Consider the following 112,668-nt stretch of genomic DNA (forward strand, 5'->3'; position numbering starts at 1 on the left):
GTTGAGGAGAACGCCGAGAAGCTGGTTAACCTCATAACCTCAAGGCTCAGAGGTAGCCGAGCCTCCTGAGCCTGTCCTTCACGGCCTCCTCGTCCTCCTTGCTCATGACGCTGGTCTCCTGCTCCTCCAGCAGCTGCCTGAGGAGGAACTCAACGAGCTCGTCAACGGACTTGAAGGTCCCCTGGGCCTCCACGTAGTTCTTGGCCTTCTCGTAGAGGTCCCTGGGTATGGACACCTGGGCCCTCTCCTCGGTCAACGCCATCCCCGGCCTGCGCCTGGCTGTGAAGCTAATAAGGCTAGTAGCAGGGGCTCCCCATGGCCCTGAGCCTCTTCCTCCTCCTGGCCCTAAGCAGCGCCCTGAGAAGCTCCAGCAGGGGGAGCCAGAAGGAGAGCACGGCCATGCTGGGCTCGTCAAGGGCCACGTGCCTTATCACGCTGTCGTTCAGGTTGGCCCTGTCCCTGTGCACCACGTAGAAGTGCTTGAACTCGAGCACGTGGAGGCAGCTGCCGTCGCTCAGTGTGGCCCTCCAGTTTCTCAGCTGCCCCCTGGGCTTCCCGAAGGAGGGCTCGAGGCACTGCTCCTCAGGCCTGGGCACGGAGTCCTTGGGCACAACGTAGTCAACGTGGTAAGGCGCCTTGACCATTGCCCTCTCTATGGCCAGCCAGTCCATTGGACCGCCACGAAGGCGTAATTTGCCGTAAAATAAAACAGTTAGCATGTGCTGCAAAATGAGCGAGGAGTGCAGGGGCACCCTGAGGGCCGTGGCAGGGCTCATAGCGCTGGGGATGACTAAGGAGATGATAAGGGCCGCCCTACACTACGACTTTAAGCTTGACATGAACGACGAGCAGTTCGAGTCCCTTTACTTCAGGGCCGCCAAGTGCGTCGAGGAAGGCCTAGTAAAGGTCAGGAGCTGGTCCACCCCGTTCAGGCCAGGGGACTGCAACAACGAGGTCGTGAGGGAGGTGGCCGCCATGATAATGAGGGGCAAGGACCTGGACTCCATAGTGCCTGCAGTGCTCAGGAGACACTACATGCTGAGGAGCGGCACCGCCTACAGGGTGCTGACCCAGAGGGACGTGGAGTATGCCTACGACGTCGCGCTCCTCTGCATTAAGGACAAGGTGGAGAGGGCCAAGAGGTGGTCAGCACCTTGAGGAGGAGTATATGTCGAGGACGGCCCTGAGGTCCCTGAGCTCAAGCTCGGTGGGCATAGGGTTGTCCTTCCTCCTGCCGTCAACGTAGTCGGCGAACGCCCTTACCTCCTCACCTATCATGTCCTTCTTCGCCACCTCAACCCTTGAGCCGTTGACCACCAGGTCCCCGTGCCTGGCGAAGTACCTGAAGCCCCTGGACTCCAGGAAGAGCCTCGAGGAGGGGTCCTCGTATATGGACCCCTTGTCGCCGTAAACCTCTATTATGGGCGCCGGGGCGGCGCTCCTGAAGGCCCAGCCGTACATGTAGACACCCCTGGCGCCCGACCTGAAGTTAAACATCGCGACCCCCACGTCCTCCCCCTCCATGTCGACGCTGCCCGTGCGGTAGACCATGGAGCACACGGACGAGTAGTCGCCCGCCACGTTAAGCATGACGTGTATCATGTGTATGCCGCCGTCTATGACTGCCCCGCCGCCCATGAGCTCCTTGACCTTCCTCCAGGTCCTCGGCTGGTTGTAGTGTATGTCCCTCACTATCACCGTGTGAACCCTGCCCACGCTGGGCAGCTGCCTGTAGAGCTCGTTGAAAGTCTCGTCAAAGTGGTAGTTCTCGGCGACCATGAACTTGAGGCCGGAGGACTCAGCGGCCCTGACTATGGCCTCTGCCTCCTCCATGTTCCTGGCTATGGGCTTCTCAAGCATGACGTGCTTGCCCGCCCTGAGGGCCCTCGTCGCCATGGGCATGTGGGCGTCGTGGCTTATGACCAGGTCAACCGCGTCAACCTTTGACGAGAGGACGTCATCATAGTTTGTGAAGTAGCCCGCGGCCCCGAACCTCTCGGCTATGGCCTTGGCCTCCTGCTCGGAGGAGCTGTAGGTGTAGTACTCTATGTCGAAGCCCTCGTCCTTAAGCCTCGACATGGCGGCCAGGTGGACGGAGCCGAAGCCCCTGCTGCCGACGACCGCTATCCTCAACGCGGGTCCCAGGAGAAAGAAGGGGCCTGGCAAAAAGGCTTATGCACTTACCTTCCGCCGAACGAGGCCCTCTCTATCGCGAAGCCCACCACTACGAAGGGCAGGCTGACGAAGACTATCATGAGGCCTGGGAACAGTATCCACCACCACCACCCGTTGAGCGCGGCGTTGGCGTCGTATGCGGCGTCAAGTATGCCTCCCCACGTCACTATGTTGGGCGGAGCTATGCCTATGAAGGCGAGCGTCTCAACAAGCAGTATCGCCCCGGGTATCCCGAGCACGGTGTAGGCCACTATGAACGGCACCAGCCTGGGCAGGAAGTGCGTCAGGAACGTCCTGTAGGATGGTATGCCCATCAGCTTGTCAGCCTCGACGAACGAGTTTGTCTTTATGCTCTGGGCCGCGCTCCTGGCTATTATTGCGTAAAACGGCCAGCTCAGGAAGGTTATCAGGAGGGCCTCCTCCATTATTGAGAGGCCCGACTTCAGCAGCAGCCCAAGGGCCACCAGGAACGGCAGGGCTGGCAGGGCCAGTATGACCGTGCTGAACCAGTTGAGCGCGGCGTCCGTCTTGCCGCCCAGGAAGCCCGCGTATCCACCTATGAAGGCGCCTATGAGCACCCCCAGCAGCGAGGTGACCACCCCTATCTCAAGCGCGTTGGGGAGCCCAAGCAGTATGCCAAGGAATATCGGCCTGCCGTAGATGTCTGTGCCCAGCGCCCCGTAGGCGTTCCCCATGACCCTCACCTGGGCGGCCTTGAACTTGGCGGGCCCGGCGGTCGCGATGAAGACATTCACCCTGTAGGTGCCCAGCTCCGTTGGGCCCACGGTCCTCCTGGATAGGTTGCTGAACAGGGCCGTTGCGAGGGCCTGCGTGGTCAGCACCGTGGGCACGGTGCCCGTCTTCTGGAGCAGGTAGGCCGAGAGAGGCTTGGCCAGGGCGCTGAGGTCAAAGGAGTACGTCGTTCCCGTCACGGTCACTGTGGCGTTGACAGTTGACCCTGAGGGCTTAACCCACTCCACCAGCATGTACTGCATCGTTGCGTTGGAGGCGAAGTTGAATACCACGTCCGTTGGGACCTTTGAGTAGCGCCACTCAAAGATGTACGTGAGCTCATACACGTAGACGGTGCCGACGTGCTCATACACCTTCACGGAGTGGGGGTTCACGTACAGGGAGGGGGCGTAGCTGGAGGGGCTCAGCGCCGCCATCCAGGAAGGCGCCGCGACCGTTGGGTATGCGCTCTCCCAGTACTGGAGGTTGTTTATGTAGTTGAAAGCCACGCTCTTGGGCCACGTGCTCACGTAGGCGGCGAGCCCAACAAACACAAATATTATCACGAGCGCTGCCAGGGCGCTCTTGCTCTTCAGCACGTACTTCAGGTAGAACGTAAAGCTGGATCCTGCCTCCTCTGACATTCAGCTTCACCCTTGGCTTGCCCTTATCCTCGGGTCCAGTATCCCCTTTATTATCTCGTTAAGGAACAGCGCTATTACAAGCACAAGGGTCAGCACGTAAGTTATCGCCATAACGGTCGCCTCGTCCGACTCAAGCACGGCATAATACGTAAGCAGCCCTATGCCTGGCCACACGAACACTATCTCGGTGGTCAGGCCTCCGGCGAAGGAGCTCGCCAGCCACAGCATGGCCTGAGTCGCTATTGAGGGCGATGCCGTCTTAAGTATGTGGCCGAAGACTATCCTCCTCTCCGGCAGCCCCCTGGCCTTGGCCGTGAGCACGAAGTCCTCCTTGGTTGTTGCCAGGGTCAGGCTCCTGACCACGTAGGCGAAGCCCCCCACGTTAACTATGAAGAACGCCAGGAGCGGCAAGGTCATGTGGTCCAGGAGGCTCGCCACGTACTGAAGGGGCTCCCTGGAGAAGTTGAGCCCGGCGCTCACTATGCCTCCGGGCGGGAACCAGCGAAGGCCGTAGGCCAGGCCCGCTATGAGCAGGAAGCCTATCCACCACGTGGGCAGGCTCTGGTGCACGACGGCTATCACGGGTATGGCCTTATCGTAGGCTGAGCCCTGGTACCTGGCCGCCAGCACTCCAAGGAGCGTTCCCACCGCAATTATTATTATTGTCCCAGTCGTGAACAGTATTATAGTCCTTGGCAGGGCTACGGCAATTATCTGGGCTATGTTATTAGATGACGTGTAGCCCGGGTAGCTTACGCCCGGAGGAGTGACGCCAAAGTGGAAGGTTATCAGGGCCTTCATCTGCAGGGCAAACCTGACTATGAGGGGCTGGTTAAGCCCGTAGGCGGCCTCCAGGGACTTCTCGTAACTCTCGACTTCAAGGTTTACCTGGGTCAGGTTGAGGCTTCCCCTGGCGTGCCTTATGAGCTCCGTCTTCAGCTGGCTGGCCGAGTACTTCACGTAGTCGGCGTAAAGCTTCTGTATCACGGGGTAGGTGAAGACGTAGAGTATAATCATGGCGGCAAAAAGTACAGTAATGTATATAATCGCAGTCTTAGCTAAAAAAGTCTTATAACCCATTAGTGGCTGTCACCCCTGGCCATTCACTTTCTCCTGGCCAGGAGTGCCACGGCGGCTATTATAACTATTACAACGACGACTATTCCCACTATCAGTGTAGTCGAGATGGTCACAGGCTTAGGTGTCGTGGTAGTTACCGGCGTGGTTGAAGTTGTTGTGGTAGTCGTTGTTGTGGTCGTGCTTGTGGTGGTCACAGGCGTTGTTGTGGTAGTCGTTGTTGTGGTCGTGCTTGTGGTGGTTGTAGTGGTGGTCGTGGTGGTCACCATCGGGGTCACAGTTATGGGCACCTTCGCCGGGTCAAGCAGCATGTTCGCAGGCGTGTAGGCCCACAGCACCAGGTAGTAGCTTCCAGGCGACAGGCTCGCGGGCACAGGTATGCTCACCGAGCCGTCAGCGCCGCTGGTCAGGTTCTCCTGCGCTACTACGGCGCCCTCAGGAGTCACGAACTGTGCTATCACGAACACGCCGCTCTGCGGTGTCGTGACGTTCGTCCCGTCAGGCGTGCCGTAGACTGTGGCATTTATGCTGCCTCCGGCCGGCACCATGCCCAGCGGCGGCAGGGTCACGTGAACGGAGTACAGCACCGGGGTGCTGGTTAGTATGCTGGGCACTGGAACGTTGAAGTAGGGGTTCCTCACGAGCTTGGCGTACTGGCCGGGCTGGTAGGCCACCAGCATGTAGGGCCCTTCACCTATGACGGCGTTGCCGTAGGTGTTGATGTAGTTTATGGCGTCAGTGTAGGCCTCATGGGCGAACGTCTCGTTAACGAGCTGGACGCCGCTCAGGCTCTGGACCTCGAGCAGGCCCTCTGGTATGTAGCCCGTGCTGTTGTAGAGCTGCATGGCCTTGAGCACGTTGCCCACGTCAGTTGGGTTCACCAGGCTGAGCCAGTCGACGTGCTCGCTGGTGGCAGCGCCCGTGCTCCACGCCGCCTCGCCGTGGGCCACCACGTATGCCATGGCTGCGTAGAGCGGCCAGGGCATCATTCCGCCTCCGGGCTCTGCGTAGCCGAGTATTATGAAGTCGCCCACGGTGCTCAGGGCGGCATACTCAGGGTTGAACCACCACGCGGTGCTCCAGATCTCCAGCGAGGTGCTGTTCAGTATCTCAAATCCGACTATCTGCTGCAGCGACGGGCTGTAAACCGCGGCCGCCGTCGAGTCGTATATTGGGCTGTTGCTTGACAGGCTCGCGTTGGCCGCTATCAGGTACTGCTCTATGAGGTCAGCAAGCGTTATCGGCTGGCCGTCAACGAACCTGTCGTTCTGCAGGAGCGGGGCGAAGTTAACTATTACAGCCACCTTGGCAGTTGTGTTCGGGGGCACGTGCTGCACCTTCATGCTGGTGGCGTTGTACATGAGGGCCGACGTGGGCACGGTTATGTTGGCCACCGGGGACAGGGCCACGAGCTTGTAGGTGAAGCCAGCGGGCACAGGGAAGCCGTTGCCAGGTATGTAGTATATTATCGGCAGGAAGACGCTCGAGGCTGTGGCGACGCTGTAGGAGTCGGTGAAGCCGGCCACCGGGTTCATGCTTCCCATGGCCAGGTGCCTCACACCTATGGTGAGGGTTCCTGTTGGGGTCCTGGCGTTCAGGAAGCTGAACGGGGTCACCAGGCCCTCTATGTAGTTGGGCACCAGCCCAGTCACCATGTTGCTGTTGACGAATATCGGTATCAGGCTCATGCCCAGGCCGATCCTTATGGCTGAGACTATGCCATAGTAGTTTATCGTGTTAAGCAACTCGTAGTACTGCTGCTCGCTTGTGAACTCGCTGGAGGCGATCCTGAGGCTCAGGTTGTCTATGATGTTGAGCTCCTGGGTCAGCTCGGGCTCCTGTATGTTGGTCGTGTTGACTCCTAGGCCCCACGCAGTGCCGTAGGCGTCGCTTGCGGGCAGGTCACTAAACGCAGCACCGTAGAGCGAGGCCGGCAGGCTCCAGTCGTAGAAGCCGTAGGTGCCGCCCCAGGCCTCTATGAGCACGTTCCAGGTGGTCTCGTTAGGCACCATGCTGTATATGTCTGTTATCTCCTTCTGCAGGTCGCCGTATACTGGCTGCACCTCGAAGCCCAGGTTCTTGAGCTGGTCTATCAGGAATGAGGCGTAGATGTTCCTCACGGTGGTGTCAGTCCTGTCGAAGACGTATATCACCACGGGCTGGCCGTTGGGGTAGTACCACTGGCCGTTTATGTACTTGTAGCCGTGGGCCGTGAGGGTCTTGTATATGGTCTCGTTCGCGTAGGACGGGTTGTAGGTTATGTTGGAGAACTTCGCGGTCACGTTTGAGGTGGTCAGCATCTCATACTCCCCGCCGTACAGGGTCAGGGACGGTATTCCATAGCCGTAGAGGACGTCGTTGACGAAGTAGCTCCTGTCAACTATGTAGTTAATTGCGAACCTGACGCTCTGGTAGTAGAACGGGTTGAGGACCTCCTGCCCGCTGGGGTTCTGTATGTACTCAACCGGGTTCAGGAGCACGTCGTAGTAGGTTGAGGGCATCTCGTAGGCCACGGCCCCTGAGGGCAGTGTGCCCATCTTGTATGGAGGTATTGCGTAGTCGTAGAACGCTATGTAGCCGTGATCGAAGTCGCCGATGCCTTTACCGTCTGAGCCGGAGTAGCTCTTCAGTATTATTGTGGAGGCGGGCTGCCCTGACGTCTGGGCCCTCGCAGTGAAGGCGAGCGGGTTGAGCAGCACCAGGCTGAACACTACGAACAGGGAGGCTACAAGGACTAGCTTCAACGCGTGCCGCATGCTACCACGCTGCCTTGTGGTATTACATTCAGAGAATTTATCTGTTGACTTTCGTAAGGCGATGCCGCTACCTTTCAATATATATTATGATTACTTTACCTAAACATGATAAGCCTCACCCGTAGTGGCTTCCTTTAACACTGGCTCCTAGGGACGGTTAGCGTTAAGAGCCCCTAGCCAGCTTAAAGCCGCGAAGGAGCTTGAGGGCGCTGATAATAGCGAGCGGCGGCGGCCACACCGGGCACGCCCTGGCCCTGGCGGAGAGGCTCGTGGACTCAGGGGCGATGGTTGACTTCGTTATACCGGAGGGCGACAGGTGGAGCGAGGAGCAGGTCTCCAGGCTGGGCAGGGTTGTCGCGAGGACGCCGAAGTTCCTTGACCCGGGCGAGGGGCTCGCAGAGGGGGTTCTGAGGCTCCCGGGGGCCCTGCTCAGGTCGCTTGCCAGGGTCCCCAGGGGCTACGACGTGGCCGTGGCTAGCGGGAGCAACCACAGCATAGCCTCTGGCATAGCGGCGTGGCTCAAGGGGGCGAGGCTGGTCACAATAGAGGCCACTGAGAGGTTCGTGGAGCCGAGCAGGGCCGTCAGGGCCCTGTCCCCCATATCTAAGCTGGTAGCCCTTCAGTGGGAGGAGCAGAGGAGGTTCGCGCCCAAGGGGGTTGTAGTGGGCCCCCTGCTCGGGAAGCTCCACTACAGGGTCAGGGACGAGGGCTATGTCCTTGTGACGGCCGGAAGCTACGGCTACAGGGCGCTCTTTGACGCTGCCGCCGCCTCAGGCATCAGGGACAGGCTGGTGCTGCAGACAGGCAGGGTGGACCCGGGGCCCTACGTCAGGGCGGGCCTCAGGGCCTTCAGCTTCAGCCCGGAGCTGGAGGACATGATAGCCGGGGCCAGCGTCGTTGTGACCCACTTCGGGAGGACCGCCGTGGAGGCCGCATGCAAGTACGGCAAGCCAACAGTCCTGGCCCCGAACACCGAGTGGGTGTGGATGAGGAACCCGGTGAGGATGGTCGAGGCCAGCATGATGGCCAAGAGGATAGGCGCCGTCCTGCTGCCGCCAGACCAGGTGACCCCCGAGGGGGTCGAGAGGGCCGTGGAGGAGGCCATGAAGGCTAAGCCGGCCGCCTGCGACGACGGCTCGGTCAAACTGGCTCAGATAATAACCTCCTGGCGCAGGTAGCCCGGGGGCGAGCTTGAAGTTCATAGTGACCGGGGGCGCCGGCTTCATAGGGAGCAACCTGTCCCGGCTCCTCCTCAGCGAGGGGCACGATGTAATAGTTGTTGACGACCTGTCCTCGGGCGCCAGGGAAAACGTGCCCGCCGGCGCAAGGCTCGTCATAGGTGACGTCTCCGACAGGAGGGCCCTTGAGGGCGTGGAAGCCATGGCCAGGGGCGACGAGGTCGCCATAGTCCACCTGGCCGCGGTCTCGGGCGTCGTGGAGGCCAGGGAAGACCCCTCGAGGGCCGTGAGGGCCAACGTGCTCGGCACCCAGGAGGTCCTCGACATGGCTAGGAGGCTCGACGCCTACGTAACTATCGCCAGCAGCGCCGCGGTCTACGGCGACGTCAGCGACGTCCCTGTTAAGGAGGACGCGCCGCTCAGGCCCACGAGCCTCTACGGCCTCACTAAGCTCTTTGACGAGCAGCTTGCTGAGCAGGCCTACAGGGACTACGGGCTGAGGTCCTCCTACCTGAGGCTGTTCAACGTCTACGGCCCAGGGATGAGGAGGGGGCCGTATGCGAGCGTGATCTACAACTTCATGGAGGCCGCCATAAGGGGGCTCAGGCCGGTGATATACGGCGACGGCCTCAACACGAGGGACTTCGTCTACGTTGACGACGTCGCCAGGGCCTTCGTCGAGGCGGTCAGGAGGAGGGCCACGGGGCCCTTTAACGTGGGCACGGGCAGGGAGGTGAGCGTCCTGGACCTCCTCAGGCTCATATCTAAGGTGGCGGGCGTTGAGCTGAGGCCCGAGTTCAGGGAGCCGAGGCCGGGGGACATAAGGAGGAGCTGCGCCGACATAAGCAGGGCCAGGGAGAGCCTTGGCTGGGAGCCCAGGGTGAGCCTCGAGGATGGCCTCAGGCTGACCTACAGCTACATGAGGGAGAGACTAAGACCTTGAGCCCCTCCACTCGTACCTCCTGAAGGCCATCTTTGGCAGGGCCACGAGGCCGGCGAGCAGGTAAAGGGCTATGGCCGCCGGCAGGGGCCTCACGGCCTTCCCAGCCTTGGCCACGGCGATTATGTAGTACGCCGCGCTCGGCACCAGCCACACGGCTGACCAGGCCAGGGTCCACGTCAGCAGCTCCGGGTGAAGCCTGGCGACGGCCAACATGCCCAGCCACGGAGTTATGAGGTAGCCCCAGGCCGGCATTATGAGGAACAGCAGCAGGGGCCACGTCCTCCTGACCCCCCTGAGGGCCGTGAAGGTGGCCAGCATCGACCCCCTGACCCACCTCTCCTTCTGCCTGATCACAGCCCTTATGGAGGTCAGGGGCTCCTCGACTACAGGGCTGCCGCTGAGGAACGCCACCTTCATGTCCCTGCTGAGCAGCTTAGCCGAGAGGTCCAGGTCCTCTGTGGGGGCCCAGGGAGTCCAGAGGCCCACCGCCTCCAGGTCCTCCCTCCTCACGAAGTAGCCGGAGCCCGTTATCCAGGCGGAGCCCGTGAAGCCCATCAGGGCCGGCGCCAGGAACTGGTTGTAGAGCCTCATCTCCGCCGCCTGGGCCCTCATGTGGGCCCCAGCGAAGGTCCTCCTGGCCTCAGGCGGCAGGGCCACCTCCCTGGGCAGCTGGGCCGCGGAGTAGCCTGACGCGAGTGCCGACACGGCCCTTGATATGGCGTCCGGGGGAGCGACGCCGTCGGCGTCAAGGACCCCTATTATGTCACCCGTGGCCATGGACTCAGCCCTGTTTAGGGCCGCCGGCTTGCCCCTGGTCCTCCCGTCACCCAGGGAAAGCCTGACCCTGACGCCATCCACTGTCGCCTCGGAGCCGTTGACCTTCCTGAGGCCGAGGGCCCTCAGCACGCCGTCAACTGTTGGGTCGTCGGCCTCGGCCGCTATTATTATCTCATAGAGGCCCCTGGGGTAGTCCTGGTTAAGGAGCGACCTGACCGCCCTGAGGGCCCTCTCGCCCTCCCTGTAGGTGGGCACTATCACTGAGACCCTTGGGGTTGCGGGCAGGGGCTGCCTGGCCCCCTGCGCCCTGCCCCTGGGGAGGCCGTGAAGTATTATCACCAGCTCCACCACGAGGGCCACGCCAACAGTTATGGCGCTCCCGGCGGCGTAGGCCATTAGGGCCCTCGAAGTCGATATGCTGAGGTGCAGGCTCTGCAGGTACTGGTGGAACGTTGTTATAATCTGCTGGCTGCTTATCATATTCACGTTAACACTCAATGGAGCCCCCTTTCACCTTTAGCTCAGGGGGCTAGAACTTAAAAAAGGTTAGGGACCTAAGCATTGGCCTGCTGGCCCTTCAGCTCGGCTATCCTCCTGTCAACCTCCTTCAGCTGCCCGTCGGCCCACGACCTGAGGTCCTCCAGGTAGAGCCTGTAGGCCTCAAGGGCCCTGAGCTCTGAGTCCTTATCATAGTAGCCGTAGTAGCCGTACCACGCCATGGCCCAGCCGGGCCTCTCCCACGGGGGCAGGTACGAGAAGGGCCCGTGGCCTGGCCAGGGCCCTCCGCCCCACCGCCCAAACCTCCACCAGCCCATATCGCTCACCCAACTCGAATATTCGATACAAGCCTTATAAGTCTTAATGCTGGCCCCAGCGGTCGCTGGGAAAAAATAAATAGATCCAATGCAAACTGTAAGCGTGAGCTGTATGCAACTTAAACCAAGGTGGTGCGCGTGCTCTCAAGGGTCAAGGTCTCCTTCGCGAGGGTCACTGCCGATGACAGGGAGGCAGTGCTGTCCATATTGAGGGGTGCGCCCGAGCTGAGCCACGTCGACATAAACGCCACCTTCGACAGGTGGCTCAGAGAAGGCTACTTCATAAAGGCTGTTGACTCCGACAACAGGATCGTCGGCGTCCTTCACGCCAGGCAGCTCGAGGACGCCGTGTGGATGGAGGGCATCGGGGTGAGCAGCGACATAAGGAGGAAGGGCGTCGGGAGGCAGCTCGCGGCGTACGTTATGGAGCTCACGGGAGGCAAGGTGTTCAGGGTCATGGCGAGCGAGAGGAACGTGCCGTCAAACGCCCTGGCCCTGTCGCTCGGGTTCAAGGAGGTGGACAGGGTGTACTTCAGCGAAGGCGCAAGGGTCACGGCCCCAGAGCTGGCCAGGAGGCTCGGCCTCGACGAGGCCAAGGACGTCAGCCTGGAGGGGCCCGGCTACGTGGACTCCTGGACCTGGAGGCCCATTGAGTACTACAGGGGCAGGGTCTTCTCAAACGGCCAGGTCAAGGTGCTTGACACGGACCCGCCGTTCTTCGTCGCCGGCGACGCCGACGGCTACATGAGGTTCTCAAGGCAGAGGGCCGCCTACTCCGAGGCCTTCATAGTCTACGAGCTCAGGAGAGCCTGAGGAATATCAGCAGGGCAGCGGCGCCGACTACGGCCTGCAGCGCCATGAGGCCAACCGTGACCCCCCTCTCAGTGGCCCTCCCCCTCAGCCTCCTCTGAAGCCTTATCATGAGGTGCGTCAGGCTGTAGGACCTGTCGTAGGGGGGCTCTAGGGAGCCGTCAGGGCGCACCCTGCCGAAGTTCTCCTTGTAGACGCCGTGCATCAGCCCCCTTATGAAGAGCAGGAGCTCCGCGTAGTAGAGCATGTACATGAAGAGGCCGAAGGCCGCTATGTCGCCCAGGACCACTATGCCCGCGTAGTAGGCGCCCACCGCGTAAGTCATCGTGTTGCCCGGGAACACCTTGGCAGGGTACCAGTTGTAGAACAGGAAGCCCAGGAGGGCCGCCATCATTATGAGCGAGAGGTACGCAGTGAGCCAGAGGCCCTTGACTATGGAGAAGGCCGCCGTGAAGGCAAGCATTACCACCCCCATGCCGGCCTCCAGGCCGTTGTAGCCGGCTATCATGTTGTAGGCGTTGGAGGCCCCCATGACGCCTATTGGAACCACGACGAGCGGGAACAGAAGCCCCAGGTAGAGCACGTGAAGTATCGGCACGTGAACTATGTAGGCGTTGTACTTGGCTATCATGAGCGGCAGGGCGGCGGGTATGGTTGACAGCACCCTCACCGCGGGGGGTATGCCCTTCTTCCAGCCAAGTATGTCGTCCAGGAGCCCTATGAGCCCCGTGAGCATGAGGAGGGAGAGCATGGAGAACAGCGGCACCGGGTTGTAGAGGGAGCCGTTGACGAAGGTGTTTATGGCCTCCATGACCAGGAGGCCGAGGGAGGCCCCCACTATGACCCAGAGCCCGCCCGCCTCGGCCACCTTCCTTCTGTCTGGCTTGTTCATGTCGGAGCCCACGAGCCCCCTTGAGCTGGCCACCGCTATCCACGATGGTTCTAAAGCCATCACTGAGCCCATGGCGACGAGCGACGATATTACTGCGACCACGGCCTCCTGCAGCAAGCCCCTCCCGAGGGCGTTGTCCTGGTCCTAGTTTTAAGCGTTGGAGCCGCAGGAGCCCAGGGGCACCCCTATCTCCCTGGCCCGCCTCAGCACCTTGCTAGGCAGGAGACCCACGTCGAAGCACGGCCTCCCCCTGGCGTCCTCCTCCATGATCCTGAGGCCCACCTCCCTGAGGTCGTCGGTGCCGTAGAGCCTCCTCGCCTCAGCCCTGACGGCCTCCATTGCCTTCCCAACCCCCTGGGTCGAGGCTATTGAGTAAAAGTCAGCTCTCGGCATGAGCCTCTTCACCGCCACCCTCTCGGGCCTCCTGACCCCCGTGAGGTGGAGCCCCATGGGGCTTGACGAGAGCCTCCTCCTGAAGTAGTAGGGCGGGGCGTAGAGGTACTCGAACCTCCCGTCCCACAGGTACCTGAGCCTCCTCGAGTAGGTGAAGGCCCAGTGCTCCTCGTGGAGCCTGTCAGCCCTGCACCTGTGGCTCAGGTCGCCGCAGAGCGTTATGAAGGGCCAGTAGAGAAGCACGTACCTGTCCCTCCCCTCGCCCTCCACGAAGTCCCTGAGGGCCCTGCCCAGGCCCTCGAAGGCTATGAAGTCTGAGTCCCAGACAAGTATGTACCTGTACCTGGACTCCCTGAGAGCCAGCTCCCTGGCCTCGGCGTAGCCCCTGGGAGGGTACTGCCTGACCACCCTCACGCCCAGCCTCGACCTGGCGTCCTCAAGCACCTGCTCCGTCTCGTCCCACGGGTCGGAGGAGTCCACCACGAGCACCTCGTCAGCCACGGAGGCCGCGTCCTCAAGGGCCAGGGGGAGCCAGTCCGGGTCGTTGTAAACTATCACGGTGGCGCTTATGCCAAGGGGCCTGCCCTCCCTCGACGGGTCAACGAGCCTGAGGCCCCTCGCAACGGTGGCCATCGCGTTATAGGCGGCCCACGTGAGCCTCCTTCCCATTATCCTCCTGGCGTACCTGAGCAGCGACGCCAAGGCCCCTCAGGGCCCTGCCGGGAGCACGGATTATTAACCGCAGCCGCGCCAGGCAGGGTGGGCCGAAGGGCTTGAACTGGGACGACGTAGTTAAGGTCGTGCTCTCCATGCCCCCTCACAGGGACCTGGCGCTCCTCAAGTCCCAGCTGCCGAGCCCCAGGCTCTCCGGCTTCAGGAGGAGGTGGCTCTCGGAGCCGAGGGGCCAGAGGGCCGACTGGGAGAAGGTAATGCCTGACGGGAGGTCGGTGCACGTGAGGGAGTACAGGGACCACTACCTGGTGCACTGGGACATAGCCTCGCCCTCGAGGAGCGCCCTGAGGCACCTGGTCTACGACGCCCCGCACTGGCTGATAGTCGCTGTGGCGGCCGCCGTCACGGCGATATCAGTGCTCCTGGGCCCCGGCGCTAAGGTCGGGGCCGCCGGCGGCCTCATGGCTACTGGCAACATGCTGCTCGGGTATAGGAGGTCGCTTATAGCCCCGGCCGAGCCCCTCAGGCTCCAGGGCCAGCTTGAGGGCGTGCTTACCACTTGACGAGAGCGGAAGGGTCGCGGTGTCCTCCAGGGCAAAGTACATGGCCTTAGGTGTCCTGGACGGCACCTCAGTTGCCGTAGAGAAGGTCGTGGAGAACCCGGCCTTAAAAGCCAGGGAGAGGAGGCCAACCTTCATAAGGGCCTGCAGGGAGGCCGGGGCCCAGGTGGTCATAGCGGCCCACGGCTCCTACTGCATACCCTCGGCCGTGGAGGCCAGGAGGGGGAGGCTGAGGCTGCTGGTCGGCGAGGGGAGGCCGGGGGACCTGAGGCTCAGGGAGGCCGGCGCCTGGGAGTTCATATACTCCAGCCTGTTAGCAACCTTCGAGAGGGCGAAGGGCCATTAGGCCGGGCGACGTGGCCTACACCTTCGAGGGCCCCCTGAGGGAGGCCAGGGTGAGGGGGAGGTCCAACAGGTTCCTCGTCATACTTGATGACGGCACTGAGTGCCACCTCCACGACCCAGGGAGGCTGAGGGAGCTCATATACTCCGGCAACAGGGTCCTCGTGAGGCCCACCAGGGGGCTGAGGACCTCCTGCTCAGTGACGGCAGCGTGGTCAAACGGCAGGTGGGTGGTGGTGGACAGCAGGATCCACAACAGGGTCGCCTCCCTCTTCCTGCCCCCTGATGCCACGCCGGAGGTCAGGGTCGGGGACAGCAGGCTGGACTTCAAGTACGACGACACCTACGTCGAGGTGAAGGGCTGCACCCTGGTAGTTGACGGGGTCGCGCTCTTCCCCGACGCGCCCACCGAGAGGGGCAGGAGGCACGCAGAGGAGCTGGCCAGGCTGAGGGAGGAGGGCCGCGGGGCCGTGATGATGTTCCTCATAATGAGGGACGACGCCCTCTGCGTGTCCCCCAACTGGTCAACGGACCCAGCGTTCTCCTCGCAGTTCGTCAAAATGGTTAAGGCGGGGGCCAGGGTGGAGGCCCACAAGTTCAGGCTTGAGGGGAACAGGCTGATATATGTCGGCGACGTGCCCCTCTGCGATGGTGCCCTCAGCGGGATGCCAAGAGCTCCTCCAGCAGCCCCCTGACCCTGGTTATGTCTATTACGCCCATGTCGCCCCTGCTGACCGTGCCCTCCGGGTCGTACACCGAGAGCACCCCGAGCCAGTCGTGCATGGAGTCGTCAGGCCCCTTGTCGTTCCTGTCCGTGTAGTTTGAGGGCCACCCGACGGTGCCTATGGGCCTCCAGTTGAGGTCGTCTAGGTAAACCGTGAGGTCCGGGGCGTCGCCCTTGGCAACAGGGTATATCTCCTGCGGCTCGTAGGCCTCGTTCCTCCAGGCCTCCCCGTTAGGCCCCCTTATCTTCATGACGGCCCCCTTCACCTCCCTGACCAGGTCCTCCAGCTCCTCCCTGCCAACTATGCCGTGGGGCTCCCTGCCCCTCACGTTGAAGAAGAAGCGGGAGTAGTAGCCTCCCCAGGCCCAGACCCTGGTGTGGTCCCAGTCTATAATGTCTGGAGTCAGGTCCGTGCCGGGGGACCTCGGCCTCTCCTTAAGCTTCAGGTAGCCCTCCTGCTCGAGCCACTGGTTTATGGCGAAGGCCCCGTGCATCGACTTTGTGCCGTGGTCGCTGGCTATCACTATTATCGAGTCCCTGAGGGGGCCCCGGGCCATCTCCTCAAGCCATGAGTCGACCCTGCTGTAGACCTCCGGTATCACCCTGCTGTAGACCTCGTGGTAGGTGTACCTTGGGTGCCTCTCGTCGAAGTACTTCCAGAAGGCGTGGTGGGCCCTGTCTATGCCTATCTCCACGTATATGAAGGCGTCCCATGCCTTGCCCTCGGCCAGGTACTTCACTATCCTGCCGTGGTTCTCAACCATCGCCAGCAGGTCCCTCCTGGCGGCGTCCCTGTCCTCGGTCCTGTAGACGATGTCGAACACCGGGTCGCCCACGCTGGACTGGAGCTCCTGCCTGAGCCAGGGCGGCCACGTGTAGGGCTTCTGCGGGCCCGGCGTGTTGAAGTCGGTCACCATGAAGCCGTTGAGCGGCCTGGGAGGGTACGTCGGGGGGACCCCGAAGAGCCCGAACCTGAGCCCCCTCCTGCCCAGGTCGTCCCATATGGCGGGCTCCCTCACGTCCTGCGACGTGACCACGTAGGAGTCAAAGGTCCCCGGCCTCCTGTGCCTGAAGCCGTAGATTCCCAGCTCGCCCGGGCTCCTCCCCGTGAACATGACCATCCAGGCGGGCACGGTTATGGGAGGGTGGCAGGTCCTCATGAGGTACCTGGCGGAGTCCTCGACGAGCCCCCTTATGAACTTGAAGCCCCCGCCGTCGTGGCCCTCGTAGAGGACATACGGCGGCAGCGAGTCAAGGCCCAGGACGAACAGCCTCCTGGCCAAAGCGCCTCACGGGTTGCCTTGATGCCTGGAGGGTTAAATAAGTGGAGCCCTGCCAGGCGACGGGAAGAAGAAAATTAAAATAAAAATATAAAAATAATAAAAAGAAAAATTTGGTTAAGTTAGGGCCCTCAGAACTTGGCGAAGGCCACGTATGCTATCAGGGCAAGGGCTATTATGGCGACTATCAGCGCGCCGAGGCTGTAGGTCGCGGCCGAGGCCGCCGTTGAGGCCGCGCTGTGGGCCTCGCTCTCAGCGGCCGAGGCCGTGCTGCTGAGAGAGCTGAGCGTTGAGCTCATGCTTGTGACAGTGCTGCTTATTGAGCTTACTGTGCTGCTCACGCTGTTAAGGGTTGAGCTCATGCTTGTCACGGTTGAGCTTATGGAGCTGACGGTGCTGCTCATTGAGCTTACTGTGCTGCTGAGCGAGCTGAGGCTCGAGGCCACGCCGCTTATGGTTGAGGCGGCGGAGCTCAGGGTGCTGTTGACGCTCTGCAGCGACGAGTATATGCCGCTGAGGTCGCTGGCCACGGTGTTAACGGTGCCCTTTATGGACTCCACGTTGCTTGCTATGGCGCCCAGCTGGCCTCCCAGGTTAGTTATGTCGGTCTCCAGCGTGTTGAGCGAGGCGTTCACCGCGCTGAAGTTGCCGGCTATGTAGCCGCTCAGCGTGGACTCGGCGGTGCCTATCTCTGACGAGAGCATGGAGGCCTCGGAGGCTATGGTTGAGTTGAGGCCTGAGACCTGGGTTGAGAGGCCGCTGAGCATCGAGGCCATGGAGGCGTAGTCCTTGGCTATCGTGGCGTTGAGGCCCGCCACCTGCGATGATATGCTGCTCAGCTGCGATGAGAGGCCCGCGTACTCGCTCCTGACCGTTGAGTTGAGTCCCTGCAGCAGCGAGCCTATCTGGCTCTCGAACTTGTTGAGGGCAGCCTGTATAGCGGTTGTGTTGACCTGCACTACGCCAGTCGCCGCGGCCGCCTCGCCCGTGAACTGCTTGCCAGTGAATATGTACGTGGCGGTCTGCGTCACGGTAACAGCCAGGGTCCCTCCGGTCACGTTGCTCGGCAGTACTATGAAGTACACGTAGTAGCCCGGTATCGTGGCCACGTACATTATGTCTGAGGGCGGCAGCTGCTCCACGCCGGTCGGCGTGCTTATGTAGGCGGCTATGACAGGCTTCGAGAGCACGAAGAAGTCGGAGGTGAAGGTCGCCGGCAGGCCCAGCACCGGCACCTCGGTGGGCACCAGCACCTCAACCGGGGAGCCGCTGGCCGAGGCGGGGGCCACAACCTGCACCTGCACTGGGTACGCCGGCAGGGTCTGCACTAAGTAGAGCGTCACCTCGCCCGGCGCTATGGTCCTGGTCGCGTTGACCGGCGGTTTAGCTGTCTGCGGCACGTATGGTCCAGTTATGTTCTCGCTTATCGTGTTGTAGCCTGGGCAGAGCTGCAGCGTCACGCCGGCCTGCAGAGTTGAGCCCACGCCGCTGAGCTGCGGGTTGAACAGGGTGCCGTTGATCACGTAGCCTATGAGCACCTGCTTGCTTACCAGGCCGCACTGCGTGGTGACCTGTATGTACACGGGCAGCGAGTACGGGTGCTTCAGCGTCCACGTGGTGTTGTAGCTTATCGGCGAGCCGAAGACGTACTCGGTGAACGGCGTGCCTACAAGGGTCAGCAGGTAGCCTGGGCTCGTGAGCAGAGGCGACAGCTTGACTATCACGCTTCCGTTGTAGTGCGTGAAGTTGGTCAGCAGGTAGCCTATCGAGTACTGCCCAACGAGTATGTCAGCGGCCCTCGCCACGAAGACGCCGGTGTAGCTCGGCGCTGAGCCGGCCTGCACCGAGGCGTTGTATATGCTTATGTTGTACGCGTAGTCGTAGGCGTTAGGTATGTACGCCGCGGTTCCCGGCAGGTTCGGCACTGGCACGTTGTAGAACACTCCGTAGCCTCCGGCGTACCAGGTGCCGCTGAACGCCTTGTCGCCGAACGGGGTCACCTGGGATATGTTCACTCCTGCGAAGTAGTAGTTCGAATACGATGACGAGGACATGTTGAACTGCAGGACCACGGTGCCGTACTTGCCTGTGCTCACGTTGGCAGTGAAGCCTGCGCCTGCGACCACTACTGTGCTTATCTCGCCCTCCGAGGCGGGTATGAGCGGCGCGGTCATGTTAGTTATGTACTGGGTTGCCTCGTACGGGTACTTCAGCAGGAAGCTCGGCAGCATCACCTGGCCGAGCAGCCCGGTGACTATGGGCGTTGGGCCGAAGACCTCAGGCGTCGGGTTGACGTATACTATGGCGTTGCCGGAGTACTCGCTTATGGGCACCTTGAAGCTGGTGGCGTTCGTGGTCAGGGACGTGTAGGTCGGGTTCGCCACGGTTACGGTGTAGGTGCCTGGGGCCTTTGAGAACACGTTGAGGTAGAGGCTGCCGCTCACAGGCACCTGGCTTATGTAGGCGAAGTCGCCGTACTTGTCAGCTGCAACCAGGGAGCTGCTGAGCGGCGCCAGCGTTGAGGAGTACGTTGAGCTCGTCATGACTGGGTACTCGGCCGGCGCCAGGGACGTGGTGAAGCCGAAGCCCCTCACGAGCAGGTAGTTGCCGAGCAGCAGGTAGTAGTTGCCGTTGGTAGTATTGAAGTAGAACATGCCGTTGCTGTTGCTGGTGAAGACCTGGTAGAACGGGTACACGATGACAGAGACAGAGGTGCTAGAGCCGCTCTTGTACCAGAGCGTGTCGTTGGCTACGAAGTTGTACGGGCTTATGGATCCTGACACCACTATCGGCGAGTACTGCAGCTCGTACTCGAGGCCCAGCTGGGCGGCCGGGTAGTAGGGCGCGTTAGGTATGAGGCCGTAGAATGACTCTTCGCCGCTTATCGTGGGCGGCACTATGTACGTGAACGAGTAGTTGGCGAAGGTTACGCCGCTGTTGAGTCCCGTAACGAAGTAGCCGCTTGATGTGTAGTAGCTCTCTGAGTTCTCCTCAGCCGGGTAGAGGTACGGGCTGGTCGGCAGGAGCGTGTCGTTGCCTATGGCCGCCACCGCAGCGAAGGTGGTGTCCTCAGGCACGTCGTAGATCGTGAACTCCAGCTCGTCGCCTGGGTTGAGCTGGTTAGTTGGGCCGGCAACGCCTGGGTTCTCTGAGGTTACCTCAAAGCTCGGGAATATGTTCAGGGTCCCGTAGGTCGTGTTTGGCGTGAAGAGGCCGTAGGGCCTGAAGGTCGACGGGTTCACGCCGTAGTTCGTGAGGCTGTAGTTCAGCGGGTAGAAGCTCACCTGGCCGGTGCCGTAGGTGTAGGTGCCGTTAGGCTCAAACCTCACGTATGCGGTGCTGCCCGTCCCGATGGTTATCTGTGTGCTGGTGGTGCTGGTGGTGCTGGTGGTTCTGGTGCCGTTGTAAAATACGTTGAGCTGGAAGGCGCTCATGTTGAAGTAGCTTGTCATAGCGCCCGACTTGAGGTGGACGGCGTTGGTGAGGGCCGGCAGCTTTGCATATTCCGTGAGGGTGCCTAATATGCCCAGCGAGGGCGGGCTCTTAGTGTAGTTTAGTGTGACTGGGCTGAAGACTTCTGATGGCGAGGAAGTAGTTGGATAGTTACCCGCTATCAGGAGAGACCCGGTCGTCACGCTGAAGTTCGAGAAGGAGCCATATAGGTCGTAGGCCATGCCTGTAGTACCGCCGTTCACTAAGTCGCTTATTATGCCTGTGGCGAGCTGGTTGACGCCAGTGACGTTGAGGAAGGCCTTGTCGGCCGTTGTCACCTGGGCTATTGGCACGTAGCTCAGGTTGTTCATCGGCTTAATTGTGACCTGTATCATTGGCTTTATGGTCAGGATGAATGGCCCAGCCGCTATCGCTGGCGCCGAGCCTCCATACTGTACGGGCGCGGCAGTCGAGTACTTGAGGTAGACGTATGCCCATCCCTGGGTGGTCAGGTTTATGAGCACATTCCTCTCCTCGGTCAGCCCTAGGGAGGCGGCGTCCTCTGAGGAGTAGTAAGTTTTCAGGGCAATGAGGAAGTTGTACACGTCGCCGGCTGATATGGTAATGTTGCCCATCACGGCCGTCACGTTGCTGGTCGAGAAGGCGGGAGTTATGGGGACATCGCCGTAGTAGACGTTTGGCAGGCCGTTGGCAGAGAGGTATATGTGGGCCGCAGCTCCCTCGTAAGCTGGAGACAGGTTGAAGGCGAACTCGACCATGCCGTTGACGCTGACCTCCTTGGTGAATACCTTGCCAGTTCCTGGCTGCAGCGAGTAGGCCTTGGCTGCCGCCGCCCCAAGCAGGGGGGCAAGCAGCACCAGGGCCAGGACTACCGCTGCTAGGGCCTTATACGATCTCAACATGGCTCACCTATGCTTGGCCAGGCTACTTGGTTCCCAAGGAGGTATTTAAGAAGTAACACCCGGGTATGCGGCACATAGAATCCCACCTGTGGGATAGGGGTTATGCGCCCGCCCTGGGGATGGCCTTCAGCTTTCAGGGGCCACCAGGTAGATAATACTGAGCCTCCCCTCGACCCTCACTTCAACGCTGCCCTCAAGGGGCCGCGGCGAGAGCCCCAGGTAGAGGCCTCCCCCGGCCCTGAAGGCGACCAGGTAGGCGGTGCCGTTGACCCCAGCGCATGAGATGACAGTAACGTTGAGCTGGGTCACGTTGACCTCAACGAAGGCCCCCTCCAGGGCCAGGGCAGCCCACGCTATAAGCTTGGCCGGGGCCTCAAAGGCAGTGACCTCGCCGCCGGCCTCGCTGGCCACCTCCATTGCCCTGAGCGAGTAGTTGTAGGCCCCTAAAGCGTAGGCTGACCCCTGGCCCCCCTCAAGGAGCTCCGCCTCGGCCCTTTCTAGCAGGCCCACCGCCTGGCCCAGGTAGGCGTAGGCCTGCAAGGAGGCCCCTCCGGCGGCCGCGTCCTCCTGGGCCTCGGAGTAGAGCTCCCCCATCCTCAGGGAGGCCATCATCAGGGAGCCGCTCAGGTTGCTTACGAGCGGGGCCAGCGACGAGACGAGCTCGACGGGCCCGCCGCCAGTTACCCCCTGGGCGAGGGCCTCGGCCCTTGAGGCGTAGGCTTCAGCCTCGCTGTAGTTCCCCTCGGCGGCGTAGCCCGCCGCCTCGGAGTCAAGGTAGAGGGTCTCGCTTAGGGCCCTCCAGTCAGCTGAAGCCTGGGAGGCCCACGAGCCCACCTGGCTCACCTGCTCAAGGGCCTCGGCCTGGAGCCCCTGCAGGGGCGCGCTGACGTTTACTATTGCCTCCACGTCCCTCGAGGCCGCCAGGAGCGTCACGTTGAGCCACGGCAGGTTGGGCGTCCCCCTCACGGCGGCTGAGTAGTTGCCTATCCCCGCCGCCTTGGCCGCGGAGGCGTTGGCCAGGATTAAGGCGCCGGTGTAGTTGCCCAGGTAGGCCTGCCCCAGGGCCTCCCCGAGCAGAAGGGATGACCATGCAGCGTAGCTCAGCTCGCCGAGGTCAGCGACGGCCTGGGAGAGCTGCTGGGCCAGGCTTGGGTCGTTTGAGTAGACAAGGTCCTTCAAGCCGACAGCGTAAGGGGCCGCCTCCCAGAGGTAGCCAGTAGCGTTGGCCAGGGCGCCGCCCGCCTGGGGGCCCGTGACGTTGAAGGCCTCGGCGTCCATGAGCAGCGACATGGAGAGCAGCATGGTGGCGTTAGCGGCCTCCTTAAGGTAGGGGACGTACTTCGACGGCGGGGTCGGGTACTGGTTCACGGCGTAGTTTATGTAGCCGTCAAGCGAGGCTATGGCAGCGCTGACGTTTCCCAGCAGCTCCCTCACGGGGGCGCTGACGTATATGTAGTAAGTCGTGGCGTCCTGGAGCGCCTCCTCCGCGAGCTGCTGGGAGGCCGAGGAGTACTCAATGGTCAGGCCGTCGTTGCCGCCTATGTAAGCGGTTATGGCCAGGGACGTGTTTCCAAGGGCCTCGTAGTCGAGCATGGCAAGCTCTGAGGCCTGGGCGCGGGAGGCCCTGGCTATGGAGGCCGAGAGGCTCAGGTTCGCCCCGCTCCCGTTAACCACGGCCACGAGCTCGCCCAGGGCGGAGGCCAGGGACTCAAGCGAGGCCGTCGCGCTCCTGACGTAGGGGCCCTGGGGGGAGGCGTTGACGTAGCTGATGAGCTTAAGGGCGCTGGAGAGCGACGCGTTGCTGAGCCTCGAAGGCGCCCCAGTTGACATCCTGCCCAGGGCCTGCTCTACGAGCAGGTCGGTCTGGTTCAGGTAGCCCATGGCCTGGCTCAGGTTCTCATAGGCGGCCTGGAGGCCTAGGCTCACGTTGACGCCCGGGAGCCGCTGGGCCACAGCAATGACGTCGGCCAGGGCCCGGCTTATGTTGCCCTCCAGCTGCCCAGGCCTGAGGCTCGGGGCGCTGCAGTTCCCGGGCTCCCTCAGCAGGTACTCCTCCTCGAGGGCCCCCTGAAGGCACGAGAGGGCCGAGGAGGCGTTTGAGAGCTCCTTCATTATGACCGCGTACGTGGAGTTCAGGGCGCTGGTCTCGTTGGCGGCCCTGGCCAGGAGCCCCTCAGCGAGGCTTAAGTTGGCTGAGACCTGGGCGGCCACCCGCTCCCTGAAGCTCATGTTGAGGAGCGGCTGCAGCTGCTGGGCGCTCCTGTTTATGAGGGCCAGCAGCGAGTAGAGCTCGACCAGCTGCCCCGGCGACGTGACGTTGGCGCCTGACACGAGCAGGTAGAGCTCCTCAACATCGCTGTACATGTTTGCCCTGGCCTCGCCGCTTGCCGTGGCGTTCAGCTCCAGCACGTCGCGCTGGGCCAGGGAGAGAAGCTGGGCCAGACCCTCCGACAGGCCAGACGATGACATGGCCGCCGAGTACCCGCTGACGAGCCCAAGGCCCCTGAGGCTCACGCCCAGGGAGCCGCTGTAGTTGCCCTGGGACAGCAGCGCGTAGGCCTTGGCAGCGTAGGACTCCAGCGTAGAAGAGTACGTGGAGTTGAAGCGGAGCGAGGAGGCAAGGTACTCCAGCACCGCCAGGTAGCCCGCGGCCTCCGCCCAGGGGGCGGGCCTCGGGGACTGGGCCCTGAGGTACAGGTATGAGGCCTCCATCACGCGCAGGCTCAGCTCCTCCGCGCCGGTGTAGTTGCCCTCGGCGTACAGCTGGAGGGCCCTGGAGAGCGTGGCGTTGAGGGAGCTCACGTTAGCCCCGTAGGCCCTCAGCACTGAGAGGTCGGTCGAGGCCGCGCTCAGCTGAGGGGGCGGCGAGGAGGCCGGGAGCGACAGGGGGACGGCTGCCAACAAGATGAGCAGGAGCAGTGAAGCCGCGAGCAGCTGCCTGGGCCTCAAGCGGTTCACCTCCTCGTCACGGCCACGGAGACGGCTATGGCCAAAGCCACCAGGACCACCACTATTGTGACGTACCTGAAGACGTCCGACGTGGGCTTCGGCGTCGTGGTTGTCGGAGTGGTAGTGGTTGTCGTGGGGCTGGTCGTCGTTGATGTAGTGGCTGTAGTAGTTGTAGACGTGGTTGTGGTTACGGGCTTAGTCGTGGTTGTCGTGGTGGTAGTGGTTGTTGTGGTCGTGGTAGTCGTGCTAGTCGTTGTCGTGGTAGTTGTAGTTGTTGTCGTTGTTGATGTGATCGTCACGGGCTGCGGGGTCACGTAGAGCGTGAGGTTGCCCGGCCCGGCCAGCAGGGTCGTCACGTTTACCAGGGTCGCGTTGGCGCCTGAGTAGTAGACCAGCACGCTGCCGTTGGCCACGCTCACGTAGGTCCTGTAGGGAAGGTACATCCAGTAGGCGGCCACAGCCCCCTGGACCGAGCAGGGGGGCAGGTAGACGCTCACGTTAACCGTGCCCGGGCTGAGCACCGAGACCTGCAGGGTGCCGTTCGAGTACTCAGCGTAGAGGCTCCCGACTCCCTGCTCATAGGCCGCATACGAGTAGGGCTCAGCGCACAGCGGCAGCTTAAGGAGCTGCGGAGCTGAGGTCACGTTGAAGCTCAACGCCTCTACCGCGCCGACGTAGCTCACCTCGACCTGAGCGTGGACTACGGGCAGGAGGACAGCCGCGATGACTATCAGCAGGACCGCCCACCTAATCATCGCTTAAGCCCGGGGGAGCTGGGCCGGGGCGACTATTATTTTTAAAGGTTACCCGGCGAAGGTTAACGGGTCTTGCCTGAGGAGCTCCCTGAGCACCACCGTGGCGTACATGCCCCTGCCCAGCGAGAACTCAAGCCACTCGCCCGAGAGGCCCAGCCCCCTGACCTCCATGAAGGAGTCCCTCACCATGTCCCTGGCCCTAACGCCGAGCTCGCTGGAGGCCAGCTCACTGACCCCCTCCTCATTCATAACATCCCTGCAGGCCCCCTCGGCCCTTGAGGCGCTGGAGGGCACCACTATCCTCCCCGGCACCTCGTTGGCCTCAAGGTACCTTGAGAGGCACAGGTTAAACAGGTAGGACTGGTATGCCTCAACGAAGAAGCTGGGGGGCATGGGGTACCTCCTCACCGCCCTGGCGGGGTCCCCGCTCCTGAGCAGCTCCCTGAGCACCCTGGCCTCGGGCCAGAGGCTGCGAGGGGCGGCCTCCAGGGCCTCCCTGTACATGCCCCTGTCGTAGAGCTCCCTGAACTCCCTCCAGGCCTCGGGCTCGCCGCTGAAGGGCCTCCCAAGGAGGAGGTCCAGGGCCTCCCTCAGGTTCCCCCTGACTATGGCCCTGCCCACCACGTGGCTGTTGGGCCTCACGAGGCCAAAACGCTGGTAGCCGAAGTAAGCTGGAAGCCTCTTAGCTGAGGCCAGGGCCGAGACCCTCCTGGCCAGCTCGTCGAGCCTCTGGGTGACCACCCTTATTGAGAACCTGTTGCCCGTGTGCTCAACCCTCCTGTTGTGGTCCCCCAGGTACCTGACCTCGACGCCGTCCCGCCTGGCCTCCCTGACCCTCGGACTGCCCCCAACCGTGTAGACCAGCTGGCACGTAACCGCGTTGGAGTCCTTGATGCCAATAACGTGGGGCCTGGAGCCCAGGAGCCTTGAGGCGAGCCTCATTGCTGTGGAATGGTCAACCCCAACCTTGGTCAGAAGGTAAACGTGCATGTTGCCCGAGCCGCTGGGCCTGAACTCCGTGCACGGCGCCCCGGCCACCTCCTCGACAACCCTGAAGCCGTCGGGCCTCGGCACCTGGGCCCCCAGCGGGCCCCAGTCGAAGTCAAGGTAGTAGTAAGGCATTCCCAGCATGACGTCAATGTAGTATGGGCTCCTCCTCATGCCTTATCAGGTGAGGCGTGGGGGCCAGGCCTTTAAGCTCGGAGCGTAGCAAGGCCTGGGAGAGCTATGTACGTCGCCGCCCTGCTGCTTGCAACGGGCGTTGCCCTGCTGCTCTGGCACGCGGCCTCGGCCCTGGCATACTATGCCTTAATGTTAAGGAGGTCGAGGGCCTACAGGCCGCCGAAAGGCGCCTTCAGCGGCACGGTCACGGTTGTCATACCGACCTACAACGAGTCCAAGATAATAAGGGGGAAGCTCGACAACGTGGCGTCGCAGTGGGACCCCTCGAGGCTTGAGATAATAGTCGTTGACTCCAGCACGGACGGCACCGCTGACGAGGTCGAGAGGTGGTCCAGGGGGAGGGGGCTCCCAGTCAAGGTGCTTAGGGAGGCCTCCAGGTCGGGCAAGCACGCCGCCGAGAACTGGGCCCTCAGGGAGGCCAGGGGCGACGTCGTCGTCTTTACCGACGCTGACTGTGAGTGGTCCCCCGGCTCGCTTCGCTCGGCCCTCTCATCGCTTGCCGCCCCAGGCGTCGGCCTCGTGACCTGCATAAAGGAGCCCCCGAGGGGGGTTGAGGGCACCTACAGGTCCCTCTACAACGTGCTCAGGCTTGGTGAGAGCCAGGTGCACAGCACCCCCATAGCCCACGGCGAGCTCCTCGCCGTGAGGAGGGACCTAGCAACTAAGCTTGGAGGCCTCAGGCCCGGCGCTGACGACAGCGACCTGGCGCACAGGGTCGCGATGGAGGGCCTCAGGTCAATAGCGCTGCCCGACGCCGTCTGCAGGGAGTACGTGCCAGGCAGAGGCTACTTCAGGTGGAAGCTCAGGAGGGCCCAGCACCTGGTCGAGCACATGGCCAGGGCCTCCAGGGACCTGCCGAGGGCCCCCAAGGGCTACAGGGCCGTCCTGGCGTGGGAGTCGTTCCTTCACCTAGTGAACCCCTGGCTGGCCCTGGCGTCGCTTGCGTCGCTGGCGGCTTCAGCCGCGCTGGGCTCGCTGCCGGCGGCCGTGGTCCTGGCGTTGATAGCCGCCTCCATGACTTTAGGCATGGCCAGGACCTGGGCCCTGGAGCAGCTGTTCCTGGTGACGGCCATGGTCAAGAACCTCAGGGGAAGGGAGTACGTCTGGGAGAAGGTGGAGAAGCCCCTCAGCCCCTGAGCCTCCTCACGACCAGGGCTATCGCCGCTGCCAGGTAGGCCGCCATGGCCGGCACGGCGTAGAGCACAGGAACGTTGAGGCCAACCAGGCTGAAGTATATTATCACCAGCGATATTGCTGTCCCTATAGCCGGCAGCAGGTGGTGGCTCAGGGCAGCTACGAGTCCCCTGAGCCTCTCCCTTACGGCCACCCTGGAGAGCGAGACGTTAACGGCCACGTGATAGGCAAGGTTGAGGACGCTCATCACGGTTATCCAGAAGAGGATTCCGTAGAGCAGCCCGCGGACCACGCCGTAGAGCTCGACCATGACAGCCTCCGTCAGGAGGGACATGACCACTGCCACCGCGAAGGTGGTTATGCACGCGCTCGAGGGGGAGCCGTACCTCTCGTGGACTCTGCAGAGGTACCTGGGCAGCAGGCCGTCCCTGGCCAGGGAGAACATGGTCCTCTCGGCGGAGCTGCCGAACACCAGGACTCCAGTGAAGTAGCCGGAAATTGCTATGGCGAGCACCAGGGCTGAGTACGCCCTCCCGGTGTACCTTGAGAACACGGCCACCGCCGGAAGGAAGAGCGACCTGAGGCCCTGAACCCCCGAGGGCGGCACCGAGACCACCAGGGAGTACTCGACGAACGTGTAGAAGGCCGCCATCATTATTATGGCCGCGACTATGGCCTTCCTTATGGTCTCCCTCGGCGCCCTGGCCTCCTCGCCGAAGTTAACTATCGTTGAGTACCCTATGTACGCCGTGTAGGGCCCCGTGAGCACTGCCAGGAAGAAGCCGGCCGGCCCGACGCTTGGCATCGTGAAGGGCTCGAGGCTCAGGTACCTGCTCCTCAGGACTATGACTACGCTTCCAGCGAGTATCGCCGCCATCTGGGCGGCCCCGCTTATCATTGCGACCCTGGCGGAGAGCCTCACGCCGAGGTAGCTCACGGCAAACATGAAGGCCTGCGCCAGGAGGCCCAGGGCCACGAGAAGCGGCAGGGGCACCGCTATGTTATAGAGGGCCCTGAGGGCCACGTCAAGGATCCAGGCGAGCGCTATGGGAGTTATTATAATTGGCGACAGCTGGGCCAGGAGCTGGGCCATCCCTATGACGCCCGCCGCCCTCCTGCCCCATGCGGCCTCGACGAACTTGTAGAAGCCGCCGGCGCTGGAGACCCTAGAGCTGAACTGGTATATGGAGTTCACGTTGGTGAAGACGAGCAGGGCCCCCAGCAGGAACGCCAAGGGCGCCGCCGCCCCAGCGTAGGCTATGGCGTTCCTGGAGACCACAAGGTATATGGAGCCTGGAAGTATGGCGCACACGCTCAGAAAGGCCAGCTGCAGGAACCCCACGGAGTTGCTTCTGAGGCTCATGGTTATCTCTTGCTAGAGAAAACCCTGGGGGTTTAAATGTGTAAGTTATAACGTCCGTCGCCGAAGGCGGGGGCCTCAACCCTTAAATAAGCCCTCCCACCATGGTTTCTGGGGCTCACCTTTGGGGTAAAAACATGAACTTAGACGACGTGACAGCCATAGTGCCCGCCCTTAACGAGTCTGAGGGAATAGGGCCCACGATACAGGAGCTCATAGACGTCGGCATAAGACCGTACAACATAGTTGTTGTCGACGGCGGCAGCGCCGATGGAACCCCTGAAATAGCGTCAAAGCTTGGGGTGAGGGTGGTCAGGCAGAGGGGCAGGGGCAAGGCAGACGCCATAAGGTGCGGCCTTAAGTACGCTAAGACCCCTCTCATACTTGTCATAGACGCTGACCACACGTATCCGGCTAAGTACGTGCCACTTATGGTAAATGCGCTCAAGGAGGGGGGCTACGACGAGGTTATAGGCGTGAGGCCCAGCAGCTCGCAGCCCCTCGTCTACAGGGTCGGCAACGCGCTGCTCACGTGGCTCTTCGACTCCATGTTTGGGGTCAGGCTCAGGGACGTGCTCAGCGGCCTCTACCTGGTGAGGAGGGAGGCCATAGCAGACGCCAACCTTGAGATGGGCGGCTTCAGCGTGGAGAGCGAGATAGCGGCCCACATAGTCTCAACCGGGGGCTCCGTGGGCGAGGTGGACATAGAGTACAGGAAGAGGCTGGGGAGGAAGAAGCTGAGGCCCTGGCACGGCCTCGGCATAGCCCTCGACATGGTCAGGCTCTCATGGAGGTACAACCCGACTAGCACGCTCTTCCTTGCAGGGGCGCTCCTCATGGTGCCCGGCCTGCTGGTGGGCGGCATGACGGCCTACCAGTTCTACTTCATGCACGTTGACCACTTTGTCAACGCAATAATGGCCCTTGTGGTCACGGCAACCGGCTTCAACAGCCTGCTCCTCGGCATACTGAGCATGTACCTGAAGAGGATGGAGTACAGGCTGTTGAAGCACATGAGGTCCATGAGGAGGGAGCAGGGCTCAGCTGAGGGCTAAGCCATGGCCTAGACAAATCCATGCCTACAAGGCCAGTTACCAATGGCAGGGATCCTGGCAGGGTCGGTGACCGCGTCCTCGAGGCCTTCGGCTTCACGACGAGGGGGCAATAGCTAGGCACATAGAGCTCCGCGTATTCCTCAGAGGGGCCGTACTACCTTGGTAAGCTCCCTGACGCTGAGGAGAACCTGGCACCCCGAGGCCCTCAGCAGAGAAACCTCGCGGTCGTGCCTCTCCTTCATGATGTAGGCCTCCTCCAGGGAGGGGGCCCTGAGCCAGGGCCTGGTGGGCTGCACAACGGTGCACCCCGGAGGCAGGAGCGAGGGCAGGGGGCTGAGGAGCTGGGTCACAGCTATTACCTTGCCCTCGGGGACTCCCTCGGAGAGCCTGAGCCTGCCGGGGTAATCATCTAGGACCCTGAAGGCCTCCGGGTAGTGCCTCCCCAGCCTTTCAAGCAGCGCCCTGGCCAGGCCATCAATGCCGTTAACTCTGGCCAGTCTCTCGCCGTCATATATGTAAGGTGTCACGCTGAGGCTCCCCGAGAGGCCAAGGGCTATGGAGAGCGAGGCAGCCGCCAGCTCGTCAGCCGACTCAGGGTCGGTCGCTGTCAGGTCAACCACGAGCGACACCTCCCTTGAGCCCTGGGGGTAGAACCTCTTTACCATGAGTTCTCCCCTCCTGGCCGTGGCCCTCCAGTCTATCACCTCGGCCGGCTCGCCGGGCTGCAGCCTCTCGGTCCACGCGTAGTCCTCGCCCCTAGGCAGCGTGTAGGGGGCCTCGAAAGCCGTAGTCCCCTGGCCTCCCATTGCCCCTGCCCCGGCCAGGGCCGCGACCGCCAGCGGCAGGAACCTGGGGCTCGCCGACGCCCTGACGGGCGGCCTCACGGGGTCCTCCCAGGAGGCCTCGAAGAGGCCAAGGGGGGACCTCAGCGTGAACCTGACAAAGGAGAGGAGATAGCTGCCAGCGTGGGGGCAGCTGAGCCTAAGCAGGGAGCCGCCCTCGCCCGCCTCAAGCCCGGCCACCAGCTGATCCTTGACTAGGTTGCCCCTGAGCCTTCCGTGCGACAAGGCTACTGTGGCCCCGGAGCCCGCGGAGCACGCCACCTCGCCCTGCGAGGGCCTGAGGGTCGTGGGCCTTGATAACACCACGAGGGCTGCCAGGTCCGCAAGGGACGCCAGGGCCAGGAGGACCCCCAAGGCAACGAGTAAGTAGGCCCCCACGGCAATGCCTATGGCCAACAGGGAGGCCGAGAGGGCCAGGACGCCGGCTCCCCTTGAGGTGGCCCCTATCAACTTCAGCCCCTCGGCACGGGCACCCTCTCAAGGACTGACCTTATGAGCGAGTCGGGGGAGAACCCCTCGCTGACAACCACCCTGTGCCTCAGCACCGGGAGGGCCACAGCCTTAACGTCGTCTGGGGTCACGAAGTCCCTGCCCTCCATGAGGGCCTTAGCCCTTGACATGCGGTAGAGCCAGAGGGACGCCCTGACGCTCAGGGGCTCCGCCAGGTTCGACCTCCTGAGCTCGTCTATGATGTTAACCATGTACTCGGCCACCGAGTCGTCAACCCTGATACGTTTGACCGCCTCCTGAGCCTCTACCATGTCCTTAAGGCTGGCCACGGCCTTTATCTGGGGCGACATAAGCTCGTCTGCCATCCTTATGATCTTCAGCTCCTCCTCCTTCCGCGGGACCCCCACCTCAACCTTGGCCGCAAACCTGTCCGCCTGAGTTGCCGTGAGCGGGAAGACGCCTCCCGTGTCCCTGGGGACCTGGGTGGCTATCACCAGGAAGGGCCTCGGGAGCTGGTACGTGTTGACGTCAACAGTCACCTGGCCCTCGGCCATGGCCTCGAGCAGGGCGCTCTGGGTCCTCGGGGTCGCCCTGTTGAGCTCGTCAACGAGGACCACGTTAGCGAATATGGGGCCCGGCCTGAACCTGAACTCCCCCTTGGCCTGGTCCCACACCATTGCCCCTATCACGTCGGAGGGCAGCAGGTCGGAGGTCATCTGGACCCTCTTGAACTGTCCCCCCATTGCCTGGGCCAGGAGCTTGGCCAGCGTCGTCTTGCCCACCCCTGGGGGGCCCTCAAGGAGTACGTGCCCCTCGGCCAGTATGGCTGCCAGGGCGGTGTCGAGGGCCTCGTCGTTGCCCGCGTAGTAGGTCCTCACGGCGGACCTTATGGCGCTTACCACGTCCCTTGCCCTGCCTAAGTCCAAGGCCTACCCCCCTCTTGGTCAGGGCCTTGAGTTAAAATTCTGAGCTGCCCTAACGCTTTAAATTTTCGGAGGACAAGGACCTCAGTGGCGGGCCCGTAGCTCAGCCAGGTTAGAGCGGCGGGCTCCAGACCCGTAGGTCGGGGGTTCGAGTCCCTCCGGGCCCACCACATGGGGCCTCGGGCCCCGGATCACTTTGACTTGTTCCTCTCCCTCACGCAGCGGCCCAGCCCCTTAGCTATCTGAAGGAGTATCCAGAGCGAGGTCCCAACGTCGGGGTCCCTGAGCCTGTAGCCCATGCCGAGGGCCCCATATCTGCGCTCCTCCGTTATGTCAACCCTTCCGAGGGCCGTCACGGCACAGGATGTGAGGTCCTGCACCGAGTTCTGGGCCAGGGCTATGTCATCAGGTGGGACCCTGGAGACGCCATAGCTAACAGAGGCCAGCAGAGCCATGAGCCTCATCAACGCCGGGTCGGTAGCGGCTGAGAGGAACGAGTCCTCTGCCTTGTCCGCAAGGTAGGAGATCATGCCCAGCAGGCCGCTCCTCTTCAGCTTTACTATGGCGTCGAGGAGCTCCACCACGGCAACGGTTCCGACGTCAACGGGTGGGGGAGGCGGAAGTATCACAGGCTGCGGCGCCTGGGGCTTGGCCGCCTGCTGGGCCGCTGGGGCGGGAGGCTTGGCTGCCCCTGGGGCTGGCTTGGCGGCCTGGGGCGCCGCAGCTGCCTGGGGCCTTGCCTGCGACTGCGCTGCAGGCTTCTGAGCCGCCTGAGGCGTGGCCTTGTCCTGTGGACCCTGCTGGGACAAGCGCACGTCACCTGGCCCCTCAGGTCATGTTTTAGAATTTATGCTTTCACAGACCGCTTAAATGGTGCGGCAATTATATAACTGCTAAGGCTAGCCCTTGACCCACCAGAAGTACGCGTAGTCGTCAATGCCTCCCCACATGGGGTTCTCCTGCCACGATATCATGCCCATGTAGCCGTGCATGTACGGCTTCGTAACCATCAGCGCGTTCTGGTATATCGTGTAGACGTACATGTAGAGGCTCACCGCCTCCTGCTCGGCCTGCCTGTAGAGCTCATACGCCCCCGTGTAGTTGCCAGCTATATCATAGTAGTTCGCAACACCTATGGTGTTGTTCATGTTAATGTACTCCACCGCCTCCTGCCAGAGCCACTTGCCTACCTCAGGCTCGACGCTCGGGCTCAGGCCTGGGTAGCTTACCCTTGACTGATTGAAGTACGCGCTGAGGTTCTCAAGGTAGGTCGCGTTCCAGCCGTCCGGCAGGGCGTAGTCCCCGGCCTCCAGGTACATACCGTTCATGAAGTCGTCAGCCATTGGGTAGTCGGCGCTCCAGTACCAGTAATATATAGGCAGGCCGTTCTGCCCTGGAACCTGGTATGCCTCGATCACCGCCTGGGGCAGGTACATTGGCACAGCGTTTATGTTCGGGTCTATGTTGTGTAGGGCCGCGGCCCACATCTGGGCGGCGGTGTAGTCGGTGGTGTCGCCGCTTGATATCACGATGGGGAAGTAGACGCTCACGTTGTAGAACCCGCTCTCCTCCAGCAGCTGCTTTGCGTACGTGAGGTTGAAGGTCGGGCAGCCCGTGAGCTCGGAGGGGGGTATGTAAATGTCAAGCCCTGGGACCAGGGCTCCGCAGTATGGGCTGCCGAAGTTGAAGTGATACTTCACGTTGCCAACTATGTCGTCTATGTACTCGGTGTAGTTGAAGGCGTAGGCGAAGGCCTCCCTGACGAGCGGGTTGGCGAAGTACCAGCTCGGTATGTGGTAGGCCGGGTTGAGCTGAGAGAGCAGGGACTCGTTGACCTGAAGGTTGAAGGCGAAGAACCACTCAAGCAGCGAGGGCGAGAAGGAGTAGATGACCGCCTTGCCCTGGGACTCAAGCTGAAGCAGCCTCGGTATGTAGCTTGTCGGCAGGTTCGTCACTATGTCAGCCTGGCCAGAGGCGAACAGCTCGTAAGCTGTGGTCGGGTCCTTGACCCACTCTATGATAACGGTGTCGTTCGGCCTCGGGAAGTAAGTTATGTTCGTGGGCCAGTATGGGTTTGGCTTCAGCACAACGCTCTGGCCCGGAGTGTAAACGGCTATGTAGTACGGCCCGGTGAAGCCGGCTGAGGTGCCCGAGGGCCACTGGACCGCCGTGTTGTAGCTCCCCTCGCTGCAGGTCTGCTCGTAGCTGTAGAAGGCCTCCGCCAGCTGGGTCATGTTGTGGTCGTAGAGCCCAGTGAGGTTTATGCCGTCCCCCACCTCCTCAAGCCACTTGGCGTCAAGGATCGAGCCGCCCTGCGGGTCTGCAAGCGCGTCAAAGAACGCCACGGGGCCCACGGGCCTCACTAGGTGGAACGTCACGGTGTCAGTGGCGTTGTCGTAGGTTATGGCGTTCACGATCTCCTCCGCGCCCTGGGTGTCGTTGGGCGACGTCACAACGAAGGTGAACGGCGTGTAGTTGGGTATGAGGTACTGCGTGAGTATCCAGCCTGGGGTTCCCGGAGTGCCGCCGGCGCAGAGCATGTCCCTTATGACGCTGTACCACACGTCATAAGCTGTTATGGGGTCGCCGTTGGCGGCCCTGAGGCCCGGCCTTATCTTGAAAACGTAAACAGTGTAGTTCGGCGATATGGCCCCGTAGAGGTGCCTGGCGGTGACGTTTGACCAGTTGCCCACAGTAGGTATGTACTCAGCAGCCATGGGTATGAACTTGGTAGTGTTAGCCCCAAAGTACTCTACGAGCGTTGAATAGACGTTAAGGAGCACCTCAAAGCCTATGTTGCCGTAGTCTATGTCTGGGTCGAAGCTGAAGGGACCTCCTGGCACGTTCTTAGCTACGACTATTGTTCCAGGGTTCGGAAGGTCGACGTCAAGCTTAAACATGGAGAACCTCAGGCCCCTGGACTCGACAGCCACGGTCTGCGTGTAGCTGTAGTTGAAGGTCTGGCCGCTTGACACGTTGAGCGTCTCTATGGTCAGCGTCAGCGGGTAGAGGCCGGGCTCGCTGAAGCTGACGTTCACCGGGTCCTCGGAGGGCCTCAGGTAAGTGTAGTTGCCGGTCTCCAGGTACGCCGTGTAGTTCCTTGGGCTCACCTCTATTGTCGTGCCGTTGCCGAGGCTGAGGAAGTATTTGTATATGGTCATGTTCTGCCCCGAGGGCGGCTGAAGGTAGCCTATGAAGACACTGACCCTCTGCCCAACATCAAAGACTGGGGTGCCGTTTAAGCCGCTCACCGCAATTACCGGCACGCTGACCTCCTGGGACAGCCGCCCGCTGACGTTGGGGGTCACCAGGACCTCTATGAGTTCCTGCGACGTGGAGGCCACGACCCTGCCCCCCTTCATGAGCGCGTAGTATATCAGGTACCTGCCGGGCCACCTGTAGCTTACGGTCAGGTAGTCGCCCCTGACCGTGACGCTGGAGCCGTTGCCCAGGAACACCTCAGCCGAGTAGCCCGCCGGCGACGGTATGTAGAGGCTGAGCTGCTGGCCCGCCACCGCTGAGTAGGTGCTGGGGGCCGGCGGGGAGAGCTGCAGGACCGTGCGACTTCCCTGGGACCTTGTATGTTGGACGTAGGAGGCCGCCAGGGCAGCTACAACCACTAGTATGACAACGATTGCAAGGACCTTAAGGCGCACGCCGCTCCTATATCCAGCTTCCACCTCGGGTCTCGGGGGGTTAATGGAGCCCCCCTATTTAAGCGTTACAATGAGAAGGCCAGGGCAACAGCTTATTAGTTCTGGAAAGTCACCGCCTCTGCTCTAAGTTATTGCCTGTGCTGGGGTCGTAAAGCGAGACCGCCTCGGCGGGCACGCTGAAGCTGACCCTGTCCCCCCTGTTAACCGTTGAGAGCGACGGGTAGACGACCCTCAGCAGCTGCCCATCGCCCATGTCAAGGTGTATTACTGTGTAGGCTCCAACCCTCTCCACCATGGATACGGTGCCTGAGAGCTCCCCCTCGCCGACCTTTACGTCCTCCGGCCTGAAGCCAAATATGACCTCCTGGCCCTCCTTGACGAGCTTCCTGTACTCCTCGGGCACGGGGACCCTGAGCTTGCCCTTCTTGGCAACTATGTAGTTGCCTGACACGACCCCGTCGAACAGGTTCATGGGCGGGTTGCCCACGAACGACGCCACCCAGGCGTTCCTTGGCCTCCTGTAGACCTCCATTGGGTCCCCGAAGTCCTGTATTACCCCGTCGTGGAGGACCGCCAGCTTGGTCGCCAGGGACAGGGCCTCCACCTGGTCGTGCGTCACGTAAACTATGGTTGTGCCGAGCTGCCTGTGGAGCTGCTTGAGCTCCTCCCTGGCGAATACCCTGACCTGGGCGTCGAGGTTCGCCATGGGCTCGTCCATGAGAAGTATGTCGGCCCCCTTGACCAGGGCCTTGGCTATGGCGACCCTCTGCTTCTGCCCCCCGCTGAGCTCCGAGGGCTTCTTCTGAAGTATGTCGCTTATCCTTAGCATCTCCGCGACCCTCCTGACCTCGCGGTCTATCTCGTCCTTGGGCCTGTGGGCCAGCCTCAGAGGGAAGGCTATGTTGTCGTACACGTTCATGAACGGGTAGATGGCGTAGCTCTGGAAGACCATGGCCACCCTCCTGTCCTTGGGCGGCATGTCGTCGACTAGCTCACCCCTCAAGTACACGTGCCCCTTGTCCTGCCTCAGGAGGCCGGCTATGATTCTCAGCAGCGTCGTCTTGCCCTCCCCTGAGGGGCCCAGCACCACGACCAGCTCGCCCTTGTCGACGTTCATGTTGAGGCCCCTGAGGGGGGTCGCGGTGACGTTCTTGGTCCTGTAGGTCTTCCACACGTCCTCAAGCCTTATGTACTCCATGTCAACCCCACCCGAGCTTAGCATGCCTGCATTTAAAATCACTTTATGCCGGCCAGGCTGCTGTAGGCCTTGGTCATCATCCTCTGCGACACCAGGAACAGGGCCATGAGCGGTATTCCCATCAGCACGGCCCCTGCCGCGAATATGTTATAGTTAGGCGCGGAGGCCGGGTTGTAGAGGCCGGCCAGGTAGTAGAGGCCCAACATGGCGGTCCACATCTTGGGGTTTATGCCTATGAAGGCGTAGGCCGTCGCGTAGTCCATGTAGGCCCCGAGGAAGCCAAGGAGCGCCGTTAGCGCCACCACGGGCATCGCCAGCCTGAACACTATCCTTATGAAGGCCCCGAACCTCGAGAGGCCGTCGACCATTGCAGACTCCTCGTAGTCGGGCGGTATCGAGTCTATGGCCAGCTTGGCCAGGAAGGCTGCGAAGACAGCCGTGCCCGGGGTGTAGGCCAGCACGAGGCCGACGTAGTTAAGCAGGTGAAGCCTGGCGAACAGGAGGAAGAGCGGCACGGTGGTCGCAGTCACCGGCAGGAAGGTTATTATGTAGGTGAACATGGCCAGCGTCTTCTTGGCGGGCATGTCAAGCCTGGAGAGCCCGTAGCCCGCCACCATGGCCAACACTATTGAGAGCAGGGAGGTGGCCGCCGCGAGCTCTATGCTGTGCATGACCCACAGCGGGAAGTTGGGGGCCCTTATGGTTGGCAGGAAGCGGCCAAGGAGCAGCTGCCTGTAGGCCGCGAGCGTCACATGGCTTGGTATGAGGTCCCTCAAGGAGAAGGCGAGGAGCTCAGTGACGTTGCTGAACGAGATAAGTATTATGTAGTAGATGGGCAGAATGGACCAGGCGGCCATCACTATCAGCACTAAGTACGACACTGTAAGCCTTAGCGCTTTCAGCGCCTTAGCGCGGCTCCTGGAGCTCAATCGCCTCACCCCCTCCTCACGTTATGCCCTCCAGGACCCCCGTGTACTTCATAACCACTATAGCCAGCACTACGGTTATCAGCGTTGATATTATTGAGAGGGCAGCAGCCATGGCGTAGTTGTTGTAGGCAAAGGCCTGCTGGTACGCGTAAACTATGTAGGTCTCAGTGGAAATTCCAGGCCCGCCGCCCGTCAGCACATATATTGGGTAGAAGTTGTTCCAGGTGAACACGAAGCTCGTTATCGCCACGAAGGCTATGGTCTTCCTGAGGGACGGCACCGTTATCCTGAGGAACTTAGTCAGGGCCCCAGCCCCGTCGACATCCGCCAGCTCGTAGAGCTCTGTAGGTATGCTCTGCAGCCCCGAGTAGAAGACCGTCATGTAATAGGGAAAGCTCAGCCAGAGGTTAGTTATTATGAGCTCCGCCCAGGCGTCAGGCACTGAAGAGAGGGCGTTTATGGGGGGCAGGTGGAGCAGGGGGAGCAGGTACCTGTTCATGAAACCGTATGGGTACACCCACATGCCCTGCCACACCAGCAGTGATATGAAGCCGGGGAAGGCCCACGGGAGTATCAGTATTGCATAGAAAAACGACTTCCCTTTTAGGTCCCTCTGGTTTAATATGAGGGCCAGCGCGAAGCCGAGGGCCATCATTGGGACGAGGCTCCCAACGGTCCAGATGACTGTGTTTATCAGCAGCGTTGAGATGTAGTGCAGCTTTATCGCTAAGACGTAGTTGAGCAGCCCCACGAACTTGTAGCTGTAGAAGTGAAGCAGGCTCATGTCGGTCATTGATATGTAAACAGAGTATAGGAGCGGGTACAGGAACAGGAACAGCACCGCGGCCAGGAGAGGTAAAAAATATAGTAGACCTTCAAGCTTAGGTGAAACTTTTGGCATCAGCTCCCCGCCTCAGTACCTGCTGGCGGGGAGTTCGGGCGCCGTTAAAACTTCGCTTGGAGGCAGCTGGGCAGGGCTCAGCAGCCCGGCTTCCTTCAGTGAGGTCACGAAGGTCTGCTCCATGCCCTGCGCGGCCTGCTGGGCGTTTATCTTGCCGGCGAAGAAATCGCTGGCGTACTGGTGGAACGAGTTCCAGTAGTAAGCCATCTGCGGTATGTTCGGGAACTTCTGGCCGTGCTGACTCTGCTTAAGTATTCCCTCTATCACCTGGTGCAGGCAGGCCAGGGTCTGGTTACTGGTCGGCGCGCTCAGGTTCTGCAGGGCCGCCTGGTAGGCGCTGTTAAGCGCAGGTATGTCACCGGCGTACTCGAAGAGGCCGTACTCGTTGCTGTAGTTAGTCATGAACTCTATGAAGAGCAGGGCAGCGTGCAGCGTGGCGTTCCACTGGCTCGCCGGCACGCCGTTGGCCTGCGGCGTGGTTATTGACCAGCCGGTGCTGCCTATGAACGGCTCAGCGTAGAGGCCCGTCTGGCTCACCACGGGCAGCGGGGCAGCGCCGAGGTCGCAGCCGAGGGCCTGGAAGTAGGGCTTAAGGTCCCACGGGCCGTCGAATATTATCGCCGCCTTGTTCTCCATGAAGAGCTGTCCCTCGGCGCCTCCAGTCCCAGTGCTCGGGGCCAGGTAGTTTATCTTGAGGTTATACGTCAGGTTGTACCAGAAGTTGAGTGCGTTGACCATGGCAGTCGAGTTGAGGGCAGGCACTACCTTGCCGTTCTGCGTCACAAATATCTGCCCGCCGAAGCCCGCGAACCAGGCCGCGAACCTGTAGCCGTACTCGTCGCTGGCGCCGTAGGCTATGCCCCAGACCCCGCTCTTGTTCACCTGCTCGGCTATCTGTATCAGCTGGTCAGTGGTGTTGGGCGGCTCGGGCACGTACTTCTTGTTGTAGAACATTACTATGTAGTTTATGTTGTCAGGGAGCCCGTAAACAGAGCCGTTGAGCGTCCAGTCATCAATGGCAGTTGGGTTGAACCTCTGGAAGTAGCTCTGCGGCAGGTACTGGGAGAGGTTTACCAGTATCCCGGCCGCGAACAGGGCGCCGGCTGCGTCGCTGCTGTCCCTTATGATTATAGGCGCGTCATGGGCCTGGGCTTCGGAGGCGTACTGGCTTGTCCCTACGTTGCTTGCGTACCTGACCTCAACGTGTATCCACGGGTACTCCTGCTCAAAGGCTGCCAGGGACTTGTTGAACGCTATGTTCTCGCTGGTGCTGTAGGAGTCTACAACCGTAAGCGTGACCACCTGCGTCGTTGTTGTGGGCGGAGGGGTCGTAGTTGTGGTTGTCGTCGTAAATGTCGTAGTTGTTGTAGATGTTGTAGATGAAGTGGTTGTAGAGGTCGTGGTGGGGCTCGTTGTGGTTGTCGTGGGCGTTGTGGTTGTGACGTGATGCCTCGACGAGACGTAGGCTAGGTAGCCTCCGACGGCCACGATAACTATTACAACTATTATGATAGCCGCCAGGGCCGCTGTAGATATGGACCTCCTACTCCTTGACCTCACTCTATGCACCCCCAAAACTGTGCTGCGGTAAATTATATTTTTAATGCGATATAAATGCCTTTATGAAGTTATGAACAGGTATATGTACCATACAGTGTGTGCAACTATACTCCCACAGGTTTGCCAGGCTCTCCCTCCCAGCTAGCCGGCGCGCCCCCTGAGCCTCACCTTCAGCCTGACGGCCGCGTCATAGGGGTACTCGCCGGCGCTCGCCCCCACGAGGCTCCTGCCGTCAGCCCCCCTGGGAACCTTGAGGCCCAGCAGGGAGAGCAGGGTAGGCGCAACGTCGTAAACCTCCGCGGCTTCAGCCCTCACCTCGGCGCCCTTCACGAGCAGGACGCCGTACACCTCGTGGTCGGGCATCATGTCGTGCCTGAGGGCCGCCAGGGACCTGCTTGAGACCACGTGGTACCTGGACTCGTCCACGGACTCGACGAAGAGGCTCGGGTAGGGGGGCATGTAGGCCCCCCTGAACCTCTCCTCAAGCCTTGAAACCCTGAGGTACCTTGAGGCGGGGGAGCCCTCTATTGCCCTGAGGCCCCTCTCCCTGGAGGCCTCGTCCCTGAAGTAGAGTATCCTGTCTATTGAGAGGCCCCCCGCGTCGTAGGTGAACGGCTGCCTGGCCAGCTCGCTCTCGCCCGAGGACCCGTGGGTGGCCGCCACGGCTATGTTTGCCAGCTCCCCGCCAAGCCTGCCCCTTAGCCTTGCCAGCGGCCCCCTCCTGGAGAGCTCCCTGGGCGAGACCGAGGGGGGAAGCGCCCTTGAGATGACGTCGACGGCCGTCACAAGGTAGAGGGCCAGCCTGCCCCTGAGGCCCCTCGGCACGCCGACGCCGAACTCCCTCATCAGGGGCGCGAGCGCGTTGACGCAGGTCCTGTGCACCCCGGCGCCGTGGTCTGAGACCAGCACGAAGGCCTTGGACCTCCTCATGAGCTCGCCGGCGAGCTCGTCTATGGCCTCCCACACCTCGGCGGACCTCGGCCCAACGGAGAGCACCTCCCTGTGGTCCTTGTGGAAGGCCTGGTCGGGGTAGGGGAGAACCACAAAGTAAGCGTCCGCGTCAACCTCCGAGAGGAGCTCAAGGGTCCCCTCGACCAGCCTCCTGGTCCTCTCGTACGGGTCCGGCATGTCGCTGAACGTTATGAAGTACCTGCCCAGCCTGCCTGCAAGGTCCCTGGGGCTGTAGTCAACCCTGGGCGCCAGGAAGGTGTCCCCGACCACGGTCATCCTGTCAAGGCAGCAGAGGCCCTCGAGGGGCCAGGTCAGGGGGTAGTTGACTACGGCCACGTCAAGCCCCATCAGGGCCGCGTCCTCGAAGACCCTGGGGAACATGACGTCCAATGACGTGTAGGGCCTTGAGAGGTGCTCGCCCTTTGGCCCCCTGTAGTACTTCGTGAAGCCCCAGACCCCGTGCTTGGCAGGGTTTACCCCGGTGGCGATGCTCGTCCACGCGGTGGGCGTTATCGGGGGCATTGAGTGAAGGGGCACGGGCCTGCCATTCCTCACGGCGTCGCCTATGTTCTTCAGTCCTAGCCTCTCGACAGCCCTTGAGAGCAGGGCTGGCGACAGGGCGTCAAGGCCCAGCAGCGAGAGCTTCAAGCCAGGTACCGGGTTTTGTTGGCACGGCTGAGTTTTAAGGAATCGCTTTTCATTAAGGCGAACGCGACAACGCTAAGGTTTATGCGCCCTCGGCAAAGGCGCTGGAGAGGTACCAGTCGAGCTTAGCCTCGTCCTCGGCGGACACCTCGAACTTCACCCTCCTCTCCCTTACGCTTACCTCAACCTTTCCCGCTTCCACGCTCACTCCTTTCACCCGTTGTAAGAGTATGGGCGACGGAACCTATTAAAGGGGTGTCCTAAGCTCCTTTCGGCAGCTGTCTAGCAGGGGAGAAATTAACTTCGGGCGGGCCCCACGGGGCCTGGGAAGGCCTTGGAGGTCCAGAGGCTGAAGGTGGCGATACCAATTAGGACCCTCGGCCACGTGAACTCCTACGTAATAGCTGACTATGACGGCTTCAGCCTCGTCGACCCAGGCATGTACTGGGCCAACAGCTTTGACGGCCTGGCCAGGGAGCTGAGGGGCGCCGGGTTAAGCCTGAGGCAACTGAAGTCAATAATTGTGACCCACTTTCACGTTGACCACGCCACGGCGGCCCCCGTGCTGGCCAACTTGACCGGGGCCGAGGTCTACATGGGGGCAGCCGACCTCGAGGTGGTGAGGAGGGGGTTCAGGGACTACTTTGAGGGGGTGCTGGAGACCTACAGGCACTACGGCGTCCCGGAGGCCGAGGTCAATGCTATGAGGGAGGTGCACCCGGTGCCGAGGCTCGGGGACGTGTATGATGAGCTCGCAGACGCCGCCAGGCCCCTGAGGGAGGGGGACTCGCTGGAGGCCTATGGCGGGATGATGAAGGTTGTGGAGCTGCCGGGCCACACGCCGGGGCACATAGCCCTGGTGGGCGACGGGGTTGCCATTGTCGGGGACGTGGTGCTGGACAGGATAACGCCCCACGTCATACTGGACACCCCGCGGGCCTCAAGGGACCCCCTGGGCGACTACATGAGGACGCTCGAGAGGGTCAAGTCAATGAACGTCAGCACTGCCATGCCGGGCCACGGGGAGGCCATAGGCGCCCTGGCCAGGAGAGCTGATGAAATAATGGAGCACCACCGCGCCAGGCTTAACGAGGTGAGGTCCCTCCTCTCGGCCCCGGCCACGCTCTATGACGTGGCTAGGCGAATGAGCTGGAGGACCTCGGCCAGCTCGTGGGACCAGATGAGCCCCTACGAGAGGTACTTCGCCATAGGCGAGGCCCTGGCCCACCTGAGGCACCTTGAGGTCATAGGAGAGGTCGAGGAGGTCAGCCGGGAGGGCCAGGTGCTCTTTAAGTTAGCCTAGGCCTGCCGCGGCCCTGCAGCCGCTGCCCTTAGCCATCATGTCCTCGGCGACCGCGCAGACCATTGGCATGAACTTCTCGACCGGGGCGTCGACCCTCAAGTCAGCCATGTCGTCAAGCGTCGTCTCCCCGACGTTTACTATGGCCAGCTTCGCCCCCCTCGCCTTAGCCATTATGGGGAGCTGGTTGGCTGGGCTCACGGCAAGGCTCGAGCCCACGACTATGAAGAGGTCCGAGGACTCGGCGAGGGAGAACGCCTCCTCGAGGGCGTCAGGCGGCAGGGGCTCGCCGAAGTAGACCACGTCAGGCTTCAGGAGCCCCCCGCACACAGGGCATGTGGGGAGCCTCCCCTCCTTGACGGCCTTAAATGCCTCCTCTATGTCATATTTTCTCCCGCACTCGGTGCACACGGCCCTCGAGGCGTTGCCGTGGAGCTCTATCACCCTCCTGCTCCCGGCCGCCTGGTGGAGCCCATCGATGTTCTGCGTTATGACGGCCTTCACGAGCCCCAGCTCCTCCAGCCTGGCTATGGCCATGTGCGCTGGGTTTGGCCTGACCCCCCTGAGCTGCCCGAACCTCTCCATGAAGAGCCTCCACGAGCCCAGGGGGTCCTGGTAGAAGTAGGATATCTCAAAGAGCGACGGGTCCAGCCTCCTCCACAGGCCGCTTGGGCCCCTGAAGTCAGGTATGCCGCTTGCGGTGCTGACGCCGGCGCCCGTTAAGATAACGGCGTTCTTAGCGGCCAGAAGCATCTCCGCCAGCCTTCTGGCCTCGGCCTCCAGGGACATGCTCCCCACTCACCTCAAAGCAATAAGCCCGAGGGCTATAAAGCGAGGGCCGCTCGGAACGGATAAAAGCATTTCAAGGAGCTGAAGACTCTGGGGGCCAGCCATCGTAACCAACCTGCCCGCTGAGGCCATAGCTAAGCTTAACAGGTACAGCGAGGCCAGGACTACGGAGGAGAAGATCAAGGCCCTTGAGGACTTCCTGAGCTCCGTGCCCAAGCACAAGGGCACCGAGAAGCTGAGGCTGTGGGCAACCAGGAGGCTGGCCGAGCTCAGGGAAGAGTCCGAGAGGGAGAGGCAGAGGAGGTCGGGCGGCTCAAGGCCTGGCATGTTCGTTGAGAAGGCCGGGGCGGGCCAGGTGGTGCTGCTCGGCCCCCCCAACTCTGGCAAGAGCTCCATAGTGGCCAGGCTGACGAACGCCAAGGTGACAGTGAGCCCAATACCTTACACCACGCAGCTCCCGGTGCCGGGCATGATGACCTACCTTGACGTAAAGCTGCAGCTTGTCGACACGCCGCCGCTCCTTAACCCGGACGGGAGCGTCAACTCCAGGGTCGTGGCCCTGGCCAGGAACGCCGACGTCATAGCCGTCGTCATTGGGCTCGACTCCCCTGAGCCGACCAAGGACCTGACGGCCAGCCTCGAGGCCATCGAGGACAGGGGCATAGCCTACTCCCTGGAGAAGGGCTTCGTCAAGGTTGAGAGGAGGACCCAGGGAGGGCTTACCTTCATCTACAGGGGCACCCCCAAGTTCACCGAGGAGGAGGCGAGGAGGCTGCTCAACAGCTACAGGGTCTACAACGCCGTCGTTGAGGTCTACGGCCCCGCCACGCTTGACAACCTTGAGGAGGCCATATTCAGCTTCAAGGTCTACAAGCCCACCTTCGTTATATTCAACAAGGCAGACCTACCCGCCTCCGAGTCGAGGGCCAGGGAGGCGGCGAGGCTGCTGCCGAGGGACGTGCCCTGGATACTTGCATCTGCCGAGACCGGCGTGGGGCTGAGCAGCGTGGGGCCCGTGGCCTATAGGCTGCTCAACGTGAAGAGGATCTACACCAAGAAGCCTGGCCAGCCGCCCAGCCCTGAGCCCCTGATAGTTAAGGCTGACGCCACCGTCAGGGAGATAGCTGAGAAGATAAGCCCGTCGCTGGCCACCAGCATGAGGTACGCCAGGATATGGGGCAAGGGGGCCAAGTACGAGGGCCAGAGGGTGGGGCCCGACTACGTGCCTCAGGACGGCGACGTCATAGAGATAAGGTGATCACTCGGCGAAGCCCTCGGCCTCCTGCTCAAGTATGCTCGGGCATATGAGCTTCATTGACGCGCTTAGCAGCGCGTCGGCCAGCGGCACCACTACCGCCGCGGCGCCCCCCTCGTGGAGGGCCATGTCCCTCAGCTCCGAGGCAATCATGGCCGCGTTAAGCAGCCTCCTGCCGCTGGCGCTTGCAAGGCCTCCCAGGAACTCGCCCACTGCCTCCTTCAGCTTGTTGAGCAGGTCAGCCCTGCCCCTCAGCACCACCGAGGAGTCTGCCACCATAGAGGGGAGGGCCAGGAGCACCCCGTAGGCCACGGGGTCCACGATGTCTGAGCCCTTAGAGCTCCTGAGGGAGGACTCTATGAGCTCCAGGGCCTGCCCCTCAAGCCTCCTTATCTCGGCCTCCTCGGCCCCGGAGGCCGCGGCCTCGAGCAGCTGCTGGAGCGAGCTGCTGGCCTCCTTTATGAGCCTGGCAGCGTCGAGGTTCAGGGAGGGGGCCAGGGTCACTATCAGCCTGTCCGTGCCCCTCTCCACGGAGGCCACCTTCTTGCTGGCGTTGAGCTCGGCCATGAGCCTCTTGACGTCGGCCTCCCCTAGGCCCTTGATAAGTATCTCCACCTTGTCGTAGCCGTGCACAAAGGCGCAGTTAACTATTGCCTCAACGCCGGCCATCCTGGCTATCCCATTATACCTTATGGCAACCGTGCCGGCCCTGTCCTCTGCCCTCTGGTCCCTGGGCTGCACAAGCAGCTTGCCGCCGCTCTCGATCACCTCTATCTCGTCGCCTACCTTTATCCCTAGCCTCCTGGCCCACTGCTTCGGCAGCGTTATTATCAGGCTTGACCCTCCGAGCCTCTGGACCTTCCTTGTGGTCGCGGTTTCACTCAAGCTTCCCGCACCCGACTCTACAGGTATATGGCCGTATATATAACTTTAACGCCGTTAAAGAAAATTAGATGTTATTCTAAAAAGAAAATCATCTAAGTTGGGTACTTTTTATGGGAGGAGAGCTCAATTTACTTATATTTGCGGCTTCTCACAGAACTGCAGGTGAGGCGCTCAAAGTTGGTTATGCTAGAGATCAGGTGGCACGGCAGGGGAGGACAGGGAGCTGTAACGGCGAGCGAGGTCATAGCGTCGGCGTCAATCATTGAGGGCAAGTACGCGCTGGCGTTCCCTGAGTTCGGCGCTGAGAGGAGAGGAGCGCCCGTGAGGGCCTACACCAGGGTAACTGACAGCCCCCTCATACCCAGGACCCCCATAGAGCACCCTGACGTGGTGGTAGTGCTCGACAGGAGCCTGCTCAAGCCCTCCTACATAGAGGGCCTGAAGGACGGGGGCATCCTGGTGGCCAACAGTCCCCTCAAGCCGGACGAGCTCCTCCAGAAGCTCGGCTTCGCCAACAGGTATAGGGCTGCAACGGTCGACGCTACATCGGTGGCCATGAAGTGGCTGAAGGCCAACATAGTTAACACGGCAATACTGGGGGCGCTGGTCAAGTCAACGGAGATAGTAAAGTTAGACACCGTGTTAGACGTAATAAGGTCCAGGTTCCATGGTAAGATTGCGGAGGCGAACGTGATGGCAGTCAAGGAGGCCTACGACCTGACCCAGCTCTCGTGGAGGTGAGCAGAATGTCCGTGAGGTTGCCAGGCTGGAAGGAGATGGCGATCGGCGGCATAATAGTGAACCCTGGGAACAGCCTCGAGTACAAGACGGGCGACTGGAAGGTCCTCATGCCCGTGATAGACCAGGACAAGTGCATAAGGTGCAGGATCTGCTGGTACGTCTGCCCCGACAACGCCATAAAGGAGCTCGACAAGCCCCACACAACTAAGGCCAAGAGGGTCTACAAGATAAGCTATGACGTTGACTATGACTACTGCAAGGGGTGCGGCATGTGCGCCCAGGAGTGCCCAGTTAAGGCGATCGACATGGTTCCTGTGGAGGTGAGCTGAGGTGCAGGCACAGGTCCAGTACAAGAGGCCCATACCCCTGAGCACTAACTACGCGGTGGCCCACGCGGCCAAGGACTTAGACGTTGACGTCATAGCGGCCTACCCTATAACCCCGCAGACCACGGTGGTCGAGAAGCTCTCAGAGTTCGTCGCCAACGGCGAGCTTGACGCTGAGTTCATACACGTGGAGAGCGAGCACAGCGCCCTTAGCGCCACCCTGGCCGCCTCGCTGGCGGGCGCGAGGGCCTTCACCGCCACAGCCAGCCAGGGACTGGCCTTCATGCACGAGATGCTTCACGTGGCCTCTGGCCTGAGGGCCCCCATAGTCATGAGCGTGGCCATGAGGGCCCTCAGCGCACCGATAAGCATATGGAACGACCAGACGGACCTGTTCAACGCGAGGGACGCCGGCTGGATAATCTACTTCGTCCACACTGCCCAGGAGGCCTACGACACCATAATACAGGCCTACAGGCTCGCCGAGGACAGGGACGTGCTGCTGCCCGTCATGGTGGGCTATGACGGCTACGTCATGAGCCACACCACGGAGCCCGTGGTGGTCGAGGACAGGGAGTCCGTGCTCAAGTTCGCGCCCAAGAGGCCCTACCCGTACAGGCTTGACCCGGACCACCCGGTGACCATAGGGCCCATAGTGCCGCCTGAGTACTACTATGAGATAAAGTACCAGCAGGTCAAGGCCATGGAGGGGGTGCCGGAGAAGGCTGAGGAGATAGACAGGGAGTTCGGCAAGACCTTCGGCAGGAGCTACGGCATCATGGAGTGCTACATGTGCGACGGAGCTGAGGCGCTAATAGTTGCTAACGCCAGCTACGCCGCCACCATGAAGAGCGTGCTGCCGGACGCCTGGAAGCAGGGACTCAAGGTAGGCCTGCTGAGGCTCAGGCTCTACAGGCCGTTCCCAGTCAAGCACTTCGTCAACTACACGTCCAACGTGAAGAGCGTGCTTGTAATAGACAGGGCCATAAGCTACGGCGCGCCCTACCAGGGGCCTCTGGCCAACGAGATAGCCGGCCTCAAGGTCAGGGAGGACCTCGGCTTCAACCTGACCAGCGTCGTGGCAGGCATAGGGCAGAGGGCCATGGAGAACGAGGACTTCTTGGCTATTGCTCGCCTGGCCTGGGAGGCCAGGACGAGGAAGTACCCTGAGACCATATTCTATGGGGTGAGGGAGTGATGGCGGAGCAGGCTAAGAAGCTTCCCAGGATAAAGAGCCTGTTCGACCTGCCCAGGGACGAGTACTTCCTGAGCGGTCACGGCCTCTGCGCAGGGTGCACGGCTGGCACGATAATGAGGATGCTGACCAAGGTGGCGGGCAAGGACGCAATAATAGTGAACGCCACCGGCTGCGTCGAGGTCTCAACGACCAGGTACCCGTACTCCAACTGGCTGGTGCCGTGGTTCCACTCCGCCTTCGAGAACGCGGGCGCCAGCGCTGGAGGAATAGCCAGGGCCATCGAGGTGATGAAGAGGAAGGGCATGATACCCAAGGACAAGCAGGTCAAGGTGATAGCGGTCGGCGGCGACGGCGGCACCGTTGACATAGGCCTGCAGAGCCTGAGCGGCATGCTGGAGAGGAGGGACCCAGTAATGTACGTGCTCTACGACAACGAGGCCTACATGAACACCGGCATACAGAGGAGCGGCGCGACGCCGTTCCACGCGTGGACTACAACGACGCCTGCAGGCAAGGTGTGGAGGGGCGAGTGGAGGACCAAGAAGGACATAGCTATGATAGTCGCCGCCCACAGGATACCCTACGTGGCTACTGCCAACCCGGCCTACCCGCAGGACATGATAAACAAGTTCATAAGGGGCCTGGAGGTCCTCGACGAGGGACCGTCGTTCATACACGTGCTGATGGCATGCACAACAGGCTGGAGGTTTGACCCCGCCCTCGGAATAACCATATCAAGGCTTGCCACTGAAACCGGCGTGTTCCCGCTCTATGAGATTGACCACGGCAACTTCAGGGTCACGTTCCCGATAGCCAAGAGGAAGCCGGTGTCGGAGTACCTTAAGCTGCAGGGCAGGTTCGCCCACCTGACGCCCGCCGAGATAGAGGAGGTACAGAAGCTCGTTGATGAGAGGGTGGCCGAGATAAACAAGCTGGCCGGAAAGGAGGTAATAGGTCCAGTAGTTAAGTCCTGATCGCCTTCAGTCCCCTTTTAACTTACCCGTCACTTGTTTTTGTTAATTGTATACAGTGACAGCCAGGCCACTCAGTAGGAAAGCTTAAATATCCTTTCCTGTGGCCAAGCCTCAGGCGACCCACCTTTGTGGTGGAGGCTCATAGGCCCGTCATCGGGCCTGGAGGAATCCCAGGCTTAACTTCATGGCTTTTTGGTAGTGCTCATTATAGTTCCTTTATGAAGCGCGGGGTGAGGCCGCTTGGCTGACCGCGGCATTATAGAGGAGGACAGGAAGCTCAGCCGCTCCCTGGGCCTCTGGCACTACGTGGCAATAAACATAGGCGCAATAATAGGCTCCGGCTGGCTCCTCGCGCCCCTTGGAGCTTCCGCCTTCAACGGGCCCCTCTCGGTGGCCTCGTGGGCGGTGGCGGCCGCCCTCGTGGCCTTCATGGCAATTGCCTACGCCTACCTGGCCTCGGCGGCGCCAAGGACCGGCGCTGTGGTCAGGTACCCGCAGATGGCCCACGGGGACCTCGTGGGGTTCTCTACAGGCGCGCTCTACCTGCTCTCAATATCGTCGCTGCTTCCAGCTGAGGCGGTGGCAACTGTCTACTACGCAAGCTATTACGTGCCAGGGCTCGTCAAGAGCGCCACGGTGCTCGGGCAGCAGCTGACGGTGCTGACCCCCAAGGGGCTCCTCCTGGCGCTGGCGATAGTGATTGTAATCTTCGTCATTAACTACTTCGGGGTTTCGCTCGTGGGCAACGTGAGCCTCGCCCTGATGGTCTGGAAAATAGCTGTCCCCCTGACAGTGATAGCCGCCCTGCTGGCCCTCGCCTTTAACCCGCACAACTTCGCCCTTGCCGTTAGCACCCAGGCCTCCGGCGAGGGGCTCTCAAGAGCAGCCGCCATATTTGCGGCCATACCAGTAACAGGCATAGCTTACGCCCTGCTGGGCTTCAGGCAGGCGGTTGAGTACAGCGGCGAGGGCAGGAAGGCCTCCAGCGACGTCCCTAAGGCGGTCATACTCTCGGTGGCGTTAACGGCGATCATATTCATACTGCTTCAGGTGGCCTTCATAGGGGGCCTCAGGTGGTCTAGCATAGAGGTTAACGAGACCGTCAGGCTCAGCAACGGAACCGTAGTGAGGCGCCTCGAGCCCGTGACCCCGGGCAACTGGAGCGCCCTGGCCGTGTCAAACATAGCCGCGGCCCCGCTGGCCAGCGAGCTGGCCATTGTGGGCCTCGGGGTGCTCAGCATAGTCATGATAATAGACGCCTGGGTCTCGCCCCTGGGCAACGCAGTAGTGCAGATGGGCAACCTGGGCAGGATAGTCTACGGCATGGCAGCCAACGGGCACCTGCCCCGCAGGCTGAGCGGCCTCAACAGGTACGCAGTGCCTGGCCTTGGACTTATAGTGGCCCTCGCGCTTGGCCTCATCTTCCTTCTGCCCTTCCCAAGCTGGTACGCTATAGGAAGCTACGCCGTGCTCACGACCCTGCTGACCTATGTGACCGGGGGGACAGCCCTAGGCGCCTTCACGGCCAGGAGCAGGTCAGTTAAGCTGCTTACGGCGGGCGCGCTGGGCGCCGTAGGGGCCTCGCTGATAGCCTACTGGGCCGGCATGATACCCATGATACCGGTGTTCATAACGTTCATATCAGCCCTGGCGGCGTTCATGATAATAAGGGCCTTCTCTTCGCGCACCTCAATGTTAGCGGTGGCCCTGCCCTACGCGGCCGCCGTAGCGTTCTCAGACTACATACTTGCGGTCAAGGTGTTCTACCCGCTAAGCTCAGGGATAAGCGTCCCTGAGCAGGCGGTGGTGCGCTACCTGGCCCTTGCCATGCTGCTCTCCGTGCTTTCCACCGCGGCCGCGCTGGCCGCCGGCTACCTCATTGACAGGGACCTCAGGCCCTCAATCAGGGGCGGCGCGTGGTACGTGGGGCTTGTGACGTCAATAATGCTGGTTGACATACTAGGCCCCTACGGCCTCTCCTCGGTGTACGGGGGCGACCCGCCCATACCGTTCCCCTTCGACCTCGTTGCCGTGGCGGCGGTGACGCTAGTAGCCTACTTCGTCTCGGTGCTGACCGCGCCCAAGGAGTCCTAGCCAACACCGACCCTTATCGATAGAACCTCCTCCGCCTTTTCTTCAGAAGCAACTGGTGGGCCCGGGGGGATTTGAACCCCCGACCACAGGGACCCGAGTCGGGCGCCAAGTCCTCGGCATTGGCGTACCCCGCATCCTGCCAGACTGGACTACGGGCCCACCAAGGGAAAAGACGGGGACAAGATATATAAGCTTGAAACCGGCGCCGGCCAACTAACTACGCCGTGAGGGTCAGCCCCCCTGGACCAGCTTAGCGCTTACCATGGGGAACGGCAGGACCTCCTTTATGCTGCTCACGCCTGTGAACATCATGACGAGCCTGTCGATGCCCACGCCCAGGCCGCCGGTGGGGGGCATGCCGTAGCTGAGGGCCCTGACGAAGTCGACGTCGTAGGGGTGCGCCTCCAGGTCGCCCCTCTTCCTCATCTCCTGCTCCTCCTTGAAGAGCCTGTCCTGGAGCACGGGGTCATTTAGCTCCGTGTAGGCGTTTGCCAGCTCCACGCCAGCCACGTAGAGCTCGAACCTCTCGACGAGCCCCGGCTTCGACCTGTGGGGCTTGCAGAGCGGGGTGGTCTCAATGGGGTAGTCCAGCACGAACGTGGGCTGTATAAGCTTGGGCGTGACTAGCTTGTCGAACAGCTTCTCTACCATAAGGCCCCTTGAGTACACCCCTCCCCTGGGCACCAGGCCCATCTGGTCGAGCATCCTCTTCATCTCGTCGTCGCTCACCTCCTCTATGTTCTTGCCCAGAGCCTCCGAGAGGAGGTCGAACATTGTCTCCCTCCTGAACCTCTGGCCCACGTCTACCTCGGCCACGCTGCCGTCAGGCATGGGTATCCTCAGCTGGGTGGTCCCGAGCACCTTGGCTGCCACCGTCCTTATCATGTCCTCGGTCAGGTCCATTATGTCGTTGTAGTCTGCGTAGGCCCAGTACAGCTCCATCATGGTGAACTCCGGGTTGTGGGTGACGTCTATGTCCTCGTTCCTGAACACCTTCCCTATCTCAAAGACCTTGTCAAAGCCTCCCACTATGAACCTCTTGAGGTAGAGCTCCAGCGATATCCTGAGGTACCAGTCCTCGTCAAGGGCGTTCACGTGGGTCATGAAGGGCTTAGCCAGGGCGCCGCCGTAGACCGGCTGGAGCACGGGCGTCTCGACCTCAACGAAGCCCTTGGAGTAGAGGTACTGCCTGATCTCCTTAATCGTGTTAAACCTCACCTCCATGGCCCTCCTGGCCTGCTCGTTGTAAAGGAAGTCAACGTACCTGTGGGCGTACCTGAACTCCGGGCTCAGCTTGGTCCAGTCAGGCGGCTCTATCAGCGCCTTGGCCAGCAGCTGGTAGTCCTTAACCAGGAGCGACAGCTCCCCCTTCATGGTGTAGAAGAGGTCCCCCCTGACCCCAATTATGTCGCCCCTTCCCACATAATAGAGGAACTCCTTGTACCTGTCCCCGAGCTCGTTAACCCTCAGGTAAAGCTGCAGCCTCTCGCCCTCGTCAAAGATGTCAACGAAGGACGCCTTGCCGTGCCTCCTTATGTTGGCCACCCTCCCAGCTGTTGAGATGTCCCTGAGGAAGGGCTCGTGAGGCATGTCGCCCCTTGAGGCCGCCAGGTCCTTTATCTGCCTGATGGTGTGCGTTATAGGGTACTTGTGAGGGTAGGGGTTGACCCCCTTGGACCTCAACTCCTCGAGCAGCTTGAGCCTCTCCTTGTCCCACTCCACGCTCACGCTTGAGTGCCCCTGAAGCTATACTTTGGCTAACTTTTAAGCGTGAGGCCCCTGCTGAGCTCCCTGAGCCACTCCCTAATCTCAACAAATGCCACGTCAATGAGTGGGCCCAGGGCCCTTGAGCCGCAGGCCTTGGCCGCCTCCTCGGCCTCGCTGACTATCTTGCCCGGGAGGAGCGCGAGGGGGGCTATGCAGTCCGCGCAGCCGTCATTAACAACGGTCAGCCCGCTGAGCGTTATCATAGCCGCTATCCTTCCCACGTCGTCGAGCTGGTCCTCAAGGAACCTCTTGGCCGGCCAGAAGTAGAGCCTGACGCTGGAGCACCCGGCCTCCCTGGCGGCCCTGGCTATCGCTGACGCGGTCAGCTCGGGCGGTATCGTGCCCCTCCACGAGGCCCCTGACCTCGCGGCGACCTCCATGACCTCCCTTGAGTGCCCTCCCCTCATTGGCATCAGGAGGACCACGTTGTCATCAGCTGACGGACTTATTGACGCGGCCTCCGAGACCTTGACGAGGAGGGCGCCCTCTACCTGCCTGACCATCTCTACCAGTTTTGAATCGTCGCCTCCAGGATCATGATAGACTACATAGAGCAAAGCAGGTCAATCTTTTCAGCTGCAGTATATGTTTAAAATAGACATGTATATACTAGTTTAGTCTAGTTGGGCCGCAGGCATATGCAAGGCCCTTATTGGGACCTGCCCATAGGAACCCTTGGCGTCGCTCTTGGAGGACCAGGAGAGCCTAGACATAAGCTCGCTGGAGATGTACGGGGTCACATTCAGGGACTCGTGCTTCCTCAGCATCTCCTCGCACGCCGGAAGGCTTGTAGAAAGGGCCTACCAGGAGCTGCTGCCCCTGTCCCGCGGCGTCGTGGTGCTCTCCACGTGCAACCGCTTTGAGGTGTACCTGGACTCGCCCGCCCACGACAGGGCTGACAGCGTAATTAGCGAGATGCTCGGGTGCCACGTCCACCTGACAGGAGTTGACGCGGCCAGGCACCTCCTCCGCGTCGCCTCAGGCCTCGAGTCCGCAATACTTGGCGAGGACGAGGTGCTTGGCCAGGTCAGGGACGCCTGGGTGTACTCCAGGAGGGCCGGCTACAGCAGCGAGCTCCTGGACACGGTGTTCCACAGCGCCATCTCAGCCGGCGCCAGGGTGAGGAGCTCCACTAACATATCAAGGGGCGTCCTCGGGTACCCGAGGGCGGCGGTTGAGGTGGCCGCGGCCAGGCTGGGAGGGCTTGACGGCAGGAGGGTTGCAGTGGTCGGCGCTGGCATGGCAGCGAGCGAGATGCTTCAGCAGGTCTGCTCTAAGTGGAGGCCCTCCTCCCTGGTTATAGCCGACAGGAGCCCTGAGAAGGCCAGGGCCCTGGGAAGCCTCTGCCAGCAGGCCAAAGTTGAGATAACCACCCTTCAGCAGCTGCCCTCGCTGGCCCCCTTTGACGTGATGCTCGTGGCCATAAAGGGCGGCATGAGGCCTGAGCTTGAGGTGGCCGCGATGAGGTCAGGCCTCGTCGTGGACATCTCGACTCCTCCTGCGTCGCCCCTCTTCCACGTGGGCATCGATGAAATCAAGGAGTTTGTAAACGCGAACCTCTCCGCGAGGCTCTCGGAGGTCCCCAGGGCCGAGAGCATTATAGAGGAGGAGCTTGAGAGCCTTCAGCAGATGATACTCAGGAAGGCCGTGGACAGGGCAATTTCGTCAATAATGAGGGTCATAAGCGTCATAGTTGACGAGGAGGCTAAGCTGACGGCTAAGAACATAGCTGGGGGCCAGGACCCCTACCAGGCGGTCTTAACGGCGCTGAACAGCACCGTGAAGAAGACCATGTTCCCAATATTCTCATACCTTAGGGAGAGCCCTGAGTCCAGGGCGGAGCTAGCTAAAGAGCTTATGAACAGGTACAACTCTATGATAGGCCTGAGGGGAAGGAGGCCTTGACCGGCTTCCCAAGGATAAGGCCGAGGAGGCTGAGGTCCTCCAGCGCCCTCAGGTCGCTAATAGCTGAGGTCGACCTCTCGCCCTCTAGGTTCATAATGCCGCTCTTCGTGGACGAGAACCTGAAGTCGCCAATTCCAACGCCCGGCCTTGAAGGCTACACCACGTACCCGCCTGACTCAAAAGAACTCATAAACCTGGTCAATGCCGCCATGGAGGTCGGCGTAAAGTCGTTCCTGATCTTCGGGGTCCCGTCCACCAAGGACGAGGTGGGCTCAAGGGCCTTCGCTGAGGACGGCCCTGTGCAGAGGGCCCTAAGGACCATAAGGTCCGAGGTGGGTTGGGAGCCCGTGCTCATGACGGACCTCTGCATATGCGAGTACACCTCGCACGGGCACTGCGGCATCCCAGTGAACTCGAGGAGGGGCACAGTAATTGACAACGACTCAACCCTTAAGGTCTACCAGAAGATAGCCGTGTCGCAGGCGCAGGCAGGGGCTGACTTCATAGCCCCCTCAGGCATGATGGACGGCCAGGTCAGGGCCATAAGGGAGGCCCTTGACACCGCGGGCTTCACAGACGTGGGCATAATGGCCTACTCGGCCAAGTACGCGAGCTCCATGTACGGCCCCTTCAGGGAGGCCGTGGACTCGGCCCCGAGGTTCGGCGACAGGAAGAGCTACCAGATGGACCCGCGCAACGCCAGGGAGGCCATAAAGGAGGTCAGGCTGGACCTTGAGGAGGGGGCCGACATAGTTATGGTCAAGCCGGCCCTCATGTACCTCGACGTCATAAGCCTCGTCAAGAGGACCTACCCAGACGTGCCCCTGGCGGCGTATAACGTCAGCGGCGAGTACGCCATGATAAAGGCGGCTGCGAGGCAGGGCCTCATAGACGGCGTTGCTGCCATGATGGAGGCGCTCTACGCCATAAGGAGGGCGGGGGCCGACATGATAATAACTTACTTCGCCCTTGACGCCGCCAGGGCCATAGCCTCTGGCAAGTCCCCCTTCTGATCACCTCACGTTCCTGAACAGCACGTAAAAGGCCGCCGTCGCAGCGCTGTAAAGCGCTGCAGTTATGAAGAACGGCAGCGTCAGGTTTCCCACAGAGTATATGTAGCCGGTAAGCCATGGACCCATGGACCTCGGAAGGCCGTCTATCAGGTTGATCAGGCTCGAGCCCCTGGCCCTCTCCTCCTCCGGAACCATGGTGACCACGAGCGACATGAAGAGGGGGTTAGCCATGTTCATAGCGGCGTTGCGGGCCACAAATATTGCCGCGGCCTCGTAGAGGGAGCTCGAGAAGGGCAGGGCTATCAGGAGCGCTATTCCTATGGCGTGAGTTAAAACTATGGCCCTCACCCTGCCCATGGTCTTGGCCAGGGCGGGGGCCCCTATTGACGCTAGGGCCAGCGTCGCGTCGGCCATCATGTAGACGGGGGAGAGCGTTGCAGCCGTGGCGTGAAACCTTAGGTTAAACCAGAGGGACATGAGGGGGAGTATGAGGCCCGCCCCAAGCCCTATCAGGGCGTCCGTTGAGAGCCTGGCTATGTTCCTTATTGAGCCGAGCCTGAGGGTGATCCTGCCCGTGCCCCTGTAGCCCTCCCTCACCGGGGCCACCAGCGCGGCCGTTGCCATCACAGTTAGCGAGTCCGCGAGCATAGTGTTCCTGAGGCCGACGGCCCAAGGCATGGAGGCCCCCACGATAGCGAAGGCCGTTGACAGTGACGACATCAGGCTCATGTTTCTGTCTATATCCCTTGACTTCTCTGCCATGAGGGCCTGAAGGGAGCCTCCCCCGAGGCCAAAGATGAGGAGGGCGGCCGCCGACACGCCAAGGAACAGCAGAAGGTATGCGGCGGCTGACACGAGCCTCCCAACTATGAAGAACCTCTTCCTGCCGTAGGCGTCCGCCAGGGCGGACACCAGGAGGCCCGTCGTGGAGCCCACCAGGACGTAGCCACCGACCAGGAGGCCCACCTGAAACGAGTCAAGCCCGAGCGACTTCAGGTAGAGGGGGAGGGCCAGCGTCGTTGACCCAAATATTATGCCCGAGAGTGAGCCGGTGAGCACCAGGAGCAGTTCCTCGTGCGTGAGCCTTGGCAGGCGCAGGCGCCATCCCACTGCCTGGGCCTTGAGTAGGAATTTAGCCTTAGCTCAGGGCAGCACCGCCCCCTTGCCGCTGACGGTACAGCACTGGACCTCGTGGCCTGGCGACACGACGGCGCCCAGCTTGACCTTCTCGCCCAGGTACTCTGCGAGCCACCTGAGCCTCTCCGGTAGCCTCTCAGGGTAGCCGTCGACCAGGTGGGCCCCAGGGCCTACCACCGCGCCCTCGCCGACCACGGAGCCCCTGACCTCGGACAGGGCCCCTACCCTCACGCCGACGCCAACATAGCTCCTGTCAACAATGGCGTTCTCTTCTATCACCGAGCCCTGCTCTATAGAGGAGAAGCCCTCCACCACGGCGCCGCTCATAACCCTCACGTCCCTGCCTATGTAGGCGGGCCCCTTCACCACTGCCCCGTCCTCTATCACGGCGCCCTCGTCAACTATCACGTTATCGCCCACTACGGCCGACCTTGAAACCCTGGCGCCTCTGGCTATCCTGGTCCCAGCGCCGTCGAGCAGCATGTTTATAGCCTCAAGTATGTCCCAGGGGTAGCCTATCTCAACCCACCTGCCGGGCCACTGGACCCCTCCCAGCACGCCCTGCTTTGCCATGGACTTCATGGACTCCGCGAAGGGCCTCCTTGAAGCTTCCTCCAGCTCCTCCACGTCGCTGACCATGACGCCGCCGAAGACGTATCCCCTCCCCATGCCCCACCTGTTGGCCTCCTGCGACTCCCACATGAAGTCCCTCACGGCGCCCCTGTAGTCAACTGTCACGAAGCCGTAGGTCTCTAGCCCCGTGGCGGCCGAGGCCAGCGCAAGGACTACCGGGAAGCCGCTGGTCTGGTAATACTCCACCGCGAGCTTTGCTATGGTGTTTGGGCTCGCCAGGAAGCCAGTGTAGACGACTATGGCCTCCCTCTCCTTTGAGGAGACCGCCTCCTCGTAGGCAGTCCTCAGGGCCCCCTGAATGTCAAGGCCCCTCTGCTCAACTACCCTGACGCCCTCGCGGCCCGCGGAGGCCATGCCGGAGAAGCCCTGGGTCGCAATTATTACAACGTCGTCTACGCCCGCCTCCCTCAGCATGTCTAGGCTGTAGTCTATCAGCTGCCTCCCCAGCAGCTGCATGAAGGGCTTCGGAGTCCTGGAAGTTAAGGGCAGGAGCCTCTTGCCGTAGCCCCCGGCTAGGACAAACCCTATCATGGCCATCACTCCACCGTGACGGTCTTGGCCAGGTTCCTCGGCTTGTCAGGGTTGTAGCCCCTGCTGACAGCTACCCTGTAGGAGAGCAGCTGGAACAGCGGGGTCAGTATGAAGGGCTCTAGCTCCAGCACCCCAGACGATGGAGGCATGTCAATCCTAGTTATAGACTCGCGCCCCTCAAGCTCAAGTCCAAGGTCCGCCGGCTTCACGACGTAGACCCTCGCCCCCCTGGCCGCCATCTCAACGGCGTTGCCCGCCACCTCCCTGGCGTCTGAGGTGGCAACTATGAATACGGGGAAGCCCCTCTCCACCAAGGCTATGGGGCCGTGCTTGCTCTCGCCCGCCGGGTAGGCCTCGGCGTGCACGTAGGCTATCTCCTTTACCTTGAGCGCGCCCTCCCTGGCTATGGCGGCCCCGAGCCCCCTGCCCAGTATGTAGGCGCTCCCCGAGAGCCCCTTGGAGAGGGCCGTGGCGACGGGGTCTGAGGCCTCGAGCGTGTTAGCCAAGACCTGCGGCACCTCCCTGAGGGCCCTGAGCAGCTCGTTAGCCTCGGAGGGCCTGAGCCTCCCCGAGGCCTCCCCGGCCCTTATTGAGAGGAGCTCGAGTAACATCACCTGCGACAGGAACGTCTTGGTGGCCGCTACGCCTATCTCCGGGCCAGCCCTGGTGTAGAGCCTGAGCTGGGACTCCCTGTCAAGGGCGCTGCCGAGCACGTTGGTCACGCCAACCACCGCGGCCCCCCTCTCCTTGGCCTTCCTCACCGCCTCAAGAGTGTCATAAGTCTCGCCGCTCTGGCTCACGGCTATGACCAGGTCCCCGCCGTCTATGCTGTCAACCAGGTAGGGCAGCTCTGAGGAGATTATGGTGTGGGCCAGAATTCCAGCCCTCCTTGCCAGCAGGGAGGAGAACACGAGCCCTGCGTGATAGCTCGTCCCGGCGGCAACCACTATCACCTTGTTGGCGCTCAATATGGCGGAGCTCACCCTCCCGAGCGCTGGGTCCTCAACGTTCCCCTCGTAGGTGTCCCTGACGGCCTGGGGCTGCTCGTAAATCTCCTTTATCATGAAGTGCGGATACCCTCCCTTGCTGGCCGCCTCAGGGCTTATGTCAACGTGTCTAACCCTTGACCTTACCTCCTCGTCGCTGAGCCTCTCGTAGCCTGAAGGCGTTAGCCTGTAGATGACGACCTCCCTCGGCGTGACGTAGCCGAACTCGCCGTCCTCGAGGAAGACTATGTCCCTGGTGATGTCCAGCAGCGCGGGCACGTCGCTTGCCACGGCCTTCACCTTATCGCCCACCCCCACCAAGAGGGGGCTCCTGTTCTTGGCGAAGTAGACCCTGTCGGGCTCCCTTGAGTTCACTATGGCAAAGGCGTAGGTGCCCTCAACCCTGCTCAGGGCCTGGGCCAGCGCTGAGACGAAGTCCTTGCCCTCCTTCACCCCCTCCTCTATAAGGTGCGCCACCAGCTCCGTGTCGGTGTCGCTCCTTATCCTGTGCCCCCTCGCCAGGAGCTCCTCCTTGAGGGAGGCGTAGTTCCTTATGACGCCGTTGTGAACTATCGCTATAGTTCCTGTGCAGTCAGTGTGGGGGTGAGCGTTGACGTCGTTTGGCGGTCCATGGGTTGCCCACCTCGTGTGGCCTATGCCCGTGAGCCCCCTCATCTCATCAAGGGAGAGCCTCCTCCTAACGACCTCCAGCTCGCCGGCCCCCTTCCTCACGGCCAGCTCGTTGTTGCCGACAACCGCTATGCCGACGCTGTCGTAGCCCCTGTACTCAAGCCTCTGGAGGCCCCTTATTATGAGAGGCACGACATCAGAGCAGTTGGCCGTGGCGCCTATTATGCCGCACAAGGGCTAGCCCTGCTCCTTAAAAATGACGTGGACTAATAAGTTCTCCTCCCCTGCGAGGACCGCATATAAACGCTGGGGTCGCTGTAACGTTGGGATGAGGACACCACGGGGCTGAGCTGGGCGATGATGTAACCTGTCTCAGCCGACCTCCGAGAAGCTCAACTGGCTAACAGTTAAAGCCCTCCCAGGGCCTACAGTTTAAAAGGTGTGCACCTGGTTGGCTAAGGAATACGTGCTCCGTGAAGGAGCCCAGTTCCAGCTCTTCAGTGAGGCCTTTAAGGAGGGTGAAGTCATACCCGTCAAGTACACCTGTGACGGTGAGGATATAAGCCCGCCGCTCAGCTGGTCCTCGCCGCCGCAGGGCACCAAAAGCCTTGCCCTAATAATGTATGACCCGGACGCCCCCGCCAACACCTTCATACACTGGGTCATCTACAACATGCCTCCAACGCTGACGAGGCTAGAGGAGGGCGTAGGCTCAAGCGGCGCGAGGGAGATCCCAGGGGTGGGGGTCCAGGGCCTTAACGACTTTGGCGACGTGGGCTACGGCGGCCCATGCCCTCCCAGGGGGCACGGGCCTCACAGGTATTACTTCGCCCTCCACGCGCTGTCGGCGCAGCTCACGTTAAGATCGCCTGTGACCGCGTCGTCCCTTCTGAACGCCATGAGGGGCAAGGTGCTCGGCTACTCCCTGCTCATGGGCAGGTACTCGAGGCAGTGAGCCTTGAAGGCTTACTTTTCTGTCAAGAAACTTATTAAGCTCTCTCAAGCTTACTTAAAATTAGTGGACTTCACCGAACAGCTACTAACAAGGTGATAGCTATGTCTGACAAGGAGAACGGCGACCTAGAGGAGAGAGCCATTGACATACTACGTCAGTACAAGGACGGCGTCCTTCAGAGCGAGCTCTGGAAGACCCTGGGCATTTCAAGCAGGGAGGGCTCAAGGCTCGTCCTGAGGCTTATTCGCAGGGGTGTCGTGAGGCGCGAGGAGGTCACCGTAAACGGCAGGAGGACGTACAAGCTTTACGCCGTGAAGGCCGGCGCCCCAACGTTCTCAATAAAGGTTGACGTGAGCAGCATCCTAGACATACCCTGCGCCGCGTGCCCTCGCCTCAGCGAGTGCGGCGCTGGGGGCTACTACGACCCGTCCACGTGCCCCCTCCTCGAGGCCTGGCTTAAGAAGGAGATAGCAAAGCTCAGGGTCCAGAGGGTCCAGACGGCCAGCTGACGGTGCGACTCATGCCAAAGGAGGACTTCGAGGGAAAGATGGTAATATGGCCCGTGTTCCTTGACTGCAACTACCCCAGGTCGCTGGGCAGGAGGCTGTCGCTCGACGCCTGCGTCAAGTCCCCCAGCGTGCAGGAGATCGTTAAGGCCGCGAGGGACCTGGGCCTCAACCCGGCCTTTGACGAGGCCAGCTACCCCAGGCTGTGGTATGAGATCAGGGGAAGGGTCATAGTTGACAAGAAAATGGGGAGGCAGGAGACCCTCAAAGCCATAGCGTCGAGGATTAAGTCCATGAGGTCCTGAGGTCCTTGCGTGCATATACTAATTATCAATAGCCTATACGCATCCGCAGCCGTGGGACTCGACGCTTGAGCAGGAGGGGCAGGTGGCCGTTCGAGGAGAAGCCTCTGCTGGTCTTCTGGGAGACCACCAAGGCTTGCCCTCTGGCGTGCATACACTGCAGGGCAGAGGCCATAACTAGGCCCCTGCCGGGCGAGCTGAGCCACGCAGAGGGCCTTGAGCTCGTAAGGCAGGTGGCGGAGTTTGGAAGGCCCTACCCAATACTTGTGTTCACCGGGGGCGACCCGCTCTCAAGGGAGGACATATGGGAGCTCGTGGACGAGGCCCATAGCCTCGGGGTACCGGTCGCCATGGCTCCCAGCCCTTCAAGGGCGCTGCTAGATAACCTGGACAGGATAGCCAGCGGCAAGGTGTCGGCCGTCTCAATAAGCATAGACCACCCGAGCCCGGAGGTCCACGACAAGGTCAGGCGCTACCAGGGCTCGTGGGGGGCCGGCGTAACTGCCATAAGGGAGCTCATAAGGAGGGGCGTCAAGGTTCAGGTCAACACAGCAGTCATGAGGTCCACGGTTGACGGTCTGCCGGGCATGGTAAAGCTCCTTAAGGACCTCGGGGTTGACGTCTGGGAGGTCTTCTACCTGGTGCCGGTTGGCAGGGCTGAGGCCAGGGAGGACCTGACGCCGCAGGAGTGGGAGGACGTGAGCGCGTTCCTCTACGAGGCCAGCAGGTACGGCATAAACGTCAGGACGTCCGAGGGGCCCATGTTTAGGAGGGTCTCGCTGCTCCTTAACTACGCCCGCTCGAGGAACCTGGAGCCCTCGAAGCTCGTCAAGCTTGGCGACCTCTACCTGAGGCTGACCGGCCAGCTCAGGGCCCTCCTCGGCGAGCCCGGCGAGGAGGCCAGGTTTGAGACCTCCGGCACGAGGGACGGCAAGGGCATAGCGTTCATCTCACATGACGGCATGGTTTACCCCAGCGGCTTCCTGCCGGTGCCCGTTGGCAACGTTAGAAGGGAGAGGCTTGTTGACATATACAGGCGCTCAAGGCTGATGGTCAGCCTCAGGGAGGCCTCGTTCAGGGGGAGGTGCGGCTCCTGTGAGTTCAAGGAGATATGCGGGGGCAGCAGGGCCAGGGCCTTCGCCTACAGCGGCGACCCGCTTGGTGAGGACCCCGCCTGCCCCTACGTGCCCGGGAGCCTTGGAGTTAACGTCAAGGAGGTGATGGCGCCTTGAGCGGCCTCACGGACCTCCAGGTTAAGGCCTTAATGGAGCTCGAGTATAACTTCCCCCTGACCTCAGCGGACCCCTACGCCGACGTGGCGTCATCACTTGGGGTCGACGAGGGAACCCTACTTCAGGAGCTCAGGCTGCTGAGGTCCAGGGGGGTCCTGAAGAGGGTCGGCTTCTACTACAACTTCAGGTCGCAGGGCAAGGACGCCGCGCTGGTGGCGCTGAGTGCAGAGGACGTGGACGCCGTAGCCAAGGCCACGGCGGTCGACCCCCTGGTCACCCACTCGTACCTAAGGGATGACCCGGACTACAACGTGTGGATAGTGGTGAAGCGCGACAACATGGACGAGATAATTAAGGCCGCGGAGGAGCTGGCGCGGGTGGGCAGGGCCTCGAGACACGTAGTCCTGACCTCGGTGAGGACCTACAAGCTCAGCGTCAAGTACGACCTGGTGAGGGGAGTCTCGAGGGCCGGCAGGTACGCGGTCGTGCCTCCCAGGGCCCCAAGGCCTGAGGCGCTGGGCGTCTCGCCCAAGCTCCCTGAGGCCCTGAGGTCGCTCCCGCTCGAGCCGAGGCCCTACTCGGCGGCGGCCAAGCTCAGCGGGCTCAGCGAGGAGGAAGTTGTAAGGCTGATCCCGAGGCTGCTTGAGGCAGGGGTCCTCCTGGACCCAGGGGCGGCGGTCGACGGCGAGTCCATAGGCTTCAAGGAGAACGGCATGGTAGTCATGGAGCCCTCGGGCTCGCCGGAGGAGCTCTGCGAGGCGGCGGCCAGGAGCGAGTACTCAACGCACGTGGTGCTGAGGTCGTCGATACCTGAGGGGGCCTGGAGGTACCCCTGCTACGCCATGATCCACGCGGTCAGGAGGGACCTGGTGGAGGAGGTGGCCAGGATAATAGCCAGGGACGCCGGGGCTAAGTCGTACAGGATAATCTACAGCATAAGGGACCTGAAGCCGGGTGTGGTAAGGTGATACCCGTAAGCGTCATGGTCGCTGGGAAGGGGACCGTCTCAACCAAGATTAAGGGCCACTACGGCAAGGGCTCGCCCTCGAGGTTCAGCGAGGAGCTCAGGCCCGTGGTCTTCTGGAACATAACTTACGCCTGCAACCTGAGGTGCGAGCACTGCTACATAGACGCCGGCCCGACGCCGAGGCAGGACGAGCTCGGCAGGGGGAGGCTCCTCGAGGTGGCCGAGGAGATGGCCGAGTTGGGCATACCCCTGGTCATCTTCAGCGGAGGGGAGCCGCTGCTGAAGCCGGAGTTCTGGGACGTGGCCAGACTGCTGTCAGAGAGGGGGAGGCCCAAGATGGCCCTGAGCTCCAACGGCACCCTGATAACCAGGGAGGTAGCCAGGAGGCTCAAGGAGCTCAACTTCAGCTACGTGGGGGTGTCCCTCGACAGCCTCAGGCCCGACGCCCACGACAAGTTCAGGGGGGTCCAGGGGGCCTTCAACATGACCGTGAGGGGGATCCATAACGCTGTAGAGGAGGGCCTTGACGTCGGCATAAGGACCACCGTCACCAGGTGGAACTACTCCGAGGCGCCCAAGGTAGTTGACCTCGCGGCCCAGCTGGGGGCCAGCAGGGTGAGCTACTACCTCCTTGACTCCATAGGCAGGGCCAGGAACATAGTGTCGGAGCTGCCGAGCCCGCAGCAGGTCAAGGAGTTCGTTGACGCCATAGTTGACAAGGCCAAGGAGTACGCCGGCAAGGTGGAGGTGGAGCTGGTCAGGGCTAACTTCGCGGGAATTTACATAGCCGACCTCCTGGCCAAGGATGGGAACGAGTTCATGGACTACCTGAAGCTCATAAGTGCGCAGGGGGACTGCGGGAGGAAGACCATAAGCATATACCCGGACGGCACGGTCAGGCCGTGCCAGTTCATAGACGAATACGTCATAGGGGACCTGAGGAGGCAGAGCCTCAGGGAGATACTGAGCTATAACAACCCGGAGCTGGTCAAGTTCATAAAGCTCTACGAGAACCTCAGGGGGCCCAGGTGCGGCCCCTGTCCCTTCAAGCTGATATGCGGGGGCGGGAGCAGGGGGAGAGCTGAGGCAGCGAGCGGCGACTTCTGGGGGGACGACCCCCTCTGCTTCATAGACCCACTGGACGTGTGGCGCAGGAGGGGCCAGGGTTGACCTTCATACCCCTCTTCATAGACGTCAGCGGCCTCAGGGTAGTGGTCTTTGGCGGGGGCTCCGTGGGGACCAGGAGGGCCCTGGAGTTCTCGTCAGCGGGGGCCAAGGTAACGGTCGTCGCCTCCCAGTTCTCCCATGAGCTTGAGGTTGCCGCCAAGGCGGGCCAGGTGGAGCTCGTTAAGGCTGAGGTGAGGCCCGGCGACAACGTGGACAGGTTCATAAGGGGGGCCCACATAGTAGTTATAGCCACCTCCGACATGGAGCTCAACGACTACCTTGCCTCAAGGGCGCTAAGCCTTGGAGTCCTCGTGAACAACGCGACTGAGGCGAGGAGGGGAAACGTGGTCTACCCGTTCACGGCCGAACCCATAGAGGGCCTCAAGGTTGCCGTCACCTCCCTGGGGCTCTCTGGGGTCGCGGCCAGGAGGGCCAGGGACAGGATAGTTGAGTGCCTCAGCTCTGACAGGTACCTCAGGACGCTCCTCTCCGTTATGAGCAAGTTTAAGGAGGAGCTCAAGGAGTCAGTAAGCGACCCCAAGGTCAGGGTGCCGCTCTACTTCAAGGTGTCCGAGGACGAGGTGTTCAACAGGCTCGTGGAGCAGGGGGACGAGGACGGCGCCCTCAGGAGGGCCCTCGAGATAGCCCGCGCGTCGCTTAACAGAGCTTAGCCTACCCCCCCCCCCCCGATAAGGCTCTGAAAGGGCCCTGGGTTCCCCTCCTTCAGGGCCTCTAGCGCCTTCTCTATGTCAACTACCGAGAAGCTGCCGAGGGACCTTATGGCGATCCTTATCATGGTCCTTGCCATGCTCTCCGGCACCACCTGCAGCATCTCCCTGTAGGTGCCAACGGGGTCCTCCACCAGGGACTCCGCAAAGGAGCGACCGTGCGTCATATAAAAGTGGCTGTCCAGGTTAACCACCATACCCAGGGCCACCTTCCTGAGCGCTGCATCTATCAGCTTAACGGCCTGCTCCTTTGAGACCAAGGCGACCGACCACGAAGCCTACAGTATATTTTATGAAGCCACTGAATATATTAGTTCTCAGACGTGGGCCGCATAGCGTTACCCTGCAACAACCATGAAGTGTTGGTATTACTCTTCGGACCTGGAGTATTAGGATAGAGAACCCAGCTGGAGCCCAGCGATGTGGCGGACCCGGGGGGATTTGAACCCCCGACCACCGGCTTAGGAGGCCGGCGCTCTGTCCTGGCTGAGCTACGGGTCCACCGGCCTCCTCGCAGAGGGGTAGCCCACCACCTTATTTTAACTTTACTGGATCCTTGGAACCAAGGAGCCGCCTGGAGTTGCCTTGCAGCTCAGCTCTCGCTCACCTGGTCCCTCCTCAGCACCCCAGTTAGGCAGTGCACCCCTCCGCCTCCCTTGAGAACCTCGTCAATCTTGACCTCTATCACATCAACGCCCTCTGACTCCAGGGCCTTCCTGACGGGGTCGCACCCAGAGCCCATGACCACCTTGAGGGGCCTGAGGGCGACCATGTTAAGGCACAGCCTCGCGCTCACGCCGCCGGGCAGCTGGGAGTACTCCATTGGCAGCACGTTAAACCCAAGCCTCTGCAGCCTGTCCATGGCCTCCCACGGGAACATCTGCCTCACTGTAACTATCGTCCTCACGTCAACCTGGGCTATGTACTCGTCTATGTGAATGACGTTTATAGGTACCTGCACCTCGACCACCTCCTCGACCCCCATGGACTTCACAGTCTCTATGAAGGACCAGAGGCCCTTCCTGTTGGTCCTCTCGCCCACGCCGGCTATTGCAACCTTTGGCGAGAGCATCATGGCGTTGCCTCCCTCGAAGACCTCGTCGTCCTCCATAACCTTCACTATGGGATAGCCGAGGCCCTCTATCTTATCCTTGAAGGCCCTCTCCTCGCCCCTGCGGACCTCGTACATGAACCTCGATATTATCGCGCCCGAGGGCCCCATGAAGAACGGGTCCCTGGCGTACATAGCGTTTGGCTTGTCTGTGAGGCCTTCAACGGTGTGAACCTGAACCCCCTCCTTGCGGTAGACCTCTATTAAGCCCTCTACCTCCCTCCTGGCCTCCTCCAGGTTCACTGGGGAACGGAAGAGGTAACGGCGGTAGTTGCTCTCATTAACTATAGACACCTCCTGGCCGGGCACGTGCATTAAGACCTCCCTTAGCCTGCCCACCTCAGAGCTCACAAGAAGGCCTCCCATGCTAGGTCCCAGGCTAGGCTTAACTTCCAAACATTAAATTTCTGTTAACTTGAACGCACCGAAAGGCGCTCAGGGGCCAGGCCTCAGGAGCGAGGGGTAGAAGTACCTCTTCCCGGCCCTCCCCTTAACCTCGTCCCACTCGTGAAGTATCCTCACGGCCTCGTCAGCCACCTTTATCAGGTTCTCCTCGCCAGCGTGGGCAACGAACTCATCCTTAACCCTCTGGGCGTAGACGGCGTGCACTGCCCCCGCCCTGAAGCCGTATATATTTGCTAAGGTAAGGAGGGTGGCGCTCTCCATCTCAAAGTTCAGCACCCTCATCTGCCTCAGGTCAGGCACGAGGTTCCTTGACCAGCTCGGCATGTAACCCCCGTAGCCCGGCCTCCCCTGGCCCACGTAGAAGCTGTCAGTAGAGGCCGTGATGCCAAGGTGGTACCTCACCCCGAGGCTCTCGGCGGCCTCGACCAAGGCCATGATTACCTCGTAGCTGGCCGAGGCCGGGTAGCCGGCCGGGGCGTACTGGTAGCTCGTGCCGTCCATCCTGACCGCGGCGGTGGTTATTATTATATCCCCAACTTCTATGTCATCCTGTATGGCGCCGGTGCTTCCAACCCTTATCAGCGTGTCAGCGCCGAGCTCCAGCAGCTCCTCAACTGCTATGGCGGTGGCAGGTCCCCCTATGCCCGTGGAGACCACCGCCACGTCAACGCCCCTGTAAACGCCCCTGAAGCTTGAGTACTCCCTCCTCTGGGCCAGCCTCCAGCTCCTGTCCCAGGAGGAGGCTATCCTTGAGGCCCTCTCAACCTCGCCTGGCATAAGCACGTACTTTGGCACGTCGCCCTTCCTGAGGCCCAGGTGGTAGGCCCTGCCCTCCGAGTCGAAGGGCCTTGAAGCTGAAGACATGCGCTCCTCCACTTTGGCCCCTGCGTAAGGCGAGGCCTCGCCTAGAACTAAAGCTCTTCCTCCTCGGGCTCCCCTCCCTTAGCGCCGCTGTTCCTGCAGAGCGACCTGAGGAGGGGGTAGAGGAAGTCCTTCGGCTCCCTCGAGGCGGCCTTGTCAACCTCAACGTAGACCGGGAGGTCGAGGTCGTCAAAGAGCCTGATCCTGTCCTTTATCACGCCGTTCTCCGGCTCGGCCATTATTGTGGGCATAAAGGCCACATAGCCAAGGCCGTTGGATCCCTCGACAGCGCCTCCCACCAGCACCGCAGAGAAGCCGTTCTCGCGGGTCCTCACGTCCAGGAGCTCCATTACCTGCTCATAGTCCAGCGTGAGTATGCCGTTGCTGGGCTCGGACCTCATCCTTATGAAGTTAGACTGGAACGGCAGCATAGCGCCTATCACTACGTCAGCCCCGTTATACGACAGGGACCTGAGGACCTCGGGGTAGTTTATGTCCTCGTCAACAAAGACCCCAACCCTCACGTTAGTGCGCCCGACCTCAAACACCAGGACGTCCTTGCCTGGCGTGAGCCCGCTCTCCCTCTCCTTCCTTGTAAGCGCCACCTTTCTGTACTTGCCTATGAGTCTCCCGTTGGGGCCCACCACTATTGTGGTCAGGTAGAGCCTGGGCCCGGCCCTCTCGACAAGGGGGCCAGCTATTACATAGACTCCATACTCCTCGCTGACCTTAGACACCATGGTTAGCGTGGGGCTCAGCTGCATCTCTGACTCCGAGATCCTCTCCGCAAAGCCCTTGAGTATTGAGGGGACCTTCTGGTCAGGGTAGTAGCCCACTATTGGGCCTGTGACCGGGTAGGCCGGAAGCACTAGAATGTCAACAGGATGATCGCTCACAGCCTTAGCCGCGAGCTCAAGGAACCTCTTAGTGTTGGTCCTCCTAGCGCCAAGCCTTATGCGGGTGTGCAGCACTGCTATCCTCAGTGGCATCGCCGGCACCTGTGGCTCTTGATTCAGTTAGGCGAAGTGGACTTAAAGCCTATACAGGCTTTTAGCCCATATCATTAGGGGAACGACCTTCTCTATGAGTATTATGAACTTCAGCTGAAGGCTAACCTAAGGGTGAAACAAAAAGGTTAGCTTTCAGAATGATAAGAACCTAAAGCGACTATCAGCAGCTTACTTCTTCTGCTCACCCTGCTGCTCAGCGGTCTTCTTCTTCTTTGCCAATTCAGGTCACCGGCCCTTACGGGCCGGGGATACTTTGTACTTGCCCGCACTCTTAAGAGTTTATACTCCTGAGAGCGGGGAGGCCGATTCAGGTTCCTATCTTTGGCGTTATACTCCATAGGAGTACGCCCATGGCGGCTCAGAAGCCGGGCGGCCTGACCCTAAGGACTTCCTCGTTCACCAGCGTCGGAGGCCTCTCCCCCCTGCTGAACGCCTCAAGGTTCCTGTACACTAGCTCCGCCATCTTTGCCCTGGTCTCCCTGGTGGCGCTGCCTATGTGGGGGGTCAAAACCACGTTGCTCAGCTTAGTTATCGGGTGCGAGGGGTCGAGGGGCTCGGTGGGGTACACGTCGAGGCCCGCCCCGGCTATCCAGCCCTCCTTGAGGGCCCTGTAGAGGGCATCGATGTCTACTACCTTTCCCCTGGCAGTGTTAACCACTATGGCCGTCCTCTTCATGAGCCTCAGCCTGGACTCGTTGACCAGGTTCTGGGTCTCGGGCGTGAGGGGCACGTGCAGGGTCACTATGTCACTCTCCCTGAAGAGCTCGTCAAGGTCAACGTAAGTTGCCCCCAGGGCCTCCATCTCCGGGTGCCTCCTCCTGCTGTTGTATATTACCCTCATGTCAAAGCCCTTGGCCCTCCTGGCGACCGCCTGGCCTATCCTGCCCCCTCCCACTATGCCCAGGGTCTTGCCGACGAGGTCGAAGCCTAACATCATAGTAGGGTGCCAGGCCGTGCCGGAGCTCTTCCAGCCCCCGCTCCTGACGTAGGCGTCCGACTCCACTATCCGGCGGGCCACGGCAAGTATGAGGGCCCAGGTCAGGTCAGCTGTGGCGTCGGTGAGCACGTCGGGGGTGTTAGTGACGTAGACGCCGTGCTTCGTGGCGCACTCGAGGTCTATGTTGTCAAAGCCCACGGCGTACTGTGCTATTATCCTGAGCTCGGGGCTCAGCGCCTCTATCACGTCACACGTTACCTTGTCCTCAAGCATGGTCACCAGGGCCTGCGCACCCTTGGCCCTAGATATGAGCTCCTCCTTGGTCGGGGGCCTGTACTCGGGCCACACGTCGACCTTCTGGAAAAGCCCCTTTATGGACTCAAAGGCGGGGAACGGTATCTCCCTAGTCACGAAGAGCCTGAGCTCCAAGCTCTCGCCCAGGGAGCCGTGGACGCTTGAATTAAAACGGTGAGCTGCCTGACGCGAGCTAAATTGTGACCGGCTAGACTGCAAAGGTACAGGCCATAGTTCAAGGCTTTTATATCAATCTGGCCTCGAACGTCTCGGCGTTTAGCTTGACCTACATAGGCATAGTCAACTTCGCCTGGGTCAAGCAGTACGAGGCCCTAGTATATGCGATAGGCTTCGTGGTCTTCCTGTGGCTTCTCTACGCGGCATACGACGGCTACAGGAGGTGGACCCACGGCCTGCCCAAGTGGAGGCTCATGTTCTGGCCGCCAGGCTACCCCGTGTCCAAGGCGCTGAGGAACTTCGCCCAGTTCGCGCTGCTGCAGTGGAAGACCCTGAGGCAGCGCTTCCCAGGGACCATGCACGCGCTGATATTCTACGGCATAGGGTGGCTCTTCATAGCGACCATACTGAGGGCCATAAACATGCACGTAGTTGTCTTCCTGACCGGTGACGTGTTCTACGCTTACAAGCTGCTCAACAACGTGGCCGGCCTAATGGTTATAGTGGGCGCCTCCATAGCCATTGTAAGGAGGAGGCTCAGGCTCACCCCTAACCTGCCCCAGGACCCATACTACTACCTAGTGCTTGGCCTCCTCCTGGTCATTGTCGTAACCGGCTTCCTCGTTGACGGCATAGCTGGCGTTGCCTACAGGTACACGTGGGAGAGGCCGTGGTTTGACCCAGTTGGCTACCTAGTGTTCACGTGGGCTAGGACGGTGCCCGTGCCAGAGCTGCAGGAGATTTACAGAGGCCTGTGGCTCTTCCACATGAGCATAGCAATGGCCGCCCTGGCAATAATTCCGTTCACCAACCTCTGGCACATCTACGCCGCGTCGCTCAACGTGGCCTTCCAGAGGCAGGGCGCCGCCCCTCAGGGGGTCAAGCCCGTGACGGACCTTGACGAGAGGATAGAGCAGGGCAGGCCCCTCGGCGTGGTGAAGCTCTCCGACACCACCTGGAAGCAGCGCCTGGACTTCGACGCATGCACATCGTGCATGAGGTGCACCAACGCCTGCCCAGCGTTCACCGCGGGAAAGCCACTGAGCCCGAGGGACGTCATAGTTACCATGCGTGACGCCATGAGGGAGGGCCTCTGGGACCAGCAGGCCTGGGGCAGCGGCAGGCTGCAGGTTAACCCTGAGGCGCTCTGGAGCTGCGTCACCTGCGGCGCCTGCGTCTACGAGTGCCCCGTCACAATCCACCACGTTGACACCATAATAGACTTGAGGAGGGGCATGGTCAGCGTGGGCTCCGAGGACGTCCCCAAGGACGCCCTCGACGCGCTCTACAGGCTGCAGCAGAACGGCAACCCGCTTGGGGCGAACCCATATGACAAGGAGCAGTGGCTGAACGAGCTCGCCCAGAAGTATGGCGATGACATAATAGCCAAGGAGGGGGAGGAGTACGACTACCTCTACTGGGTGGGCTGCATAACCTCCTACGACCCAAGGATAAGGCCCGTGGCCGAGGCCATAGTATCGCTCCTGAGGTCCGCGGGCGTCAAGGTTGCTATACCAGCTGAGCAGGGGTGCTGCGGCGAGCCCGCGAGGGCCATAGGTGACGAGGCCCTCTACGTTGAGCTCATGAAGCAGGCTCTGGAGGTCCTCAGCAGGTACAAGTTCAAGAAACTGCTTGTCAGCTGCCCCCACGGGTTCAATAACTTCAAGAACAATTACAGGCTCTACAGGGACTACCTGGCCAAGAGGGAGGACACCGCAAAGCTGGCGGAGGTCCTAGATAAGCTAGAGGTTGAGCACCACTCAGTCGTGCTCGCAAGGCTTATCAAGGAGGGCAGGATAAGGCCCGGCAAGGGGATAGATGCCGTGGTCACGTACCACGACCCGTGCTACCTCGGCAGGTGGAACGGCCTCTACGAGGAGCCCAGGAGCGTCATAGAGTCCACGGGCCTCAGGATAAGGGAGATGCCGAGGAACAGGTCCAGGAGCTTCTGCTGCGGGGGCGGCGGCGGGCAGCTGTTCTATGAGGTGAAGAAGGGGGAGCGCATATCGACCCTTAGGGCCGAGGAGGCCTCAAAGACCCTGGGCGAGGGCGGCAGGAAGGTCGTGGCCGTGGCCTGCCCCTTCTGCAACACAATGTTCAGGGCCGAGTCGGGGAAGTTCAACTTTGAAGTTATGGATATAGCCGAGATACTTAAGGCGTCAGTCAAGGAGGACAAGGGAAGCTCATGAGGAGGCCTTCCTGACCGTTATTATGAGGACCCCTCCCTTCAGCTCAGACTTGGCTGTCCTTGGGTCAACGGGCTCGGGCAGCACCTGTTCCCCGCTGTAGTAGCTGACCTTCCTGGCCCAGGACACCTGGCCGTAGGCCTTCCTCAGGGCCTCACTCCTTATCTGGGCCCTCACGGCTATCCTGTCGCGAGTCAGCCTGACGTCAACTGTGCGAGGGTCCGACCCAGACAGGTCAACCACTATCACTAGGTGGTCGCCCCTGTCATGCACGCTTATGAGTGGGCTCAGCACGCCGCTCCTGAGCTCCTTGAGCCTCTCCTCAAACAGCTGCTCAGGCCTCATCTCCTCCTCGAGGTCGTCCACCATTGACCTCATCCAGGCCTCCATCTCGTCGAAGTCAGACATGATATCGCGCATTATCCTCAGCGCCCTCTTCCTCATGCGCTCGAAGACGTCATCATATGACATGTCGGGTCAGCCCTCAGCTGTATATTAGTGGCGCCCTGTACTCATAGCCCTTACCTACCTTGGCCAGGGCGTCCTTGGCCTCCCTTGCCATGCCCTGGAGCCTCAGCCTCAGGGTCTCCGCCTCCTGGAGCAGCTGGCTCACGTCAACGCTTACGCCGGTGACCCTCGACAGCCCCTGGACAGCGAGGGCCGCCGCCTCCGGGTCCGGTATGTCAACAAATGAGTCCGTCAACAGCAGCAGCGTGTTCACGCCCCTCTTCACGGACTCCTTAAGTATGGTAGCGTAGGGGCCGACTATGAGGCCGTCGGGGAACGGCTTCCCCATGTCCTTCAGCGGGGCCGCCAGTGCCTCGGCCTCAGGGGTGGTGGCGAGCCAGTAGAGCGAGGGCTGGGCCTCAGCCCTGGCCGGGTTGCCGAGGCCGGAGATCCCCACTATGTACTCTATGCCCCTCTTCCTGGCGAACTCCACTATCGCAATGGCCAAGGGCACTATACCGCTGGCCACAGGCATGACCTCGGTGACGAGAACGGCCATGTTGCCGCCCGAGTATATCCTTATTGGGTACTTCACCGAGCCGTTGACCACCACCGCCGCTGGGGGCAGGTAGCCGTAGCTCTCTATGCCCACAGCATCATTTAATTTAAGGCTCCCTACTATGTGGCCAGAAGCTATGGGTCCCACGAGGCCAGCGTCCGGTATCCCCAGCACCAGGTACTTAGGCTTGCCGAGCTCGCCGTACTCTATGAAGTTATAGCCTAGGATCTCCTCCTCATAAGCTGCCAGAGGCACCCTGCAGCACCGTCTCACAGCTGGTTACAAACAATAATAAAAAAGAATGATGGCGGAAACAGACCGCACCGAGCGCACCATTTCCCGCGTCAAGGTCTAGCAGGCCCAGCCTGACACAGGAGGCTAATCCAGAGCCGTTCAATAACAGTCCTTGTCTAACTAGTGATAAGATTTTTGTATCTGTTCACCCAGAACGTGTGAGTCGGCAAGGGTGGTGACCTAGAGTGACCCTGAAGGTTTCGATAGATCCCAGGGACAACTGCATAGCTGACATGGTCTGCGTGAGCCTATGCGGAGACGTCTTTGAGATGAGTGACGTGGACGGCAAGAGCCAGATAATAGCCAAGTGGAGGACCGACCCCAACACAATAAATGTTGGCCAGGTGCCAGACGACATGAAGGACTGCGCCGAGGCCGCCCAGCAGAGCTGCCCGACCAGCATAATCCACGTCGAGCCCGCATAAAGTTCGCGAAACCCTTATAAAAAAGAACCGAGAGTCCCCTTTTTGGCAGGTTCAATAGCTCATGTACATGTAGAGCTCCACAGGCGACGGGTACATCCTTATGGCGTCCGACTCCCTCCTCTTAACCTCTATGTAGGACTCTATCAGCTCCTTGCTCATGACTGGCAGCAAGTACTGGTAGTCGCTCTCCAGGGCGTCAAGGGCCTCGTCGAGGCTCTTGGGCAAAGTCTTGAGGCTTCTGCCCTCCATCTCATAGACGTTGTCACTGACGGGGTCACCGGGGTCTATCTTCCTAACTATGCCATCGTAGCCGGCGAGGAACGTGGCCGCCAGGGCCAGGTATGGGTTGCAGAGGGGGTCTGGGCTCCTGAACTCCACCCTCGTCAGGCCCTTGTTGCCTCCGGTGGCCGGCACCCTAACGGCGGCGCTCCTGTTAGAGTAGCCCCAGACCAGGTACACCGGGGCCTCGTAGCCCGGCACCAGCCTCCTGTAGCTGTTAACGGTTGGCGCAACGAAGGCGGCAAGGCTCCTGCCGTGCTCCAGTATGCCACCTATGAAGTACCTGGCCGTCTGGCTCAGCCCGTCGCTGTCGTCAGCGAAGAGGTTGTTTCCCTTGGAGTCCCAGAGGCTCAGGTGAAAGTGAAGGCCGCTGCCGTTGTCCCCGTAGAGCGGCTTAGGAAGGAAGACGGCAACCATGCCGTTCTCCCTGGCGACCTGCCTGGCGACCTGCTTGAATGTTACTATCTCGTCAGCGACGAACAGCGGGTCGCCAGCCTTCACGCTCACCTCCGACTGGGACACCGCGACCTCGTGGTGGGTGGCATTGAAGTCATACCCGAACGCCCTGAAGTACTTCAACATCTTCTCCCTTATGGGCTCGAGGGTGTCCATGGGCTCAGGAAGGTGGTAGGCCCTCTTAACCACGCTGTGCGGCGCCTCGGTGTCCCACGGCTGCTCCTGGCTCACTACTGAGTAGCCTACGCCCCTCAGCGGGTTGAGGACGTCTATCTTAAGTGACTTGAAGAGGAAGAACTCCACCTCAGCGCCCGCGAGGGGGCCGTAACCGCTGTCGGCAAGGTACTTTATTGTGGCCTCCGCCACGTACCTGGGGTCCTTCCGGTACCTCTGGCCGCTCGGCTCGTATATTTTGCCCAGTACCCTGGCCCTCTCGGGCCTCCACGGTATCCTCGAGAACGTTGACTTGTCCGCTGCCAAAAGTAGGTCGCTCCTGTTTATAGGCTCGAAGCCCTCGACGCTGCTGCCGTCAAATGCCGCAATAAAGCCGTCGGACTTCTTGAGGTAGCTCTCGTAAGGTATGGTCACGGACCTTACGATTCCTGGCAGGTCTATATACTGTACCTCCAGGAAATCAGGGTCCTTACCCGCCTCGGCCTCGCCCATGTCGGCCTCACAGGCAAGGTAACCTGTAGCACACTAGGTTATAAATTTTTCTAAGCCTTTTCAGATAAAACATGTGCTTTAATTTTTATGACAGACATATACAAATACTTGTAGAATTATGGTGGAGTGCTTTTAACCGCTGTACATTTATTTGTCCCACCCTGTATACCTTAATAGGGAGCAGTTTGAAAGCCCTCACCTCCGATGAAGGTTCCCTGGAGGGCCGCGTCCTTCCCCGCAAAGTCCAGAAGCTGGGCACCTCGTCGCTCATAATAACGCTGCCGCGCGACTGGGCGAGGTCGCACGGCCTCAAGGCAGGCAGCATGGTAACCATAGTTGAGGACGGCGACAGGCTCGTGGTTATACCATACGTCAAGGGCAGGCCTCTTACTGCGTCCTTCTCGCTCAAGCACCTCAACATATGCAAGCACCTGGGCCGCGTGGTCTTCTGCGCCTACCTGTCAGGCCTTGACGGCCTGACATTTTACTCCAACAGGCCCATAAGGGCCGACCTCGTGGAGAAGATAAGCAGGGTCTCGGAGACTATAAACAATGACAGCGTCAAGGTATACCTGAACAACATGTATGAGGTCAACGTCGCCATAGAGGAGTACAGGGACGACATAGCAAACGCGCTGGCCAACTACGGCAGGAGCCTCGCCTCGGCCTTCTCGAGGCTCTCCCAGCACGTGGCCGGCATAAGGATGACCGAGGAGGAGCTCGAGAGCATATACAGCGACCTGAGGGGCCTGGCCTTCAGGACCCTCAGGTCGGGGGCCAAAGGCGTGGGATACGGGATATCTCAGGAGCACCTGAACAGGCTCCTCATGGCTGGGGTAGGCCTAATGGTGCTAGTCAACGACTCCTTCTACAAGCTGGGCAAGGACCTCCTGACCCTGGACAGCCAGCTCACGCAGGACGAGAGGGACAGGGTCAAGTTCCTGTTCCAGGTGCTTGAGGTCTCCCTGGTGGCCGCCTCGCTTGGGGTGGAGCCGCCTAGCATAAAGAAGGAGGAGGACGCGTACTTCAAGCTCAGGAGCCTGCTCGACCTTGAAGGGGAGCTCAGCGACATAGTGCGCAACTCAACGGCTGCCTACGCCTACATACTGGCTAAGACGCTTGACATAGCGAGGATTATAAAGAACATAGAGGAGACCCTGCTCTGCCACGCGCTCTTCAAGAAGTACTCTGAGTCTGAGCAAGAGATATGATGTAGCTCTCGGCCCTGAGCAGCGATGAGAGGAAGCTGTCAGTCACCGACGTAAGCTTCCCCTGCAGCTGGGGGTCAGGCCCATTGACCAAAGACTTTGCTATAACAGAGAGGTTCTGGGCCGCCTGCTCCGCCTGCGACAGGTAGCCAGTAAGGGTAGAGTTGGCCCCCGCCTCAGCCCCCACCAGCTGCAGGGACTTTATGGCCTCCACGCTCAGGTTGGCGGCCTCGGAGGCGGCAGTGGCCAGCTCATACCTGTAGTAGACGCTAGGAGTCTGGTTCGCCTCTATTGTGAGGTTCACGGCTGCGTCAAAGCTCTTTACGGCTATCAGGTTAAGCTCCAGGGACACGTTAGTAATTAGGAGCGACCTCTCGGCGTTCAGCACGTCTATTGTGGTGTTAAGGTACTTCGTCAGGTTCTCATAGTCCTTGAGCAGCTTGACGCTCTCATTTAGCAGCTTGGCCGTGCCCAGGGCGTAGCCCGTGACGTTCTGAAGACTTGAGTAGACTCTGTTATACCTGAACTGCAGGGAAGTGTAGTTGAAGTACCAAGCCACGTTGGTGGAGATCAGGACCACGGCAAGCGCGATTAACACTATGAACGCTGCCGCCTTGGACTTAGGACCCCCCTGCTGGGACAAGTCTTAAACCCGGGCAGGCGCACGCCTAAGAGCCTATTAAGCTGATCTGAACCGCCTAACTTAAGAGCCTTAAGGAGGCTTAGGGGCTTGAGCTCCATATGCAACGGCCGTAGGCCTGTCATAGTAGTCTCCGGCCAGCCGGGCTCGGGCAAGTCAACCTATGCAAGGAGGCTCGCGGCCGAGCTCGGCCTGAGGTATTACACCACAGGTCAGGCCTTCAGGAGCCTCGCGGAGAGGATGGGGGTCAGCCTCATGGAGCTTAACAGGCTCGCTGAGAGGGACCCATCCATAGACCTCGCCATAGACGCTGAGTCTCTTAACGAGGCCAGGAGGGGCTGCGTCGTGATAGACAGCCACCTGGCCGGGTGGCTCCTGAGGGACCTGGCGGACGTCACGATATACGTCAAGGCCTCGCTGCCGGAGAGGACAAGGAGGATAGCCTTAAGGGACTCCAAGCCTGAGAGCGAGGCGCTGTTCGAGGCATCCCAGAGGGAGATAAGCCACTGGGAGAGGTTCGCCAAGTACTACGGCATAGACCTGAGGGACCTGTCAAGCTATGACCTAGTGATTGACACCACGAGGATGGGCATCGAGGAGACCTATCAGGTGATCCTTACCTTCGTCAAAAAGGCCCTTTCTGTTTGACTTCGCTGAAGGCCTGCGCTTAGGCCTTAGCTATGCAGATCTCTATGCTGCTTACCCTCCTTGTCTTCTGCTGGTTCGTCTGCGGGTCGGTGACAGTTATGTCGTGGCTGCCTATGTCAATGCCCTTTATTGTGACGTTCTTGGCAAACCTGCTCCTCACTATCTCGACGGTGTCTACGGCCTTAGTTATGTTCCTTCCCCTGGCCTTTATCACCACCTGGCTGACGTTCTGCTCCATTAGGGTTGTCAGGACTGCCAAAACATAGTTCATTACAGGCTTCTTACCGATCCTTACCTCAGGTGCGCCCTCACAGACCATTTCGGACACCTCAGACCTAGACCTATGGACTGATTTGCAGTAGGACTATAGCCCATATAAAAGCTTTTTGGAGCCTCCCGCGCTGTTTGGGCAGGCGTTTTGTCGGAGCCTGGCGGTGGCCTGCCTAATTGAAGCTAGCGCTTTTAACTTCTCTGGGCTGGAAATGAACTATGAGAAGAGATAATAAAAAGTGACAGGAGGAGGTGTGCAGCGTGGTAATGTACGATCCGCTCTTTGGGCTTTTCGCGTTTATGATGGCCTACTGGTGGCTGCTGATCCTAACTTCTATAGCCGCTGGGGGCGCGGTGGCATTAATGGCGGCAATAGCGCCTAAGGCGATCAAGGGCGAGCCTAAGAGCCTGGCGAGGCTAAGGACTTCAATGGCTATAACAGCAGTGGCAATAGTCCTAGCTGGGGTCGGCGTCTTCATAGGGGTGGCCGAGCTCATTGGCTACATCTTTGGGTACTCGCTCGCGGGCTCCTACCTAGTAATGACTGCCGTCATATTCACGTTCTTCATAATATTGATACAGTGGCTCCTCTCGCCGCTCTTCATAAACCTGGTGTACAGGACCCACCCGCCCAGGACTGACGAAGAGAAGAAGTACCAGGCGATGCTAGAGGAGGTCGCCAGAAGGAGTCGCATAAGGACGCCTAAGCTCAGGATAGCAGAGACCAACGTGCCAAACGCCTTCTCCTACGGCAGCCCACTGTCTGGCAGTTACGTGGCCGTTACGAGGGGGCTCCTCAACCTGATGCCCGACGACGAGGTTGAGGCTGTGCTAGGCCATGAAGTAGGTCACCTCAGGCACAGGGACGTCTCATGGATCTTGGCACTAAGCGTCATACCCCTGGCAGTCTACTACCTAGGTCAGATGCTCATCTGGAGCGGCTTCTTTGGAGGCGGTGGCGGCGAGGGGAGGGGCAGGGGCAGCGGGGCAAACGGCGGCATACTGCTGATGCTTGTTGGAATGCTGCTGGTGGTGGTAGGCGTCGTGTTCAGGTTCCTGGTCGGCAACTTCAACAGGCTAAGGGAATATTATGCAGACGCTAACAGCGCCATGGTGACCTCCCCAAGGAAGATACAGAGGGCCCTGGCGAGGCTCCACATAGCGGTAGAGGGCAACAACTACTTTAAGCACCAGGTCAACTCCAGCAGCGGTTCCATGCTTAAGGCGCTCTTCATAGTGGCGCCCTTCGTTGAAATAAGTGGGGGCTTCCTGTACGAGCCCGATGAGGGCGCATGGCCCTGGAGGAGGAGAAAGGAGCCTGACCTGAGCAGGTACAGGGACTACGACGTCGACCAGCTGATAGAGAAGATAAAGAATGAGAAGACGGATCCAGTGGCTGAGATGTTTGCAACGCACCCGCCTATACCAAAGAGGCTCAGGTTCATTGACAACATAAGGTACTCCGTGAATCCTGTTGAGCCTTAATTCGAAGTCTTTTCTTGCTCTAAGTGAAGGCTTTCTCCACCTGGGGCTGCCCCGTCAAGTCACCATATAAATTAATAATAAATAAAAATAGATAATACCGTCGCTGGTGGAGGGCTAAGCCCCCTAGGCGGGTTCGGGCCAGCCTGGGGCCCTTTCATTAATAGGTGCCAGCGCAGCTCCAACAGCTGGGGTTGAAGCCTGACGCCTGAACCGGCCGCCAAGAAGAAGGGGCCAAACCTGGACGAGTTCCTGAAGCAGCTCGAGATGGCCCTGCGTAACGACGGGTCCCCCCAGGCAGGAGGGCAGGGCAGGGCCAACGAAGGACGCAGCTCAGCGGCCTCAGCAAAATCAGAAGGGAAGGGCGGCGGCAATGATAGGGCCCCAGCAAAACAGCCCCAGAGCCAGAAGCAGCCGGAGCCTGCCACGGGTAAGAGGGCGGCCAGAAGCATACTAGACTTCATGAGCGAGCCCAGCGCCCAGGAGCCGCCCCAGACAGCCCAGAGGCCAAAGGCAGAGCGGATCGATAAGCAAGAGGCCAGCGAGGTCCCTACTAAGGTTCAGCAGGAGCCGGAGGAGCCGCCAAGAAGCGAGCCTGAGGTTAAGGAAGTTAGACTTCCCGAGACCTACGCGTGGTACGCCAGCTCCAATGATTACCTGGTTGAGGCCCAGCAGGGCCAGAGGGTCCCAGGCCAGTGGTGGCTCTTCCAGGAGGAGACCTACGCGGCCCAGGCGTCAGGCTACCTGCTTGAGGTAAGGTATGACGGCGACCTTGGCAAGGCCGTCGCCTTCATATATGACCCCTCAACAAGTAAAGTGGTTAAGTGGGTGGACAGGACCGGGCATAAGCCCTACTTCCTGACAAACATGGAGCTCGGGGAGGACGGCAGACCCCCTATAGATTTGACCAAGTACAAGTCCTTCAGCAACCTCGCAGTGGTGACCAAGAGGGACCCTATAACCAACCGCGACGTGAAGCTGACTAAGATAATAACCAACGATCCCCTGGCCGTCAAGACGCTGAGGGCTGTGCTTACAGAGAAGGGCTACAGGGTGTGGGAGGCGGACATAAAGTACTTCCTGAACTACATCTATGACAGCCAGCTCATACCTGGCATGCCGTACGACGTGTCTGACAGCTGGAGGCAGAAGGAGTGGAAGCGCAGCGAGGAGTTGGAGAAGCTCATAAAGGAGTCCTTCACCGAGGACCTGAGGGACATGGCGCTTGACTGGCAGTACATATTTGAGGAGCCGTCACCCAAGGTCCCTAAGGTCGCCTTCGACATAGAGGTCGTGGCCCCTGGCGAGGGCCGCTTCCCTGAGCCCAAGGAGGCTGACATGCCGGTAATGAGCGTCTCCATAGTAGATGACAAGGGCAACAAGTCCGTGCTCCTGCTGGCCAGGCCTGCGAGCCGGTTCAGCGGCAGGCAGAAGCTCGAAGGCGAGGTTGAGCTCTTCGACAGCGAGAGGGCCATGCTGCTCGAGCTGCTGAGGAGGCTGAGCCGCTACGCCGTGGTCTTCACGTTCAACGGCGACAACTTTGACGTGCCATATATCTACAACAGGCTGGTAAACCTAGGCGTGAGGCCGGAGGACATACCAATAGTGTTCCTCCAGGACTACGTGACCTTCAAGGGAAGGCTGCACGTGGACCTTCACAGGGTCTTTGACATAAAGGCCCTGCAGAGCTACGCCTTCGGCAATAAGTACAGGGAGAAGAGCCTTGAGGCGGTTTCCGAGGCGCTCCTCGGCCAGACGAAGCGTGAGATCAGCACGTTCCTTAACGACGTGAGCCTTGACGAGCTGGCGGCCTATAACCTTCAGGACTCAGTGCTGACCATGGGCCTCGTCATCTTCAACAACGAGCTCACCTGGAACCTGCTGGTCCTCCTGATGAGAATAAGCAAGTCAGGCCTTGAGGAGGTCTCCAGGTCCCAGGTCTCGGCCTGGATAAAGAGCACCCTTTACTGGGAGCACAGGAGGAGGGGCCTGCTGATACCGAGCAGGGAGGACATAGAGAGGATGATAGGCAAGCAGGCCCCGAGGAGCGCCGCCATAATAAAGGACAAGAAGTACAGGGGCGCCATAGTGCTCCAGCCGCCTCAGGGCGTGTTCTTCAACGTAATAGTCCTTGACTTCGCAAGCCTGTACCCGTCCGTTATAAGGAACTGGAACCTGAGCTATGAGACTGTCGACAACCCGTACTGCCAGAAGTACGTCGAGGCCCCTGAGGTTGGGCACAGGATATGCATGGACAGGAGGGGGATCTCAAGCCAGCTCGTGGGACTGCTGAGGGACTTCAGGGTTAAGGTGTACAAGAAGAAGGCCAAGAGCAAGGACCTAAGCGAGGAGGAGAGGATCTGGTACGAGACCGTCCAGGCGGCTATGAAGGTGTACATAAACGCTAGCTACGGCGTCTTCGGAAACGAGGCGTTCGCGCTCTACAGCCTCCCGGTGGCCGAGAGCGTCACAGCGATAGGTAGGGCAACGCTGCTTGAGACGCTGCGCAGGGCCTCGGAGCTGAACCTGCACATACTCTATGGCGACACTGACAGCCTCTTCGTCTGGGACCCGCCGAAGGACGCCCTCAACGAAATAATAAAGTACGTGCAGGAGAAGCTGGGCATGGACCTGGACATAGATAAGACCTTCAGGCTGGTGCTCTTCAGCGGCCTCAAGAAGAACTATGTAGGCTTTGACGGCGACAGCTACATAATAAAGGGCATGGTAGCTAAGAAGAGCAACACGCCCGAGTTCATAAAGTTTGAGACGGCCGACGTCATGAAGATATTGAGCGGCCTGCAGCGCCCGGAGGACCTGGAGAAGACCCTGGACCTGCTCAGGGAGAAGGTGCAGGAGATATACACTAAGCTCAGGAGGAGGGAGTACACGCTGGACCAGCTCGCCATATCAGTGATGATGAGCAAGGACCCGATGGAGTACAAGAAGAACACCCCACAGCACGTCAAGGCAGCCCTGCTCCTCATAAACGAGGGCGTCCCCGTCACCAGGGGGGACATAATATCGTTCGTGAAGACGAAGGATAAGGTGGGCGTTAAGCCCGTGAGGCTTGCAAGGCTGGCCGACGTTGACACTACTAAGTACCTGGAGTACGTGAGGTCAGCCTTTGAGCAGTTCCTGCTGGCCTTCGGGGTCAGATGGGATGAGATGACTGGCGTCAAGAAGCTCCTCTGAAGCGTCAGCCCTCACACGGTTCCTCATCCCATGGGTCGGGCCGAAGTCGCTCTTCATCCGCCGCCTCCTCAGCTGTGGAAGAAGTTTAAGTGCTCTGAGCTCCACTGCTAAGAATTGAAAGGCCTTCGCGCAAAGGAAAACATAGCGAAGAACACTAAAGTTAAAGAAAATCAGGAAAAAGGGCTATAGGCTTTCGTCATCACTTGGGGCTCCTTATGCCCCACAGCTTCCTGGCGGTGACCTTGAGGCCCGCACTTATGGCGTCAAGTATCTTGGGGTTCAGCTGCATCCTGGCCCTCGCTGGGGGCGGTGATATCTTGCTCAGCTGCAGGCCCAGGCTCAGCACTGAGCTCAGCACCTCGCGCGAGCCTGGGTACTTGGTGCCCCCTATGAGGTCGGCGAAGTAGGGCGCCCACGCGGTTGGGTCCCTGCTCCTCCTAGTTATCACCAGGAAGCCTCCAACCGCGGCGCCGACCTCAGGCTTTATCTTGTATGACGTGTAGTTGCCGGTGCTGGCCTCCTCCTCTATGTAGTTGCCGTTCTTAAGTGCCGTGGAAAGCATGTCAAAGAGCTGCTGCGCCTTCCTGCCGCCTATCCTTACCAGGGTGGCCTCCCTTCCCTGAGATCCTGGCCCCCTGAACTGTATGATTAGCCCCCTAGCTGTCTTCCTGAGCACGAGCCTGTACAGCACGGGCTTAGAGCTCTCCTCTGCCGCCAACCTAGCTCACCTCTACGACTCACAGAGTTAGTGACAGCCAGCTAAATTATAGTTTTCCTCCGCGAAACGGGGGCTATCAGCTTCTGCGAGCATTGTCTGGAAATACCGCCACGTGAGACGTCATAATTAAAAAAGGTGAAACAATGACCTGTAGCTGACTAAATGGTCACTTACTGGGCCTCCAGCCGGCAGCGTAGGCTATAGCCGTGCCCAGGAGCACTACAGCTATGTTTATTGCAAGCGATATGATGCCTATGTATATCGAATGCCCAAACACAGGGTAGGCTGACTTTGTCAGCGGGCCGAAGTGATTGGCCAGGAGCAGCAGGTATATTCCTGATAACATACCAGCAACCCACCCTGCAATTAGGGAGTGCTTGTTCAGCTTCCTCGTCAGGAGGCCCAGGAACACCGGTGGAAGGGTCTGCAGTATTATGATCCCTCCAGTGAGCTGAAGCTGAATTGCATACGTCAGCGGGGTCACGAACACGAAGCCCAGGGCGAGGAACTTGAAGAACACCGAGGCCCACTGCGCGGCCCTGGTCTCCCCCCTCTCGCTGAGCCTGAAGAATGGCTTTATTAAGTTCCTGACCAGCAGGTTGGCCTGAGCTATGGCCATTATAGCAGCTGGCACCATGCCGCCAACGAATATGCCCAGGAGCACTAAGCCGGCGAACCACGACGGCAAGGTGGCCACCGCGAGGGCTGGAACAGCTAACAGGCCCCTCTCGGCGGCCGGGAACTGGGAGAGCAGGCTCTCGGCGCCCGGGGAGGCGTAAACCAGTATGCCCAGCAGCGCGAGTATCGCAAGCCCTATGCCGTAAAGGGGCAGGAGCGCCGTGCTGTACCTGAGCGCCTTCCTGGACTCCGAGCTGAGGGAGCCGTTAACCGCGTGTGGGTAAAGATAGAGTGCCAGCGCGCTCCCTATGAAGAGGCTCTCATAGGCTGAGGCGAACGCGGGCTTGAGGTACTCAGTGCCGCTGATAAGGTTGTGCTTGGCAGCTGCGCTGAAGGCCGCGGAGAAGCCGCCATTTATCGAGAGCGGCACTATAATAATGAGCGATATGACCCCAAGCCACACCAGCACGTCCTTGAACACGGCCCCGAGGGCCGAGCCCCTGAGGCCGCTCGTGTAGGTGAAGGCGGCCAGTATTATGAATGCCACCACCAGCGCTATCTCAGAGATCCTTGTGGCGCTTGAGAGGCCGGTCATCATGACCTCCAGCACGGCCCTCATGCCGTCTATCTGAAGGGCTATGTAGGGCAGCTCCGCCACTATGCCCGTTACAGCAACAAGTATAGCTAGCGTCACGGAGTTGAACTGGTCCTGGACGAAGTCAGCGGCCGTTATGTACCCCTTCTCCCTGGACTTGTCCCAGAGCATAGTCATAAACAGCATGGCGACGGCGAAGGTTATGGCTACGTAGGGCACCGCAAAGAAGGCTATGGCGCCCTGGGCATACTCGAGCGATGGGACGGCCACAAAGGTATACGCCGTGTAAAGGTCGGCGCCTATGAGGAACCATGCAAGGAACACTCCAAGCCTCCTGCCGGCCAGGGCCCACTCGTGCAACTGGGCTAGGTTGCCCCTCCTCCACCTGGCCCCGTAGAAGCCCAGGAACACGAAGACCACAAAGAAGGCCCAGAACGTAACCCAGCCGGCGATGCCCAGCATGCCTTCTCACCTCCCGCTGAGCCACCTTTCCCACAGGACTGCAGCTACGATGAACAGTAGCGACGATATCACCAGCCAGAGCGTCTGGTACCAGTAGAAGAACGGAACGCCCCCAAGGGACGGGCTGACAAAGTCATAGGTTGTATATGCCATGTAGGCTATGAGAGGTATTATAAGGAGTATTGCGATCACTACCTTCTGTCCTACGGTAAGCCCTCCGCTCATCTCTATCACTAGGAATACCTAGACTTGTATACATTTTTTATGCTTTTTTCTTAGCTCATATATGTTTTATCTTTTTATTATTTAAGACTCTAACTAAAAGGCCTTGGGTTTCCATCGCGGCCTGAACGTTATTTAACTAAGCCTGAGAGCAGGAGAGGCAGGGTCAGGCATTGCAGGGGGCCGGCGAGGGCTATCCAAGGAAGTTAGTAATAGGGGATATCAACAACATGTGGATAGAGTATGACAAACAGAGCGACACACTATATATAGGGTTCAGCGACAAGGAGGCCGAGGAGAGCTTCATGCTCGACGATGGGACGATAGTTAACGTCAGCGGCGACGAGCTGATAAGCATAGTTATACAGAACGCCAGCAGCAGGCTTAACCTCTAGCCGCTCCTCCTTACCTTTGAGGACACGCTGACGAGAACTTCCTGTATCAGCCCCGTCACCCTTCCAATGCCGTCAATGTCCTCACTTACGTCAACTACCCTGCTCGCCGCCGACAGGAGCTCCCTCTCCCTCCTTGAGCCTGCCATGAGGTAGTAGCCCAGGAGGGCCTCCATGTAGTCGTCCCTTGCAAGGCAGCACCCGACGAGCATCTCGTACTCCCTGGTGGCCTTCTCTATTCCCTCCCTGGCGCTCCTGATGGACCTGATTGTGTCCTCTATCTGCTCTACCATGCCCTCCCTCTCTTCATCCCTCAGCGACATGTACTGGTTAAGCTGCCCCCTCATCCTCTCCAGGAGATCTGCGTGCTCCTGGAGGGCCTGGGCCGCCCTAGTAACGTTGAACTGAATAAGTTCAGTTATGTTACCGCAGTTCACCTTGCAGTCGCTCACTTCGGGGACCTCACTGACACGGTGCTCCTGTCGGCTATTCCGTGCTCCCTCATTTCGTCAGGGTTGGCCCACACCGAGGTGTCGTCGTCCGTGGACTCATCTATGGCTGCCTTGAGCCTGAGCCTTATCTTGCCTCCCACGGCTATCTCAGCCTCATCAGTTATGCCGAGCTCCGTGGCCAACTTCTTGGAGATCCTTAGGGTCCCCTGCTCGACTGCAGCGTCATGTATGAGCTTCACCCTCTTCTCCTGTATCTTGGACTGCTTCGAGTAGATGGTAGACGCGGGAGGTATGAAAGACAGCATCTTGCCGATGTCCACTTTACCCTCGTCACCCGAGCTCATGGTCTCTACCCTTCAGGCTCTACAGGCTTCCCGAGCTGAGCTATGTCCACCAAGTTATAAATAAATTTCTTCAAGGCCTCGGGCGCGTCCTCAAGCCTGAGCCTGACCTGGCGCCACGTGTCCCTGTCCCTCAGGGTCACAGTGCCATCCTCAAGGGTCTGGTAGTCAACTGTGAAGGCCGCCGGCACGCCTATCTCGTCCGCCCTCGCGTACCTCTTGCCAATGCTGCCCGAGTCGTCGTAGAGCACAGTGAAGCCCGCGGAGACCAGCAGGTCCCTGAGCTGCCTGGCCCTGGCCTCGAGCTTCTCCTCGCCCTCTATTAGCGGGAACACAGCGGCGTCCACGGGCGCCAGGTACCTCGGCAGGGAGAGCACTACCCTGCCCTCCTTCTCCCTGTAGGCCCTCTCAAGTGCCACGTAGAGCAGCCTGTCGGTGCCAAAGGAGGGCTCGACCACGTGGGGTGTGTAGCTCCTGCCGCTGACCTTCTGCTCAACCTCCACTATCTTAACTGCCGAAGCGGGGAACTCGAAGTCCCCCACCCTGAGCTTGCCCGTCTCCCTGAGCTGCCTCTCGGCCTCCTCCGCGGGCAGCGACTCGGCCAGCTTGACAGCCTCGGAGGCCCTTGACCTGTAGGTGCGGCCCGCGTAAGCTAGGTCCACGAGCACCTTCTTCACCTTCTCAACGCGGGGCTCCTTGTAGGGCTCAAACACCTTCAGGTCCTGGCCGCTGTACTTCATGTGCCTGCTGAGGTCGTAGTCACCCCTGTAGGCGTAGCCGGCCACCTCCACCCAGCCCCACCTTGAGGTCCTGACGAGCTGGTCGAAGACCTGCGTGGCGTAGTGGGCCTTCTCCTTGGGCCCCTTCTCCTCGAAGAAGGTCTCGTCCTCGGGCACTCCTACGTACTTAACGAGGTCGAGGCCCACGGTCATCCAGTAGGCCATGCATGGGTGCGCCACGACATTCTTCTCTATGAGCTCCCTCACCGTGAACTCCTGCGGCCCCCCGCCCTCAAGGCGGACCTTGTACTGCCTGACCCTGAGCTTGCGGTCCATCACCCTGTCTAGGTTTGGGCAGTGGTCGCTCTGGGGGTCGAAGAAGAACTCCATCTCCATTATTGTGAAGTCCCTCAGCCTTATCATGCCCTGCCTTGGGCTTATCTCGTTCCTGCCGACCCTGCCAACCTGGGCTATGCCGAGCGGCATCCTGTTCCTCATGGTCTCGAGGACCCTCCTGAAGCTGACGAACATGCCCTGGGCCAGCTCTGGCCTTATGTAGCCCACGCTCCCCTCGTAGGGGCCTATCTGGGTCTTGAAGAGGAGGTTGAACGTGCTTACCTCCGAGAGCTCGCCCCCGCAGACGGGGCACCTTATGTTGTTCTCCCTTATCTTCCTGGTCAGCTCCTCCGGGCTGAGCCCCTCAGCGCTGACCTTAAGGGCGTCCTCGACCAGGTGGTCAGCCCTGTATATCCTGCCACACTTAGTACACCTGACAACGGGGTCGGTGAAGCTCTCCACGTGGCCGCTCGCCTCGTAGACTATGGAGGGCCCCACTGCGGGGGTCTCTATCTCTACAACGTAGTCCTGGTGATTGAACACAAAGAGCCTCCTCCAGGCCTCTATTATCTTGCGCTTCACAGTCAGTCCGTATGGACCTATGTCGTAGAACCCCGCGAGTCCGCCGTAGATCTCGTAGCTGGGCCAGAAGAACCCCCTTCTCTTGGCGAGGTCAACTATCTTGTCATAGATGTCCTCCGTCAATCCTGTTCACTTCCCGCGCTCCCTCTGTGCATGAGGTTTTAATCTATTGAAGCGACATGACCAAGGGGACTGGGATGGGGCTCGGAAGGCTTTACATAACCACTGCTAACAGGCAGTTCGCCGGCATAGAGGGTAACCCGAAGTCTAAGTATAGGATAATAGGGGTCCCCTACGACTCGACGACGAGCTTTCGGCCCGGCACCAGGTTTGGCCCTGACGCCGTCAGGCTCGCCGCTGCTGGGCTCGAGAGCAACAGCGCCTTCATAAAGGACGTCTACCTCGAGGACCTGTCCCCCCTCGATGAAGGCGACGTCGCTGTCTCTATTGGGGACACCGGCGAGACCCTTGCTAGGGTCGAGGCCGTGGTGAGGGAGCTGGCCTCGGCGGGCCTCCCAGTTATGATAGGCGGCGAGCACACAGTTACGCTCGGCGCCCTCAGGGCCCTGGCTGACAGGAAGCCCTGCGTTGTCATGTTTGACGCGCACCTGGACCTCAGGAACGAGTACCTTGGCCTCAAGGTGGGGCACGCGACCTTCATGAGGAGGGCCCTGGAACAGGTCAACATACCCAGGCTAATTTACATAGGCACCAGGGCGTTCTCAAGGGAGGAGCTCGAGTTCGCCAGGTCCAAGGATAACATAATAACCATCTTTGGGCCCTCTGACCTCATCACCTTGGGCCCCATCAACGTGGCCTCCAACGTGCTGTCAGCCCTCAAGAGCTGCGAGAGCACATACCTGACTGTAGACATGGACGCCTTCGACCCTGCCTACGCCCCAGGCGTCGGCAACCCGGAGCCCCTGGGGCTAGCGCCGTACGAAGGGCTCTACCTGGTGTCCCGTATAGTTGACGAGAGGCTTATCGGCATGGATGTGGTCGAGGTCTCGCCCCACTATGACCCAGGGGGTGGGACGGCGGCGCTAGCCGCCAAGGTATTAATAGAGGCCATGCTTAAGCACTACGTATCGCGGGCTAAGGCCTCTAGATAGCGTAGACCCTCCTCGGGGCAACTATGGTTGAAGGCGCCCTCACCTTAACGAATATCCTGTAGCCGCACTTTGGGCACACCATGCTGTAGTATTGGCTCAGCTCGCTCTTGCTGGCCTTGTAGCCGCACCTGAGGCACATGTAGTAGACCTCCCTAGGCTTAATGCCGTAAAGCTCCACCTCCCCAGACTCGCCCGTCCCCTGGGCCTCGCCCTCGTCCACAGGCTCCTCTGACACCTTAGGCTACCCTAAAGGTAGCGGCCCGGCAAACGTATATATCCTTAGCTACAGCCTATCAGCAAGAGAGGGAGGGGTGGCTGCAAAAACCCATGTCTGAGAACATAGAGTGTGGGGGACTGCCTCCTGAGATCTGTGAGCAGCTTAACGCAGAGCAGCAGATTATTAAGATAAGACTTGAGATAAGGAAGTTCAACAAGCAGGTCACAGTAATCGAGGGCATAGACAGCAAGCAGTTCAACCTCAAGGAGATAGCTTCAAAGCTGAAGAGCGAGCTGGCGGCCGGCGGCACCTATAAGGATGGAAGAATAGAGATACAGGGCGACCACAGGAGAAGGGTCAAAGAGATCCTCGTCAGGATGGGCTTCCCTGAGGAGAACATAATGATAATAGAGTAAGTACCTCTCGTTTTGCACTCACCCTAAGGCTCTTTTTTAAATGGCTGGCTACCCTAGCCAGCCAGGGACAGCGTTGAGGCCGATAGCCGTCTACGTGGGCGGCTCAACTCTTACCTCCACAATCCCAGGCCTCAGCATAGCCGGCCCCTCCCCAGAGGGGACCCTCTACACCCCCACGCTCGACCTTGAGTACCTGACGCTCGGGCTTCCCAGGACCATGAATGTGATTCCCATGACTCCTGACGGCCTGCCGACGCCAGCACTCATAACCAGGGCCGCGCTTGAGCTCATCAAGGTCCCTTACCTTGTCGTTGACGCCGGCACCTACTATGGAATAAAGGCGCCGCACGTGAGGCTTCCCAGCGCTAGACATGGGGGAAATATAGCCGAGGGGCCTGCGATGCCGAGGGGCACCGCCAGGTCCCTCTTTGAGGAGGCGAGGACCTTGGGGAGGCTCATATCAAGGGGCCACGACCTCGTCCTCATAGGTGAGACCATACCTGGCGGGACCACGGTGGCCGCGGCAATAATGAGCGCGGCCGGCCTGGACGGCGTGAGCTACGTGAGCAGCGCCTCCCCTGACAACCCCAAGGACCTGAAGCGCCAGGTGGTCTCTAAGGCGCTCAGCAGGGTCAGCGAGGGGTCAGACATATTCAGCATAGTTGACGCCGTTGGCGACCCTGTTCACGTGACCATGGCAGGCGTGGCCCTCGGGGCTATGGAGGAGGGGGCCATGGCTGTGTTGGCCGGGGGCACCCAGATGGGGGCGGTCCTTGCAATCCTCAAGGGAGTTGGCGCGGACACCAGTAAGGTCTCGCTGTGGACGACCAAGTGGATCCTTAACGACGAGACGTCAAACATAAGGGCCATAGCCGAGGCCTTTGACGTCAGGGACCTGGAGGGATCCGAGGTAGACTTTTCCGACTCGCCGTTTGAGGGGCTGAGGATGTTTGAGAGGGGCTTCGTTAAGGAGGGCGTCGGCGCTGGGGGCACCATGGTTTTGGCCGCCAAGATGGGATTTGACGCGAACAGCGTCAAGTCGGCCATATACTCCGAGTACAAGAGGCTAAGGAACCTTGGCAGCGCTTGAGCTGGGCGACAGGTACCTTATAGTGAACTTCGGCGCCCCCAGGCACATACTTACCACGGCCCACCCCGAAGGCCTGGTGATGGCCTCGAATGTTGCAATTTACCAGGTAACAGACTCCGACGACCTTTCAAGGCCTGAGAGGTTCAAGGAGGAGGTCAGGAGGGCCCTGGGCCTCGGCGGGAGCGACCCGGTGATGCTCACCGCGGCCGACGTTAGCAAGTATAGGAGCGCCGTCGAGGGCAACTATGGGGTCGTTGCCACAGTGGGCCTCTCTCACCCCTCATGCCACGACATGAGGTCGACGTACGTCCCCCTTATGCCATCAACTATAAACATAGTTGCCTGGGTGCCCGACAGGCTGACGGCGTCAGCCATGGTAGACCTCCTCAGGGTCGTGGCGGAGACGAAGGCTGCAGCCTCGGCGGACCTGATGCTCAGGTGCGACGGCGGGAGGGCCACGGGCACCGTGAGCGACGCCATAGCTGTGGCCGCCACCCTAGATCCCTCAGGAGCCCTGTGGGCTGGGCAGGCAACCACTGTAGGCTCCAAGGTGGCGTCCCTTGTCTACAGGGCTCTCGTGTCAGAGAAGCCCTCCCGCGAGCAGGTGCTCTCGTGGGCGCTGGGCCTCAGCCTCGAGGAGCTAGTCGATGACGCCATGAAGCTCTACAGGTCAGCCCCAGTGCCCGGCGTGGCTGAGGGCAAGGTTAAAGAAATGGTCGCACGAGAGCTCAGCCGAATACTTCAGGACCCGAACGTCTGGGCCTTCATAGTGGCCGCCAGGGAGAACGACATCAGGGGACAGGAGGGCCTGCTGCCTGGCCTCGGTTCCGATGAGTTCGCAGCCGACACCAAGAAGGTTATAGCCGATGAGCTGCTGGCCACAGCGCTCAGCCTCTACATAAACGGCTTCAAGGCTCTGACCGCCACGTACTGGGCTGACACCATGAAGGACAGGCTCGGCCTTAAACTGGCCTCGCTGCCGATGTTCGAGGACGACATAGCTGCGTCCCTGGCGGCCTCAGCCCTCTCGAGGGTCTACGACAGGCTCCTGGGCGAGGGCCATGATTGAGGTGGCGGCCATAATGGCCGGAGGCCTTGGGTCAAGGCTTGGAGGCCCCTGGAAGCCCACGGTTAACGTCTGCGGGAGGCCCCTCATAAGCTACGTTATTGATGCCGTCTCGCCAGTGTCAAGGCTCGCGCTAATAGTGACTTCACCCGCGTCCTCGAGCTACCTGAGGGGGCTCTCGCTGCCGCCCAGCTTCGCTGAACTTATGCTGGATGGCAGCGGCTACGGCTATGACCTTGGAAGGCTGCTTAACGTCGTGAGGCCGAGGCCCCTGCTGGTGCTTCCGGCGGACCTTTATGGCCTGAGGGCCAGGGACCTGGAGGAGGCCTGCCGCGTGAGCCTTAGGGTCGCGGAGCCCGTGGTGACTGTGAGGGCGCGCGGAGAGTACGTCGGCATTTCCATCTTCAAGGGCTACAGCTACGATGAGTGGGCTGACGTAGATATTGACATGGACGTGATAAATGTTAACGACGGTGAGTCGCTTGAGGAGGCCCGCGGCAGGTGTAAATAGAGCCCATGGGGGAGCGGCTCCCCCTGGGGCCCTGGACTTCAGCGCCCCAGCGAACCCCCTGGGGCCTCCGCCTGGGCTGAGGGAGGCCGTCAGCGAGTGCGCCGCCCTGGGCTCCTACCTCAGGTACCCCTCCCCAAGTGACTACTTGAACCTCCTGGGAGCGGTCTCCGAGTTCCTGGACGTTGACGAGGACCACATAGTGCTCTCCAACGGCTCGGCCGAGCTGCTGTCCCTAATACCGCTCTCGCTCAGGGCCAGGAGCCTTATAGTGGTGGAGCCCAACTTCGGCGACCACGAGCTCCTTGCGAGGGCGACGTCCCTGGAGCTGGTCAGGGTCGTGATGAGGCCCTCGGACAACGCCTTCTCCCTAGACGAAGACGGCGTCATCAGAGCCGCTAAGGCTGCGAGGGGGCCTGCCGTGCTGGTGCTCTCCAGGCCTAACAACCCCACGGGCCTTACTGTTGATGAGAAGGCCATAGATCGCATAGCATCATCCCTGCCCAGGCACGCCTGGATGGTCGTTGATGAGGCCTTCGTGGACCTCTGCCCCAGCTGCCGCAGCCTAGGTGATCGCGACGACATAGTAGTGCTCAGGTCCTTTACTAAGAGCCTCGCGTCGCCGGGCCTCAGGCTGGGGGTCATGGTGACCGCAGACAGGAGGGCCCTTGAGGCTATAGCGGGCTCCATGCAGGCCTGGCCCGTGGACTCTATAACGGCCTGCTCGCTCTCCAAGGTCCTTGCCCTTAAGTCAACGGCGCTTCACGTGGAACGGGGGAAGGAGATAGTTAGGCAGGAGCTGCCCAGGGTTACATCGGCCCTGAGGTCCATGGGGCTCAAGGCCTTTGACTCCTCGGCCCCATACGTTTTGGTAAGACATACGCTGCCAAACCCTCAGTTCCAGAGGTCCCTGCTGGCTCACGGCTTTTACGTCAGGGACGCCTCCACGTTCTACTCCCTTGACAGCCATTACTCAAGGATATCGATAAGGTCGCCTGCGGAGAACGACGCCATCTTAAAGGCCATCGAGGTGGTCATGGGTTGGGCCTGAGGGACCTCCTGGCCCTGTTCACAAGGCTCCCAGTGGGGTCTGGGGACCTGGAGGCGGCCGCCTCGAGCTTCTACATGGTGCCCATAGTGGGCCTGGCGGAGGGCGTCATAGTGTCGCTCGTGGGCCTCGCGGTTTCAGCTGTTAAGCCAGCGCCTATGCTAGCAGCGTCGCTGATGCTAATAGCTCACGTTGCCGTGACCGGCGGGCTTCACCTGGACGGGCTGGCCGACTACAGCGACGTCCTGGGCTCAGGCCTCAGGGGTGAGGAGGCAGTTAGAGTCCTCAAGGATCCCAGGAAGGGCTCGTTCGCTATCATGGCAGTCGTGGTGGCCCTGGTGGCCAGGCTCTCGGCGTTCTACTACCTCTACAGGTGCCCAGCAATCATAGTTGCCGCGTACGCGTCGTCCCTGGAGGCCTCCTTTGTGGCCGCCAGGGCAGGTGTCCAGGAGCCCTACGAGGGCATGGCCTCCCGCTTCGAGAGGGCTGCCAGGGACGGCCGACAGCTGCTGCTAAACGCGCTGACCTACATAGCAATAATGACAGCTATAGCTGTCTTAAGGCCGCTCAGCCTCATAGGTGCAGCGGCGCTGCTGGCGGGCTTCCTGCTCGCGGCCGACGCGAACTCAAGGCTTGGTTTCGTCAACGGCGACGTGATGGGCGCTTCCATAGAGGTCGGCGGAGTGGTGGCCCTGGTCCTGGGTGCCCTGGCTTGATGCTGCCCAGCTTCCTTTACCCAGGTCCCTTGGAGCTCCTCTCAGCCCTGGCCCTCGCGCTCGTCCTTGACATAGTCTACCCCTACCACAGCGGCTTCATGCTGATGGTACACCCTGTCCACACATCCTACTTCATGGCGCTCAGGCTCTACAGGCCGTTCTCGTCGCGCGCCCGCGGAGCTATGATATGGGCTGCGGTCATGTCGTCTCACCTGGTGGCTTACGCGGCGGCGCTCTACCTAGCCTACAGGCTCAGCCCCATCGCGTGGATTATTGTGGCGGGCTACATAACTAAGACGTCGACCTCCATGAGGCTGCTCATAGACGAGGTCAGCGTCGCGGGCAGGGCACTTGAGGAGGGGGACCTGGGCAGGGCCAGGGCCCTAGCCCAGGGCCTCGTGAGGAGGGACCTAAGCGTGGAGGACGCAGGCCACGTGGCATCAGCGGCCATAGAGTCCCTGGCCGAGAGCCTCAATGACGGCTTCGTCTCCCCCCTCCTCTGGTACGCAGTCCTTGGACCCCTGGGGGCCCTGGCCCAGAGGCTCGTCAACACGTTGGACGGGGCGCTGGGATTCAAGGACCCCGAGCACCTGAAGGTGGGGTGGGCGAGCGCCCGGGCTGATACCATAGTTAACTACATACCCGCGAGGCTCACGGCCGCGCTGATAGTCATAGCCTCCGCGAGGTCCGCCAGGAGGGCGGCAGCCGCGTGGGCCTCGTGTTCAGGGCTGACAGAGAGCCTGAACGCCGGCGCACCGATGTCGGCCATGGCAGGAAGCCTTGGAGTGACCCTGGAGAAGAGGGGCTCCTACACCCTCTGCCCTGAGTTCGGCAGGCTCCCGGGGCCCCAGGACATAAGGGCGTCGGTCAGGGTCGCCTTAGCGGCGGCGTCGCTTATGGTGGGCCTTGAGGCTATTATTTTAGCCCTGCTGCGCGCCTGATCGCGGAAGTGAAGCCATCTTGAGCTGCGAGGCCCTGGGCCTCAGGCTCCTTAGCCGTGTGGGCGACCTGCTCAGGAGGAGCTCCTGCGACTGCGTGCTTTTCAGCGGCGGCATAGACACCAGCTTTGTCACCCTCGCAGCCGTGGAGGCCGGCCTGAGGCCTAAGCTGATCACAGTCCTCTTTCAGGGGTCCGCCGATGAGCCATACGCTGAGTACGTCTCCAAGGTGCTGGGGCTTGACCTAGTTAAAGTGAGGCCGACCCCCGAGGAGGCCCTTGAGTGCATCGACGTCGCCCTAAGGTCGATGGTTACCATAGACCCCATTGAGGCTGTCTCGGGAAGCGCGGTGTGCCTCGGGCTCAGGAAGGCCAGGGAGCTCGGCTGCAGGTGCGTGGCAACCGGCGACGGAGGGGACGAGCTATTCATTGGCTATGACTTCCTGTTCGGCAGGGACAGGAATTACCTTGATGGCTGGCTCAGCAGGGTGGCCAGCAGCGCCTTCTTCAACTCAGTTCCCATATCAGCCCAGCTCGGCGTCACCGTGCTCCTGCCCCTCTACAGCGATGATGCCAAGGCAATCTCGCGGGAGGCCTTTAATGAGGGGTGCGACGTCAGGGATGTTAACGGAACCACTTACGGCAAGTACCTCATGAGGAGGGTCCTGGAGCTCAAGGGCCTCAGCCTGGTGGCCTGGAGGAGGAAGGACCCCATAACCAGGGGCAGCGGCTCAGAGCGGCTGCTGGGCCTCATGTCGTCCCTGGTGGGAGATGAAGAGGTCAGGAGGCTGACATCGCTTACGGGCGTGCTGGTGCCCTCAAGGCCTCACGCCTACCTGCTGGGCAGGAGGCTGTCCCTCAGGCTCCCTATGCCTGGCAAGGCGACGAGGAACTCCTGTCCCATATGCGGGTCTGAGCTTAGGGACGGCTTCTGCAGGTTCTGCGGCGCCTACATTGACGAGGCAGGGAGCCTCTCCGTCTACTCCGACGACGCGTCCAACATATCTGGGGCCTCCAGGCTCCTCTCAAAGGGCCCTAAGGGCTGAGAGCATGAACCTGGCGTTGCCCAACATCCAGTGGTCGTTGTTAAAGAAGACGTAGACCTTCCTTGGGCTGAGGGACCTTATGGCGCTGACGTCCTCCATGAGCTCCCCCTCGCTGTAGTTGTAAGCGTACCAGGCGCTCCTCCCGTGCATCCTGAGGTAGACGATGTCGTTGAAGCTCCTTATTATCACCCCGAGCGGCGAGTCCAGCGACACGAACGTGGCCCCCAGCCCCCTGGCCTCCTCAATGGCCTCCTCGCTGAGCCAGGAGCTGTGCCTGAACTCAAGGGCTGCCCTCGGGCCGAGCCCTGCCCTGGCCAGGAAGTCCCTCAGCCTCCCCAGGTTCTGCTCGTTAAAGGAGAAGTTCGGGAGCAGCTGAAAGAGGTAGAAGTCTATTACGTTATCCATTGGAGAGAAGAGCTGCCTGAACTTAAGCCAGAGCTCCTGGGCCCTCTCGTTGAGCCTGTGCACGTGGGTTATCAGCCTGCTCACCTTGATGGACCACCTGAGGCCTGAGCCCCTCCTGGCCCAGCCCTTGACCTGCGATGGGAATGGGAACCTGTAGAACGAGGCGTTGAGCTCCACGGCGTTGAGGCCGCTTTTGCTCACGTACCAGTCAAGGCTGCCGTCCTCGTTCCAGTCGTAGAGCCAGCCAGAGGTCCCGACGTAGACCTCCAAGCCCTGAGCCTCCACAATGTTATCCCCGTCAGCTAGCTTAAAGGCCCTTAGGCCTGCTATCTAACCGCGTGGAGGTGCGGGGCCGCGCAGGGGGACGCCAACAAGGGCGATGAAGTGGGGAGCAAGCTGATGTCGCTGAGCCCCCTCTCGCTCTACATACTGTTCCACCTGAAGAAGGCCAACGTGGACTACGCGGGGTCCATATCTAAGGTAATAGAGGTCCCGATAGATAAGGTCGTTGATGAGCTTGACAGGCTTGAGGCGGCCGGCCTGATACAGAGGAGGGTGGGGGGCTCGTCAATAAAGCGCAGCGAGGCAAGGTTCAAGCTGTCCGACGAGGTTCACAAGCATCACGTCTACTACGAGCTGAGCAGGGAGGGGGAGGGCCTGGTGAGGAGCCTAATGCGCGACCCCCAGGAGCTCTGCAAGTACTTTGAGTACCTGACAGGTCACAAGAACGTGCTCAAGCTTCTCCTCTTCCTCTTTGAGGTTGAGAATGAGCACGCGGGCACGCTGGCCAAGGTGGTCGGCGACACCCCGTGCAACACCGTGGACCTGCTGGACAGGCTTGAGACCCTGGGCCTCGTAACCAAGGTAAAGGAGAAGGTCATAAAGGCCTCCCACAGGAAGGCGAAGCCAAAGCCTGAGACGAGGACCCACCACGTCTATTACAGGGTGAGCGAGCTGACGAAGATGCTCATAAGGTACAGCGGCCTCAGGAGGGCCTCATAAGGGGCCGACGCTTGGCCTTCCCTGCCTAACCCCCTGGCCGGCCCACGGCCTGAGCGCGTCAAGGCCTCCCGTCAGGAGCTTCACCAGGTTCTCCGCGTGGGCCCTCGCCCTGTTTATAGCTATCTCCTTGAGCTCCCTTGGGTCCTGCGACTCGTCCTCGTGGACCGTCACGTCGACTATGACCTTCCCCGTGAGCACCGATAGCATAACGAGGCCGACGCTCATGGCTATGTAGCTGTACTTGTCCACCTGGGAGGCGCCGACCCAGCCAAGAGTTATAATGCCGTCGCACCCCATGTCTATGAGCCTGCGGGCGGCCCCGGGGAGGTCCTTTATGCCTGGCACTGTGTACCTCACTACCCTGTAGTCTGGGAGCTCCTCCCTCAGCACCTCCTCGGCCACGGAGCCCATGTCGACCCTTGAGAACGTCGTGTCAATCACTCCAACACAGTTCGACCCCTTCACAGGCCTCCATCACCTCCCTGCCGCTCACCAGCGCCAGGCCCTCCCTCTCAGCGATAGCCCTGGCCTTTTCAAGGCTCAGGGAGGGGCCGCGGTCAAGCATCTCGGCAAAGGTGGTGGCGGGCTCAAGGCCTGCCAGCGTCGCTAACGCTATGCTGAGCTCCGTGTGCCCCCTCCTGCTCCTGAGCCCCCTGGACGCGAGGAGCGGAACATGCCCGGGGGCCTGGAACTCGCCCAGGAACTTCCTCCTCGCCCCCTCCCTGTCGCCCGAGACGAACATCTTGACGACCTCGTAGAGCTCCCTCACGGTCCTTGACCTGTCCACGTCGCTTATGCCCGTCCTCACTGACATGTGGTTCACCCATATGGTGAAGGCCGGCCTGTCGCCGTAGAACAGCTTCCTCTCGGTCAGGGGCCTCAGGGCTGGAACCGAGGCTATAAGGTCGTCGCCCCAGGGCACCCCGAGGTAGCTGGCTATTGACCACCTGGTGGCAAAGCATATGAGGCCCCCGGCCATGGTCCTTAAGGTGTATATGGCGTCCGGAGTCACTGAGGACGCGTGATATACAAGGTCCACCTCTGACTCCCTGGAGTCCGAGTCATATATCAACACTGGCCTGCCGTCCTTGAAGGCCTTTATGGCATCATCTACGCCCACGCTCAACCACCAACGAGGTAGTTAGGGCCAGCAGGGAGATTATTAACAGAACGTAGGGCCCCTCCAACAGGTCCTTGCCCAGGGCCTCCCCGCCTCCGCTGCCTGGACTTACATATATGGGCGGCGGCAGGCCCTGAGGCTGCGTATGATGAGCAGAAGGGCTGCTCGTTAAGCCTCCCAGCACTATATTGGCATACCAGCCGTCACCCCTAAGCAGGACTGAGAGCCACGTTGAGTTAGTGAAGTATGTTATGAGTTGAAACTCCGGCAGGTTACCCTCAAACTCAACTATGTGGCCGCAGCTCGCCTCAGACTCGTTTATAATGCTTTCAAGGCCAGGGATCCCGCTGGCATTTACGTAGGAGCTGCCCTGCCAGATCCCCACCAGGGAGGCGTTGCTGCCGTTCACGCACAGCGTTACATCAGCGGTCCAGCCTCCAAGCGATTGAACGTACGTGGGGCTCACGTTGATGAGCTTGAGGGACGCGTTAGAGATGGTTATGAGAACTAGGCCTCTGGCCTGGTAATAAGTCGTTATCTTGGAGCTGCCGGCTGGAAGGCTAACATATGTGACGTCAACGCCGTTAACCCTTAGAGCTGCCAGCTGAGGCGATGCAAGCGTTATCGTGGAGTTCTGAACGGCTACAGAGCTGTTGCCTATCAGTATCAACATGGCCAGCAGGAGTAGTGCCGGGAGCGTCTGGCACCAGCTCAAGGCATCGCACCGACGGTGGCGTTAGTGAGGGCCTGCACGAAGGAGCCTGTCAATATTGTTACACTTGACTCCATCAGTGCCGCGACCACCAGCAGGAGCACTGAGAGCACCAACATGGAGAACGCCACGGAGTAGGCCTTGCTCGGCCCCCGCTTAAAGATGAGAACCATGGAGGAGGCCACCAGCGAGAACGCCGGTATCTCTATAACGCCGTGCGGCGCCAGGAAGTAGAATATTGCGAGCGAGCTGCCGTGAATCGGTAGCGTGTAGACGCTGACGAAACCGACGAGGCCCCCGTTGAGCACTACCACAAATATCGGAAAAACTATGGTTATCATGAGGACGAAGTCCATTATGTCCGTCAAGGAGTTCTTGGCAAATATTATGCCAGGCAGGGTGGCGTAAAAGTAAGGCGACGATGTATTTACAAAGCTTACTATGCTCCTTATGCTCTGCGTCTGGTTCAGCAGGTACTGGCCTACGTAGCTGCTTACTATCTCCTTGTAAAACGTGGCCACCAAGATGGCTACTACACCAAAAGCGATAATGAACAGGTACCAGGCCCTCCTGTAGGTGCTGTCACCGGCAAGCTCATCTAGCGCGTCGTCAAGCAGGCCCATCCCCCTCACCCCATGCGACCAGGACGGCGCAGTCCCTGGCTATCCTGTCGGCTATCTTCAGAAGCATCTCCGGGGTCGTCTCAACAAGGCGGACGCTCTCGCAGGCCCTCAGGCACTCCTCGGGGCTGCCGCACCTAACGAAGTTCACTTTAAACTCAGGCGCTTCGCTCAAGCTGACCCGGCCTAGTGAGCGACTGGCCGTGAAAAGTTAAATGAATATAGCTTTCAGCAAACACAGGGTTCTAGGATAACGCCGGCGGTGATGGGCCACGAAAGGCAGAACCAACAAGGTTAGGTCAGAGGCCTTGATGAACGTGTGGAACAACATAATAAGCGTGTGGGACTCAGGCCAGCAGGTCGACAGGCAGGGCGCTATAGAGCTGCTCCGAAGGGAGTACGAGAGCCTCAAGATCACGCCCATCAAGGGCTCGGCTGACCCGTCTGACCTCTACGACAAGGAGTTGACCAGCCTCTACGTAATGGGTAAATATGGCATGGGACTTGACGAGCAGTACCCCGAGCAGTTCGACTCCCTCTTCAACCTTGAGATCAAGTTGGAGCAGGCCGCTTCCATGCTGATCGCTGAGGGGGTGAACGCGAAGGATAAGGTGCTCATGTTGCTTGGCGCCGTGGACGGCAACACGGTTGCAAGGATTCTCAGGATAGGCCTGACCAAGGTCTACTTCGGCTTCGCTGATGACTCCCACATGAAGCAGCTGAGCGACGCCATATCGGCCGCGTTCCCCGAGAGAGCTGATGACGTTAACAGGTTCCTCAAGTTCTACTCCGCCTTCAAGGTAGCCCTGGCCATAGAGCAGGGCTCCGTGAGGGACAGGCTCACGAAGGAGGCCCTCAAGGAGGCCGTTGCAATACAGCTGGGCAGGGGCAGGGAGGCGGTGCCCAGCGACAGGTACATAGTGAAGATAGCCTCGGAGGTTTTCAAGGTGCCTGGGAAGGTGCTGAGGCAGATCTTCGGGGGCATCAAGGAGGGGACGGGGAGGCCCTAGTCATATCCTCAGCCCGAAGGCCTGCCTCAGCATCTCCTTCACTATGGTCAGCCTCTGGACCTCGTTTGTGCCCTCGTAGATGGTAGTTATTATGGCGTCGCGCAGGTACCTCTCGAGGCCTGTCTCAAAGTCGACGCCGTAGCCTCCGTGTATCTGCACTGCCTGCCTGGCTATCCACTCGGCGGACTCCGAGGCAAAGGTCTTGGCCAGGCTCGCCGCTATCGTGTACTCAGGCCTCCCCTGGTCGGCCAGGCTAGCTGCCCAGTAGGTCAGGAGCCTTGAGGCCTCGAGCCTTATGTACATGTCTGCCAGCTTCTCAACTATCATCTCAAAGTTGATTATCCTCTGCCCAAACAGCTCCCTCTGGAGGGCGTAGTTGACGGCCTTCTCAAACGCCGCCTGGGCTATGCCGACGGCCTGAGCGGCTATGCCTATCCTTGTGTGGTCGTAGGTTGTGACCACTACCTTGAAGCCCTCGTTCTCCTTACCAACTACGTTCTCCGCTGGTACCTTGACGTTATCTAGGACCACCTCATAGGGCTGCTCGCCCCTCATGCCTATTACCCTGAACTGCTGCCCTATCTTGACCCCAGGCCAGTCCCTCTCAACCACAAAAGTGGTTATGCCCCACCACCTCTTGCCCTCCTGCGGCGGGCTTGTCCTGGCGGACACGAGGAGGTAGTCAGCCTCGCCAGCGGCGCTTATGAAGACCTTCCTGCCGTTTATTATGTAGTGGTCATTCTCCTTAACCGCCCTCGACTGTATGCCCGCCACGTCGCTGCCCCCGCTGGGCTCGGTGTTGGCGTGGGCCCCCCTCCTCTCGCCCCTTGCAATGGGGGTCACGTACTTCTTCTTCAGCTCCTCCGTGCCGAACTCCAGCACTGGGACAGCGAAGAGGTGGTTGACTCCAATAGCTACCGCTAAGCTCGGCACGGCCCTCGCTATCTCCTCCATGGCTATTGCTGTCATCAGCTGGCCGCCGCCCTGGCCGCCGTACTCCTCAGGTATGCCAACGCCCGTCAGGCCCTGCTCCGCCATTGCCTTGAATATCTCTGGCGGTATCCTGTTGCTCTCCTCTATCTCCCTCCACCTTGGCATCACTTCCCTCTCCACGAACTCCCTCACGGACTTCCTGAAGAGCTCGTGCTCCTCGGTCAGGCCTATCTTAAAGTCTTCAACGCTCTTGAATGGAAACACCATACTGGGTCCCATTCTAGGGGGTCCAAGGAAAATAATATGCGGAATGCCGTGCAGGCTTCTGACGGCTTCAGCTGGACAGCTTATTAAGCCGCCCTACGACAGTTCTAGACCTTGACAGGAGGCCTGTATCTTAAATCCCACTACATTACTTCTATATTATTGTTTTAAATCTGTACGCTAACCTCGAAACCTTTTAATTCTCACACCTCAGAGGGCTGGCTATAAAAGTGGTGGTAGCTTGCGTCAGGCGGAGGAAGTAGCGCTGGTGGAAGCCCTGAGGGAAAGGATGTAGCCCAGCCCACCCTCAGGAGGTCCTTGACCCTCCTGGACATCTTCATGTTAGGCATCACAGGCATGATAGGCTCGTCATGGCTCTTCAGCGTCCTGGGCGCCTCTGGCGTCATGGGTCCCGCGTCGCTGCTCTCATGGATTTTGGCCGGGCTCTTCTTTGCGCTCATGGTGTTTGGGTTTGCCGAGCTCGGGGGCCTCTTCCCCTTCAGCGGCTCGCTGGCCAGGTACAACCACTACACCCACGGCACCATCAGTAATTACATGCTGGCGTGGGCCTACTTTGTCGGCGCTGTTACCACGGTATCATCAGAGGCCGTTGCCGTGGTGGAATATGGAAGCTATTACATGCCATGGGCCTGGAACTCTAAGCTAGGGCTGCTAACGCCTGCAGGAGTGGCGCTGGCCGCGGCCCTCATACTCCTGTTCTTCGCCCTTCAGCTTGTCGGTGTCCACGTCTTCGGCTGGTTTAACAGGGTGATTACAGCGTGGAAGCTCATAATACCGACGCTGACCTTCCTGCTCCTCCTGGCCCTTTACTTCCACCCGTCCAACGTAGTCAGCGCGCCTAAGGGGTTCTTCCCCTTCGGCACTGCAGCTGTGTTCAGCGGCATGATAACTACTGGCATAGTCTACGCCTACGAGGGCTTCAGGCAGGGCCTTGAGTACGCCGGCGAGGCCAAGAACCCGCAGAGGGACGTGCCTCTCGGGACGCTGCTGGCCCTCGTGGTTACCATAGCAATCTATGTGCTGCTGCAGCTGGCCTTCCTGGGCGGCATAAACTGGTCCGCGGCAGGCGTGCCCTTTGGAAACTGGACGGCCTTAAGCCAGAGCAGCTGGGGGCCGCACCCCTTCTACTCTGAGCTGGTGGCCACGGGAGTTCCAATACTGGTTGGCTTTTCCGTGCTCCTGCTGATAGACGCGGTGGTGTCGCCGGCCGGCACCCTGGCGGCCTACGTGGGCACCAGCGGCAGGAACCTCTACGGCATGTCAAGGGTTGGCTACATACCCAAGTTCTTCGCAGACATACACAGGGGCTTCAGGACTCCCTGGATAGCCCTGATAGTCTCTACCATAATAGCCGTGGTCTTCCTGCTTCCGTTCCCCACGTGGTATGAAATAATGTCAGTCTCGGCCCTGGCCACGGTCTATAACTACCTCACTGTTGGCGTCACCAACCACGCCCTGAGGAGGCTCGCCCCTGACCTGAAGAGGTCCTACAGGCCGCCGCTCTGGTACATAGTGTACCCGGCGTCGTTCATAGTGGCCGCCATGTTCGTCTACTGGTCGGGCTGGAGCCTGGTTAACGTCATCATAGAGCTCGTGGTAGTGGGCCTTCCGCTGCTGGTGCTGGGCCCCTACAGGAGCGAGCTAAGGCTCTCAAGGAGCTTCGCGTGGTCCTTCGCGGGTGTCGTCTGGGCCTCTTCAGCCGCCGCAATAGCAGCCTATTACTTGAAGCTTAATAACATGGGGCTCGTGGGCTTTGCGATCTACTGGACCGTGATCTCGCTCATCCAGGTGGGCTCCTTGGCGGCGCTGTGGACTGCCAGCAGGGGACACCCAGATATAAAGGGCGCAGTCTGGCTAGTGATATTCAACATAGCGATGGGTATAATATCATTTATAGGGTCGCTGGGACCCCTGCCGGAGCCCATAGTGCCCTACCCGTGGGACTACCTCCTGGCGGCCCTGGTCTCGCTGGCCGTCTACTTCATAGGGGTCTACACTGCCTACGAAACCAAAGACCTCAAGCAGGTTAAGGAGAGGGGACTACCCATCGAGTGAGCCCCAACTTTGTGTCAACGAGTTAACGAAGCCCCACCTTCTTTCTTTCCTCCCCCTTTATCGCTAAGCCAGCTGAACCAGGGTGGCGCCTAATATCACTGCCGCTGAGGCCGCCACCTCTGTGGGCGCGAGGACCTTTCCGAGGAGGAGGGCCGTTGAGGCTATGGCTATCACTGGCGTCACCATTGAGAAAGCGCCAGCCCTGACGCCTCCCAGGCTCCTGACCCCGTAGAACCAGGTGAGCCAGCCCACGGCCTGAATAACCAAGGTTATGTAAATGATTATCACTATGGACTCCAGCGTCAATTTAATGTACATTCCCAGGGGCCAGAAGGCCAGCACGAGGGGGGTCGAGGCCAACGACATGAAGGCGGTGGCCCCTACCAGATCTATGGCGTCGCCCGCAACGTACTTCTCAAAGTACATGGTGCCCGCCGACCAAAGGACTGCCCCCAGCAGGCCCAGGAGTAAGCCCGTGTTCAGGCTCCGCGAATCAACAGCTGTCAGAACCCCTATCCCGGTCATGCCTATGAGAACCCCTGCGTACTGAAGGCCGCTGATCTTCCTGTGCAGAACGTAAGGGGTCGCTATAGCTGTGAAGAGCGGCTGGGCGTAGATCATAACTGCCGCCAAGGATGGGTTTGGGGAGAGGACTATTGAGAGGTTAAGGAGGACCAGGAAGGCCCCTATGTTTATGAAGCCGGCGACCAAGGTCCTCCTGTTGGCGACCAGCCTTCTTGATATGGCCGCCAGCACGGCGCCCCCTACCAGGGTCCTGAGGGCTGCCAGGGCAACCGGGGAGACGTACCTCTCGGCCACATCTATTATTGGGTAGGCCGTGCCCCAGACCGCCACTGTCACCGCCAGTGAGGCGTAGCCCAGCCTCCTTGAGGCCCTCGGGCCCAAGCGGATATCCTCGGCTTAGGCACCCCAGCTTTGCTTTTAAGCAGCGCTGCAGCCAGACCCGTGGGCTGAAAGGATTGAAGGTGCTTTCAATAAGGGCCGAGAGAGGCAAGGTGGTCCGGAGCGAGATAGTTGACGGTGACCTAAAGGAGGTCGTGAAGAGGAAGGCCCTCGAGGCCATGAATGAGTGGGACCCAGCCACCAGTGACTTCATAGTGCTTAAGGACGATAGGGAGCTTGAGTTCCCCCTGCCACTTAAGCCTGAGATAGTGGACCTCTTCAGGGACCTCGGCGAGCTTGGAGGCCTTGGGAGGACCAAGGACAAGGCTGTGGCCCACTTCCCGGTGTACACCATAAGCTTCGAGAACCACATGGTGAGCGAGGACAAGTATGTTGAGTACAAGATCTACCTCCTGGCCCCCTACATAAATGAGGACGTCAGAACTGAGCTTGAGGCGGAGGCCCAAGACATAACTACCGAGAAGCAGGGGCCCGAGGGCATAGAGGAGGAGGGCGAAGGAGAAGAAGGGGAGAAGGAAGGTTGATGAGCCTCGGCAGGGAGCTCTTCGGCCTGGGCGAGGCGGTCGTAACTCTCTTCATAGTCCTCGACCCGTTCTCTGTGGTGCCCTTCTACGTGAGCACTGTCGAGAAGCTCCCCCCTGAGAAGAGGGGAGGCTTCCTCAGGACGCTGATATACTCGGCCATTTTCATGTTGCTGGCGTTCATAATAATTGGCGACTACATGCTTGAGCTCCTGGGGGTGACGCTGAACGACTTCAGGATAGCCGCCGGCATAATACTGCTCGTGTACGCCATATCAAGCCTCTTCGACATAGAGATAGGCGCCCCGAGCAGCCCCGAGTCCATAGAGAAGCAGGCCATAGTGCCCCTGGCCACCCCCCTCCTGGCAGGGCCAGGAAGCATATCTACGGCGCTCTACTTCAGGTACATCTACGGCTACCCGGTGGCCATAGCCAGCGTGCTGATAAACGCGGCCCTCGCCTACGTCATACTTTACTTTGGCGAGAGGCTCATGAGGCTCCTTGGAAAGCACGGCGCCCTGCTCATAGACAAGTTCATGAGCCTCATACTGGCAGGCTTCGCCGTGAGCCTCATAAGGGCCTCAATTTAGCGCCTCAGCCGGGGACAGCGTCCTCACCAGCTCAGGCCTATCGACCTCCTCATCGGCGTTAAGCCCAAGGCCCTCTGCAACACAGGCCTTGATCATCGGTAGTCACGCTTGCAGCGCTCTTCATCGGGCCGCTCTGACACTTTGCCTCCTAACGTTTATAAAATCTAAACTTCAATAACAAGCACGTGGTGGGCCAGGTGTATAAGAAGATACTCGTTGGCTATGACGGTAGCGAGGGCGGCGAGAAGGCGCTCAGCAGGGCGCTTGAGCTTGCCAAGAGCTTCAACAGCGAGCTCTGCCTCCTGACGGTTATACCTCCAAGCTCCATGGCCTTTGGAGAGATTGTGGTTCCAGACGCTGTCAACCTCTCGCTCATAATAGAGTCCTCCAGGAAGAGGCTCTCGGACCTCGCCGCCAAGCTCTCAGCTGAGGGCTACAAGGTGAGGTTTGAGGTGCTTACAGGCGACCCAGGCGACACCATAGTTAGCTATGCTGAGGTCAATGGCTGTGACCTGATAGTCCTCGGCAGGAGGAGGCTCTCGAAGCTTGAGAGGCTGGTCCTCGGCAGCGTGACCCACAAGGTCGCGGGCAAGTCAACTAAGGCTGACGTGCTTGTTGTGCCTTAGGCCCCCTCGGCAGCATCACAAGCATTATTGATGATGCGACTGCGAAGGCCGCGAAGGCCCACATGGTCGCCTCAAGAGGAGTCATCCCGAGGAGCCCATCCCCCTGAAGTATGAAGCCTCCCAGCAGGGCGCCCACGGAGCCTCCCACCGTGTTGCCTATGCCCCAGACTATCGAGTTCGCCTGAGCCCTCACGCTCCTGTCCACTACCTCGGAGACGTAGCCCAGCAGCACGGGGAAGCCGCTCATGGCGAAGAAGCTGTAGAGGCCGAGCAGCGTTGTTATCATTATCGGGCCGCGCGTGAACAGGAACGCTATGTAGAGGGCCGTGGAGGCCAGGGTTGTCAATATAATGACGCTCCTGCCCCCGTACCTGCTGACCATCCACCCAAACAGCGGCTGGCCGACTATGGCTGTAGCATATGACGTGGTGACTATTACGCCCATGAGTATCCTTGACCTCACGAGGTGCTCAACGTAGGTCGGCACGTACGTCATTACCCCAGTCATGAATATGGCCCTGATGAACACTATGGCCGTCAGGGGCACAAGAAGGTAGCTGTACTGGGAGAGCCTTGAAAACGACCTGGCCGCGCTCTCCTTGGTCGCCGGCATCCTGAGGCCGTGAAGGCCCAGGCTTATGATGGCTGTCAGTATGAAGACGTACGCGGCTATTATCGCCAGGGCCTCGCTGCCCCCAAGGTAAGCTATGGCTATGGTCATCACAGTGGGAAATATTGCCCTGCCCACACTGCCGGCGGAGCCGTTTATGCCCAGGGCCCTCCCGGCCTGGCCCTCGTATGAGTACTGAAGTATTGAGCCCCCCAGCGGGTGGTAGAAGGAGAGCCCGAGGCCCAGCAGCACAGACCCAAGTCCTATCAGCGCGAGCCTTGCAACTCCCCCGTACACGAAGGTTCCAGCGAAGGAGGCCATGGAGGCCCCTATGAGTATGAAGCCTACCGTCATGAGCGTGACGTGGCTTCCCGCCCTGTCGGCCCTGTTGCTGATCAGGGGGCTGGCAAGGCCCGAGAGCACGTTGACCAGGGCAGCCATGCCGCCCAGGAAGGCCGGCGACACGTGCATGTCTATATAGTAAGTTATCAGTATCGACACCGTGACCAGAAAGCTGTCATTTAAGAAGTGGGCTACGGACGTGAACAGCAGCGACCTGGTCCTGATATTCATGCAGGTCCCCTCACGGGCCCGAGGCAAGCTACAGATAAATATTTATCTAATAATTAGCGAAGTTCTGGGGCATTCAAGATTTGAAACCCAGGGCCAGGACCGCCTAAGAAATTATAAAGAATGGAGTTAACCACAGAGACGTGGGGGAACCGCTTGTCCCTCACGGCAGCTATCCTGGCAGGAGGGGAGGGCACGAGGTTTAGGCCATACACGGACCTCATACCGAAGCCCATGATACCGCTGGGCCCCGATGAGAAGCCCGTAGCGGACCACATAGTTAATGTCCTGATAAAGGGTGGCGTGAGCCACATAGTCTTCCTCGTCAACTACAAGTGGAAGTACGTGAGGAACTACTTCGGCTACGGCGACAGGTTCGGCATAAAGATAGACTACAGCATAGACGACGACAAGTACAAGAACACCGGGGGCTCGCTGCTCAAGGCCTACAAGCACCACCTGCTCGACAGCGACCCCATAGTTGTGTGGTACGGCGACATACTGGCTCCCATAAACGCCAGCGGGCTGGTCAAAGAACACGTCAGGCAGGGCGTCGACGCGCTTTTGGTGGTTGCCAACAGCTACCAGGTCCCGGTGGGCGTGGCCGAGGTCAACGAAAAGAATGACGTGGTCAGCCTCAAGGAGAAGCCATGGGTCGACATGAAGGTCACCATAGGCGTCCTCACCATAAGGCCTGGCCTGCTTGAGGAGTACGAGGGGCAGCTGGGCACCTCCTTTGACATAATGGGGGACCTGATACCGGCCATGATAAGCTCGGGCAGGAAGGTCAAGGCCTACATATACGACGGCCCATGGGTTGACGTTGGGAGCCTCGAGAGGTACAAGAAGATAGACGAGGACCTCCTCAGGAAGGTCACGGAGCTGCCCTCCTGACCCTCACGACCCCGCTCCCGTCAAGCTCCACCAGGTCCCCGTCCCTAACCTTGGAGAGCTGGTCCTCCGGTATGGAGTCGACCAGGGGTATGCCAGCCAGCACGCACCCAGCCACTATTATGGGGTCGACCCTCGACATCACTATGGCGGCCGGGGCCGCCCCGTTGGCCTTAAGGGCGTAAATTACGTAGCTGCCTACGGTGCTCCCCCTGGGCCTCCTAGCCACTATGACCCTCGAGGCGACGCTCCTGCCGTCAGGCGTCCTGCCGGTGTGGGGGTCCACGTCCCCGTAGAAGCTCAGCGCATCCATTACTACGGCCTGGCCGGCCGCCCTGCCGGGCACCAGCTGCCTTCCCCTGAGCTCCATGGTCACGCCTCCGAGCCCAGCCTCCTGGCCAGCTCCTCCATGGACTCGAGGCCCACCCTGAGGCCATGCCTCGAGAGGTAGAACATGGCCTTGTAGCTGTAGGTCGCCACCCTGAGGCCCTCCCTCCGCAGCTTCGACACTATGAGGCACGTGTCCCTGAGCACGACGGCCCCGTACTCCCTGAGCACAGCCATGGCCTCAGGGCTTATGCGCCTCTCCTCGTCCCTTGACGTCGTTATGAGCAGCTGGGGCCTGTTTCCCTTCGGCTTAAGCCTTGAGAGCTCCCTGGCCAGGGCCTCCACCTCCTCCGCTGAGGCGTGAGGGCACCCCACGTACACCAGGTCCACGTCGTCAAGCCTCATCGACTCGAGCTCCGCCTCCACGTCCCTGTAGTCTATCGTCACCACCTCCTCAAACCTGCTGGGGGGCTCCTCGGGCGTCAGGCCAGGGACGAAGACCATTGCTATGTCGCCCTCAGCGCCCACGGCCGCCCCGAGCTCCTTGAACGTCTCCCTGTCCACGCTGGCGTCGAGCAGCGGCGGCCCCTCGCCGCGGTGGAGCCTGACAAGCACCCTGCCGAGCACTGCAGCCCTGGCGTAGTCAAGCCTGTAGCCTCCGGGGGCCTCAAGCCTGTAGGCCGCCCTCGGCCTCCTGAACTCGGGCACGTGCATCCCGTAGTAGTAGGTCCTGCCTGCTATGGCCGCCATCAGGGCCACAGGCCCTCCCTCCCTGTTGGTCCTCAGGCCGAGCACGCTGTTGGCGTAGACCACCGCGTTTGACTCGCCCCAGGCCACGCTCTGGCCCGGCCTCAGCCCCCTGACGGATGGTATGTAGTATGGGGTGCAGGTGAGCGTCAGCGACGCGCCCATCCTGTGAAGTGCGCTCACTATGGCCCTCTGCCCCTCAAGGACCTCCCTGTCGGCCGATATGAGGTCGAAGGCCTCGGGGGCCTCCAGGTCAAAGCCTATGGGGTTAACGGTCGTGGGCACCGAGAACCTGGCGCCCATGTTAGCCAGGTCCTCTATGAACTTCCTGCCGGGCTCGCCTATGTTGTTGTAGGAGACGCCCGAGACGTGGGCGTGGACTATGGGCTGGAGCCTCTCGGCTCCCAGGGCCTCGCCAACCTTAACTATGACCTCCAGCGCTTTGGCCCTGGCCTCCCCCTCCTCGCCCCTCAGCACCCTCTCCTCCTCGGCCGTCAGGTACATCAGTACCACCACGTGTCCATGAAGCTGTGCTCCGGCACCAGGTAGAGCCTCTCCGCCCTCGCCCTGCACGCCGGGGCCAATATGCACTCGCCACTATCGCAGCCGCCAAAGGAGCTGCACTTAGCCGAGCAGCCGGAGGCGCAGGAGGGCCCCTCGAAGGTGCAGCAGGACCTGCCGAAGGACCAGAGGAAGTCGTCCATTATGAACGGGTCCACGCCGGCGGCCTGGGCCACCAGCCTGTAGGCCTCCCTGACGGCGAGCCTGAGCATGACGTCCTCCTGGGGCCTGAAGGGGTGGCCGGCAGCTATTAGCTCGAGCGTGTTTGGGTCGACGTCAACTATGCCCGTCCTGAGGGCTATCCTGGTCAGGTGGTTGTCAACGGGCACCTCCTTGTTCTGCGGGTCCTGGAATATCACCACCTCCCTCCTCTCTATGAACTTTGCCAGGAGGAACGCCTTCTTTTCAACCGGGTCCTGGTAGGCCTTGAAGACCTTGAGCAGGTCTATGAAGCCCTGGGCTACCCCCCTCCTGAGGTAGCCCCCTGAGTCAAGTATGAGCCTGTAGGGGTCGCCGTCGAAGATCGCCTTGAGCTTCAGTCCAAGGTCCCTGAGCAGCTCCGCCCTGACGCGGGCGTCCGGCGGCCTGGCCCTGTCAACGGTGAGCCACCTCAGCACGTCCTCCTCGGTGACCTTGGCCAGCCTCTCCGCGGTGAAGAACCCCGGGTCATCGGCGAAGAGCCTTGAGCCGAGCCTGTAGAGCAGGTCAGCGCCGTGAAACCTCTCCCCGTTGACCTCGGCCTCGTACTGCCTCCTGCCCCTGCTTAGCCTGTGGTCCATGGCTACCATGACTAGGAAGTATGCCATCACGTCCCTCCTGGGGGTCCCCCTGGGCGGGTAGTACCTTGGGTCCTCGAAGGTGTCGGGCCTGAGCCTGCTGACGGCCTTGGCTATCAGCCTGCCCAGCTCCCCTGCCCTGTCCCTGTTAACCTCTACCTTCAAGCGGCGTCCCGTAACGCTGTTAAGTCCGACCAAAGATAAGCTTAGAGGAAGAGGGATGAGCGAGGACTGGGAAATAAGGGCCTCCCAGCTCCTTGAGGTCGCCAGGTCGCTCAAGGGGGAGCTGAGGGAGGCCTTCATCTACCTGGTTGACAACGTGTCCGTGGGCGACCTCAGGGCAGCCATAGACCTCAGGAGGAGGGGGATCAGGGACCCGGCGGCGGTGCTGGAGGAGCTGGTTAACATGGGGCTTGCCGAGAGGGGGGACGAGTGCTACAACCTCCCCGCGCCCCTCAGGAAGCTCATAGCCGAGAGGGGAGTCGGGGCTATAGAGAGGGTCCTGGGCTCAGGGCCCGGATGACAGGGCCTTGGCGCGCCCGGCAGGCCCCTAGCCCTCCCCTTCACGGCCTGGGCAGCCGAGTGAACCGTGCAGTAGGCCGTG

112 protein-coding genes and 3 tRNA genes (1 of these 115 running past the window's edge) are annotated in these 112,668 nt (G+C 60.5%); 51 read left to right on the forward strand and 64 right to left on the reverse strand.

Translation table 11 applies throughout. The annotated features are described in order from the left end of the window. Window positions 1-69: the 3' portion of an adenylyl-sulfate kinase gene (gene cysC, locus ACZ5OO_RS04430; RefSeq protein WP_013265975.1), read on the forward strand. 474 nt of this gene lie to the left of the window's left edge; the window shows 69 of its 543 coding nt (coding positions 475-543); its start codon lies off the left edge, out of view; it ends in the stop codon at window positions 67-69. On the opposite strand, the gene ACZ5OO_RS04435 is transcribed toward cysC, so the two are convergent. Further along, a complete protein-coding gene (locus tag ACZ5OO_RS04435) occupies window positions 47-262 on the reverse strand; it encodes a hypothetical protein (protein WP_013265976.1) in 216 nt (71 codons plus the stop codon). The two genes, cysC and ACZ5OO_RS04435, sit on opposite strands and share 23 nt — an antisense overlap. Window positions 263-296: 34 nt before the next feature. Next, window positions 297-671: a hypothetical protein gene (locus ACZ5OO_RS04440; RefSeq protein WP_013265977.1), complete on the reverse strand. Its 375-nt coding sequence runs from the start codon at window positions 669-671 to the stop codon at window positions 297-299. A 58-nt stretch (window positions 672-729) separates the two neighbouring features. On the opposite strand from ACZ5OO_RS04440, the gene ACZ5OO_RS04445 reads away from it, so the two are divergent. Beyond that, window positions 730-1,158 carry a hypothetical protein gene (locus ACZ5OO_RS04445; protein ID WP_464077913.1) on the forward strand — a complete coding sequence of 143 codons (429 nt, stop codon included), beginning with the start codon at window positions 730-732 and terminating at the stop codon, window positions 1,156-1,158. Here the strand turns inward: ACZ5OO_RS04445 and ACZ5OO_RS04450 are convergent. The 4 genes from ACZ5OO_RS04450 to ACZ5OO_RS04465 form a co-directional block, all read right to left on the reverse strand. After that, window positions 1,147-2,166, reverse strand: a complete 1,020-nt coding sequence (locus tag ACZ5OO_RS04450; RefSeq protein WP_464077914.1) for a Gfo/Idh/MocA family protein — start codon at window positions 2,164-2,166, stop codon at window positions 1,147-1,149. The two genes, ACZ5OO_RS04445 and ACZ5OO_RS04450, sit on opposite strands and share 12 nt — an antisense overlap. Window positions 2,167-2,180: 14 nt before the next feature. Beyond that, window positions 2,181-3,551, reverse strand: coding sequence for an ABC transporter permease (locus tag ACZ5OO_RS04455; protein WP_013265980.1), 1,371 nt, complete (start codon window positions 3,549-3,551; stop codon window positions 2,181-2,183). A gap of 6 nt (window positions 3,552-3,557) precedes the next feature. Then, window positions 3,558-4,568: an ABC transporter permease gene (locus ACZ5OO_RS04460; protein ID WP_238523612.1), complete on the reverse strand. Its 1,011-nt coding sequence runs from the start codon at window positions 4,566-4,568 to the stop codon at window positions 3,558-3,560. Between the two features lie 86 nt (window positions 4,569-4,654). Beyond that, window positions 4,655-7,372: an ABC transporter substrate-binding protein gene (locus tag ACZ5OO_RS04465; protein ID WP_464077915.1), complete on the reverse strand. Its 2,718-nt coding sequence runs from the start codon at window positions 7,370-7,372 to the stop codon at window positions 4,655-4,657. Window positions 7,373-7,584: 212 nt separating this feature from the next. Here ACZ5OO_RS04465 and ACZ5OO_RS04470 point away from each other — a divergent pair, with 212 nt between their 5' ends. Both ACZ5OO_RS04470 and ACZ5OO_RS04475 read left to right on the forward strand, forming a co-directional pair. Then, the gene (locus tag ACZ5OO_RS04470; RefSeq protein WP_464077916.1) at window positions 7,585-8,562 is read left to right on the forward strand and encodes a UDP-N-acetylglucosamine--N-acetylmuramyl-(pentapeptide) pyrophosphoryl-undecaprenol N-acetylglucosamine transferase; all 978 of its coding nucleotides are present in this window, start codon (window positions 7,585-7,587) and stop codon (window positions 8,560-8,562) included. A gap of 13 nt (window positions 8,563-8,575) precedes the next feature. Further along, the gene (locus tag ACZ5OO_RS04475) at window positions 8,576-9,505 is read left to right on the forward strand and encodes a GDP-mannose 4,6-dehydratase (RefSeq protein WP_464077917.1); all 930 of its coding nucleotides are present in this window, start codon (window positions 8,576-8,578) and stop codon (window positions 9,503-9,505) included. Here ACZ5OO_RS04475 and ACZ5OO_RS04480 read toward each other — a convergent pair. Then, on the reverse strand, window positions 9,494-10,780 hold the full coding sequence (locus ACZ5OO_RS04480) for a glycosyltransferase family 2 protein (RefSeq protein WP_464077918.1): 1,287 nt from the start codon (window positions 10,778-10,780) through the stop codon (window positions 9,494-9,496). The genes ACZ5OO_RS04475 and ACZ5OO_RS04480 overlap by 12 nt on opposite strands. A gap of 56 nt (window positions 10,781-10,836) precedes the next feature. Next, complete coding sequence (locus ACZ5OO_RS04485; protein ID WP_013265986.1) at window positions 10,837-11,097, reverse strand: DUF5320 domain-containing protein; 261 nt, start codon at window positions 11,095-11,097, stop codon at window positions 10,837-10,839. Window positions 11,098-11,235: 138 nt separating this feature from the next. Between ACZ5OO_RS04485 and ACZ5OO_RS04490 the strand changes: the two genes are divergently transcribed. Further along, window positions 11,236-11,910, forward strand: coding sequence for a GNAT family N-acetyltransferase (locus ACZ5OO_RS04490; RefSeq protein WP_464077919.1), 675 nt, complete (start codon window positions 11,236-11,238; stop codon window positions 11,908-11,910). Here ACZ5OO_RS04490 and ACZ5OO_RS04495 read toward each other — a convergent pair. Beyond that, window positions 11,897-12,916 carry an MraY family glycosyltransferase gene (locus tag ACZ5OO_RS04495; protein ID WP_464077920.1) on the reverse strand — a complete coding sequence of 340 codons (1,020 nt, stop codon included), beginning with the start codon at window positions 12,914-12,916 and terminating at the stop codon, window positions 11,897-11,899. The two genes, ACZ5OO_RS04490 and ACZ5OO_RS04495, sit on opposite strands and share 14 nt — an antisense overlap. A 33-nt stretch (window positions 12,917-12,949) precedes the next feature. Next, window positions 12,950-13,894 (reverse strand): glycosyltransferase family 2 protein, encoded by a 945-nt coding sequence (locus ACZ5OO_RS04500; protein ID WP_013265989.1) that lies wholly within the window; start codon window positions 13,892-13,894, stop codon window positions 12,950-12,952. Window positions 13,895-13,965: 71 nt separating this feature from the next. On the opposite strand from ACZ5OO_RS04500, the gene ACZ5OO_RS04505 reads away from it, so the two are divergent. Genes ACZ5OO_RS04505 through sfsA form a run of 3 tightly spaced genes read left to right on the forward strand, consistent with a single transcriptional unit; the run spans window position 13,966 to window position 15,461 of the window. After that, the gene (locus ACZ5OO_RS04505) at window positions 13,966-14,427 is read left to right on the forward strand and encodes a hypothetical protein (protein ID WP_013265990.1); all 462 of its coding nucleotides are present in this window, start codon (window positions 13,966-13,968) and stop codon (window positions 14,425-14,427) included. After that, window positions 14,405-14,770 carry a NifB/NifX family molybdenum-iron cluster-binding protein gene (locus ACZ5OO_RS04510; protein WP_464077921.1) on the forward strand — a complete coding sequence of 122 codons (366 nt, stop codon included), beginning with the start codon at window positions 14,405-14,407 and terminating at the stop codon, window positions 14,768-14,770. The genes ACZ5OO_RS04505 and ACZ5OO_RS04510 overlap by 23 nt, the downstream gene beginning before the upstream one ends. Before the next feature lie 10 nt (window positions 14,771-14,780). Further along, a complete protein-coding gene (gene sfsA, locus ACZ5OO_RS04515) occupies window positions 14,781-15,461 on the forward strand; it encodes a DNA/RNA nuclease SfsA (RefSeq protein ID WP_464077922.1) in 681 nt (226 codons plus the stop codon). Here the strand turns inward: sfsA and ACZ5OO_RS04520 are convergent. From ACZ5OO_RS04520 to truD, 5 genes are all read right to left on the reverse strand, one after another. Further along, window positions 15,424-16,773, reverse strand: coding sequence for an alkaline phosphatase family protein (locus ACZ5OO_RS04520; protein WP_464077923.1), 1,350 nt, complete (start codon window positions 16,771-16,773; stop codon window positions 15,424-15,426). The genes sfsA and ACZ5OO_RS04520 overlap by 38 nt on opposite strands. Window positions 16,774-16,901: 128 nt before the next feature. After that, complete coding sequence (locus tag ACZ5OO_RS04525) at window positions 16,902-21,122, reverse strand: hypothetical protein (RefSeq protein ID WP_464077924.1); 4,221 nt, start codon at window positions 21,120-21,122, stop codon at window positions 16,902-16,904. A gap of 129 nt (window positions 21,123-21,251) precedes the next feature. Then, window positions 21,252-24,074 (reverse strand): hypothetical protein, encoded by a 2,823-nt coding sequence (locus ACZ5OO_RS04530; protein ID WP_464077925.1) that lies wholly within the window; start codon window positions 24,072-24,074, stop codon window positions 21,252-21,254. 5 nt (window positions 24,075-24,079) lie between these two features. Further along, a complete protein-coding gene (locus ACZ5OO_RS04535; RefSeq protein WP_464077926.1) occupies window positions 24,080-24,829 on the reverse strand; it encodes a hypothetical protein in 750 nt (249 codons plus the stop codon). Between the two features lie 48 nt (window positions 24,830-24,877). After that, complete coding sequence (gene truD, locus ACZ5OO_RS04540) at window positions 24,878-25,990, reverse strand: tRNA pseudouridine(13) synthase TruD (protein WP_464077927.1); 1,113 nt, start codon at window positions 25,988-25,990, stop codon at window positions 24,878-24,880. 66 nt (window positions 25,991-26,056) lie between these two features. Between truD and ACZ5OO_RS04545 the strand changes: the two genes are divergently transcribed. Continuing rightward, window positions 26,057-27,148 carry a glycosyltransferase gene (locus tag ACZ5OO_RS04545; RefSeq protein ID WP_464077928.1) on the forward strand — a complete coding sequence of 364 codons (1,092 nt, stop codon included), beginning with the start codon at window positions 26,057-26,059 and terminating at the stop codon, window positions 27,146-27,148. Here ACZ5OO_RS04545 and ACZ5OO_RS04550 read toward each other — a convergent pair. Next, window positions 27,138-28,508: an APC family permease gene (locus ACZ5OO_RS04550; protein WP_464077929.1), complete on the reverse strand. Its 1,371-nt coding sequence runs from the start codon at window positions 28,506-28,508 to the stop codon at window positions 27,138-27,140. The genes ACZ5OO_RS04545 and ACZ5OO_RS04550 overlap by 11 nt on opposite strands. Before the next feature lie 134 nt (window positions 28,509-28,642). Between ACZ5OO_RS04550 and ACZ5OO_RS04555 the strand changes: the two genes are divergently transcribed. Beyond that, entirely contained in the window at window positions 28,643-29,560 is a 918-nt protein-coding gene (locus ACZ5OO_RS04555; RefSeq protein ID WP_464077930.1) for a glycosyltransferase family 2 protein, read from the forward strand. A 140-nt stretch (window positions 29,561-29,700) separates the two neighbouring features. On the opposite strand, the gene ACZ5OO_RS04560 is transcribed toward ACZ5OO_RS04555, so the two are convergent. Together ACZ5OO_RS04560 and ACZ5OO_RS04565 are read right to left on the reverse strand one after the other, a co-directional pair. Further along, on the reverse strand, window positions 29,701-30,852 hold the full coding sequence (locus ACZ5OO_RS04560) for a DUF58 domain-containing protein (RefSeq protein ID WP_464077931.1): 1,152 nt from the start codon (window positions 30,850-30,852) through the stop codon (window positions 29,701-29,703). Between the two features lie 2 nt (window positions 30,853-30,854). Next, a complete protein-coding gene (locus ACZ5OO_RS04565; protein ID WP_464077932.1) occupies window positions 30,855-31,778 on the reverse strand; it encodes an AAA family ATPase in 924 nt (307 codons plus the stop codon). An 89-nt stretch (window positions 31,779-31,867) separates the two neighbouring features. Here ACZ5OO_RS04565 and ACZ5OO_RS04570 point away from each other — a divergent pair. Continuing rightward, window positions 31,868-31,945: transfer RNA gene (locus ACZ5OO_RS04570), tRNA-Trp, on the forward strand. A 21-nt stretch (window positions 31,946-31,966) separates the two neighbouring features. Here ACZ5OO_RS04570 and ACZ5OO_RS04575 read toward each other — a convergent pair. From ACZ5OO_RS04575 to ACZ5OO_RS04610, 8 genes are all read right to left on the reverse strand, one after another. Then, window positions 31,967-32,584: a helical membrane plugin domain-containing protein gene (locus ACZ5OO_RS04575; RefSeq protein ID WP_013266003.1), complete on the reverse strand. Its 618-nt coding sequence runs from the start codon at window positions 32,582-32,584 to the stop codon at window positions 31,967-31,969. 90 nt (window positions 32,585-32,674) lie between these two features. Continuing rightward, on the reverse strand, window positions 32,675-35,431 hold the full coding sequence (locus ACZ5OO_RS04580) for an ABC transporter substrate-binding protein (RefSeq protein WP_464077933.1): 2,757 nt from the start codon (window positions 35,429-35,431) through the stop codon (window positions 32,675-32,677). Window positions 35,432-35,540: 109 nt separating this feature from the next. Further along, window positions 35,541-36,653, reverse strand: a complete 1,113-nt coding sequence (locus ACZ5OO_RS04585) for an ABC transporter ATP-binding protein (protein ID WP_464077934.1) — start codon at window positions 36,651-36,653, stop codon at window positions 35,541-35,543. A 14-nt stretch (window positions 36,654-36,667) separates the two neighbouring features. Further along, the gene (locus ACZ5OO_RS04590) at window positions 36,668-37,558 is read right to left on the reverse strand and encodes an ABC transporter permease subunit (RefSeq protein WP_464077935.1); all 891 of its coding nucleotides are present in this window, start codon (window positions 37,556-37,558) and stop codon (window positions 36,668-36,670) included. A gap of 16 nt (window positions 37,559-37,574) precedes the next feature. After that, on the reverse strand, window positions 37,575-38,459 hold the full coding sequence (locus ACZ5OO_RS04595; RefSeq protein WP_464077936.1) for a carbohydrate ABC transporter permease: 885 nt from the start codon (window positions 38,457-38,459) through the stop codon (window positions 37,575-37,577). A 12-nt stretch (window positions 38,460-38,471) separates the two neighbouring features. Continuing rightward, window positions 38,472-40,019 carry an extracellular solute-binding protein gene (locus tag ACZ5OO_RS04600; protein ID WP_464077937.1) on the reverse strand — a complete coding sequence of 516 codons (1,548 nt, stop codon included), beginning with the start codon at window positions 40,017-40,019 and terminating at the stop codon, window positions 38,472-38,474. 141 nt (window positions 40,020-40,160) lie between these two features. Continuing rightward, window positions 40,161-41,618 (reverse strand): alkaline phosphatase family protein, encoded by a 1,458-nt coding sequence (locus tag ACZ5OO_RS04605; protein WP_464077938.1) that lies wholly within the window; start codon window positions 41,616-41,618, stop codon window positions 40,161-40,163. Between the two features lie 79 nt (window positions 41,619-41,697). Beyond that, the gene (locus tag ACZ5OO_RS04610; protein ID WP_464077939.1) at window positions 41,698-41,823 is read right to left on the reverse strand and encodes a hypothetical protein; all 126 of its coding nucleotides are present in this window, start codon (window positions 41,821-41,823) and stop codon (window positions 41,698-41,700) included. Window positions 41,824-41,949: 126 nt separating this feature from the next. On the opposite strand from ACZ5OO_RS04610, the gene ACZ5OO_RS04615 reads away from it, so the two are divergent. Next, the gene (locus ACZ5OO_RS04615; RefSeq protein WP_464077940.1) at window positions 41,950-42,918 is read left to right on the forward strand and encodes an MBL fold metallo-hydrolase; all 969 of its coding nucleotides are present in this window, start codon (window positions 41,950-41,952) and stop codon (window positions 42,916-42,918) included. Here the strand turns inward: ACZ5OO_RS04615 and cobB are convergent. After that, a complete protein-coding gene (gene cobB, locus ACZ5OO_RS04620; protein WP_464078558.1) occupies window positions 42,910-43,704 on the reverse strand; it encodes an NAD-dependent protein deacetylase in 795 nt (264 codons plus the stop codon). The genes ACZ5OO_RS04615 and cobB overlap by 9 nt on opposite strands. Window positions 43,705-43,912: 208 nt before the next feature. Here cobB and ACZ5OO_RS04625 point away from each other — a divergent pair, with 208 nt between their 5' ends. After that, entirely contained in the window at window positions 43,913-44,962 is a 1,050-nt protein-coding gene (locus ACZ5OO_RS04625; protein ID WP_464077941.1) for a GTPase, read from the forward strand. Here ACZ5OO_RS04625 and ACZ5OO_RS04630 read toward each other — a convergent pair whose 3' ends face one another. Beyond that, window positions 44,963-45,844 (reverse strand): AbrB/MazE/SpoVT family DNA-binding domain-containing protein, encoded by an 882-nt coding sequence (locus tag ACZ5OO_RS04630; protein ID WP_464077942.1) that lies wholly within the window; start codon window positions 45,842-45,844, stop codon window positions 44,963-44,965. It abuts the gene before it with no gap. Between the two features lie 183 nt (window positions 45,845-46,027). Between ACZ5OO_RS04630 and ACZ5OO_RS04635 the strand changes: the two genes are divergently transcribed. The 5 genes from ACZ5OO_RS04635 (at window position 46,028) to ACZ5OO_RS04655 (ending at window position 51,177) form a co-directional block, all read left to right on the forward strand. Then, entirely contained in the window at window positions 46,028-46,585 is a 558-nt protein-coding gene (locus ACZ5OO_RS04635) for a 2-oxoacid:acceptor oxidoreductase family protein (RefSeq protein ID WP_048812920.1), read from the forward strand. A 5-nt stretch (window positions 46,586-46,590) separates the two neighbouring features. After that, window positions 46,591-46,914, forward strand: coding sequence for a 4Fe-4S binding protein (locus ACZ5OO_RS04640; protein WP_048812921.1), 324 nt, complete (start codon window positions 46,591-46,593; stop codon window positions 46,912-46,914). 1 nt (window position 46,915) lies between these two features. Beyond that, window positions 46,916-48,109: a pyruvate:ferredoxin oxidoreductase (POR), subunit alpha gene (locus ACZ5OO_RS04645; protein ID WP_013266018.1), complete on the forward strand. Its 1,194-nt coding sequence runs from the start codon at window positions 46,916-46,918 to the stop codon at window positions 48,107-48,109. Beyond that, entirely contained in the window at window positions 48,109-49,083 is a 975-nt protein-coding gene (locus ACZ5OO_RS04650) for a thiamine pyrophosphate-dependent enzyme (protein ID WP_013266019.1), read from the forward strand. The genes ACZ5OO_RS04645 and ACZ5OO_RS04650 overlap by 1 nt, the downstream gene beginning before the upstream one ends. A 240-nt stretch (window positions 49,084-49,323) precedes the next feature. Then, window positions 49,324-51,177: an APC family permease gene (locus tag ACZ5OO_RS04655; RefSeq protein WP_464077943.1), complete on the forward strand. Its 1,854-nt coding sequence runs from the start codon at window positions 49,324-49,326 to the stop codon at window positions 51,175-51,177. A gap of 53 nt (window positions 51,178-51,230) precedes the next feature. Here ACZ5OO_RS04655 and ACZ5OO_RS04660 read toward each other — a convergent pair. The 3 genes from ACZ5OO_RS04660 to ACZ5OO_RS04670 form a co-directional block, all read right to left on the reverse strand. Then, window positions 51,231-51,336: transfer RNA gene (locus ACZ5OO_RS04660), tRNA-Pro, on the reverse strand. A 72-nt stretch (window positions 51,337-51,408) separates the two neighbouring features. Next, a complete protein-coding gene (gene lysS, locus ACZ5OO_RS04665) occupies window positions 51,409-52,899 on the reverse strand; it encodes a lysine--tRNA ligase (protein ID WP_464078559.1) in 1,491 nt (496 codons plus the stop codon). A 35-nt stretch (window positions 52,900-52,934) separates the two neighbouring features. Next, window positions 52,935-53,501 (reverse strand): hypothetical protein, encoded by a 567-nt coding sequence (locus tag ACZ5OO_RS04670; RefSeq protein ID WP_464077944.1) that lies wholly within the window; start codon window positions 53,499-53,501, stop codon window positions 52,935-52,937. A 130-nt stretch (window positions 53,502-53,631) separates the two neighbouring features. Between ACZ5OO_RS04670 and ACZ5OO_RS04675 the strand changes: the two genes are divergently transcribed. Together ACZ5OO_RS04675 and hemB are read left to right on the forward strand one after the other, a co-directional pair. Beyond that, entirely contained in the window at window positions 53,632-54,849 is a 1,218-nt protein-coding gene (locus ACZ5OO_RS04675) for a glutamyl-tRNA reductase (protein ID WP_464077945.1), read from the forward strand. Then, entirely contained in the window at window positions 54,846-55,862 is a 1,017-nt protein-coding gene (gene hemB, locus ACZ5OO_RS04680; protein ID WP_013266024.1) for a porphobilinogen synthase, read from the forward strand. The genes ACZ5OO_RS04675 and hemB overlap by 4 nt, the downstream gene beginning before the upstream one ends. On the opposite strand, the gene ACZ5OO_RS04685 is transcribed toward hemB, so the two are convergent. Genes ACZ5OO_RS04685 through glmS form a run of 3 tightly spaced genes read right to left on the reverse strand, consistent with a single transcriptional unit; the run spans window position 55,863 to window position 60,013 of the window. Then, window positions 55,863-56,972: an MFS transporter gene (locus ACZ5OO_RS04685; protein ID WP_464077946.1), complete on the reverse strand. Its 1,110-nt coding sequence runs from the start codon at window positions 56,970-56,972 to the stop codon at window positions 55,863-55,865. Window positions 56,973-57,005: 33 nt separating this feature from the next. Further along, window positions 57,006-58,169, reverse strand: coding sequence for a sugar phosphate nucleotidyltransferase (locus tag ACZ5OO_RS04690; protein WP_464077947.1), 1,164 nt, complete (start codon window positions 58,167-58,169; stop codon window positions 57,006-57,008). Next, entirely contained in the window at window positions 58,169-60,013 is a 1,845-nt protein-coding gene (gene glmS / locus ACZ5OO_RS04695) for a glutamine--fructose-6-phosphate transaminase (isomerizing) (RefSeq protein ID WP_013266027.1), read from the reverse strand. Before glmS ends, ACZ5OO_RS04690 begins: the two co-directional genes overlap by 1 nt. Window positions 60,014-60,230: 217 nt before the next feature. Between glmS and ACZ5OO_RS04700 the strand changes: the two genes are divergently transcribed. The 7 genes from ACZ5OO_RS04700 (at window position 60,231) to ACZ5OO_RS04730 (ending at window position 65,579) form a co-directional block, all read left to right on the forward strand. Then, window positions 60,231-60,734 carry a YbhB/YbcL family Raf kinase inhibitor-like protein gene (locus tag ACZ5OO_RS04700; RefSeq protein WP_464077948.1) on the forward strand — a complete coding sequence of 168 codons (504 nt, stop codon included), beginning with the start codon at window positions 60,231-60,233 and terminating at the stop codon, window positions 60,732-60,734. 101 nt (window positions 60,735-60,835) lie between these two features. Then, window positions 60,836-61,243 carry a helix-turn-helix transcriptional regulator gene (locus ACZ5OO_RS04705; protein ID WP_048812924.1) on the forward strand — a complete coding sequence of 136 codons (408 nt, stop codon included), beginning with the start codon at window positions 60,836-60,838 and terminating at the stop codon, window positions 61,241-61,243. Window positions 61,244-61,254: 11 nt separating this feature from the next. Continuing rightward, a complete protein-coding gene (locus ACZ5OO_RS04710) occupies window positions 61,255-61,545 on the forward strand; it encodes a signal recognition particle subunit SRP19/SEC65 family protein (RefSeq protein ID WP_013266030.1) in 291 nt (96 codons plus the stop codon). A 65-nt stretch (window positions 61,546-61,610) separates the two neighbouring features. Further along, window positions 61,611-62,774, forward strand: a complete 1,164-nt coding sequence (locus ACZ5OO_RS04715) for a TIGR04053 family radical SAM/SPASM domain-containing protein (protein ID WP_464077949.1) — start codon at window positions 61,611-61,613, stop codon at window positions 62,772-62,774. Beyond that, window positions 62,771-63,742 carry an Lrp/AsnC family transcriptional regulator gene (locus ACZ5OO_RS04720; RefSeq protein WP_464077950.1) on the forward strand — a complete coding sequence of 324 codons (972 nt, stop codon included), beginning with the start codon at window positions 62,771-62,773 and terminating at the stop codon, window positions 63,740-63,742. The genes ACZ5OO_RS04715 and ACZ5OO_RS04720 overlap by 4 nt, the downstream gene beginning before the upstream one ends. After that, window positions 63,739-64,911, forward strand: a complete 1,173-nt coding sequence (locus ACZ5OO_RS04725; RefSeq protein ID WP_464077951.1) for a radical SAM protein — start codon at window positions 63,739-63,741, stop codon at window positions 64,909-64,911. The genes ACZ5OO_RS04720 and ACZ5OO_RS04725 overlap by 4 nt, the downstream gene beginning before the upstream one ends. Next, window positions 64,908-65,579: a precorrin-2 dehydrogenase/sirohydrochlorin ferrochelatase family protein gene (locus tag ACZ5OO_RS04730; protein WP_013266034.1), complete on the forward strand. Its 672-nt coding sequence runs from the start codon at window positions 64,908-64,910 to the stop codon at window positions 65,577-65,579. The genes ACZ5OO_RS04725 and ACZ5OO_RS04730 overlap by 4 nt, the downstream gene beginning before the upstream one ends. Here the strand turns inward: ACZ5OO_RS04730 and ACZ5OO_RS04735 are convergent. The 6 genes from ACZ5OO_RS04735 to gyaR form a co-directional block, all read right to left on the reverse strand. Then, window positions 65,576-65,896, reverse strand: coding sequence for a hypothetical protein (locus ACZ5OO_RS04735; RefSeq protein WP_013266035.1), 321 nt, complete (start codon window positions 65,894-65,896; stop codon window positions 65,576-65,578). The genes ACZ5OO_RS04730 and ACZ5OO_RS04735 overlap by 4 nt on opposite strands. Before the next feature lie 163 nt (window positions 65,897-66,059). Next, a tRNA-Arg gene (locus ACZ5OO_RS04740) sits at window positions 66,060-66,137 on the reverse strand. A 91-nt stretch (window positions 66,138-66,228) separates the two neighbouring features. Next, on the reverse strand, window positions 66,229-67,098 hold the full coding sequence (locus ACZ5OO_RS04745) for a dimethylarginine dimethylaminohydrolase family protein (protein ID WP_464077952.1): 870 nt from the start codon (window positions 67,096-67,098) through the stop codon (window positions 66,229-66,231). An 84-nt stretch (window positions 67,099-67,182) separates the two neighbouring features. Then, entirely contained in the window at window positions 67,183-68,028 is an 846-nt protein-coding gene (gene udp, locus ACZ5OO_RS04750; RefSeq protein ID WP_013266037.1) for a uridine phosphorylase, read from the reverse strand. Window positions 68,029-68,063: 35 nt separating this feature from the next. Continuing rightward, complete coding sequence (locus tag ACZ5OO_RS04755; RefSeq protein WP_013266038.1) at window positions 68,064-69,002, reverse strand: carbon-nitrogen hydrolase family protein; 939 nt, start codon at window positions 69,000-69,002, stop codon at window positions 68,064-68,066. Window positions 69,003-69,381: 379 nt separating this feature from the next. Continuing rightward, entirely contained in the window at window positions 69,382-70,389 is a 1,008-nt protein-coding gene (gene gyaR, locus ACZ5OO_RS04760) for a glyoxylate reductase (RefSeq protein WP_464077953.1), read from the reverse strand. A gap of 146 nt (window positions 70,390-70,535) precedes the next feature. Between gyaR and ACZ5OO_RS04765 the strand changes: the two genes are divergently transcribed. Further along, complete coding sequence (locus tag ACZ5OO_RS04765) at window positions 70,536-72,620, forward strand: (Fe-S)-binding protein (RefSeq protein WP_013266040.1); 2,085 nt, start codon at window positions 70,536-70,538, stop codon at window positions 72,618-72,620. Here ACZ5OO_RS04765 and ACZ5OO_RS04770 read toward each other — a convergent pair. Beyond that, window positions 72,615-73,088 carry an Hsp20/alpha crystallin family protein gene (locus tag ACZ5OO_RS04770; RefSeq protein WP_013266041.1) on the reverse strand — a complete coding sequence of 158 codons (474 nt, stop codon included), beginning with the start codon at window positions 73,086-73,088 and terminating at the stop codon, window positions 72,615-72,617. The genes ACZ5OO_RS04765 and ACZ5OO_RS04770 overlap by 6 nt on opposite strands. A 13-nt stretch (window positions 73,089-73,101) precedes the next feature. Then, window positions 73,102-73,878 carry a proteasome assembly chaperone family protein gene (locus ACZ5OO_RS04775; protein ID WP_464077954.1) on the reverse strand — a complete coding sequence of 259 codons (777 nt, stop codon included), beginning with the start codon at window positions 73,876-73,878 and terminating at the stop codon, window positions 73,102-73,104. Window positions 73,879-74,102: 224 nt separating this feature from the next. Here ACZ5OO_RS04775 and ACZ5OO_RS04780 point away from each other — a divergent pair, with 224 nt between their 5' ends. Further along, window positions 74,103-74,342 carry a ferredoxin gene (locus tag ACZ5OO_RS04780; RefSeq protein ID WP_013266043.1) on the forward strand — a complete coding sequence of 80 codons (240 nt, stop codon included), beginning with the start codon at window positions 74,103-74,105 and terminating at the stop codon, window positions 74,340-74,342. Between the two features lie 51 nt (window positions 74,343-74,393). Here ACZ5OO_RS04780 and glnA read toward each other — a convergent pair whose 3' ends face one another. Continuing rightward, window positions 74,394-75,743 carry a type I glutamate--ammonia ligase gene (gene glnA, locus ACZ5OO_RS04785; RefSeq protein ID WP_464077955.1) on the reverse strand — a complete coding sequence of 450 codons (1,350 nt, stop codon included), beginning with the start codon at window positions 75,741-75,743 and terminating at the stop codon, window positions 74,394-74,396. A 185-nt stretch (window positions 75,744-75,928) separates the two neighbouring features. Between glnA and ACZ5OO_RS04790 the strand changes: the two genes are divergently transcribed. Then, window positions 75,929-76,954, forward strand: coding sequence for an AbrB/MazE/SpoVT family DNA-binding domain-containing protein (locus tag ACZ5OO_RS04790; protein WP_013266045.1), 1,026 nt, complete (start codon window positions 75,929-75,931; stop codon window positions 76,952-76,954). Here ACZ5OO_RS04790 and ACZ5OO_RS04795 read toward each other — a convergent pair. Next, entirely contained in the window at window positions 76,920-77,594 is a 675-nt protein-coding gene (locus ACZ5OO_RS04795) for a hypothetical protein (protein ID WP_464077956.1), read from the reverse strand. The two genes, ACZ5OO_RS04790 and ACZ5OO_RS04795, sit on opposite strands and share 35 nt — an antisense overlap. A gap of 87 nt (window positions 77,595-77,681) precedes the next feature. Between ACZ5OO_RS04795 and cmk the strand changes: the two genes are divergently transcribed. Beyond that, window positions 77,682-78,239: a (d)CMP kinase gene (gene cmk / locus ACZ5OO_RS04800; RefSeq protein ID WP_464077957.1), complete on the forward strand. Its 558-nt coding sequence runs from the start codon at window positions 77,682-77,684 to the stop codon at window positions 78,237-78,239. A 19-nt stretch (window positions 78,240-78,258) separates the two neighbouring features. Here the strand turns inward: cmk and albA are convergent, their stop codons facing one another. Continuing rightward, window positions 78,259-78,558 carry a DNA-binding protein Alba gene (gene albA / locus ACZ5OO_RS04805; RefSeq protein WP_013266048.1) on the reverse strand — a complete coding sequence of 100 codons (300 nt, stop codon included), beginning with the start codon at window positions 78,556-78,558 and terminating at the stop codon, window positions 78,259-78,261. A gap of 218 nt (window positions 78,559-78,776) precedes the next feature. Here albA and ACZ5OO_RS04810 point away from each other — a divergent pair, with 218 nt between their 5' ends. Both ACZ5OO_RS04810 and ACZ5OO_RS04815 read left to right on the forward strand, forming a co-directional pair. Then, window positions 78,777-79,994: a M48 family metalloprotease gene (locus ACZ5OO_RS04810; protein WP_148217231.1), complete on the forward strand. Its 1,218-nt coding sequence runs from the start codon at window positions 78,777-78,779 to the stop codon at window positions 79,992-79,994. Between the two features lie 264 nt (window positions 79,995-80,258). Then, window positions 80,259-83,186 (forward strand): DNA-directed DNA polymerase I, encoded by a 2,928-nt coding sequence (locus ACZ5OO_RS04815; protein ID WP_013266050.1) that lies wholly within the window; start codon window positions 80,259-80,261, stop codon window positions 83,184-83,186. 199 nt (window positions 83,187-83,385) lie between these two features. On the opposite strand, the gene ACZ5OO_RS04820 is transcribed toward ACZ5OO_RS04815, so the two are convergent. From ACZ5OO_RS04820 to ACZ5OO_RS04830, 3 genes are all read right to left on the reverse strand, one after another. Next, a complete protein-coding gene (locus tag ACZ5OO_RS04820; protein ID WP_013266051.1) occupies window positions 83,386-83,904 on the reverse strand; it encodes a hypothetical protein in 519 nt (172 codons plus the stop codon). Between the two features lie 166 nt (window positions 83,905-84,070). Continuing rightward, entirely contained in the window at window positions 84,071-85,579 is a 1,509-nt protein-coding gene (locus ACZ5OO_RS04825) for a sodium:solute symporter family protein (protein ID WP_013266052.1), read from the reverse strand. A 6-nt stretch (window positions 85,580-85,585) separates the two neighbouring features. Continuing rightward, on the reverse strand, window positions 85,586-85,804 hold the full coding sequence (locus ACZ5OO_RS04830; RefSeq protein ID WP_048812927.1) for a DUF3311 domain-containing protein: 219 nt from the start codon (window positions 85,802-85,804) through the stop codon (window positions 85,586-85,588). A 170-nt stretch (window positions 85,805-85,974) separates the two neighbouring features. Between ACZ5OO_RS04830 and ACZ5OO_RS04835 the strand changes: the two genes are divergently transcribed. Further along, window positions 85,975-86,196: a DUF2283 domain-containing protein gene (locus tag ACZ5OO_RS04835; RefSeq protein ID WP_013266054.1), complete on the forward strand. Its 222-nt coding sequence runs from the start codon at window positions 85,975-85,977 to the stop codon at window positions 86,194-86,196. Here ACZ5OO_RS04835 and ACZ5OO_RS04840 read toward each other — a convergent pair. Genes ACZ5OO_RS04840 through glyS form a run of 3 tightly spaced genes read right to left on the reverse strand, consistent with a single transcriptional unit; the run spans window position 86,193 to window position 88,746 of the window. Then, window positions 86,193-86,645, reverse strand: a complete 453-nt coding sequence (locus ACZ5OO_RS04840) for a hypothetical protein (protein WP_013266055.1) — start codon at window positions 86,643-86,645, stop codon at window positions 86,193-86,195. The genes ACZ5OO_RS04835 and ACZ5OO_RS04840 overlap by 4 nt on opposite strands. Beyond that, window positions 86,642-86,989 (reverse strand): hypothetical protein, encoded by a 348-nt coding sequence (locus ACZ5OO_RS04845; RefSeq protein ID WP_464077958.1) that lies wholly within the window; start codon window positions 86,987-86,989, stop codon window positions 86,642-86,644. The genes ACZ5OO_RS04840 and ACZ5OO_RS04845 overlap by 4 nt, the downstream gene beginning before the upstream one ends. Window positions 86,990-86,994: 5 nt before the next feature. Further along, window positions 86,995-88,746 carry a glycine--tRNA ligase gene (glyS, locus tag ACZ5OO_RS04850; protein ID WP_464077959.1) on the reverse strand — a complete coding sequence of 584 codons (1,752 nt, stop codon included), beginning with the start codon at window positions 88,744-88,746 and terminating at the stop codon, window positions 86,995-86,997. A gap of 74 nt (window positions 88,747-88,820) precedes the next feature. Here glyS and speB point away from each other — a divergent pair, with 74 nt between their 5' ends. Further along, a complete protein-coding gene (gene speB / locus ACZ5OO_RS04855; protein ID WP_464077960.1) occupies window positions 88,821-89,735 on the forward strand; it encodes an agmatinase in 915 nt (304 codons plus the stop codon). Here speB and ACZ5OO_RS04860 read toward each other — a convergent pair. After that, window positions 89,728-89,970 (reverse strand): TFIIB-type zinc ribbon-containing protein, encoded by a 243-nt coding sequence (locus ACZ5OO_RS04860; protein WP_013266059.1) that lies wholly within the window; start codon window positions 89,968-89,970, stop codon window positions 89,728-89,730. The genes speB and ACZ5OO_RS04860 overlap by 8 nt on opposite strands. A 92-nt stretch (window positions 89,971-90,062) precedes the next feature. Here ACZ5OO_RS04860 and yciH point away from each other — a divergent pair, with 92 nt between their 5' ends. From yciH to ACZ5OO_RS04900, 8 genes are all read left to right on the forward strand, one after another. After that, window positions 90,063-90,368, forward strand: a complete 306-nt coding sequence (yciH, locus tag ACZ5OO_RS04865; RefSeq protein ID WP_464077961.1) for a stress response translation initiation inhibitor YciH — start codon at window positions 90,063-90,065, stop codon at window positions 90,366-90,368. Between the two features lie 73 nt (window positions 90,369-90,441). Continuing rightward, window positions 90,442-91,458, forward strand: coding sequence for a nicotinate mononucleotide-dependent phosphoribosyltransferase CobT (cobT, locus tag ACZ5OO_RS04870; protein WP_148217074.1), 1,017 nt, complete (start codon window positions 90,442-90,444; stop codon window positions 91,456-91,458). Beyond that, window positions 91,445-92,527 (forward strand): bifunctional adenosylcobinamide hydrolase/alpha-ribazole phosphatase CbiS, encoded by a 1,083-nt coding sequence (cbiS, locus tag ACZ5OO_RS04875; protein WP_464077962.1) that lies wholly within the window; start codon window positions 91,445-91,447, stop codon window positions 92,525-92,527. The genes cobT and cbiS overlap by 14 nt, the downstream gene beginning before the upstream one ends. Continuing rightward, window positions 92,520-93,035 (forward strand): NTP transferase domain-containing protein, encoded by a 516-nt coding sequence (locus ACZ5OO_RS04880; RefSeq protein ID WP_013266063.1) that lies wholly within the window; start codon window positions 92,520-92,522, stop codon window positions 93,033-93,035. Before cbiS ends, ACZ5OO_RS04880 begins: the two co-directional genes overlap by 8 nt. After that, window positions 93,007-94,083: a pyridoxal phosphate-dependent aminotransferase gene (locus tag ACZ5OO_RS04885; RefSeq protein ID WP_464077963.1), complete on the forward strand. Its 1,077-nt coding sequence runs from the start codon at window positions 93,007-93,009 to the stop codon at window positions 94,081-94,083. Before ACZ5OO_RS04880 ends, ACZ5OO_RS04885 begins: the two co-directional genes overlap by 29 nt. Further along, on the forward strand, window positions 94,074-94,796 hold the full coding sequence (locus tag ACZ5OO_RS04890; protein ID WP_464077964.1) for an adenosylcobinamide-GDP ribazoletransferase: 723 nt from the start codon (window positions 94,074-94,076) through the stop codon (window positions 94,794-94,796). The genes ACZ5OO_RS04885 and ACZ5OO_RS04890 overlap by 10 nt, the downstream gene beginning before the upstream one ends. Further along, window positions 94,796-95,737: a cobalamin biosynthesis protein gene (locus ACZ5OO_RS04895; RefSeq protein WP_464078560.1), complete on the forward strand. Its 942-nt coding sequence runs from the start codon at window positions 94,796-94,798 to the stop codon at window positions 95,735-95,737. The genes ACZ5OO_RS04890 and ACZ5OO_RS04895 overlap by 1 nt, the downstream gene beginning before the upstream one ends. A gap of 19 nt (window positions 95,738-95,756) precedes the next feature. Next, window positions 95,757-96,779 carry an asparagine synthase C-terminal domain-containing protein gene (locus tag ACZ5OO_RS04900; RefSeq protein WP_464077965.1) on the forward strand — a complete coding sequence of 341 codons (1,023 nt, stop codon included), beginning with the start codon at window positions 95,757-95,759 and terminating at the stop codon, window positions 96,777-96,779. Here ACZ5OO_RS04900 and ACZ5OO_RS04905 read toward each other — a convergent pair. Then, window positions 96,759-97,469, reverse strand: coding sequence for a DUF72 domain-containing protein (locus ACZ5OO_RS04905; protein WP_464077966.1), 711 nt, complete (start codon window positions 97,467-97,469; stop codon window positions 96,759-96,761). The two genes, ACZ5OO_RS04900 and ACZ5OO_RS04905, sit on opposite strands and share 21 nt — an antisense overlap. A gap of 99 nt (window positions 97,470-97,568) precedes the next feature. On the opposite strand from ACZ5OO_RS04905, the gene ACZ5OO_RS04910 reads away from it, so the two are divergent. Continuing rightward, entirely contained in the window at window positions 97,569-98,186 is a 618-nt protein-coding gene (locus ACZ5OO_RS04910) for a DUF2250 domain-containing protein (RefSeq protein WP_464077967.1), read from the forward strand. Here ACZ5OO_RS04910 and ribC read toward each other — a convergent pair. Genes ribC through ACZ5OO_RS04935 form a run of 5 tightly spaced genes read right to left on the reverse strand, consistent with a single transcriptional unit; the run spans window position 98,181 to window position 100,813 of the window. Further along, the gene (gene ribC / locus ACZ5OO_RS04915; RefSeq protein ID WP_048812929.1) at window positions 98,181-98,597 is read right to left on the reverse strand and encodes a riboflavin synthase; all 417 of its coding nucleotides are present in this window, start codon (window positions 98,595-98,597) and stop codon (window positions 98,181-98,183) included. The two genes, ACZ5OO_RS04910 and ribC, sit on opposite strands and share 6 nt — an antisense overlap. 22 nt (window positions 98,598-98,619) lie before the next feature. Continuing rightward, complete coding sequence (locus tag ACZ5OO_RS04920) at window positions 98,620-99,306, reverse strand: 3,4-dihydroxy-2-butanone-4-phosphate synthase (protein WP_013266071.1); 687 nt, start codon at window positions 99,304-99,306, stop codon at window positions 98,620-98,622. Then, the gene (locus ACZ5OO_RS04925; RefSeq protein WP_464077968.1) at window positions 99,293-100,021 is read right to left on the reverse strand and encodes a hypothetical protein; all 729 of its coding nucleotides are present in this window, start codon (window positions 100,019-100,021) and stop codon (window positions 99,293-99,295) included. Before ACZ5OO_RS04925 ends, ACZ5OO_RS04920 begins: the two co-directional genes overlap by 14 nt. Further along, window positions 100,018-100,641: a stage II sporulation protein M gene (locus ACZ5OO_RS04930; protein ID WP_464077969.1), complete on the reverse strand. Its 624-nt coding sequence runs from the start codon at window positions 100,639-100,641 to the stop codon at window positions 100,018-100,020. The genes ACZ5OO_RS04925 and ACZ5OO_RS04930 overlap by 4 nt, the downstream gene beginning before the upstream one ends. Further along, window positions 100,628-100,813, reverse strand: coding sequence for a hypothetical protein (locus ACZ5OO_RS04935; protein ID WP_464077970.1), 186 nt, complete (start codon window positions 100,811-100,813; stop codon window positions 100,628-100,630). Before ACZ5OO_RS04935 ends, ACZ5OO_RS04930 begins: the two co-directional genes overlap by 14 nt. A 136-nt stretch (window positions 100,814-100,949) precedes the next feature. Here ACZ5OO_RS04935 and ACZ5OO_RS04940 point away from each other — a divergent pair, with 136 nt between their 5' ends. Next, window positions 100,950-101,648, forward strand: a complete 699-nt coding sequence (locus ACZ5OO_RS04940) for a DUF2192 domain-containing protein (RefSeq protein WP_464078561.1) — start codon at window positions 100,950-100,952, stop codon at window positions 101,646-101,648. Here ACZ5OO_RS04940 and ACZ5OO_RS04945 read toward each other — a convergent pair whose 3' ends face one another. Next, window positions 101,649-102,848, reverse strand: a complete 1,200-nt coding sequence (locus ACZ5OO_RS04945; protein ID WP_464077971.1) for an acyl-CoA dehydrogenase family protein — start codon at window positions 102,846-102,848, stop codon at window positions 101,649-101,651. A 315-nt stretch (window positions 102,849-103,163) separates the two neighbouring features. Here ACZ5OO_RS04945 and ACZ5OO_RS04950 point away from each other — a divergent pair, with 315 nt between their 5' ends. Further along, window positions 103,164-104,921, forward strand: coding sequence for an APC family permease (locus ACZ5OO_RS04950; RefSeq protein WP_048812696.1), 1,758 nt, complete (start codon window positions 103,164-103,166; stop codon window positions 104,919-104,921). 63 nt (window positions 104,922-104,984) lie between these two features. Here the strand turns inward: ACZ5OO_RS04950 and ACZ5OO_RS04955 are convergent, their stop codons facing one another. Further along, complete coding sequence (locus tag ACZ5OO_RS04955) at window positions 104,985-105,827, reverse strand: DMT family transporter (RefSeq protein ID WP_464077972.1); 843 nt, start codon at window positions 105,825-105,827, stop codon at window positions 104,985-104,987. 80 nt (window positions 105,828-105,907) lie between these two features. Here ACZ5OO_RS04955 and ACZ5OO_RS04960 point away from each other — a divergent pair, with 80 nt between their 5' ends. The 3 genes from ACZ5OO_RS04960 to ACZ5OO_RS04970 all read left to right on the forward strand — a co-directional run bounded on the left by ACZ5OO_RS04960 (window position 105,908) and on the right by ACZ5OO_RS04970 (window position 107,582). Continuing rightward, window positions 105,908-106,369, forward strand: a complete 462-nt coding sequence (locus tag ACZ5OO_RS04960) for a DUF2286 domain-containing protein (protein WP_238523633.1) — start codon at window positions 105,908-105,910, stop codon at window positions 106,367-106,369. Further along, the gene (locus ACZ5OO_RS04965; protein WP_464078562.1) at window positions 106,369-106,956 is read left to right on the forward strand and encodes a MarC family protein; all 588 of its coding nucleotides are present in this window, start codon (window positions 106,369-106,371) and stop codon (window positions 106,954-106,956) included. Before ACZ5OO_RS04960 ends, ACZ5OO_RS04965 begins: the two co-directional genes overlap by 1 nt. Before the next feature lie 185 nt (window positions 106,957-107,141). After that, window positions 107,142-107,582, forward strand: a complete 441-nt coding sequence (locus tag ACZ5OO_RS04970) for a universal stress protein (protein WP_013266080.1) — start codon at window positions 107,142-107,144, stop codon at window positions 107,580-107,582. On the opposite strand, the gene ACZ5OO_RS04975 is transcribed toward ACZ5OO_RS04970, so the two are convergent. After that, window positions 107,554-108,765: an MFS transporter gene (locus tag ACZ5OO_RS04975; RefSeq protein ID WP_013266081.1), complete on the reverse strand. Its 1,212-nt coding sequence runs from the start codon at window positions 108,763-108,765 to the stop codon at window positions 107,554-107,556. The genes ACZ5OO_RS04970 and ACZ5OO_RS04975 overlap by 29 nt on opposite strands. Window positions 108,766-108,918: 153 nt before the next feature. On the opposite strand from ACZ5OO_RS04975, the gene ACZ5OO_RS04980 reads away from it, so the two are divergent. Continuing rightward, a complete protein-coding gene (locus ACZ5OO_RS04980) occupies window positions 108,919-109,656 on the forward strand; it encodes a nucleotidyltransferase family protein (RefSeq protein WP_202965455.1) in 738 nt (245 codons plus the stop codon). Here the strand turns inward: ACZ5OO_RS04980 and ACZ5OO_RS04985 are convergent. Genes ACZ5OO_RS04985 through ACZ5OO_RS04995 form a run of 3 tightly spaced genes read right to left on the reverse strand, consistent with a single transcriptional unit; the run spans window position 109,637 to window position 112,229 of the window. Continuing rightward, window positions 109,637-110,023 carry an aconitase X swivel domain-containing protein gene (locus tag ACZ5OO_RS04985; protein WP_048812697.1) on the reverse strand — a complete coding sequence of 129 codons (387 nt, stop codon included), beginning with the start codon at window positions 110,021-110,023 and terminating at the stop codon, window positions 109,637-109,639. The genes ACZ5OO_RS04980 and ACZ5OO_RS04985 overlap by 20 nt on opposite strands. 2 nt (window positions 110,024-110,025) lie before the next feature. Then, window positions 110,026-111,231 carry an aconitase X gene (locus tag ACZ5OO_RS04990; protein WP_013266084.1) on the reverse strand — a complete coding sequence of 402 codons (1,206 nt, stop codon included), beginning with the start codon at window positions 111,229-111,231 and terminating at the stop codon, window positions 110,026-110,028. Continuing rightward, complete coding sequence (locus ACZ5OO_RS04995; RefSeq protein ID WP_013266085.1) at window positions 111,231-112,229, reverse strand: hypothetical protein; 999 nt, start codon at window positions 112,227-112,229, stop codon at window positions 111,231-111,233. Before ACZ5OO_RS04995 ends, ACZ5OO_RS04990 begins: the two co-directional genes overlap by 1 nt. Before the next feature lie 55 nt (window positions 112,230-112,284). Between ACZ5OO_RS04995 and ACZ5OO_RS05000 the strand changes: the two genes are divergently transcribed. Beyond that, window positions 112,285-112,587 (forward strand): PolB1-binding protein PBP2 family protein, encoded by a 303-nt coding sequence (locus ACZ5OO_RS05000; RefSeq protein ID WP_464077973.1) that lies wholly within the window; start codon window positions 112,285-112,287, stop codon window positions 112,585-112,587. Window positions 112,588-112,668 lie beyond the last annotated feature (81 nt).

The organism is Acidilobus aceticus, assembly GCF_055392325.1.

Bases quoted from the DNA above. Each gene is read 5' to 3' on its own strand.
- ACZ5OO_RS04755 (WP_013266038.1), bottom strand. From the start codon at position 69,002: ATGCCACTGAGGATAGCAGTGCTGCACACCCGCATAAGGCTTGGCGCT.
- cobB (WP_464078558.1), bottom strand. From the start codon at position 43,704: ATGTCCCTGGAGGCCGAGGCCAGAAGGCTGGCGGAGATGCTTCTGGCC.
- ribC (WP_048812929.1), bottom strand. From the start codon at position 98,597: ATGGGCTCCGTGGCCGAGGAGGTGCTGAGGGAGGAGCTCCCAGACTAC.
- ACZ5OO_RS04650 (WP_013266019.1), top strand. From the start codon at position 48,109: ATGGCGGAGCAGGCTAAGAAGCTTCCCAGGATAAAGAGCCTGTTCGAC.
- ACZ5OO_RS04445 (WP_464077913.1), top strand. From the start codon at position 730: ATGAGCGAGGAGTGCAGGGGCACCCTGAGGGCCGTGGCAGGGCTCATA.
- ACZ5OO_RS04965 (WP_464078562.1), top strand. From the start codon at position 106,369: ATGAGCCTCGGCAGGGAGCTCTTCGGCCTGGGCGAGGCGGTCGTAACT.
- ACZ5OO_RS04880 (WP_013266063.1), top strand. From the start codon at position 92,520: ATGATTGAGGTGGCGGCCATAATGGCCGGAGGCCTTGGGTCAAGGCTT.
- ACZ5OO_RS04485 (WP_013265986.1), bottom strand. From the start codon at position 11,097: ATGGGCTGGTGGAGGTTTGGGCGGTGGGGCGGAGGGCCCTGGCCAGGC.
- ACZ5OO_RS04640 (WP_048812921.1), top strand. From the start codon at position 46,591: ATGTCCGTGAGGTTGCCAGGCTGGAAGGAGATGGCGATCGGCGGCATA.
- ACZ5OO_RS04975 (WP_013266081.1), bottom strand. From the start codon at position 108,765: ATGAATATCAGGACCAGGTCGCTGCTGTTCACGTCCGTAGCCCACTTC.
- ACZ5OO_RS04545 (WP_464077928.1), top strand. From the start codon at position 26,057: ATGTACGTCGCCGCCCTGCTGCTTGCAACGGGCGTTGCCCTGCTGCTC.
- ACZ5OO_RS04770 (WP_013266041.1), bottom strand. From the start codon at position 73,088: ATGTCATATGATGACGTCTTCGAGCGCATGAGGAAGAGGGCGCTGAGG.
- ACZ5OO_RS04585 (WP_464077934.1), bottom strand. From the start codon at position 36,653: ATGCTAAGCTCGGGTGGGGTTGACATGGAGTACATAAGGCTTGAGGAC.
- glnA (WP_464077955.1), bottom strand. From the start codon at position 75,743: ATGGGCGAGGCCGAGGCGGGTAAGGACCCTGATTTCCTGGAGGTACAG.
- ACZ5OO_RS04990 (WP_013266084.1), bottom strand. From the start codon at position 111,231: ATGTACCTGACGGCCGAGGAGGAGAGGGTGCTGAGGGGCGAGGAGGGG.
- truD (WP_464077927.1), bottom strand. From the start codon at position 25,990: ATGAGGAGGAGCCCATACTACATTGACGTCATGCTGGGAATGCCTTAC.
- ACZ5OO_RS04815 (WP_013266050.1), top strand. From the start codon at position 80,259: ATGGCCCTGCGTAACGACGGGTCCCCCCAGGCAGGAGGGCAGGGCAGG.
- ACZ5OO_RS04830 (WP_048812927.1), bottom strand. From the start codon at position 85,804: ATGAGCGGAGGGCTTACCGTAGGACAGAAGGTAGTGATCGCAATACTC.
- ACZ5OO_RS04810 (WP_148217231.1), top strand. From the start codon at position 78,777: ATGTACGATCCGCTCTTTGGGCTTTTCGCGTTTATGATGGCCTACTGG.
- ACZ5OO_RS04595 (WP_464077936.1), bottom strand. From the start codon at position 38,459: ATGCCAAAAGTTTCACCTAAGCTTGAAGGTCTACTATATTTTTTACCT.
- ACZ5OO_RS05000 (WP_464077973.1), top strand. From the start codon at position 112,285: ATGAGCGAGGACTGGGAAATAAGGGCCTCCCAGCTCCTTGAGGTCGCC.
- ACZ5OO_RS04535 (WP_464077926.1), bottom strand. From the start codon at position 24,829: ATGATTAGGTGGGCGGTCCTGCTGATAGTCATCGCGGCTGTCCTCCTG.
- ACZ5OO_RS04895 (WP_464078560.1), top strand. From the start codon at position 94,796: ATGCTGCCCAGCTTCCTTTACCCAGGTCCCTTGGAGCTCCTCTCAGCC.
- ACZ5OO_RS04845 (WP_464077958.1), bottom strand. From the start codon at position 86,989: ATGAGCTCGGGTGACGAGGGTAAAGTGGACATCGGCAAGATGCTGTCT.
- ACZ5OO_RS04440 (WP_013265977.1), bottom strand. From the start codon at position 671: ATGGACTGGCTGGCCATAGAGAGGGCAATGGTCAAGGCGCCTTACCAC.
- ACZ5OO_RS04460 (WP_238523612.1), bottom strand. From the start codon at position 4,568: ATGATTATACTCTACGTCTTCACCTACCCCGTGATACAGAAGCTTTAC.
- ACZ5OO_RS04710 (WP_013266030.1), top strand. From the start codon at position 61,255: ATGCCAAAGGAGGACTTCGAGGGAAAGATGGTAATATGGCCCGTGTTC.
- ACZ5OO_RS04705 (WP_048812924.1), top strand. From the start codon at position 60,836: ATGTCTGACAAGGAGAACGGCGACCTAGAGGAGAGAGCCATTGACATA.
- albA (WP_013266048.1), bottom strand. From the start codon at position 78,558: ATGGTCTGTGAGGGCGCACCTGAGGTAAGGATCGGTAAGAAGCCTGTA.
- ACZ5OO_RS04945 (WP_464077971.1), bottom strand. From the start codon at position 102,848: ATGGTGTTTCCATTCAAGAGCGTTGAAGACTTTAAGATAGGCCTGACC.
- ACZ5OO_RS04940 (WP_464078561.1), top strand. From the start codon at position 100,950: ATGAACGTGTGGAACAACATAATAAGCGTGTGGGACTCAGGCCAGCAG.
- ACZ5OO_RS04930 (WP_464077969.1), bottom strand. From the start codon at position 100,641: ATGGGCCTGCTTGACGACGCGCTAGATGAGCTTGCCGGTGACAGCACC.
- ACZ5OO_RS04555 (WP_464077930.1), top strand. From the start codon at position 28,643: ATGAACTTAGACGACGTGACAGCCATAGTGCCCGCCCTTAACGAGTCT.
- ACZ5OO_RS04690 (WP_464077947.1), bottom strand. From the start codon at position 58,169: ATGGCCATGATAGGGTTTGTCCTAGCCGGGGGCTACGGCAAGAGGCTC.
- ACZ5OO_RS04985 (WP_048812697.1), bottom strand. From the start codon at position 110,023: ATGGAGCTCAGGGGAAGGCAGCTGGTGCCCGGCAGGGCGGCCGGCCAG.
- speB (WP_464077960.1), top strand. From the start codon at position 88,821: ATGGGGCTCGGAAGGCTTTACATAACCACTGCTAACAGGCAGTTCGCC.
- ACZ5OO_RS04435 (WP_013265976.1), bottom strand. From the start codon at position 262: ATGGCGTTGACCGAGGAGAGGGCCCAGGTGTCCATACCCAGGGACCTC.
- ACZ5OO_RS04825 (WP_013266052.1), bottom strand. From the start codon at position 85,579: ATGCTGGGCATCGCCGGCTGGGTTACGTTCTGGGCCTTCTTTGTGGTC.
- ACZ5OO_RS04635 (WP_048812920.1), top strand. From the start codon at position 46,028: ATGCTAGAGATCAGGTGGCACGGCAGGGGAGGACAGGGAGCTGTAACG.
- ACZ5OO_RS04550 (WP_464077929.1), bottom strand. From the start codon at position 28,508: ATGAGCCTCAGAAGCAACTCCGTGGGGTTCCTGCAGCTGGCCTTTCTG.
- ACZ5OO_RS04455 (WP_013265980.1), bottom strand. From the start codon at position 3,551: ATGTCAGAGGAGGCAGGATCCAGCTTTACGTTCTACCTGAAGTACGTG.
- yciH (WP_464077961.1), top strand. From the start codon at position 90,063: ATGTCTGAGAACATAGAGTGTGGGGGACTGCCTCCTGAGATCTGTGAG.